The 115343-nt window shown below is 61.6% G+C and carries 96 protein-coding genes, 1 tRNA gene and 3 pseudogenes (2 of these 100 cut by a window edge); 41 read left to right on the top strand and 59 right to left on the bottom strand.

All coding sequences use genetic code 11. The features are described from left to right. Window positions 1–752, bottom strand: partial view of a creatininase family protein gene (locus tag N2600_RS19205; RefSeq protein ID WP_260297141.1) — the 5' portion only. Its footprint begins 37 nt before the window's first position; 752 of the gene's 789 nt are visible here — the first part of the coding sequence; the start codon lies at window positions 750–752; its stop codon lies off the left edge, out of view. Between the two features lie 85 nt (window positions 753–837). Between N2600_RS19205 and N2600_RS19200 the strand changes: the two genes are divergently transcribed. The 3 genes from N2600_RS19200 (at window position 838) to N2600_RS19190 (ending at window position 3474) form a co-directional block, all read left to right on the top strand. After that, a complete protein-coding gene (locus tag N2600_RS19200; protein ID WP_017967919.1) occupies window positions 838–1350 on the top strand; it encodes a MarR family winged helix-turn-helix transcriptional regulator in 513 nt (170 codons plus the stop codon). 116 nt (window positions 1351–1466) lie between these two features. Next, window positions 1467–2489, top strand: a complete 1023-nt coding sequence (locus N2600_RS19195; protein ID WP_260297140.1) for a LacI family DNA-binding transcriptional regulator — start codon at window positions 1467–1469, stop codon at window positions 2487–2489. A 28-nt stretch (window positions 2490–2517) separates the two neighbouring features. Then, window positions 2518–3474, top strand: a complete 957-nt coding sequence (locus N2600_RS19190; RefSeq protein ID WP_017967917.1) for a 2-hydroxyacid dehydrogenase — start codon at window positions 2518–2520, stop codon at window positions 3472–3474. 65 nt (window positions 3475–3539) lie between these two features. On the opposite strand, the gene N2600_RS19185 is transcribed toward N2600_RS19190, so the two are convergent. Continuing rightward, complete coding sequence (locus N2600_RS19185; protein WP_017967916.1) at window positions 3540–4319, bottom strand: gamma-glutamyl-gamma-aminobutyrate hydrolase family protein; 780 nt, start codon at window positions 4317–4319, stop codon at window positions 3540–3542. Between the two features lie 294 nt (window positions 4320–4613). Between N2600_RS19185 and N2600_RS19180 the strand changes: the two genes are divergently transcribed. Continuing rightward, window positions 4614–5720, top strand: a complete 1107-nt coding sequence (locus N2600_RS19180; protein WP_017967915.1) for a TRAP transporter substrate-binding protein — start codon at window positions 4614–4616, stop codon at window positions 5718–5720. Between the two features lie 79 nt (window positions 5721–5799). On the opposite strand, the gene N2600_RS19175 is transcribed toward N2600_RS19180, so the two are convergent. After that, complete coding sequence (locus N2600_RS19175; protein ID WP_017967914.1) at window positions 5800–7293, bottom strand: TRAP transporter large permease; 1494 nt, start codon at window positions 7291–7293, stop codon at window positions 5800–5802. A 21-nt stretch (window positions 7294–7314) separates the two neighbouring features. Further along, on the bottom strand, window positions 7315–7854 hold the full coding sequence (locus tag N2600_RS19170; RefSeq protein WP_026154543.1) for a TRAP transporter small permease subunit: 540 nt from the start codon (window positions 7852–7854) through the stop codon (window positions 7315–7317). 329 nt (window positions 7855–8183) lie between these two features. On the opposite strand from N2600_RS19170, the gene N2600_RS19165 reads away from it, so the two are divergent. From N2600_RS19165 to N2600_RS19140, 6 genes are all read left to right on the top strand, one after another. Beyond that, window positions 8184–10487: a putative bifunctional diguanylate cyclase/phosphodiesterase gene (locus N2600_RS19165; RefSeq protein WP_260297139.1), complete on the top strand. Its 2304-nt coding sequence runs from the start codon at window positions 8184–8186 to the stop codon at window positions 10485–10487. Window positions 10488–10632: 145 nt separating this feature from the next. Continuing rightward, window positions 10633–11385 carry an N-acyl amino acid synthase FeeM domain-containing protein gene (locus tag N2600_RS19160; RefSeq protein WP_017967911.1) on the top strand — a complete coding sequence of 251 codons (753 nt, stop codon included), beginning with the start codon at window positions 10633–10635 and terminating at the stop codon, window positions 11383–11385. Window positions 11386–11608: 223 nt separating this feature from the next. Next, window positions 11609–11833: an aa3-type cytochrome c oxidase subunit IV gene (locus N2600_RS19155; RefSeq protein ID WP_003552834.1), complete on the top strand. Its 225-nt coding sequence runs from the start codon at window positions 11609–11611 to the stop codon at window positions 11831–11833. Between the two features lie 156 nt (window positions 11834–11989). Further along, window positions 11990–13138, top strand: a complete 1149-nt coding sequence (locus N2600_RS19150; RefSeq protein ID WP_162116943.1) for a Re/Si-specific NAD(P)(+) transhydrogenase subunit alpha — start codon at window positions 11990–11992, stop codon at window positions 13136–13138. Then, the gene (locus N2600_RS19145; protein WP_017967908.1) at window positions 13138–13536 is read left to right on the top strand and encodes a proton-translocating transhydrogenase family protein; all 399 of its coding nucleotides are present in this window, start codon (window positions 13138–13140) and stop codon (window positions 13534–13536) included. Before N2600_RS19150 ends, N2600_RS19145 begins: the two co-directional genes overlap by 1 nt. 6 nt (window positions 13537–13542) lie before the next feature. After that, on the top strand, window positions 13543–14937 hold the full coding sequence (locus N2600_RS19140; protein WP_017967907.1) for an NAD(P)(+) transhydrogenase (Re/Si-specific) subunit beta: 1395 nt from the start codon (window positions 13543–13545) through the stop codon (window positions 14935–14937). 66 nt (window positions 14938–15003) lie between these two features. On the opposite strand, the gene N2600_RS19135 is transcribed toward N2600_RS19140, so the two are convergent. From N2600_RS19135 to N2600_RS19115, 5 genes are all read right to left on the bottom strand, one after another. Beyond that, window positions 15004–15486, bottom strand: a complete 483-nt coding sequence (locus tag N2600_RS19135; protein ID WP_260297138.1) for a DUF992 domain-containing protein — start codon at window positions 15484–15486, stop codon at window positions 15004–15006. A gap of 62 nt (window positions 15487–15548) precedes the next feature. Beyond that, window positions 15549–17204, bottom strand: a complete 1656-nt coding sequence (locus tag N2600_RS19130; RefSeq protein ID WP_170259843.1) for a sensor histidine kinase — start codon at window positions 17202–17204, stop codon at window positions 15549–15551. Between the two features lie 448 nt (window positions 17205–17652). Next, complete coding sequence (locus N2600_RS19125) at window positions 17653–18522, bottom strand: tetratricopeptide repeat protein (RefSeq protein ID WP_260056750.1); 870 nt, start codon at window positions 18520–18522, stop codon at window positions 17653–17655. 135 nt (window positions 18523–18657) lie between these two features. Then, window positions 18658–18873, bottom strand: a complete 216-nt coding sequence (gene rpsU / locus N2600_RS19120; protein ID WP_003542939.1) for a 30S ribosomal protein S21 — start codon at window positions 18871–18873, stop codon at window positions 18658–18660. 177 nt (window positions 18874–19050) lie between these two features. Next, the gene (locus tag N2600_RS19115; protein ID WP_260297137.1) at window positions 19051–20652 is read right to left on the bottom strand and encodes an adenylate/guanylate cyclase domain-containing protein; all 1602 of its coding nucleotides are present in this window, start codon (window positions 20650–20652) and stop codon (window positions 19051–19053) included. A gap of 286 nt (window positions 20653–20938) precedes the next feature. On the opposite strand from N2600_RS19115, the gene N2600_RS19110 reads away from it, so the two are divergent. After that, window positions 20939–23110, top strand: a complete 2172-nt coding sequence (locus tag N2600_RS19110; protein WP_260109441.1) for a CHASE2 domain-containing protein — start codon at window positions 20939–20941, stop codon at window positions 23108–23110. Between the two features lie 5 nt (window positions 23111–23115). Here the strand turns inward: N2600_RS19110 and N2600_RS19105 are convergent, their stop codons facing one another. Beyond that, window positions 23116–24099 (bottom strand): FecR family protein, encoded by a 984-nt coding sequence (locus N2600_RS19105; RefSeq protein WP_170279851.1) that lies wholly within the window; start codon window positions 24097–24099, stop codon window positions 23116–23118. Window positions 24100–24352: 253 nt separating this feature from the next. Between N2600_RS19105 and N2600_RS19100 the strand changes: the two genes are divergently transcribed. The 5 genes and pseudogenes from N2600_RS19100 to N2600_RS19080 all read left to right on the top strand — a co-directional run bounded on the left by N2600_RS19100 (window position 24353) and on the right by N2600_RS19080 (window position 30021). Further along, on the top strand, window positions 24353–25606 hold the full coding sequence (locus N2600_RS19100; protein ID WP_018072777.1) for a sarcosine oxidase subunit beta family protein: 1254 nt from the start codon (window positions 24353–24355) through the stop codon (window positions 25604–25606). Between the two features lie 109 nt (window positions 25607–25715). Further along, the gene (locus N2600_RS19095; RefSeq protein ID WP_017967899.1) at window positions 25716–26057 is read left to right on the top strand and encodes a sarcosine oxidase subunit delta; all 342 of its coding nucleotides are present in this window, start codon (window positions 25716–25718) and stop codon (window positions 26055–26057) included. Further along, entirely contained in the window at window positions 26054–29047 is a 2994-nt protein-coding gene (locus tag N2600_RS19090; RefSeq protein WP_260297135.1) for a sarcosine oxidase subunit alpha, read from the top strand. Before N2600_RS19095 ends, N2600_RS19090 begins: the two co-directional genes overlap by 4 nt. Further along, complete coding sequence (locus N2600_RS19085) at window positions 29040–29588, top strand: sarcosine oxidase subunit gamma (RefSeq protein WP_260297133.1); 549 nt, start codon at window positions 29040–29042, stop codon at window positions 29586–29588. The genes N2600_RS19090 and N2600_RS19085 overlap by 8 nt, the downstream gene beginning before the upstream one ends. A 44-nt stretch (window positions 29589–29632) precedes the next feature. Next, window positions 29633–30021, top strand: a pseudogene (locus N2600_RS19080) (VOC family protein). A 15-nt stretch (window positions 30022–30036) separates the two neighbouring features. Here N2600_RS19080 and N2600_RS19075 read toward each other — a convergent pair. The 14 genes from N2600_RS19075 to N2600_RS19010 form a co-directional block, all read right to left on the bottom strand. Next, window positions 30037–30525 (bottom strand): MaoC family dehydratase, encoded by a 489-nt coding sequence (locus tag N2600_RS19075; RefSeq protein WP_164564032.1) that lies wholly within the window; start codon window positions 30523–30525, stop codon window positions 30037–30039. A 90-nt stretch (window positions 30526–30615) separates the two neighbouring features. Beyond that, entirely contained in the window at window positions 30616–32595 is a 1980-nt protein-coding gene (glgX, locus tag N2600_RS19070; protein WP_260297132.1) for a glycogen debranching protein GlgX, read from the bottom strand. A 12-nt stretch (window positions 32596–32607) separates the two neighbouring features. After that, the gene (locus tag N2600_RS19065) at window positions 32608–34239 is read right to left on the bottom strand and encodes an alpha-D-glucose phosphate-specific phosphoglucomutase (protein ID WP_260297131.1); all 1632 of its coding nucleotides are present in this window, start codon (window positions 34237–34239) and stop codon (window positions 32608–32610) included. A gap of 6 nt (window positions 34240–34245) precedes the next feature. After that, on the bottom strand, window positions 34246–35688 hold the full coding sequence (glgA, locus tag N2600_RS19060; RefSeq protein ID WP_260297130.1) for a glycogen synthase GlgA: 1443 nt from the start codon (window positions 35686–35688) through the stop codon (window positions 34246–34248). Window positions 35689–35691: 3 nt separating this feature from the next. Next, the gene (gene glgC / locus N2600_RS19055; RefSeq protein WP_017967891.1) at window positions 35692–36954 is read right to left on the bottom strand and encodes a glucose-1-phosphate adenylyltransferase; all 1263 of its coding nucleotides are present in this window, start codon (window positions 36952–36954) and stop codon (window positions 35692–35694) included. Between the two features lie 19 nt (window positions 36955–36973). Beyond that, entirely contained in the window at window positions 36974–39181 is a 2208-nt protein-coding gene (gene glgB, locus N2600_RS19050; RefSeq protein ID WP_260297129.1) for a 1,4-alpha-glucan branching protein GlgB, read from the bottom strand. Then, window positions 39178–41640, bottom strand: coding sequence for a glycogen/starch/alpha-glucan phosphorylase (locus N2600_RS19045; RefSeq protein WP_260297128.1), 2463 nt, complete (start codon window positions 41638–41640; stop codon window positions 39178–39180). The genes glgB and N2600_RS19045 overlap by 4 nt, the downstream gene beginning before the upstream one ends. A gap of 275 nt (window positions 41641–41915) precedes the next feature. Further along, the gene (locus tag N2600_RS19040) at window positions 41916–43136 is read right to left on the bottom strand and encodes a pilus assembly protein (protein ID WP_222384546.1); all 1221 of its coding nucleotides are present in this window, start codon (window positions 43134–43136) and stop codon (window positions 41916–41918) included. Between the two features lie 117 nt (window positions 43137–43253). Beyond that, window positions 43254–44141 carry a transglutaminase family protein gene (locus tag N2600_RS19035; RefSeq protein WP_222294168.1) on the bottom strand — a complete coding sequence of 296 codons (888 nt, stop codon included), beginning with the start codon at window positions 44139–44141 and terminating at the stop codon, window positions 43254–43256. After that, window positions 44138–46555: a circularly permuted type 2 ATP-grasp protein gene (locus N2600_RS19030; protein ID WP_017967886.1), complete on the bottom strand. Its 2418-nt coding sequence runs from the start codon at window positions 46553–46555 to the stop codon at window positions 44138–44140. Before N2600_RS19030 ends, N2600_RS19035 begins: the two co-directional genes overlap by 4 nt. 27 nt (window positions 46556–46582) lie before the next feature. Next, complete coding sequence (locus tag N2600_RS19025) at window positions 46583–49909, bottom strand: transglutaminase family protein (RefSeq protein WP_260297127.1); 3327 nt, start codon at window positions 49907–49909, stop codon at window positions 46583–46585. A gap of 103 nt (window positions 49910–50012) precedes the next feature. Next, entirely contained in the window at window positions 50013–51395 is a 1383-nt protein-coding gene (locus N2600_RS19020; RefSeq protein ID WP_162116958.1) for a sensor histidine kinase, read from the bottom strand. Beyond that, a complete protein-coding gene (locus tag N2600_RS19015) occupies window positions 51392–52069 on the bottom strand; it encodes a response regulator (RefSeq protein WP_003552771.1) in 678 nt (225 codons plus the stop codon). Before N2600_RS19015 ends, N2600_RS19020 begins: the two co-directional genes overlap by 4 nt. Window positions 52070–52268: 199 nt before the next feature. Next, window positions 52269–54137 (bottom strand): adenylate/guanylate cyclase domain-containing protein, encoded by a 1869-nt coding sequence (locus N2600_RS19010; protein ID WP_260297126.1) that lies wholly within the window; start codon window positions 54135–54137, stop codon window positions 52269–52271. Window positions 54138–54572: 435 nt separating this feature from the next. Here N2600_RS19010 and N2600_RS19005 point away from each other — a divergent pair, with 435 nt between their 5' ends. From N2600_RS19005 to N2600_RS18975, 7 genes are all read left to right on the top strand, one after another. Further along, entirely contained in the window at window positions 54573–55442 is an 870-nt protein-coding gene (locus N2600_RS19005) for an ornithine carbamoyltransferase (protein WP_260297125.1), read from the top strand. 70 nt (window positions 55443–55512) lie between these two features. Then, window positions 55513–56025: a GNAT family N-acetyltransferase gene (locus N2600_RS19000; protein WP_162116961.1), complete on the top strand. Its 513-nt coding sequence runs from the start codon at window positions 55513–55515 to the stop codon at window positions 56023–56025. 88 nt (window positions 56026–56113) lie between these two features. After that, window positions 56114–57160 (top strand): ABC transporter substrate-binding protein, encoded by a 1047-nt coding sequence (locus N2600_RS18995; RefSeq protein ID WP_260297124.1) that lies wholly within the window; start codon window positions 56114–56116, stop codon window positions 57158–57160. Between the two features lie 254 nt (window positions 57161–57414). Beyond that, complete coding sequence (locus tag N2600_RS18990; RefSeq protein WP_222384552.1) at window positions 57415–58359, top strand: Bug family tripartite tricarboxylate transporter substrate binding protein; 945 nt, start codon at window positions 57415–57417, stop codon at window positions 58357–58359. After that, entirely contained in the window at window positions 58356–58847 is a 492-nt protein-coding gene (locus N2600_RS18985; protein ID WP_017967878.1) for a tripartite tricarboxylate transporter TctB family protein, read from the top strand. Before N2600_RS18990 ends, N2600_RS18985 begins: the two co-directional genes overlap by 4 nt. An 88-nt stretch (window positions 58848–58935) precedes the next feature. Next, window positions 58936–60453 carry a tripartite tricarboxylate transporter permease gene (locus tag N2600_RS18980; protein ID WP_026154542.1) on the top strand — a complete coding sequence of 506 codons (1518 nt, stop codon included), beginning with the start codon at window positions 58936–58938 and terminating at the stop codon, window positions 60451–60453. A gap of 224 nt (window positions 60454–60677) precedes the next feature. Next, window positions 60678–60848 (top strand): hypothetical protein, encoded by a 171-nt coding sequence (locus N2600_RS18975; RefSeq protein WP_170277084.1) that lies wholly within the window; start codon window positions 60678–60680, stop codon window positions 60846–60848. Between the two features lie 106 nt (window positions 60849–60954). Here the strand turns inward: N2600_RS18975 and N2600_RS18970 are convergent, their stop codons facing one another. After that, window positions 60955–62046 carry a DUF475 domain-containing protein gene (locus N2600_RS18970; protein WP_003552752.1) on the bottom strand — a complete coding sequence of 364 codons (1092 nt, stop codon included), beginning with the start codon at window positions 62044–62046 and terminating at the stop codon, window positions 60955–60957. 353 nt (window positions 62047–62399) lie between these two features. On the opposite strand from N2600_RS18970, the gene N2600_RS18965 reads away from it, so the two are divergent. From N2600_RS18965 to N2600_RS18955, 3 genes are all read left to right on the top strand, one after another. Then, window positions 62400–62645 carry a hypothetical protein gene (locus tag N2600_RS18965; RefSeq protein WP_162116967.1) on the top strand — a complete coding sequence of 82 codons (246 nt, stop codon included), beginning with the start codon at window positions 62400–62402 and terminating at the stop codon, window positions 62643–62645. Between the two features lie 61 nt (window positions 62646–62706). After that, on the top strand, window positions 62707–62883 hold the full coding sequence (locus N2600_RS18960; protein ID WP_003552749.1) for a hypothetical protein: 177 nt from the start codon (window positions 62707–62709) through the stop codon (window positions 62881–62883). Window positions 62884–63209: 326 nt separating this feature from the next. After that, complete coding sequence (locus tag N2600_RS18955; protein WP_170259823.1) at window positions 63210–63935, top strand: hypothetical protein; 726 nt, start codon at window positions 63210–63212, stop codon at window positions 63933–63935. A gap of 6 nt (window positions 63936–63941) precedes the next feature. Here the strand turns inward: N2600_RS18955 and N2600_RS18950 are convergent, their stop codons facing one another. The 8 genes from N2600_RS18950 to cpdR1 all read right to left on the bottom strand — a co-directional run bounded on the left by N2600_RS18950 (window position 63942) and on the right by cpdR1 (window position 70183). Further along, the gene (locus N2600_RS18950; RefSeq protein WP_170259822.1) at window positions 63942–64454 is read right to left on the bottom strand and encodes a hypothetical protein; all 513 of its coding nucleotides are present in this window, start codon (window positions 64452–64454) and stop codon (window positions 63942–63944) included. Between the two features lie 425 nt (window positions 64455–64879). Beyond that, window positions 64880–65920: a porin gene (locus N2600_RS18945; RefSeq protein ID WP_260297123.1), complete on the bottom strand. Its 1041-nt coding sequence runs from the start codon at window positions 65918–65920 to the stop codon at window positions 64880–64882. Between the two features lie 556 nt (window positions 65921–66476). Beyond that, entirely contained in the window at window positions 66477–66674 is a 198-nt protein-coding gene (locus N2600_RS18940; RefSeq protein ID WP_003552742.1) for a hypothetical protein, read from the bottom strand. 39 nt (window positions 66675–66713) lie between these two features. Further along, window positions 66714–67295 carry a hypothetical protein gene (locus N2600_RS18935; RefSeq protein WP_260109428.1) on the bottom strand — a complete coding sequence of 194 codons (582 nt, stop codon included), beginning with the start codon at window positions 67293–67295 and terminating at the stop codon, window positions 66714–66716. 102 nt (window positions 67296–67397) lie between these two features. After that, on the bottom strand, window positions 67398–67589 hold the full coding sequence (locus N2600_RS18930; RefSeq protein WP_170277093.1) for a hypothetical protein: 192 nt from the start codon (window positions 67587–67589) through the stop codon (window positions 67398–67400). 662 nt (window positions 67590–68251) lie between these two features. After that, entirely contained in the window at window positions 68252–68767 is a 516-nt protein-coding gene (locus N2600_RS18925; protein WP_260109427.1) for a hypothetical protein, read from the bottom strand. 895 nt (window positions 68768–69662) lie between these two features. After that, window positions 69663–69737, bottom strand: a tRNA-Val gene (locus tag N2600_RS18920). Window positions 69738–69820: 83 nt separating this feature from the next. Next, window positions 69821–70183 carry a response regulator CpdR1 gene (cpdR1, locus tag N2600_RS18915; protein WP_003542883.1) on the bottom strand — a complete coding sequence of 121 codons (363 nt, stop codon included), beginning with the start codon at window positions 70181–70183 and terminating at the stop codon, window positions 69821–69823. A 187-nt stretch (window positions 70184–70370) separates the two neighbouring features. Between cpdR1 and N2600_RS18910 the strand changes: the two genes are divergently transcribed. Beyond that, window positions 70371–71252, top strand: coding sequence for an N-formylglutamate amidohydrolase (locus N2600_RS18910; protein WP_260109426.1), 882 nt, complete (start codon window positions 70371–70373; stop codon window positions 71250–71252). Between the two features lie 268 nt (window positions 71253–71520). Further along, window positions 71521–72294 (top strand): histidinol-phosphatase, encoded by a 774-nt coding sequence (gene hisN, locus N2600_RS18905; RefSeq protein WP_003552738.1) that lies wholly within the window; start codon window positions 71521–71523, stop codon window positions 72292–72294. 48 nt (window positions 72295–72342) lie between these two features. Here hisN and N2600_RS18900 read toward each other — a convergent pair whose 3' ends face one another. Further along, a complete protein-coding gene (locus tag N2600_RS18900) occupies window positions 72343–73317 on the bottom strand; it encodes an alpha/beta fold hydrolase (protein ID WP_170277097.1) in 975 nt (324 codons plus the stop codon). A gap of 407 nt (window positions 73318–73724) precedes the next feature. Here N2600_RS18900 and N2600_RS18895 point away from each other — a divergent pair, with 407 nt between their 5' ends. Continuing rightward, window positions 73725–74195: an Hsp20 family protein gene (locus N2600_RS18895; protein WP_017967865.1), complete on the top strand. Its 471-nt coding sequence runs from the start codon at window positions 73725–73727 to the stop codon at window positions 74193–74195. A 76-nt stretch (window positions 74196–74271) separates the two neighbouring features. Here N2600_RS18895 and N2600_RS18890 read toward each other — a convergent pair whose 3' ends face one another. Next, window positions 74272–75321 (bottom strand): bile acid:sodium symporter family protein, encoded by a 1050-nt coding sequence (locus N2600_RS18890; RefSeq protein WP_032985735.1) that lies wholly within the window; start codon window positions 75319–75321, stop codon window positions 74272–74274. A 45-nt stretch (window positions 75322–75366) separates the two neighbouring features. Here N2600_RS18890 and N2600_RS18885 point away from each other — a divergent pair, with 45 nt between their 5' ends. Continuing rightward, on the top strand, window positions 75367–76221 hold the full coding sequence (locus tag N2600_RS18885) for a LysR substrate-binding domain-containing protein (protein WP_260297121.1): 855 nt from the start codon (window positions 75367–75369) through the stop codon (window positions 76219–76221). A gap of 54 nt (window positions 76222–76275) precedes the next feature. On the opposite strand, the gene N2600_RS18880 is transcribed toward N2600_RS18885, so the two are convergent. Next, window positions 76276–77328, bottom strand: coding sequence for a threonine aldolase family protein (locus N2600_RS18880; RefSeq protein ID WP_222280394.1), 1053 nt, complete (start codon window positions 77326–77328; stop codon window positions 76276–76278). A 539-nt stretch (window positions 77329–77867) separates the two neighbouring features. On the opposite strand from N2600_RS18880, the gene gltB reads away from it, so the two are divergent. Together gltB and N2600_RS18870 are read left to right on the top strand one after the other, a co-directional pair. Continuing rightward, a complete protein-coding gene (gene gltB / locus N2600_RS18875; RefSeq protein WP_260297120.1) occupies window positions 77868–82592 on the top strand; it encodes a glutamate synthase large subunit in 4725 nt (1574 codons plus the stop codon). Window positions 82593–82818: 226 nt separating this feature from the next. Continuing rightward, on the top strand, window positions 82819–84273 hold the full coding sequence (locus tag N2600_RS18870) for a glutamate synthase subunit beta (RefSeq protein ID WP_260297116.1): 1455 nt from the start codon (window positions 82819–82821) through the stop codon (window positions 84271–84273). 100 nt (window positions 84274–84373) lie between these two features. Here the strand turns inward: N2600_RS18870 and N2600_RS18865 are convergent, their stop codons facing one another. The 3 genes from N2600_RS18865 to N2600_RS18855 form a co-directional block, all read right to left on the bottom strand. Beyond that, window positions 84374–84949 (bottom strand): GNAT family N-acetyltransferase, encoded by a 576-nt coding sequence (locus N2600_RS18865; protein WP_260297115.1) that lies wholly within the window; start codon window positions 84947–84949, stop codon window positions 84374–84376. 115 nt (window positions 84950–85064) lie between these two features. Continuing rightward, window positions 85065–86303 carry an SGNH/GDSL hydrolase family protein gene (locus N2600_RS18860; RefSeq protein ID WP_260297113.1) on the bottom strand — a complete coding sequence of 413 codons (1239 nt, stop codon included), beginning with the start codon at window positions 86301–86303 and terminating at the stop codon, window positions 85065–85067. Between the two features lie 174 nt (window positions 86304–86477). Beyond that, window positions 86478–87701, bottom strand: coding sequence for a lytic murein transglycosylase (locus N2600_RS18855; protein WP_260297111.1), 1224 nt, complete (start codon window positions 87699–87701; stop codon window positions 86478–86480). A gap of 204 nt (window positions 87702–87905) precedes the next feature. Between N2600_RS18855 and galU the strand changes: the two genes are divergently transcribed. Further along, window positions 87906–88793, top strand: a complete 888-nt coding sequence (gene galU / locus N2600_RS18850) for a UTP--glucose-1-phosphate uridylyltransferase GalU (RefSeq protein WP_003542870.1) — start codon at window positions 87906–87908, stop codon at window positions 88791–88793. 215 nt (window positions 88794–89008) lie between these two features. Here the strand turns inward: galU and N2600_RS18845 are convergent, their stop codons facing one another. Continuing rightward, window positions 89009–90541 carry an outer membrane beta-barrel protein gene (locus tag N2600_RS18845; RefSeq protein WP_260297110.1) on the bottom strand — a complete coding sequence of 511 codons (1533 nt, stop codon included), beginning with the start codon at window positions 90539–90541 and terminating at the stop codon, window positions 89009–89011. A 159-nt stretch (window positions 90542–90700) separates the two neighbouring features. Between N2600_RS18845 and N2600_RS18840 the strand changes: the two genes are divergently transcribed. Then, the gene (locus N2600_RS18840; protein ID WP_260297109.1) at window positions 90701–91696 is read left to right on the top strand and encodes a KpsF/GutQ family sugar-phosphate isomerase; all 996 of its coding nucleotides are present in this window, start codon (window positions 90701–90703) and stop codon (window positions 91694–91696) included. Window positions 91697–91710: 14 nt separating this feature from the next. Here N2600_RS18840 and N2600_RS18835 read toward each other — a convergent pair whose 3' ends face one another. The 12 genes and pseudogenes from N2600_RS18835 to N2600_RS18780 form a co-directional block, all read right to left on the bottom strand. Next, window positions 91711–92166, bottom strand: coding sequence for an NfeD family protein (locus tag N2600_RS18835; RefSeq protein ID WP_017967853.1), 456 nt, complete (start codon window positions 92164–92166; stop codon window positions 91711–91713). Between the two features lie 3 nt (window positions 92167–92169). Then, on the bottom strand, window positions 92170–93210 hold the full coding sequence (locus tag N2600_RS18830) for an SPFH domain-containing protein (RefSeq protein WP_011653489.1): 1041 nt from the start codon (window positions 93208–93210) through the stop codon (window positions 92170–92172). 285 nt (window positions 93211–93495) lie between these two features. Next, window positions 93496–94530, bottom strand: a complete 1035-nt coding sequence (hemH, locus tag N2600_RS18825; RefSeq protein WP_260109419.1) for a ferrochelatase — start codon at window positions 94528–94530, stop codon at window positions 93496–93498. Between the two features lie 124 nt (window positions 94531–94654). Then, window positions 94655–96637 (bottom strand): 5'-nucleotidase C-terminal domain-containing protein, encoded by a 1983-nt coding sequence (locus N2600_RS18820; RefSeq protein WP_260297104.1) that lies wholly within the window; start codon window positions 96635–96637, stop codon window positions 94655–94657. A gap of 185 nt (window positions 96638–96822) precedes the next feature. Continuing rightward, window positions 96823–97013: pseudogene (locus N2600_RS18815) on the bottom strand (hypothetical protein); the annotation flags it as partial. 64 nt (window positions 97014–97077) lie between these two features. Continuing rightward, complete coding sequence (omp10, locus tag N2600_RS18810) at window positions 97078–97446, bottom strand: outer membrane lipoprotein Omp10 (RefSeq protein ID WP_017967851.1); 369 nt, start codon at window positions 97444–97446, stop codon at window positions 97078–97080. Between the two features lie 171 nt (window positions 97447–97617). After that, window positions 97618–99069, bottom strand: a complete 1452-nt coding sequence (locus N2600_RS18805) for a homospermidine synthase (RefSeq protein ID WP_260297102.1) — start codon at window positions 99067–99069, stop codon at window positions 97618–97620. An 84-nt stretch (window positions 99070–99153) separates the two neighbouring features. Then, window positions 99154–99297 (bottom strand): hypothetical protein, encoded by a 144-nt coding sequence (locus tag N2600_RS18800; RefSeq protein WP_260109417.1) that lies wholly within the window; start codon window positions 99295–99297, stop codon window positions 99154–99156. 17 nt (window positions 99298–99314) lie between these two features. Further along, on the bottom strand, window positions 99315–99599 hold the full coding sequence (locus N2600_RS18795) for a YciI family protein (RefSeq protein ID WP_260109416.1): 285 nt from the start codon (window positions 99597–99599) through the stop codon (window positions 99315–99317). A 2-nt stretch (window positions 99600–99601) separates the two neighbouring features. Next, window positions 99602–100231 (bottom strand): aminotransferase class IV family protein, encoded by a 630-nt coding sequence (locus N2600_RS18790; RefSeq protein WP_260297101.1) that lies wholly within the window; start codon window positions 100229–100231, stop codon window positions 99602–99604. After that, entirely contained in the window at window positions 100228–101334 is a 1107-nt protein-coding gene (locus tag N2600_RS18785) for an aminodeoxychorismate synthase component I (RefSeq protein WP_445944942.1), read from the bottom strand. Before N2600_RS18785 ends, N2600_RS18790 begins: the two co-directional genes overlap by 4 nt. Window positions 101335–101519: 185 nt before the next feature. Next, window positions 101520–103367: pseudogene (locus N2600_RS18780) on the bottom strand (M3 family oligoendopeptidase); the annotation flags it as partial. Between the two features lie 311 nt (window positions 103368–103678). Between N2600_RS18780 and N2600_RS18775 the strand changes: the two are divergent. Both N2600_RS18775 and N2600_RS18770 read left to right on the top strand, forming a co-directional pair. After that, window positions 103679–105223 (top strand): sigma-54-dependent transcriptional regulator, encoded by a 1545-nt coding sequence (locus N2600_RS18775; RefSeq protein WP_260297099.1) that lies wholly within the window; start codon window positions 103679–103681, stop codon window positions 105221–105223. A gap of 178 nt (window positions 105224–105401) precedes the next feature. Then, window positions 105402–107243: a DUF882 domain-containing protein gene (locus tag N2600_RS18770; protein ID WP_162116987.1), complete on the top strand. Its 1842-nt coding sequence runs from the start codon at window positions 105402–105404 to the stop codon at window positions 107241–107243. Window positions 107244–107404: 161 nt separating this feature from the next. Here N2600_RS18770 and N2600_RS18765 read toward each other — a convergent pair whose 3' ends face one another. The 3 genes from N2600_RS18765 to N2600_RS18755 all read right to left on the bottom strand — a co-directional run bounded on the left by N2600_RS18765 (window position 107405) and on the right by N2600_RS18755 (window position 108886). Beyond that, the gene (locus N2600_RS18765) at window positions 107405–107668 is read right to left on the bottom strand and encodes a DUF2312 domain-containing protein (protein WP_007631616.1); all 264 of its coding nucleotides are present in this window, start codon (window positions 107666–107668) and stop codon (window positions 107405–107407) included. Window positions 107669–107759: 91 nt separating this feature from the next. Further along, entirely contained in the window at window positions 107760–108065 is a 306-nt protein-coding gene (locus N2600_RS18760) for a DUF1244 domain-containing protein (protein WP_260109412.1), read from the bottom strand. 32 nt (window positions 108066–108097) lie between these two features. Further along, window positions 108098–108886: an N-formylglutamate amidohydrolase gene (locus N2600_RS18755; RefSeq protein ID WP_260111069.1), complete on the bottom strand. Its 789-nt coding sequence runs from the start codon at window positions 108884–108886 to the stop codon at window positions 108098–108100. 201 nt (window positions 108887–109087) lie between these two features. Between N2600_RS18755 and N2600_RS18750 the strand changes: the two genes are divergently transcribed. From N2600_RS18750 to N2600_RS18740, 3 genes are all read left to right on the top strand, one after another. Continuing rightward, on the top strand, window positions 109088–109573 hold the full coding sequence (locus N2600_RS18750; protein ID WP_222384573.1) for a DUF1036 domain-containing protein: 486 nt from the start codon (window positions 109088–109090) through the stop codon (window positions 109571–109573). Beyond that, window positions 109573–111012, top strand: a complete 1440-nt coding sequence (pyk, locus tag N2600_RS18745; RefSeq protein ID WP_162116990.1) for a pyruvate kinase — start codon at window positions 109573–109575, stop codon at window positions 111010–111012. The genes N2600_RS18750 and pyk overlap by 1 nt, the downstream gene beginning before the upstream one ends. 123 nt (window positions 111013–111135) lie before the next feature. After that, the gene (locus tag N2600_RS18740; RefSeq protein ID WP_260297098.1) at window positions 111136–111771 is read left to right on the top strand and encodes a LysE family translocator; all 636 of its coding nucleotides are present in this window, start codon (window positions 111136–111138) and stop codon (window positions 111769–111771) included. 2 nt (window positions 111772–111773) lie between these two features. Here the strand turns inward: N2600_RS18740 and N2600_RS18735 are convergent, their stop codons facing one another. From N2600_RS18735 to N2600_RS18725, 3 genes are read right to left on the bottom strand one after another with little or no spacing between them, the layout of a single operon-like run. After that, window positions 111774–112325: a DUF4865 family protein gene (locus N2600_RS18735; protein ID WP_260297097.1), complete on the bottom strand. Its 552-nt coding sequence runs from the start codon at window positions 112323–112325 to the stop codon at window positions 111774–111776. Beyond that, window positions 112322–112726, bottom strand: coding sequence for a cupin domain-containing protein (locus N2600_RS18730; protein ID WP_260297096.1), 405 nt, complete (start codon window positions 112724–112726; stop codon window positions 112322–112324). The genes N2600_RS18735 and N2600_RS18730 overlap by 4 nt, the downstream gene beginning before the upstream one ends. Next, window positions 112723–113142: a tautomerase family protein gene (locus tag N2600_RS18725; RefSeq protein ID WP_017968179.1), complete on the bottom strand. Its 420-nt coding sequence runs from the start codon at window positions 113140–113142 to the stop codon at window positions 112723–112725. Before N2600_RS18725 ends, N2600_RS18730 begins: the two co-directional genes overlap by 4 nt. A gap of 117 nt (window positions 113143–113259) precedes the next feature. Between N2600_RS18725 and N2600_RS18720 the strand changes: the two genes are divergently transcribed. Both N2600_RS18720 and N2600_RS18715 read left to right on the top strand, forming a co-directional pair. After that, a complete protein-coding gene (locus N2600_RS18720; RefSeq protein ID WP_260297095.1) occupies window positions 113260–114192 on the top strand; it encodes a LysR substrate-binding domain-containing protein in 933 nt (310 codons plus the stop codon). A 196-nt stretch (window positions 114193–114388) separates the two neighbouring features. Continuing rightward, entirely contained in the window at window positions 114389–115201 is an 813-nt protein-coding gene (locus N2600_RS18715; protein WP_260297094.1) for a phytanoyl-CoA dioxygenase family protein, read from the top strand. Between the two features lie 114 nt (window positions 115202–115315). Here the strand turns inward: N2600_RS18715 and N2600_RS18710 are convergent, their stop codons facing one another. Further along, a protein-coding gene (locus tag N2600_RS18710; RefSeq protein ID WP_260297091.1) for a threonine ammonia-lyase crosses the window boundary here: on the bottom strand, window positions 115316–115343 show its 3' portion. 947 nt of this gene lie beyond the right edge of the window; the window shows 28 of its 975 coding nt (coding positions 948–975); its start codon lies beyond the right edge, outside the window — the gene reads right to left on this strand; its stop codon occupies window positions 115316–115318.

The raw sequence follows: 115343 nt of genomic DNA, 5'->3' as shown, positions 1-115343 counted from the left end.
CTCAGCAATTCCACCAGCCCTTCTACCGCATGGGCAATCAGCGCCTCACCTTTCTCTGCCGTTGCGGCCGCGGCATTGCCTGCCACACCTTCGGCATTAAGGTCCGACATCTTCCAGCCGAAGGCGTGCGGCCCGTAGGCGCGCAGATGCTTGAAACGCTCGGCGAATTCCGTCTGTCGCGAGGAGAAGTCCGCCGCCTTCGCCATATCAACCTTATCGGGATGAAACGCCAGCATCACCGAGGTCTCGATTTCGCCGCCATGGATTCCGATCGCCTTTTCCTCCGGCGTGACCGCGCCATCCGGCACGCCGAAACGGGTCCAGCTCGTCGCCACCGCCAGCATGGCAAAGCGGACCCGCGCCTCGGTCGCGACGACCGATATGACCGGCGAATTGCCGCCATGGGCGTTCAGCATCACGAATTTGCGGATGCCCTGCTTCGCCAGACCTTCGGCGATGCCGAGCCAGCGGATTACAGCTTCGTCGAACGCAAGCGTCTTCGTTCCTTCAACATCCATATGCTCTATGGAATAGCCGATGGATTCGGCGGGCAGGAAGGTGACCGGCAGGCCGGCGGGCAAGGCTATCTTCAATCGCCCGGCGATGCCTTCGGCAATCAGAGTGTCGGTTTCGAAGGGCAGGTGGGGGCCGTGCTGTTCATGTGCACCGAGCGGCAACACGGCGATCGGATGACGCCCGTCAGGTGCAAAGGCCGGACTGCTGTCCTCGAAGCGCGGCGAAGGTGTCATCATCCGGTCGTTGCCTCTTGTTTATGACGAGATCCTGGGCAATGTCATATCGCAGCGGCGTCGGGGCTTAAAGATCAAAGGGATGGCTATGGGAAAGAAGCACAAGGACGGCAAAAAGAACAAGTCCAAGAAGAAGGACCAGACCGAGTATACGCTCGTCGATCTCTCCCCGGCTCTGACCCAGGCGGCGCGTTCCATGCGGACGGTGCTCTCGCGCAACCTGCTTGAAAGCGGCCTCTATGCCGGCCAGGATGGTGTCATCCTCTCGCTTGCCGAAAGTGACGGCATGACGGCAGGCGGCCTTGCCCAGAAGCTCGGCGTCAAGGCGCCGACGATGACGCGCACGATCGGCCGCATGGAGGCGCAGGGCTTTCTCGAGCGCAAGCCCGATGCCGAGGATGCACGCCTGACCAAGGTCTATCTCACCGACCTCGGCCGAGGCAGCGTGCAGGGGATCGAGATGGCGGCTTCGGCCTGCGACAGGCTGGCGACGCAAGAGTTCTCTGAGAAGGAAATCCGCAATCTGGTCCGCCTGCTGAAGGCGATCGATGCCAATCTGCAAGCCGAAGCCATTCCTGTCGAAGAACCGGACGAAGACTGAAATTTCCCGAAAGACGAATTGCTTCCACCGATTAAATCTTTTAATTAAACATTTTAAGGGCCGCGCCGGTTTGACGGCGGGGTCTTGTCGCTTGCGTGCTGCCTGGAGGAGGACACGTGGTCCAGAAGATCAAGCTTTCGACAATCGCCGAAACGCTCGGCATTTCAACGGCGACCGTATCGCTTGCCTTACGCGACAGTCCGCTCGTTGCCGGCATTACCAGGGAGAAGATCAAGGAACAGGCGCGCGCGCTCGGCTATATCTACAATCGCCGTGCCGCCAGCCTCCGTACCTCGCGCTCCGGCATCATCGGCGTCGTCGTGCACGACATCATGAACCCCTTCTATGGCGAGATCCTGAAGGCGATCGAAAGCGAACTCGACCGCAGCCGCCACACCTTCATCCTTTCCAACCATTACGACAATGTCGAAAAGCAGCGCACATTTATCGAGACGCTGCTGCAGCTCGGCGGTGACGGCGTCATCATGTCGCCGGCGATCGGTACGCCGCCTGAGGACGTGCAGCTGGCGGAAGAGAACGGCATGCCGGCGATCCTGGTCGCCCGCTCGATGGAAGGGCAGGACCTGCCGACCTATCGCGGCGACGACAGCTACGGCATTTCGCTCGCCACCAACCACCTGATCGGCCTCGGTCATCGCTCGATCGCCATGATCGGCGGCACGGACCAGACATCCACCGGCCGCGATCGCTACCAGGGCTATGTCAATTCGCTGCGCAAGGCCGGCATCGAAGTTGATCCGAACCTGCGTATTCCCGGTCCGCGCTCGAAACAGGGCGGTTTCGAGGCTGCAGTGCATTTCCTTTCGCTACCGCAGAAGCCGACGGCAGCCGTGTGCTGGAACGATCTCGTGGCGATCGGCCTGATGAACGGCATTGCGCGCGCCGGCCTCGTGCCGGGAGGCGATATTTCCGTCACCGGCTACGACGATCTCGAGGAGGCCTCGATCGCTACGCCGGCGCTGACGACTGTCTGGAACGGTCAGGCCGAGGTCGGGCGCCTGGCAGCCCGGGCGCTGCTCGATCGCCTTGCCGGCAGCCATGAGCCTGACGGCATGCATCTGATCAAGCCGGAAATGCGCATCCGCCAGTCCACCAGTCCCCATCGGCCCCGCGCCTGAATCAAGACCGCCATCCAAGAGGAAAGCCATGTCCCGCATCGCCATTCTCGTTCCTGGGAAGATACACGAGCGTGTTCTCGAAAGGTTGAAGGATCGTTTTGAGATTATTGCGGTCGCACGCGAGGAGAAGCTTGCGCTGGACAGCGAGACCGCCGGCCGTATCCGCGGCGTCGCCGTTTCCGGTTCCTTCCCGGGCGCCTGGATGGAGCAACTGCCGCATGCTGAAGTGATCGCCAATTTCGGGGTCGGTTATGACGGCATCGATGTGAAACACGCCGCAGAGAAAGGCATCGTCGTCACCAATACGCCTGATGTGCTGAATGACGAGGTCGCCGATACGGCGATCGGCCTGCTGCTGAACACGGTTCGCGAATTGCCGCGGGCCGAAGCTTGGCTGCGTGCGGGCAACTGGAAGCCGGGCACGGCCTATCCGCTGTCGCGCTTCTCGCTCAAGGGCCGCCATGTCGGGCTTTATGGCCTTGGCCGCATCGGGCTCGAAATCGCCAAGCGGCTGGAGCCGTTCAAGGTGAAGATCAGTTATCACACGCGTTCACGCCATGCCGATGTATCCTACGATTATCACTCGACGTTGAAGGGGCTGGCGGAAGCGGTGGATACGCTGATCGCCATCGTTCCGAAGACGGCGCAGACGCACAAGACGATCGATGCCGATATTCTGGCAGCACTCGGCCCTGACGGCATCCTCGTCAATGTCGGCCGCGGCTGGACGGTGGACGAGGAGGCGCTGAGTGCCGCGCTTGCTTCCGGCGCGCTCGGTGCTGCCGGTCTGGACGTCTTCTATGAAGAGCCCACGGTGCCGGCCGACCTGTTTGAGCCGGCCAATGCCGTACTGCTGCCGCACGTCGCCTCCGCGTCCGTGCCGACACGCAATGCGATGGCCGATCTCGTCGCCGACAATCTCATCGCCTGGTTCGAGAAGGGTGCGGCTTTGACACCGGTGCCAGAGACACCGCAGAAGGCTTAAGCGGGTTGGCTCGGCGGACGGTAGTTACCGAGTAACAGGCATAGCGCTTCGCGGGCGCCGCGCCGTCATGCGATCGCCTGTGCTGACATGAACGGTAGCTTGGCCGCGGCATAGCTGCGGACGGCGTCGCCGAAAGCGGCGAACAACTGGTTCGAAGACTTGTCGGTTTCAGCCCAATATTCCGGATGCCATTGCACGCCGACGGCAAAGGCCTTGGCGTCGATGACGGAAACGGCCTCCACCGTGCCATCCTCGGCGATCGCTTCCACCTGCAGGCCCGGGGCGGTCCTGGCGATTGCCTGGCGATGCAGTGAATTCACGCGGATCTCGCCCGGGCCGAGAATGCCTGCGATGCAGGAGCCTTCCTTGACATGGACGGTCTGGCGAATGGCGTACATGCCGTCCCGGTCGACACCTTCCGGTCGGCGATGGTCCCAGTTGCCGGGCTGTTCCTGGATCTCGCTTGCCAGCGAGCCGCCGAGGGCGACATTCAGCTCCTGGATGCCGCGGCAGATGGCGAGCAGCGGGATGGCGCGGTCGATGGCGCGGCGGATGAGCGGCAGGCTGGTGGCGTCGCGGGCGGGATCGAATGGGCCGTCCTTGTCATTCGCCTCGGCACCGTAGTGCGAGGGATGCACGTTGCTGGCCGAACCGGAAACCAGAAGGCCGTCGACGCGGTCGAGAATCGCGTCGGTATCGTAGCCCTCCTCGAAAGCGGGGATCATGAAGGCCATGACACCGGATGCGTTCAATGCGGCGCGCAGATATTGATGCTGTACGGCATGCCAGGTCGCGCCGTCGAAGCTGCGGATATCGGCAGGAATGGCAACGATCGGTTTCGTCATATCAGCCCCGGTCAAAATCTTTCTTCTCGTCGTTTCTTCCGCCTGAACGGCCGCCAAGTCAACGCTTGGCTGTATCAGGCGGCCAAATTGCGACGGAAGAGGCACCCCGCCTTTGCGGTTTACCGCTAAGCCGCTGATTCTGATGGATACGTGCACGTTGCCTTATTGCCCGTCTTGATGCCAAAGGCTAATAGACTAAAGCTTGAACCGCGGCTGGCGCCATGCTTAGCTTTGCCCTTGCTGCGGGTAGGGGTGAGATTGGCCGCGCAGTGTCATCTATTTGGGAGGTTTTTGATGGATCGTCGTTCGTTTTTCAAGAAGGCGGGAACCGCCAGCGCCGGTGCGGTCGCCGCAACGGCATTGGCAGCGCCTGCGATCGCGCAAGAGAATCCGAAGATCGCGTGGCGCATGACGTCGTCGTTTCCGAAGAGCTTGGATACGATCTATGGCGGCGCCGAGGATATTGCCAAGCATGTTGCCGCCGCGACAGACGGCAATTTCACGATCCAGCCCTTCGCTGCCGGTGAAATCGTCCCCGGCCTGCAGGCCGTCGATGCCGTCGCCGCCGGTACGGTCGAAGCAGCCCACACCACCTCCTATTATTTCGTCGGCAAGGACCCGACCTATGCCATCGGAACGGCCATTCCGTTCGGGCTGAACAGCCGCCTGACCAATGCCTGGTACTATGAAGGCAACGGCAATAAGCTGATGAACGAGTTTTATGCCACACAGGGCATGTATGCGCTGCCGGCCGGCAACACCGGTGCGCAGATGGGCGGCTGGTTCCGCAAGGAAATCAACACGCTCGATGACCTCAAGGGCGTCAAGATGCGCATTGCCGGCCTCGCCGGCCGCGTCATGGAGAAGGTCGGCGTCATCCCGCAGCAGATCGCCGGCGGAGACATCTATCCGGCGCTGGAAAAAGGCACGATCGATGCGGCGGAATTCGTCGGTCCCTATGACGACCTGAAGCTCGGCTTCCACAAGGTGGCGAAGTACTACTATTATCCGGGCTGGTGGGAAGGTGGCCCGACGGTGCATGGGTTCTTCAATCTCGAAAAGTGGAGCAGCCTGCCCAAGCATTATCAGGCAGCGCTGACTGACGCCTGCGCTTTCGCCAACACCAACATGCTGGCGAAGTACGACACGAAGAACCCGACCGCGCTGAAGCAACTCGTCGCGGAAGGCGCGACGTTGCGCCCGTTCAGCCAGGAGATCATGGAAGCCTGCTTCCAGGCGGCGACGGGCATCTATAGCGAAATCTCGGGCACGAACCAGTATTTCAAGAAGATCTACGACGACCAGGCCGCCTTCAAACGGGACGCCTATCTCTGGATGCAGCTTTCGGAATACACCTTCGATACGTTCATGATGATCCAGCAGCGGGCCGGAAAGCTTTAAGGCTTTCCGCCGTTGACGCTTTAGACGCGTGTAATACCAAAACCCCGGATTTCCGTCCGGGGTTTTGCTTTTTGCTGGACTATTTGGCGGGTGGCGGCGGTGCTCCCGGCAGGCCGTTCAGGGGCGGCAGGGTCAGGCCGGGGATCTGCGGCGAGCCATTGCCGCCGCCGCCCATCGGCGGCAGGCCGAGCTGGCCGCCGAAGCCCGGGATTTCGATCTTGATCGAGTTCGGGTCGACCTTCGGGCCGTGATCCAGCCAATAGGTTACCGATTGCGGCCAGAAGATCACGATCGCCACCAGGATCAGCTGCATACCGACCCAGGGGAGCGCGCCCATGTAGATGTCCGAGGTCTTGACGTCCTTGCTGGCGATCGAACGCAGGTAGAAGAGCGCGAAGCCGAAAGGCGGGTGCATGAAGCTCGTCTGCATGTTGACGCAGATCAGCACGCCGAACCAGATCAGGTCGATGCCGAGACTGGAGGCGACGGGAGCGAGCATCGGGATGACGATGAAGGCGATCTCGAAGAAATCGAGGAAGAAGGCGAGCACGAAGATGAAGATGTTGACGAAGATCAGGAAGCCGACCGGGCCACCTGGTATGCCCGTCAGCATGTGCTCGATCCAGCGCGAGCCGTCCATGCCCTGGAAGACCAGGCTGAAACAGGTGGAGCCGATCAGGATCATCACCACCATGGATGTGATGTGCGTGGTCGATGCCATGGCTTCACGGATCAGCGGCCAGGTGAGGCGACGGTTCATGGCGGCGAGCAGCATGGCGCCGACGACGCCGAGCGCTCCTGCCTCCGTCGGTGTCGCAAGGCCCATGAAGATCGTGCCGAGCACGAGGAAGATCAGCACGATCGAAGGCACCATGCCCATCAGCACCTTGACGAGCAGCGCCCAATTGAAATCGCCGCGCACCTCCTTCGGCAGCGGCGGCATCGATTTCGGCCGGACGATCGACATCACCAGGATGAAGAGCACGAAGATCGCCACCTGCAGGATCGAAGGGCCGATCGCGCCGAGATACATGTCACCGACCGACCTGCCGAGCTGATCGGCAAGAACGACGAGCACGAGCGAGGGCGGGATGACTTGGGTGATCGTGCCCGACGCGGCGATGACGCCGGTGGCAAGGCGCGGATTATAGCCATAGCGCAGCATGATCGGCAGCGAGATCACCCCCATGGTGATGACGGAGGCGGCCACCGTGCCGGTGATCGCGCCGAGCACGGCGCCGACGAGGATGACGGCATAGGCAAGGCCGCCGGGTATGCCGCCGAAAAGCTTACCGGTGCCTTCGAGCAGGTCTTCGGCCAGCCCGCAGCGCTCCAGCACCGCACCCATGAAGGTGAAGAAGGGAATGGCGAGCAGGAGGTCGTTGGAAAGAATGCCGAAGAAGCGCAGCGGCAGAGCCTGCAGGAAGACCTCGCCGAAATGGCCGGTGGCGATGCCGATGATGGCGAAAAACAGGCCGACGGCGGCGAGCGAAAAGGCGACCGGAAAGCCGTAGAGCATGAAGATGACCATGCCGAGGAACATGGCCGGCGGGATGATGCCGAAATCAAACAAATCCGTGTCTCCCAGCCCGCCTTACTGCAGCGGCTTTTCGTATTTCGTGTCGATGCTGATATGGCCGGCAAGCGCTGCGATCCGCTTGACCAGTTCCGAGAGGCCTTGAAGGGAGAGCAACGCGAAGCCGGCGACGAGGATGAGCTTGACGGGCCAGCGGATCAGCCCACCAGCATTGCCCGATATTTCCCCCTGGTGGAAGGAGAGCGCGAAGAAGGGCCAGCACAGCCAGGTGAGATAGACGCATGCGGGAAGCAGGAAGAGGATGAGGCCGACGATGTCGATCCAGATCTTCGCCTTATCGGAAACCGAACCATAGATCAGGTCGACGCGGACATGCTCGTTGTTGCGCAGCGCATGCGAGGCGCCGAGCATGACGACGAAGGCGAAGAGATACCACTGGATCTCCAGCCAGCCGTTCGAACTGTAGTTGAAGGCATAGCGGACGATGGCGTTTCCGGCGCTGATCAGACAGCAGAACAGCACCATATATTCGGCAAGTTTGCCCATGAACTGACTGATCGAGTCGATCAGCCGACTGGCGGCCAGAAGTACCGACATTCGCCTCCCCTTGTTCTTGTCCTGCCGGTTTTTCGGCAGTTTTTCCCTCTTGCAATCGATGTAGACCACGGCCTTTGAAATTGGAAGGATAAATGCCTCGTGTTGGAGTATAGTCTTAGACGCATCGGCCGGTCCGTAGAGCCGTCAACTGTTTCAACAACCGAAGCGTGGATAAATTATTTCAATAATCTCGCCGGTAGGCTGCATTAACGCGCATAGGCTGTGCGGTTCACGCTGTGGTTTTAGAAAATTTGACCAAATGTTTGATTCCATTGAAATCAAATTTTAAAGGGTTGGGCTTAGAATTCCCGCGCACAGGGAAAGTGTGGATGAAGCCAGATAACCCGAACAGGGTCCCTATTGATGTGTATCTGTCGTTTGTGAGTTCCCTTTCCGGGAACCGCATGACGCTGCTTGTTGGCGTGATCGTCCATGTCGCGACGTGCATTGCAGTGGCTGCCAAGACGCAGTACTCCATCTACATCCTGCTGTCGGTCGCCTTCCTTCTGGTCTTCGGCGCTCGCATGGTCATCTTCCGGCAGTTCGATCGCGTCGACAAGCAGAGCCTGTCGCACGCCGGAATTGAGCGTTGGGAGCGGATTCTCGTTGCCAGTGGAGCATGCACCACCGCGCTCCTCGGCATCGCCAGCGGCTACGCCATCTTCGTCGTCCACGATTCCTTTGCGGAGCTTGCCTGCATTTCCGTCACCATGGCGACCATGGTTTCCGTCGTTGGCCGCAACTACGGCTCGCGCTTCGCAGTCGACCTCCAGACCTTCTTCTGCTGCCTGCCGATGATCGTCTGCAGCCTGCTGGCGATGGACTTCTATCGCGGCGTGCTGTCGATCTTCCTCATTCCTTTCTGGCTGACGACGCGGGCCATGGCCAATGGCGTGCGCGAGTTCCTCTATGAGAACGTCATCGCACGCCGGGAAATCACCATCATCGCCGACCGCTTCGATACGGCGCTCAACAACATGCCGCACGGCCTGGTCATGGTCGATGCCGAGAACCGCATCCAGGTGGTCAACCGCAAGGCCTGCGAACTTCTGAAGATCGGCGCGCCAGAGCGGCTGAAGGATCGGGACCTCGGCGCCGTGCTGCGCTATGGCGCGCGCTACAGCTTCATGGACGCCTCGCAGCCGGAGCTCATTCTGCGCCAGCTCACCCAAGTGGCAGAGGGTAATCTGTCGCGCACGCTCATTCATTTTCCCGAGGGCCTGTCGCTCGAATTCTCCGCCAGCCGAAGGGCCGACGGCGGCGCTGTGCTGATCTTCGAGGACGTGTCGAGCCGGGTGAAGGCAGAGCAGAAGATCATGCACATGGTCCGCTTCGATGCGCTGACCGGCCTGCCGAACCGCCAATATTTCGGGCAGCTGGTGCATGAGTATCTCGCCAAACATCAAAGGAAGTCCGGGCCGCTCGGCTTCATGGTTCTCGATATCGACGAATTCAAACATGTCAACGACATGCGCGGCCACGTTACGGGCGACCACCTGCTCTGCGCCATCGCCGCCCGCATCAAGCAGGCCTCCGGCAACGCCATCCTCGGCCGGTTGATGGGAGACCAGTTCATCCTGTTCTTCCCACATGCGAAGGAGCAGGCTTCGCTCGACGTCGAAATCCGCCGCGTGCACGCTGCAATCCAGGGCAATTACGCGGTCGACGAACTGACGTTCCTCGTTTCGCTCAGCGCCGGTTACGCGATTCTCGAAAGTACCGCGTTTGCGATGGATGAATGGAGCGTCAAAGCGGATCTGGCGCTGTTCGAAAGCAAGTCGCGCTTCAAGGGCGGCATATCAGGCTTCGAGCGGGAGATGGATGGCCGCTATATCGAGCAGCAGAGGCTGAAGGCGGATCTGCGCGAGGCGGTTTCGGCGCAAGCGCTGCATCTCGCCTTCCAGCCGATGTTCCGGGCCGACGGCTCGCGGATCGAGTGCGCCGAGGCCTTGGCGCGCTGGGTGCATCCGGAGAGGGGCTCGATCCCGCCCGACGTCTTCATCCGGCTCGCCGAGGATATGGGCATCATCTCCGACATTACCCGTTTCGTCCTGTTCAAGGCGTGCAGCGAATGCATGAACTGGCCGGAGCATATCGCCGTCTCGGTCAACCTCTCGGCGCGGGACCTGCGCGATGCCGATATTCTCTTTGTGGTCGCCGAAGCGCTTGCCCATTCCGGCCTCGACGCGGCGCGGCTGCATCTTGAAGTCACCGAGAGCTGCCTGATCGACGAGCCGGCGGCCGTGCGCGCCATCCTGGCGGAGCTCAGATCCCGGGGCATCACCATCGCCATCGACGATTTCGGCACCGGCTTCTCCAGCCTCAGCTATCTCGACACGCTGCCGCTCGATATCGTCAAGATCGACCGCTCCTTCGTGCGCAACATCGTCGAGGATGGGCGCCGCCTCAAGCTCTTGCGCGGCACGGTCAATCTCGCCCGCGAACTGGGCCTGAAGATCGTCATCGAGGGTGTGGAGACCGAGGAACAGCTGACGCTGCTCAACAAGCACCGTAGTGCCGATCTGGTGCAGGGTTACGTTTTCTCGCAGCCGGTCCCTTCCCAGAATATCAGGCTGCTGCAAGAGGGCATCGGCCGCCGCACCGTCCAGCGCCGCCGCAACAAGGTCGCTTGAGCCGCCTGCAAGTGACTGGTTATCCAACCGAAAATCTTGCGCCCTGTTAACCTTAATAGTTTAAATTCAACGGAAACTCGTAGATTTTCTTGCCTATGTGTCGCTGGCATATGATTAATGATCCGTTAACGAGCGGATCGAGAGAATGTCAGACACACTTTTTACGCGTGGCGATTTCAGCAGGAAAATACTGGAAATTCTGGATCACGTCGAATATCGCCGTGTCGAAAGCGGTGAAGACATGGAGGAAGTGGAGCGGCTGCGCTACAAGGCCTACAAGGCCCGTGACGCGCTGTCGCTTGCCCCGGAAGGCCTATTGGACGATGTCGATTTCGACAGCCATGCCTATATCTTCGGCCTCTACTATTATGGCGAACTGGTCAGTACGATTCGAATTCACTATGTGACGCCGGAGCATCGTATCAGCCGGTCCGGAGAAGCCTTTCCCGAGGCGATGGATGAGCTTTTGGACGCCGGGCTAACCTTGATCGACCCGGCGCGGTTCGCGGCCGATCCGGAGTTCACCGCCGAGATGCCATGGGTTCCCTATCTGACGTTGAGACCCGCCATCGTTGCGGCAGCGCATTTCCGGGCGGACCGCGTTATTCAGTCCGTCCGGCCCCCGCATGCCGCCTTCTACAAGCGGGTCTTCTATGCCGATACCATCGTGCCCGGCCGACTGGCGGAGAGTTACGGGGTCGACGTGACGCTGATGGCGACGAATGTGATCGAGGTCGGGCGCAAGCTGTTGACGCGCTATCCCTTTTTCATCTCCAGCGCCAGCGAGCAGCGCATGATGTTTTCACGCAATCCCAACGATACGCTGCCGCCGCTCACCATCATTCCGACGGCGCGTTTCGTGCCGCCAGGCGAACTCGGCACCGATCTGCCGCTGTGATCTGCCTTGCCCCGAGGGGGAGACGACGTAGCGACGGAAGCAGGCAAAATCAGCCGTCCTTCAGGGCCCGTTCCGGGGCTTTGAGGTGACGGTTGCCACGTGCGCCTGCGGCATTCTCATGCATTGCGCTTTCGCCTGTCATTGTGTAATCCCTGCAGGCAGGGATTTCCCTCGCCTAGAGGGAAATTAGGCAGCGCAGAGGCATATCAGGGAGACGATATTTATGGCCGAACATCATACCGGACCGGTCGAGACCGGCGCGCCAATGGATTACAAAGAACATGAAAAGACCTACGACATGTTCATCGCCAGCGCGAAATACGGCTCGATGCTCCTCATCGTCCTCCTGCTTGCGATGACCGCCGGTTTCTTCGGCGGCGCCGGCCTTCTCGGTGGCCTCTTCGTCTTCATCATTCTTCTCGCCGCCGGCATCTTCCTGTTCCGCTGATCGCGTAGAATCAGAGGGTCAGAGCGTTCTTTGTGCGTCCGAAAGGACGCACGGCGCTCTGAGGGGGAGGAGAGACTTCTCCGAAGCTTTGTGAATGAGGTGCTTGGCCCGCGCAGGTGAGCCTGTGGCGGTCTGGCTGACCCGGAGGAGGGGCAGTTGGGCAATATCGTTTTCGTTGCAAGGGAAATCACGGGCGAGGAGACGCGTGTCGCCGCCTCCGCCGAGACCGTGAAGAAGATGAAGAACTTCGGCTTCGACGTCGTCGTCGAAGCCGGTGCCGGTGCGGCTTCGCGCATTCCAGACGGGGAGTTCGAGGCCGCGGGCGCCAGGATCGGCAGTTTTGCGGATGCAGCCTCCGCCGATGTGGTGTTGAAGGTGCGCCGGCCCAACGGATCGGAAATCTCCGGCTATAAAAGCGGCGCTGTGATCATCGCCATCATGGATCCCTACGGCAATGACGAAGCGATCGCGGCACTGGCAAGTGCCGGGCTTTCGGCCTTCGCGATGGAACTGATGCCGCGCATTACCCGCGCCCAGTCCATGGACGTGCTGTCGTCCCAGGCCAATCTCGCCGGTTACCAGGCCGTCATCGAGGCTGCAGCGGTCTATGACCGCGCCATGCCGATGATGATGACGGCGGCTGGTACCGTGCCGGCCGCCAAGGTCTTCGTCATGGGCGCCGGCGTCGCAGGTCTTCAGGCGATTGCGACCGCACGGCGTCTCGGCGCGGCGGTCTCGGCCACCGATGTTCGCCCCGCGGCCAAGGAGCAGATCGCCTCGCTCGGCGCCAAGTTCATCGCCATCGAGGACGAGGAGTTCAAGGCGGCGGAAACGACCGGCGGTTATGCCAAGGAAATGTCCGCCGACTATCAGGCGAAACAGGCGGCTCTAGTTGCCGAACACATAGCCAAGCAGGATATCGTCATCACCACCGCGCTGATCCCCGGTCGTGCGGCGCCGCGGCTCGTTTCGCAGGCCATGCTCGCCTCGATGAAATCAGGGGCGGTCGCCGTCGATCTCGCAGTCGAACGCGGCGGCAATATCGAGGGCGTCGTCCCCGGCGAGATCGCCGATGTCGAAGGCGTCAGGGTCATCGGTTTCGCCAACATGCCGGGCCGGGTTGCGGCCAGCGCCTCGGCGCTCTACGCCAAGAACCTCGTCACCTTCCTCGAAACCATGGTCAACAAGGAAACCCGGAGCGTCGTCGTCAATCTCGACGACGAGCTCGTCAAGGCGACGATGCTGACCTATGCCGGCGACGTCGTTCATCCCGCCTTCGGCGGCGCGAAGAAGGGAGACCTCTGATGGCCAGTGAAGCAATGGACAAAGCGCTGGAGCAGCTCGATCAGGCGGTGACCGCCGTGATCACGGCGGCGGCCCAGGCGCCGGAAGCGGCAAGCGCTGCGACCGGCGGGGCGATCGATCCCTTCGTTTTCCAGCTTGCCATCTTCGTATTGTCGATCTTCGTCGGCTATTACGTCGTGTGGTCGGTGACGCCGGCGCTGCATACGCCGCTGATGGCCGTCACCAATGCGATCTCCTCCGTCATCGTCGTCGGCGCGCTTCTGGCGGTCGGCATTTCGACCAGCGGGCTTGCGACCGGCTTCGGTTTCGTCGCCCTCGTACTCGTGTCGGTGAACATCTTCGGCGGTTTCCTCGTCACGCAGCGGATGCTTTCGATGTACCGCAAGAAGGACCGGTAAGGACTGATGACCAATATCGCAGCCTTCCTCTACCTCGTCTCCGGCGTGCTCTTCATCCTGGCGCTGCGCGGCCTGTCGCATCCAGCCACCAGCCGCAAGGGCAATCTCTACGGCATGATCGGCATGGGGATCGCGATCCTGACGACGCTGGTGCTGGCGACCCCGAATTTCGGCGGCTTCGTGCTGATCGTCCTTGGCCTTGCCATCGGCGGCAGCGTCGGCGCCTATGTCGCCCGCACCATCCCCATGACCTCGATGCCGCAGCTCGTCGCCGGTTTCCATTCGCTGGTCGGCCTTGCCGCCGTGTTGGTCGCGGCTTCCGCGCTCTATACGCCTGCCTCCTTCGGCATTGGCGAGATCGGCCATATTCACACCGAGGCGCGCATCGAGATGGCGCTCGGCGTGGCGATCGGAGCGCTGACCTTCACCGGTTCGATCATCGCCTTCCTAAAGCTCGACGGACGCATGTCCGGCAAGCCGATCCTGCTGCCTTACCGGCATATGATCAATGCGAGCCTGCTGGTGCTGATCGTGCTCTTCATCATCGGGCTTGCCGCCACCGAAAGCCATTTCGACTTCTGGGCCGTTGTGGCCTTGTCGCTGGCGCTCGGCGTTCTGCTGATCGTGCCGATCGGCGGGGCCGATATGCCCGTCGTCGTCTCGATGCTGAACTCCTATTCAGGCTGGGCCGCGGCCGGCATCGGCTTCACGCTCGGCAATCTGGCGCTGATCATCACCGGCGCGCTCGTCGGCTCCTCCGGCGCGATCCTTTCCTACATCATGTGCAAGGGCATGAACCGTTCCTTCGTCTCCGTCATCCTCGGCGGTTTCGGCGGTGAGACGGCGTCCGGCGGACCCGACACATCGGACAGGACGGTCAAGCTCGGCTCGGCCGAGGATGCGGCTTATCTGATGGCCAACGCATCGAAGGTCATCATCGTGCCGGGATACGGCATGGCGGTCGCCCAGGCCCAGCATGCGCTGCGCGAACTTGCCGACAATCTGAAGAAGAACGGCGTCGAGGTGAAATATGCGATCCATCCGGTCGCAGGCCGGATGCCCGGCCACATGAACGTGTTGCTCGCCGAAGCGAATGTTCCCTATGACGAGGTTTTCGAGCTCGAGGATATCAACTCGGAATTCGCCCAGGCCGACGTTGCCTATGTCATCGGCGCCAATGACGTCACCAATCCGGCGGCGCGCGACGACAAGACCTCGCCGATCTACGGCATGCCGATCCTCGACGTCGACCGGGCAAAGACCTGCCTCTTCGTCAAGCGCTCGCTCGGTTCCGGTTATGCCGGCATCGACAATACGCTGTTCTACAAGGATGGTACGATGATGCTGCTCGGTGATGCGAAGAAGATGACCGAGGATATCAACAAGGCGCTCGCGCATTGATCGACGCAGAAACAGCCGCCCTTTGGGTGGCTGTTTGATTCATGCTTGGCTGGCCGGCCGCTTTCATCAGGTCTCGCCGGGCACGAGTGTCATCTTCTCGACGCCGATCGCCAGGTTCAGACCTTCCTGAGCCTGGACGTTCAACGGCTGCAGCATGAAGGCCCCGTCGGTGCCGCCGGCGATGACCTTGGCGCCGGCGCCTGCACCGATGCTTGCGTCGGCGCCGATCCCGTAATATTCGCCGGCAAGGGCGAATTGCGGAATATCCGTGCCGGTCTTTGCCAGCACCTGCCAGATCATGACGCTCTTGCCGGTCTGGCCGATATCGAGGCCGAATTTCTCGATTTTGCCGGCATAGACCGCCTTGGCGCCGCCGGCCGCCGGCGTATAGGTGCAGATGAGGTTCTTCTGCGAGGTGACGATCAGACCCTGGCCGCCATCGGATCCGCAGACAAGACGGCCAAGCGTGACATAGTTTTCCGCGCCCGCCGGGCTCGCCCAGGCAGCGGCCGTCAATGCCGCGGCGGCGATCATCGTTTGCTTGAACATGGTCTTTCTCCTTTGGAACGACCTGTCCGAAACGGGTGGAGGTAGCGATTGTTCCGGGACTTTTATTCCCGCTCCAGCGTGGCGCGCTGCGCCGTCAGCACCCATAATAGGCCCTCGGGCCGGAAGTCGATCTCAACCGTGCCGCGAAAGGCGGAGGCGGCATGGGCTTTGATAACGGTGGTGCCGAAGCCCGAGCGCGATGGCTGCTCGGTGACCGGTGGGCCGCCGCGCTCTTCCCAGGTGAAGCGGAGCAGGGCCTCCGGCTTGTCTTCCTCCTTGACATCGCGCCATTCGAAACGGACACGGCCTTGCGGTACGGAGAGCGCACCGTACTTCACCGAATTGGTGGCGAGTTCATGCAAGGCGAGACCGAGATTCTGCACGGCATCCGGTTTCAGCACGAAGTCTTCGCCGCTGATGTCGATCTGCTCGCGCGATTGCGGGAAGGCGTGCAAATGGATGTCGACGACCCGCCGCAGTGAGACGCCTCCCCATTGTTCGCTGGTCAGCAGCTCGATCGACCGAACCAACCCTTCGAGGCGGTCGGCGACGGCGGCGCGGAAGGTCTCGACGCTGTCGGACTGCTTGGCGAGCTGGCGCATCATTGCCTGGGCAAGTGTCAGAAGATTCTTGGTGCGGTGGACGAGCTCGTGCATGACGAAACGCAGCCGGTCTTCAGTCTGGCTACGGTCGAAAGAGGCATTCGAAAGGGCAATCGCCACTTGGTTCGCCTCGATGACGCTGGTCTCGACAGGCGAGACGATATGGCCTTCACCCATGCGGTTCGCCATGTCGGCGATATCGCGGATGGTAGTGCGCACCTGCCGTGCGACGGCATAGGCAGCCAGGACGGCGACAAGCACCAGTGCCACGCCACCGATGATGAGGAAACGCCAGGTGCTGAGGATCGACGCCTGGGCGATCGGTCCCCAGATCACCGTCTTCCACGACCAACCGGGAATTTGGGCATAACCGAGCAGCATGTGCGGCAGGATCTTCTCGTCTTGGAAGACGCCGCGGGGCGCGGTGAGCGCCGGCAGAATGCGTGGATCGAAGGGCGTGCCGGATTCGAGATTGGCAGGGCCGGTGGCTGCAACGACGTGGCCGCTCTCATCGATGACGGCCGCCGACCAGCCGGGCGCAAGGCCTTCGGTGGTCACGAGTTTGCCCAGATCTTTGGCGTCCTGCGTGATGATGAGGGCCGCAACCGGATCATTCTTACGTGGCAGGGTGACGTTGTAGACCCATTCGCCGCTGGTCCGGCCGCGAAAGACGTCTGATGCCTCGATGCGACCGGAAGCCATGGCCGCTTCGAGGGCTGTCATATTCGCCGTCTTGCCGAGCGGCGTGCCGAACGCCTGGCGCGTGTTCAGTAGTTGCTGGCCGGTGCGGTCGACGGCGATGACGAAAAGCGTGTTGTCTCTAAGGGCTGTTTCGGTGCGCTCGTGGAAGGAGGCGAGATTGCCGTTTTCAAGCTCCGGCGAACTCGAAAGCAGCCGCAGGGTCGTTGCCATGTCCTGAAGCTGCCGGTCGATGATGCGCGAAAGGGCAAGCGCATCCTGGGCCGTCTCGCGCTTCAGCGTCGAACGCTGGTTATCCTCCAGCTGCAGCAGAAGCAGCGCCACGAAGGCGAAGATCGGCACTGCGATCGCCACCGCCATGGCGACGAGGTAGGTTCCGATCGAGGCTTTCGGAAAGAACAGCGCGACGATCTTCATCTGCCGCAATTCAAAATGTCGCAATGTCCTTTGCGCGTCTGAAAAGACACGCAGCGCTGTAATGCGCGTGGCCCGCAACGTTTTTCGCTTGCGGCCAGGACAGCAAAGATCCACATCTCTCGCAAACCGCCCCCAACACGTGTTCAAACGTCCGATAGCGGGCTATCGAAGCAGGTCCATGTTAGGGGGAGCAAGAGCAGGTTGCAACATACTATGACCGGCCATCGACGACGACAGACGCTTTTTCGGCTTCTCTTGGCAAGGCGGTGCGACTGACTTTGCGCCACGTCGCTTCCACCGCCTGGCGTGGCACAATATCACCTCGATGATATCCAAAGCCGGAAGATTCGCTTGAATCATCAGGGCCTTTGCCGGTGTCCGATGGGTGGTGCGACCGGTAAATGGCGGTTGCGGTCCGCGCGATGCTTCGGGCCGTTCAATTATGTCTTTAGCCGGCTGGGGCCACGCCGACGCGGGCAAGCCCGTCGCGAGCCGGCTGGTATTTGGCATCGAGGCCGACCGCATGGCGATAGGAGCGGGCCGCTTTCGCCTTGTCGCCGCGGCGTTCGTAGACGAGCGCCTGGTTGGCCCAGGATTCGGCGATGTTGCCGTTGAGCTCGATCGCATGGTTGAAATCGGCAAAGGCGTTGTCATCGTCGTTCAGCGCGATATAGGAAATGCCGCGGCCATTATAGGGCTCTGGCGAATTCGGCGCGAGCGAGATCGCTTTCGAGAAATCGTCGATCGCCTTATCCTGCTGATTGCGCTTCTGATAGATCAGGCCACGATTGTGATAGGCGCGGCCATCGGTGGTGCCGAGCTGGATCGCCTTGTCGAAATCGTTGAAGGCCTGGTCGTCTTGGCCGGCCATGCGGTAGACATTGCCGCGGCCGATATAGGCGACGTCGTAGCTCGGATTGATCTGCAGGGCGGCATTGTAGTCGGCAATCGCCTGGGCCTGTTGGCCCATATTGCGATAGACGAGGGCGCGGTTGGCGTAAGCCTGGAAAAACCGCGGATTGATCTGCAGCGCCGTGTTGAAATCGTTCAGCGCCGGGCGGAACTGGCCAGCGCGGCCATAGGCGGAACCACGGACGTTGTAACCTTCCGGATCCCGCGGGTTGGCGTTGATGACAGCCGTCAGGGAAGCGATATTCTCTTCCGAACCCTGCGCCTTATCGATGCTGATCACCGCATCCGAGGTATTGGTCGTCTCGCAGCCGGCGAGCCCGAACATTGCTGCCAGCGCCAAAGCGGGCAGGAATGCCATTTTCTGCAAGCGCAAAGCGCGGGACGGTTTGAAGATGTTGACAGCCATTCGGGCTCGCTTTCCCCATGCGGCATATCCGGTGCGCGGATATGCGATCCTCAGCGGCAAACTAAAAAAGGCGGCGGCGAACCCATCGCCCCCGCCACAATGCATCTGAAAACGTCGAAAAAACGACGGAAATGCTCAGCGCGCTGCAACCAGACCCTCGCGCTGAGCGCGCTTACGGGCCAGCTTGCGAACACGGCGAACAGCCTCGGCCTTTTCGCGAGCACGCTTCTGCGACGGCTTCTCGTAGTAGTCGCGCATCTTCATTTCGCGGAAAATGCCTTCGCGCTGCATCTTCTTCTTGAGAGCGCGGAGAGCCTGATCAACATTGTTATCGCGGACAAGTACCTGCACGAGAATCACGTTCCTTTGGTTGGTTGATGCCGGAGGCGGCGCAGCGGCCAGAGGCAAAACAATAACGTTCGCGCGGCCGCAGCCTTGCGATTGGTGATGCGGGATAGCAGATTGGGCACGGCAAGTCCAGATGGATATGGGAGGCGCACGGAAAAATCATGCTTGCCCGATATCCGGTCACGATCCGGCGGTTTCGGGCAGGGTTTCGTCCAGCGCGGCGATCGCCTCTTTCAGAGCCGTCCTGACTCGGAGGCGATCGGCAGGCTCCAGCCGGCTCATATCCAAATGCAGGTCAAGGCCCGAGAGGTGCTCGCTGAGAACTCGGCTTTTGTGGTCCGCACCGAGCGTCAACCCATCCACCGCATAGGGCACTATCTCGCGCTGTATGCCCTTCATGGTGATCGGCGGCAGGGGATGGGCGTCGACGATTTCGTTCACCAGCGCGTAGGTTTCGTAGCTGATGACGATCTCTCCTCCCTGGGCGATCGATTGCAGCCGGGCTGCGAGATTGGCCTCCGCCCCGATGATCGTATAGTCCATGCGGTCGTTGCTGCCGAAATTGCCGACGTTGCAATAGCCGCTGTTTGCCCCCATGCGGACGACGAAAGGCTCTTCGGTGCCGTTTCTGCGCCATCTGTCCTTGAGTTCGCCGAGACGGCGCTGCATGTCGACGGCCATGCGCAGACATGCTTTCGCATCCTCTTCCGGGCCCCTGGTTTCGGGATCGCCGAAGAAGACCAGCATCGCGTCGCCGATGAACTTGTCCACCGTGCCGCCATGCTCCAGGGCAATGTTCGACATCTCGGTCAGATATTCGTTGAGCATCTCCGTCAGGGCTTCCGGTTGCAGGCGCTCGGTCGTCGCCGTGAAGTCCTTGATGTCGGAGAAGAAGATCGTCAGGCGCTTGCGCTCTGTATGGACCACCACGTCCTTCTGCCCGGAGAAGATGCTCTTGTAGATCTGTGGCGAGAGATAGCGCGAAATCTTCATGGAAACGCTGGCGAGGAATTCGTTCGCTGCTTCCAGATCCTGGTTGGCGCTATGGATTGCGCGCGCCTGCTGCCGCTGGAGCACAATGAAGCTGATGCCGATGACGGCGACGAAAAGAAAATAGCAGAGCAGGTATTTGAATGCGAAGACGTTGCTCGCGTAGGGCTGCCGGATGATGACTTCCTGAATGCCGCGCACATCGCCCACCTTCCAATCGGTCTTCGGGCTTTCCGGATGGGTGTTGTGGCAGGCGACGCAGGCCTGGCCCATGACGACGGGGGTGATGAAGCGCAAGGTATCGGTCAATCCGACGCGGGTGAGATCGTTCAGCGTCTGCTGCGGATTGGCGCGCAACGCGGCGAGCGCATTCTTTTCGAAGTCGTCGAGCTCGTGGGATGCGCGGCTTTTGAACGGCAGGTCGGAGACGAAACGATAGGTGATATTGGCCTGCTGCTCCTTGATGACGTCGCCGAGCTCCAGGGAAAGCGTGGCCGGCAGCGGGATGGCGCCTGGTATATTCGCGTAAGTGTGGGAGACCACCGTGCCCTCGGCCGCGCCGCTGGCATGGGCGGCGAGAACGCGCCCCACAACATTCGTGGAATAATAGGAGCGGATGCTCGATATCAGCGAGCTCATGTCGCGGGCCTGGCGCCGCAGGGTATTGCCCGAGAGATCGCTGATATCAAGCCAGACGGCAAGCGGCAGCCCGGCGAGCATTGCCAGCACGACGACAATCAGCCAGTAGCCGCTTCGGCGTGCGGCGGATTCGGAAATCACGGCGACCTTCATCCTTCTCTCGAAAGAGCATCCGATTTTCGATCGTTACAAGAGCATTTCACCGCGCGCCGGGCAAGGTTGAAGCTTTTTCATCCAGGCAAAAGCCCGGCGAAAACTGGAGGCGTGGCCGTATTAAAGACGGTTGCCTGCCGTTCGGCGGAAAGCGAAATGCGGGAGGCTGAAAAGAGAGCGCCCGGGATGCATCTGCGAATGGCGTTTCGGAGGAAAGCGGCGTAGCTTGTCTGCCGGCAGGTGTGGGTCTCCCTGCCGGCCGTGGGAGGGGACACCCGGTGAGATCATGACGCGCGCGCAGCAAATCGGTGTCGTTCTCGGCCTAGCAATCGTGACTGCGCTGACGATCCTTCGAGCAAGTGATCCCGGGATCTTCAAGTTGATCCGCGGCGTGACCTTCGACGAGTATCAGCGGCTGGTTCCCAGAACCTTCGAGCCAATGCCGGTCCGCGTGATCGACATCGACGAGGCCTCGTTGCACGAATTCGGCCAATGGCCCTGGCCGCGCGACCGGATGGCCTTGCTGGTGAACCGGCTTTCGGAGATGGGCGCCTCGGCCATCGCCTTCGATATTCTTTTCGCCGAGCCGGACCGGCTGTCACCGCGCAACGTTGTCCGCGAGGTCGCGGGGATAGACCCTGCGCTTGCCGAGAAACTGCCCGACAATGACGAGATATTCGCTCGATCGATTGCCGAAAAACCCGTCGTGCTCGGCTTCGGCCTTTCCAATGAAGGCAATTACCGGCCGCCGGTGAAGGCGGGCTTTGCCTTTACAGGCGAAAGCCCGGTTTCGGCTCCGCCCCATCTTGGTGCCTCGACGCCGCTGCGGCCGCAATTGGAGACCAACGCGGCGGGACTGGGCCACATCAGCCTCAATCCCGGCAATCCCTCGCCGGTGGTACGGGCGGTCCCTCTGTTCCTGACCGACGGCGAGCAGCTCTATCCGAATCTCGCGATCGAGGCGCTGCGTGTCGCACAAGGGGCATCGACTTATGTGCTATCAGGCGCGCCCGATCGCGCCGGCATCATGACATCGGTAAAGATCGGGGATTTCGTAGTGCCGCTAACCGCGGCGGGCGAGCTCTGGCTCTATGTCACCCCCGACCGGGCGGAGCGTTATATATCCGCCAGGCAGGTGCTTGCGGCCGAAGGGGTCTCTCCAGATGTCGCCGCCGCCATCGACGGCAGTATCGTCTTCGTCGGGACATCGGCGGCCGGCCTGCAGGACATCCGCGTCACCGCGCTCGGCGAGAACGTTCCAGGCGTTTCGCTGCATGCACAGGCCGTCGAGCAGATCCTCTCCGGCCGCTTTCTCTCGCGGCCCGACTGGGCGGACGGTCTGGAAATCCTGATGATCGCCGTGCTTGGATGCCTGCTCGTCGGGGTGACGACCTTCGTCAGTCCCGCCGTCGCGCTGGCCTGCGGCCTGCTGATCACGGCCATGGCGCTGGTGGCGTCTTGGCTTTCGTTTCTTTATGCGGGGCTTCTCCTCGATCCGCTGGCTCCGATCATCAGCGGGTCGATCACCCATTTCGCATCGACCTCGTTCCGGATCCTGGTGATCGATAGAGAGCGGCGCGAGGTGCGGCGTGCCTTCGGGCATTATCTTTCCCCGTCGCTGCTCCATCGCATCGAGCATTCCCGCGACGCGTTGCGCCTCGGCGGAGACGATCGCGAGCTGACGGTCATGTTCGTCGATGTCAGGAGCTTCACCGAGATCAGCGAGCGGCTGGCGCCGACTGCCGTGGTCGCATTCCTGAATACGTTGCTCGATGCCCTGAGCCGCCATGTAGTGGCCAATGAAGGCACGCTCGACAAGTTTATCGGTGATTCGATCATGGCGTTCTGGAATGCACCCGTCGATGTGGCGGATCATGAAACCAAGGCCGTTCGCGCAGCGCTTGCCATGCGCGAAACGCTGGCCGAACTGAACGCCGGCGACGCTTTCGGCTTCGGATCCGGACAAGAAGTCGGGATCGGTATCGGCATCCATACCGGCCTTGCCTGCGTCGGCAATATGGGCGCCAAGACGCGCTTCAACTATTCGGCGGTCGGCGATGCCGTCAACATTGCGGCGCGGCTGGAATCATCCTGCAAAGAGGTCGGTTTCGATATTCTGATATCAGACAGCACGGCGAGATCGGTGCCGGGAATGGCGCTGATCGAGGCCGGCGCCATTCCGCTCAAGGGGAAGAGCAGCCGAACGCAGATTCTCGCCGTCGTCGGCGACGAACGCGTTGCAGCCTCTGCGGAGTTCGCCGCGCTTGCGGTCGTTCACGAGCAGCTGACGCAGGCGCTGCATTCGCATTCGAAAAACACGCGCAAGCTTATCGGCACGGCAAAGCTCAGGGCGGCGAAAGTGATCGGCGGGCTGGCGGAATTCTACCGGCGGATATCCAGCAGAAGCGATCACTTCCGCGAGGTGGCGGATGGTTTCGAGAAGAGCGTCGCCGATTGACGGCATCATCGGTTGCGATTGAAATTCCGGGCCCTGTCGTGGTTTGTGTCCCCATCACGATCGCGATCTCTATCGTGATCACGATCGCGATGATGCCCTTGATCGTTATAGTCGTGATCATCGTGCTGATCGTGATGTTCATGCCGACCGTGGCCATCATGCTTGTCGGGTTTATCCGGTTCGTCGTGATGCGGCGTGTCAGGCTTGGTCGGCCGTTCCTTCTGCGGCTCGGCCTGTTTCTGCGGCGGATCCTGCCTCTGGGGCGCGGGCGAAGCCGGAGGCGGGGGCCGTTTTCTGTCCTTTCTTTCCGGCGCGACGGAGGCCATATTGCAGCCGCCGAGCATGCCGATGCCGCCCGCAAGCCGCTGATTGCCGGAGAGGAAGGGCAAGGCGCGCTCATTTCCGAGCGTCGCGAAGATGCTCGGATCGACCCGGCGCGCCGCCGACATATTGCCGTTCGGCTTGGCCACCACGCAATCGCAGCGCTGCTGCAGCTGCCGGCAGCCGCCCGGACCGCAGAAACGGGCAGCACCGTTCAGCAGCACGACGGCGGTCGTGCCGTCAGGGCCGACGTAGAAATCGAAAGCGGTGCCGCGTACGCCAATCGTGCCGGCCGGCGTCAGGATCTGGTAGGCCGAGGAGTTGGAACTGCCGCTGACCCAGCGAAATGTGCCCTTTGCCGCCCTGATGGTCAGTTTCTTGACCGATTGGGAATCATCGAAGACATATTTGTCGATGACGACCGACGAACCCCAGCCGACGGCGAGCTTTGTGCCGTCACGAAACAGGAACTGGCCAAGCCCCGATTGCGATGTCTTGATGCGCTCGTTGCGATGAACGCTGGTGTCGACCTCGATAGGACCGCTCTGTCCCGTCACCTCTGTCTTGATGACGACAGCCTGGCCGACCGGCTCGGCGGCGGGTGCCGGCCATGCGCTGCTTAACGCGATGCAAAGCGTCGCGACTGATACTGAGCGCCAACCCCACATGATACACATACCCCACAACATGTGATGGTTAACATTTTAGTAATTGCTTGTCTTCTAACCCTCTTGGGTTAGGCCACCGGTCGATGGACAAGCAGAAATGCTGCCGCTTGCGTCATTCGCCTGAAGCGGCATTCTCTTCAGCGTGTCGAAACCAAAGCTCTCGCGCGTCGCAAAAGAACCGTTGTGCCGCATTTGGATTTGCGATTTGTATGAGCGCGGAGAACAAGCCCTTTCCCGAAGGAGAAGAAGGCGGATGCGGAAATATTCGGTTTTTGCCGTGGCACGGGAGGCCCTTCGCGGCCACAAGGGCTGGGAGAAGCAGTGGACGTCACCGGAGCCGCGCGCCGAATACGACGTCGTCATCATCGGCGCCGGCGGCCACGGGCTGGGTGCTGCGTACTATCTCGCCAAGGAGCACGGCATCACCAATGTGGCGGTGATCGAGAAGGGCTGGCTCGGCGGCGGCAATACCGGGCGCAACACCACCATCATCCGCTCGAACTATCTCTACGAAGAGAGCATGCACATCTACGAGCATTCGATGAAGCTCTGGGAGGGGCTTTCCCAGGAGCTCAACTACAATGTGATGTATTCGCCGCGTGGCGTGATGATGCTCTCGCACAATATTCACGACCAGCAGTCCTTCAAGCGGCATATTCATGCCAACCGGCTCTACGGCATCGACAATGAATGGCTGACGCCGGAGCAGGCGAAGGCCTATTGTCCGCCGCTCGATATCTCGGCCAGCGCGCGCTACCCGATCAACGGGGCGGCACTGCAGCGGCGCGGCGGTACGGCGCGGCACGACGCGGTTGCGTGGGGTTATGCGCGGGCCGCCTCAGACCGCGGTGTGCACATCATTCAGAATTGCGAAGTGACCGGCATCCGGCGCGGCGCAGATGGACGGGTGACCGGGGTCGAGACCTCGCGTGGCTTCATCGGCGCCAGGAAAGTGGCGGTGTCGGCGGCCGGCCATACGACCACTGTCATGCAGATGGCTGGCGTGCGCGTGCCGCTGCAATCGAGCCCGCTACAGGCGCTGGTTTCCGAACCGCTGAAGCCGATCTTTCCCTGCGTCGTCATGTCGAACACGGTGCATGCCTATATCTCCCAGTCCGACAAGGGAGAGCTCGTCATCGGCGCCGGAACCGACCAGTACAATTCCTATTCCCAGACCGGCGGGCTGCAGATCATCACGCACACGCTCGACGCCATCTGCGAACTCTTCCCGATGTTCCGGCGCGTCAAGATGATGCGGCAATGGGGCGGCATCGTCGACAATACGCCGGATCGTTCGGCGATCCAGTCGAAGACACCGGTTCCCGGACTCTACGTCAATTGCGGCTGGGGCACCGGCGGCTTCAAGGCGACGCCGGGTTCGGCCAATCTCTTCGCCCATCTGATCGCCCGCGACGAACCGCATAAGTTCAACGCCGGCCTGACGCTGGAACGTTTCCGCAGCGGCCGGCTGATCGACGAGGCTGCTGCGGCGGCGGTGGCGCACTGACGATGGGCGTTTTCGTGCTAACGCTCGCTCCATTCGTCGCTCACCCCCTCATCTGTCTTTCAGGCACCTTCTCCCCGCTGGGGAGAAGTGGAGGAGAAGGAAATCCTACATGCTGCTGATCCATTGCCCTTACTGCCAGGAAGAGCGCTCCGAGCTCGAATTCCGCGGCGCGGGTGACGCGCATATTGCGCGGCCCGCAGATATTGCCTCGATCTCGGACGCGGAATTCGAAGCCTATTTCTTTCTGCGCGACAATCCGAAGGGGCTGATATTCGAACGCTGGCGGCACATCCATGGCTGCGGACGTTTCTTCAATGCAGTCCGCGACACGGTAAGCGACAAGTTCCTCATGACCTATAAGGCCGGTGAGCCGAAGCCGGTGGTCGGCGCTGCTGCCGAGAAGCACGCGCCTGTCGAGACTTATGAAGCCCTGGAAGGAGAGGCGCAATGAGCGGCGTGAACCGTATCGCCGGCAAGGGGCGCCTGACGCCGGCCAAAACTGCGCGCTTCACCTTCGACGGCAAGAGCTATACGGCGCTCGAAGGGGATACCGTCGCCTCGGCGCTGATTGCCAATGGCGTGCATCTGATCGGCCGTTCGTTCAAATATCATCGGGCCCGCGGTATTCTGTCGGCGGGGGCCGAGGAGCCGAATGCGCTGATCGACGTTTCCCGCGACACGGCGCGCAAGCAGCCGAACGTACGCGCCACCGTGCAGGAAGTCTTCGACGGCATGATCGTCAGCTCGCAGAACCGCTGGCCCTCGCTTGCCTTCGATGTCGGCGCGGTCAACAATCTGATGTCGCCGTTCTTCGCCGCCGGTTTCTACTACAAGACCTTCATGTGGCCACGCGCCGCCTGGAAACACGTCTACGAACCGCTCATCCGCCGCGCCGCCGGCCTCGGCGTCGCACCGACGGAGGAGGATCCAGACCATTATGCCAGCCGCTATGCCCATTGCGATGTGCTGGTGGTCGGCTCCGGCGTCGCCGGGCTTTCGGCAGCGCTGGCCGCGGCCGAGACCGGTGCCCGGGTGATCCTTTGCGACGAGCAGGCGGAAGCCGGCGGGGCGTTGCGCTACGATACCGGCGTGACGATCGACGGACAGGACGGGCATCGCTGGGCCCAGACGGCAGTGGCGCGGCTGAAGGCGATGGACAATGTCGAAGTGCTGGTCCGCACGACCGCCTTCGGTTACTACAACCACAATTTCGTCGGTCTTGCCGAGCGCGTCACCGATCATATCGCCAAACCTTCCCGCGATCTGCCGCGCGAGCGGTTGTGGCAGGTTCGGGCCAAGCGGGTGATCCTCGCCACCGGCGCGATCGAACGGCACATGGTATTTCCAAACAACGACCGGCCGGGCATCATGCTGGCCTCGGCAGGACGGATGTATCTCAATCATTACGGCGTCGCCGTCGGGACCAAGGTCGGCATCTACACGGCGCATGACTCGGCCTACGAGGCGGCCTTCGATCTGAAACGATCAGGTGTTTCGATCGCCGCCATCGTCGACAGCAGGCAGGCGCCGGGAGCAGCGGTGCTGGAAGAGGCGCGTGCGCTCGGCATCGATGTTCTGGCCGGCCAATCGGTCGTCAATACCTCGGGGCGGCTACGGATCTCATCGATGACGGTAGCGCGCAACGGCGGCGGTTCGCCGCGCAAGATCGCGGTCGATGCGCTCTTGGTTTCGGCCGGCTGGACGCCGTCCGTGCATTTGTTCTCGCAGTCGCGCGGCAAAGTGGCCTTCGATACCGAAAGCCAGCGTTTCCTCCCCGGCTCCTATGCCCAGGACTGCCTCTCGGTCGGCGCCTGCAACGGCACCGACGACCTGCAGCGGACGATCGAGGAATCGCTTGCCGCCGGCGAACTGATGGCGCAGGCCACCGGCAAAAGCAGCGGCGAGAAGATCGCAATTTCGGCCGAGCAAGCCTATGACTGGACGGGCGGCATGATCGGCGCTGCCGAAGGCGCGGGACCGAAAACCAACGCCAAGGCCTTCATCGATTTCCAGCACGACGTCTGTGCCAAGGATATCCGCCTTGCCGTGCGCGAGGGCATGCATTCGATCGAGCATATCAAGCGTTTCACGACCAACGGCATGGCCTCGGACCAGGGCAAGCTCTCCAACATGCATGGCCTGGCGATTGCCGCCGAGATGCTCGGCAAGGAAATCCCGCAGGTCGGGCTCACCACTTTCCGTGCGCCCTATACGCCGGTCACCTATGGTACGCTGGTCGGCCATTCGCGCGGAGAGCTGTTCGATCCAACACGCAAGACGCCGCTGCACGACTGGGAGGAAGCTCATGGAGCGGTCTTCGAGGATGTCGGCAACTGGAAGCGTGCCTGGTTCTATCCGCAGGCCGGCGAGACCATGCACCAGGCGGTCTCTCGCGAATGCCGGACGGCACGCGAGGCGGCCGGTATCTTCGATGCCTCGACGCTCGGCAAGATCGAGGTGGTGGGGCCGGATGCAGCGGAATTCCTCAATCTCATCTACACCAATGCCTGGGACACGCTGAAGCCCGGCAAGGCCCGCTACGGCATCATGACCCGCGAAGACGGTTTCGTTTATGACGACGGCGTTGTCGGACGCCTGGCGGACGACCGTTTCCATGTGACGACGACGACCGGCGGCGCGCCGCGCGTTCTCCACCACATGGAAGATTACCTGCAGACGGAATTCCCGCATCTGAAGGTCTGGTTGACCTCGGTAACCGAACAATGGGCTGTCATCGCCGTGCAGGGCCCGAAGGCGCGCGAGATCGTCGCGCCGCTGGTCGAAGGGCTCGATCTTTCGAACGAGGCCTTCCCGCATATGAGCGTTGCCGAGTGTACGGTCTGCGGGGTGCCCGCACGGCTCTTCCGCGTCTCTTTCACTGGCGAAACCGGCTTCGAAATCAACGTGCCGGCCGATTACGGCCAGTCGGTGCTCGAAGCGGTTTGGGCCAACGCCGAACCGCTCGGCGCCTGCGTCTACGGCACGGAGACGATGCACGTTCTTCGCGCCGAGAAGGGCTACATCATCGTCGGGCAGGATACGGATGGGACCGTGACCCCGGATGACGCCGGACTTTCCTGGGCGGTTTCGAAGAAAAAGACGGATTTCGTCGGCATTCGCGGGTTGAAACGGCCGGATCTCGTCAAGGACGGGCGCAAGCAGCTCGTCGGCCTCGTCACCAAGGACCCGAAGCTGGTGCTGGAAGAAGGTGCGCAGATCGTCGCGAGCCCGAACGAGCCGAAGCCGATGACCATGCTCGGCCACGTCACATCAGCCTATTGGTCGGACAATTGCGACAGGTCGATTGCCTTCGCGCTGGTCGCCGGCGGCCGGGCGCGGATAGGCGAGACACTCTTTGTGCCGATGCCGGACCGGACGATCGCCGTCGAAGTGACGGATCTGGTATTCTTTGACAAGGAAGGTGGCCGCATCCATGGCTGATGTCGCAATTCGCAAGCCGGCGCTTGCCGGCCGTTTCGGTGGCTCCGCAACGGTGCGGCTGACGACCGCACCCACTGCCAGCCGGGTGGCGCTACGTGCGCCCGCAGAATCGCTCGCAGCACTTTCCGCTGCTCTCGGCCTGTCTCTGCCGGCCGCCCCGAAAACATCCGGCCGGGCCGGCGCCCGATCGGCGCTCTGGCTCGGGCCGGACGAATGGCTGGTGATCGACGAGAATGGCACCGACCTGATGGCGGCATTTTCCAGTGCCGGTGCGCTGCATTCGGCGACCGACGTGTGCCACCGCAATATCGGGATCATCGTCTCGGGACCGGGTGCGGAGGCGACGCTTTCGGCTGGTTGCCCGCAGGATCTGTCGCTTGCTTCCTTCCCGGTCGGAGCCGCATCGCGTACGATCCTCGGCAAGGCGGAGATCGTGCTTTTGCGTACGGAAGAAGACACGTTCCGGGTGGAGTGCTGGCGGTCGTTTTCGGATTATGTCTTCGGGCTGTTGAACGAGGCGGCTGAAGACGCGGGGCACTGAGTCTCATCAAATCGTGTGCGTGCGCTCGTTCACGGGGTAAGCAAATGCTGCACCATGCCTCCCTAGGCGTTTCCGACATCGAACGGTCGGCGGCGTTTTACGATGCCGCCCTTGCGGCGCTCGGTTCTGGGATGATATCAGGCCGGGGGAAACAGGGCAGGCAATCGGCTACGGCAATCCCGGCGGCGGGGACAAATTGGCGATCAAGCATCGGCCGGATGGCCAGCGGCCGCCCGGTCCGGGCTTTCATCTGGCGTTTGCCGCTCCGAGCCGCCAGGCGGTCGATCGGTTTTATGCGGCAGCAATCGCGCATGGCGGCAGTGATAATGGCCCTCCCGGCCTGCGATCCCATTACGGCGAGCACTATTACGCGGCGTTCGTCATCGATCCCGACGGACATGCTCTCGAAGCCGTGTTCAATTCGGCAGAGTAGCAAAAGCAGTTTTGCTCAAACGTCCTCAGGACGGTCCTTCGGGTCGAATTGGATGATAGTGATCCATTTTGCCGTCAACGCCGGCTTCTTCTCGTTTTCGATCTCGATTGTGACATCATAAGTGGTCATCAGCATGCCGGCGCCGCGGAAGCGGGCGTCGGAGAGCAGGAAGCGGCCGCGGACGCGGGCGCCACTCTTCACCGGCGTCATGAAGCGGACGCGCTCGAAGCCGTAGTTGATGCCCATGGTCTGCTCGCGCACTTTCGGCAGGCAGTTGTAGTTCATCGTCGACAGCAGAGACAGTGTCAGGAAGCCGTGGGCGATGGTGCCGCCGAAGGGGCTCTCGGCGGCGGCGCGCGCGGGATCAACGTGGATGAATTGATGGTCGTCAGTCGCCGCCGCGAAAGCGTCGATCATCGACTGGTCGACGGTGATCCAATCCGATAGGCCCGTTTCCATGCCGATCAATCCCCGCACGTCGGAGAGTGAAATTTCCGTGACCATGAATTCCTCGTGAAACAAGCCGCCGCGGCAAAGCCTTATCGTGCATTTGTGACGATTGCGACAAGGATTTGCGCAAGCGAGGGCAGGCGGTCAATTTTCTACGAAAAAGGCGACGGAGCGTGGCTCGACGGCTGCACCATTGCCGGCTTTCTTCGTTCCATCCCGCGTCAACTGCCGCCAGCCCGGTTCGCCCCGGGAAGGCAGCGTGAAAAATTGGCGGCTCTGCGAGCGGTTGAAAAGCACGCCAAGCCGGGTCTGCCTGCCGCGTGCGGAGCGGTCCCCGGTCGTCAGCAGCATGCCGAGGATGGACAGCGACGGCGTCTCCCATTCGGCGACGGTCATCGGTTCGCCGGAGAGCGAAATCCATTCGATATCGCCGTTTCCTGACAGGAAACCCGTTTCGGAGAAGACGGTGAAGCGGCGGCGCAGCTCTGCAACGAAGGCGGTGTGGCCGATGAGATCCCCGTCCAACGCCTCCCAGTCCAGCCAAGTGATCTCGTTGTCCTGGCAATAGGCGTTGTTGTTGCCGCGCTGGCTGCGGCCGCCCTCGTCGCCCGCTGTCAGCATGAGGCTGCCGCGGGTGGCAAAGAGGGTTGATATCAGCGCCATCACATCGTCGCGGCGACGCTTGCGGATCGTCGGATAGACGGTTTCCCCCTCGACGCCATTGTTCCAGGAGTGGTTCTCGTTATGACCGTCGCGATTGTGTTCGCCGTTGGCGTCGTTATGCTTTCCGGCGTAGGAGACGAGATCGATCAGCGTGAAGCCGTCATGGGCGGCGAGGAAATTGACACTGCGCGTTTCCTTGCCGTCGTTGCGGGAGAAGATGTCGGAGGAGCCGGCGAGTGCGGTTGCCAGCGCGCCGGTCTTCCAATCGTCGCCGCGCCAGTAGCAGCGCAGATCGTCGCGAACCCGGTCGTTCCATTCAACGAATGGCGCTGGGAAATTGCCGAGTTGGTAACCGCCCGGGCCGATATCCCAGGGCTCGGCGATCATGATGCGGTCGGCAAGCACATCGTCGGAGAGGATCGCGGCCAGTGTTCCCCCGTCGCGCTCGAAGCCTGTCGCGGTGCGGCCGAGCACTGGGGCCAGATCGAAGCGAAAACCGTCGACCCCGGCATTGAGCACAAAATGGCGCAGGCTGTCGATGACGAGACGGCGGACCTCGGGATGATCGCAGGCGATCGTGTTGCCGGTGCCTGTGTCGTTGACGAGTTCGCTCGGCCAATTCTGGGCGTGGCGATAATAATGCAGGTTGTCGAGGCCGCGAAGCGACAGCGTCGCGCCGTACCGGTCGCTCTCGCCGGTATGGTTGAAGACGAGGTCGAGGATGACGGCGATACCTTCGGCATGGAGGGTCGCGACCGTCTCGCGCAATTCCGTCATGCCGCCGGGGACGAGCCGCGGATCGAGCGCCATGAAGGCGACGGGATTGTAGCCCCAGCCGTTGGTGAGGCCGAGTGGCGGCAGGTGGCGTTCGTCGATCCAGGCAGTGATCGGCATCAGTTCGACGGCATCGACGCCGATCCGCTTCAGGTGCGCGATGACGGAGGGATGGGCAAGCGCTGCGACCGTGCCGCGCTGAGCCTCCGGCACGTCGGGATGAAGAATGGTGAAGGGCCGCACCGCCACCTCATAGATAAAACCGCCCGGCTTGAAGAGCGGCTTGCTGATCGCGGCTGGGGTATCGGTGGTGACGATCGCCTTCGGCATCAGATCCTGGCTGTCCTCGCCATAGATGCCGAGGCGTGGATCGTAGCGGAACGGCCTATCGATCTCCTTGGCGTAGGGATCGATCAGCAGTTTGGAAGGATCGTACCAGAGGCCGTTATCAGGTGCATAGATACCATCGGCGCGATAGCCGTAGCGCGCGCCCTGCTTCAGTCCGTCGACAAACAGATGATGGAAGTAGTTACTGTCGCGCGCCATTGGCAGGCGCGCGAATTCCCTGTTGCCGTCACCCTCGAAGAGGCAGAGTTCGATCTGTGCGGCATGATGCGACCACACGGCAAATTCGACGCCGGTCTCGAAGACGATCGCGCCGGCTCGCGCCGAACTGCTTCCCCGCATGTTTCCCCCGGATCAGGTGATCACGGTTGGCGCATCGCGTCCCGTGCGTTCCCGAATGCTGGCAATGCTTTCGGCGGCCGCGATCAAATCGGCGAGCGCTTCCTGCGTTTCGATGTTATGGCGAGTCGAATCCGGCTCGTAACGCTCGATATAGACACGCAAGGTTGCGCCAGACGTGCCGGTGCCGGACAAGCGGAAGACGACGCGGGAGCCGCCCTCGAAGAGCACACGGATACCTTGATGTTCGCTCACCGACTTGTCGATCGGATCGTGATAGGCGAAGTCGTCGGCCTTCTCGACCTTCAGGTTGCCGAAGCTCTTGCTGGGCAGGGTGGACAGTTGGCTGCGAAGATTGTCCACCAGGCCGTTCGCCGCATCGGTGTCGAGGCCTTCGTAATCATGTCGCGAATAGTAATTGCGGCCATAGGTCTGCCAGTGCTGGGTGACGATATCGGCGACGCTCTCGCCGCGCACGGCAAGAATGTTCAGCCATAGAAGCACGGCCCAGAGGCCATCCTTTTCGCGGACGTGATTGGAACCCGTGCCGGAGCTTTCCTCGCCGCAGATCGTCGCCATGCCGGCGTCGAGCAGGTTGCCGAAGAACTTCCAGCCGGTCGGCGTTTCATACATGCCGATGCCGCGCTTTTCGGCGACGCGGTCGGCCGCACCGGATGTCGGCATCGAGCGGGCGATGCCGGCGAGGCCGCCGGAATAGCCGGGAGCGAGATTGGCGTTTGCGGCAAGGATCGCCAAGCTATCGGAAGGTGTGACGAAGATGCCCCGGCCGATGATCAGGTTGCGGTCGCCGTCGCCGTCGGAGGCGGCGCCGAAATCGGGCGCGTCATCGCCCATCATCTCATCGAAGAGTTCCTTGCAGTGAACCGGGTTAGGGTCCGGATGATGGCCGCCGAAATCCGGAAGCGGCATGAAGTTTCGCACCGAGCCCGAGGGAGCGCCAAGACGATTTTCGAAGATTTCCTTGGCATAGGGCCCGGTGACGGCGCTCATCCCATCGAAAGCAATGCGGAAGCCGAGGCTGATCAGGTTGCGGATGGCGCCGAAATCGAACAGTTCTTCCATCAGCGCGGCATAGTCCTCGACCGGGTCGATCACCGAGAGGATCGTGCCGCCGGGAAGCTCGTCTTTGCCGATGCGGTCGAGATTGACGTCGGCGAAATCGGCGATCTTGTAGCTGTCGATCGTCTTGGAGCGCGCATAGATCGCGTCGGTGATCTTTTCCGGCGCCGGGCCGCCATTGTTGATGTTGTATTTGATGCCGAAGTCTTCGGTCGGGCCGCCGGGATTGTGGCTGGCGGAGAGGATGATGCCGCCGAAAGCCTTGTATTTGCGAATGATGTGGGAGGCGGCCGGCGTCGACAGGATGCCGCCCTTGCCGACCATGACCTTGCCGAAGCCATTGGCGGCGGCCATCTTGACCGCCTTCTGGATGACCTCGCGATTGTAGTAGCGTCCGTCGCCGCCGATGACCAGGCACTTGCCCTGATAGCCTTCCAGCGAATCGAAGATCGACTGGATGAAGTTCTCCGCATAGTTCGGCTGCTGGAAGACCGGAACCTTCTTGCGCAGGCCCGACGTGCCGGGTTTCTGGTCCAGATAGGGCGTGGTGGGGACGGACTTGATCATTTTAGGTCACATGCCTTTCGAGACGAGGCTTGAATAGAGGGCAGCGTAGCGTTCGGCGCTCTTCTCCCAGGAGACATCCGATTTCATGCCCTGCTTTTGCAATTGGGTCCAGAGTTTTCGGTCCTGGTAAAAATGCATCGCACGGCGGATTGCCTGTAGCATGCCCGTTTCTGTCACGGGGGCAAATTGTATGCCGGTTGCCACTTTCGCCGCAAGTGCGGCATGATTGGCGTCGATCACCGTGTCGTTCAAACCGCCGGTGCGGGCGACGATCGGCACGCAGCCGTAGCGCAGACCGTAAAGCTGGGTCAGGCCGCAGGGCTCAAAACGCGAGGGGATGATGATCGCATCGCAGCCGGCCTGCATCAGGTGCGACATCGGCTCGTTATAGCCAATCGAGACGCCGATGCGACCGGGGTGACGGTTGGCGGAAGCGAGCAGCGCGCCTTCCAGCGCGGCTTCGCCGGAGCCGAGCACAACGAGCTTGCCGCCCATGGCGACGATCTCGTCGGCGACGTTGGCGACGACATCCATGCCCTTCTGCCAGGTGAGACGGCTGATGACGCAGAAGATCGGGGCGTCGTCATTGTCGAGACCGAAGAATTCGGCGATCGACCGACGGTTCTCCTCGCGGTTCCTCAGCGTCGTCGGGCCGTAATGGGTGTGGACGACAGGGTCGGTCGCCGGGTTCCAGATATCGGTGTCGATGCCGTTGACGATGCCGTGCAGATCGTCGATGCGGCTGGCGATGACGCCTTCGAGCCCCATGCCGAATTCCGACGTCAGGATCTCGTCGGCATAGGTGGGGCTGACTGTCGTGATCGCATGGGCGGTCTTCAGCCCGCCTTTGAGGAAGCCGACAGTGCCGTAATATTCGATGCTTTCGGTGGCGAAGGCATGGGCGGGCAGGCGCAGGCCGGGAAAGATCTCTGAACCGAACTGGCCCTGGAAGGCGATGTTGTGGATGGTCAGAACGCTCGGCAATTCCGGCGTCGGGTAGTAACGCATATAGACCGAGGTCAGCGCCGCCTGCCAGTCGTGGGTGTGGACGAGATCCGGCCGCCAGCCGGGCAGCAGACCGGCCGCGATCTCGGAGGCGGCAAGCGACAGGGCGGCGAAACGGCGCCAGTTATCGGGATAGTCCTTGCCGAGCGGATCGAGATAGGGGCCGCCCGGCCTGTCGTAATAGGCCGGCGCATCGAGGATGAGCAGATCGAGGCCCTCGTGCTCAACCTCGATCACGGTCGCCCGCTCACCGAGCAGGTCGGGGAATTCGAGCCTGACGACGGGGTCGCGAATGACCTTCATGACGGCGGGATAGCCGGGCAGAAGGGTCTTGGTCTCGACCCCGAAGGCTTTCAGAGTAATCGGCAGGGCGCCGGACACATCGGCCAGACCCCCTGTCTTGATCAAAGGGAAGACTTCGGACGAAACCGAAAGAACTTTCATAAGTCAGATATCCAGCTTGTCGATCATCGGTTGCGTGATCAGGCAGATGCCGCTTTCCGTCCGCCGGAAGCGCTTGGCATCGAGCTCGGCGTCCTCGCCGACAACCAGGCCCTCCGGAATGATGACACCATGGTCTATCACCACATTCTTGAGCTGCGCGCGCCGTCCGATCTTCACGTTTGGCAGAATGACCGCCCCTTCCATCTTGGAGAAGGAGTTCGCCCTGACCCCGGTGAAAAGCAGGCTGTTGTTGAGCATGGCGCCCGAGATGATGCAGTCGCCTGACACAACGGAGGAGGTGGCCGAGCCGCGGCGATCTTCGTCGTCATGGACGAATTTCGCCGGTGGGGTGATTTCGGCATAGGTCCAGATCGGCCAGGACTTGTCGTAGATGTCGAGCTCTGGAACGATCGCCGTCAGGTCGATATTGGCCTGCCAATAGGCATCGATCGTGCCGACGTCGCGCCAGTAGGGCTCGTGCTCGAAATCGGAACGGACGCAGGACTTGGCGAAGCGGTGGGCGACCGCCTTACCGTTGTTGACGATATAGGGGATGATGTCCTTGCCGAAGTCGCGGCTCGACGTCGGGTCGGCGGCGTCGCGGCGCAACGCATCGAGCAGGAACTTGGTGTGGAAGACGTAGATGCCCATCGAGGCGAGGGCGAAATCCGGCTTGTCGGGAATGGGCGGCGGATCGGCCGGTTTCTCGACGAAGGCGATGATCTCGTCCTTGTCGTTGACATGCATGACGCCGAAGCCCACCGCTTCCATGCGCGGCACTTCCAGGCAGCCGATCGTGACGTCGGCGCCGGAATCGACGTGCTGCTGCAGCATCCATTCATAGTCCATCTTGTAGACGTGGTCGCCGGCAAGAATGACCATGTATTCGACGCCGTAATCCTGGATGATGTCGATGTTCTGATAGACGGCGTCGGCCGTGCCTTCATACCATTGCGTCTCAGAGACGCGCTGGCTGGCGGGCAGAATATCGAAGCTCTCGTTGCGCTCGGGGCGGAAGAAGTTCCAGCCGCGCTGCATGTGGCGGATCAGCGAATGCGCCTTGTATTGCGTGGCGACGCCGATGCGGCGGATGCCGGAATTCAGGGCGTTCGACAGGGCGAAATCGATGATGCGGGCTTTGCCGCCGAAATAAACGGCCGGCTTGGCACGCCGGTCGGTGAGTTCCTTGAGACGGCTTCCCCTGCCGCCCGCCAGAACATAAGCCATTGCATCGCGGGCAAGTGGCTGAACGCGCTTTTCTACCATTTTCTCCTCCCACCAGTCACTAATTTTCAGGTTCAAGCATGATTGTCGCCAAGGGCGGCAAGGTAATCGAGCAGGTGATGTTGCCGCCGGCATCGACGGCCTGCACGCGCCCGCCATTGCCCTTGCCGCTGCCGCCGTAGATGTCGGCATCGGTGTTCAGGATTTCCCGCCAGCGCCCTGCGGACGGCAGGCGGATCGAGTAGTTCTCGCGGTAGACAGGGGTGAAATTGGTAATGACGGCGACCGGCTTCTGGCCTGGCGCCTTGCGCAGCCAGGCAAAGACGGAATTCTGGTGGTCGTCGGCGACCAGCCATTCGAAACCTTCGCCCTCGCAGTCACGCGCATGCAGCGCCGGCTTGCTGCGATAGGTGAAATTAAGATCGCGGACCAGGCGCCGCATGCCCTCGTGCATGCGATACTGAAGCAGGTTCCAGTCTAGTGCCTTATCTTCGCTCCACTCGCTCCATTGGGCGAATTCCTGGCCCATAAACAGCAGCTTCTTGCCCGGATAGCCCCACATATAAGCGTAGTAGGCGCGCAGATTGGCGAACTTCTGCCAGTCGTCGCCCGGCATCTTGGCGATCAAAGAGCCTTTTCCATGGACAACCTCGTCATGCGAGAGCGGCAGGACGAAATTTTCCGAATAGGCGTAGAGCAGGCCGAAGGTGAGCTCGTTGTGATGGTGCCCGCGATAGATAGGATCGCGGCTCATGTAGCTCAGCGTGTCGTGCATGAAGCCCATGTTCCACTTGAAGCCAAAGCCGAGGCCGCCTTCATGAACGGGCTGCGAGACTTTCGGCCAGGAGGTCGATTCCTCGGCGATGGTCATCACGTTGGAATTTTTGCCATAGATGCGGATGTTGAGATCCTGCAGAAAACGGACCGCTTCGAGGTTCTCGTTGCCGCCGTATTCGTTCGGGATCCACTCGCCGTGCTTGCGGGAATAATCAAGGTAGAGCATCGAGGCGACGGCATCGACACGCAGACCGTCGAGATGGAATTTTTCGGCCCAGTAGAGCGCGTTGTTGACGAGATAGGAAACGACCTCGGTGCGGCCGAAATTGTAGATCGCCGTGCTCCAGTCGGGATGGAAGCCCTTGCGCGGGTCCTCGTGCTCGTAGAGAGCCGTGCCGTCGAACCAGCCGAGGCCGTGCTCGTCGGTCGGGAAATGCGCCGGCACCCAGTCGAGGATGACGCCGATGCCGACCTTGTGGCAGCCGTTGACAAAACGGGCAAAACCCTCGGGCTCGCCGAAACGTGCGGTCGGCGCGTAAAGGCCGGTCGTCTGGTAACCCCAGGAGGGATCGTAGGGATGCTCGGTGATCGGCAGGAATTCAATATGGGTGAAGCCCATGTCGGCGCAATAGGGGATGAGGCTGGAGGCGAGCTCGTCCCAGGACAGCATCGTGCCGTCCTGCCGGCGCTGCCAGGAGGCGGCATGCACCTCGTAGATCGAGATCGGCTGCCGGCGCTTGTCGGTCTCGCGCCAGTGTTTCAGATGGGCTTCGTCTTCCCACTCCTGCTCCAGCTCGGCGGCGGTGATAGAGGCTGTCTTCGGCCGGAGCTCGCTGCGGCGCGCGAAGGGATCGGCCTTTAGCGGCAGCAATACGCCGTCCTTGCCGCGGATCTCGAACTTGTAGGCAACGCCGATCGGTACATCAGGGGCAAAGATTTCCCAGATGCCGCTGTCGGCGCGGAAGCGCATTACGTGGCGGCGGCCGTCCCAATTGTTGAAATCACCGACGACGGAGACGCGCTGCGCATTCGGCGCCCAGACGGCGAAATGGATGCCTTGGGCGCCGTCATGCTTGATAAGGTGGGCGCCCATCTTGTCGAACAGCCGCAGATGCGAGCCTTCGCGGGCGAAATAATCATCCATCGGTCCGAGCACCGGACCGAAACTGTAGGGATCGGTGACAGCCCATTCGGCATCGCCGCGCCGGGCGCGGTAACGCACCGGCTGGAGTTTGGTAAGGGAAACCGGACCGGCGAAGACGCCGTCGGCATGGAGCCGTTTCAGTTCGCCGATGACGCCGCCGTCGAGCGTCATGGCGGTCACCTCCTCCGCGCCCGGGATGAAGCACCGGGCGACGAAAACGTCGCCGGCCTGGTGCACACCTAGGACGGCAAAGGGATTGGAATGCGAGCCGGCAAGGATCGCCGTGATTTCATCTGCCGAAATTTCCCAGGAAAGCTTTACTTCAGGGATGGTTTTCGGCGTTTTCATCCGGCTCTCCAGATTTCGTCTGCATATTGCCTGATCGTACGGTCGGAAGAGAACCAGCCCATCCGCGCCGTATTGTTGATCGTCTTGGTGTACCAGGCGGACTGGTTGGTCCAGATCTGGTCGACCTCGCGCTGGGCCTGGGCATAGGCGTCGAAATCGGCGGCGACCATGAACCAATCGTGCGAATAGATGCCGTCGATCAGCGCCGTGTAACGGTTGCGGTCATCGGGCGAGAAGACGCCGGAGCTGATGGCGGCGAGCGCCTGAGCGAGTTCGCGCGATCCTTCGATGATGGCGCGGGGATTGTGGCCATCGCTGCGGACCTTCGACACTTCGTCGGCCTTCAGGCCGAAGATGACGATGTTGTCCTCGCCGACATTGTCGCGCATCTCGACATTGGCGCCATCGAGCGTGCCGATCGTCAGCGCGCCGTTCAGGCCGAACTTCATGTTGCCGGTGCCGGATGCTTCCATGCCGGCGGTCGAGATCTGCTCGGAAAGGTCGGCGGCCGGAACCATGACTTCGGCGAGGGAGACATTGTAGTTCGGGACGAAGACGATCTTCAGCAGGCCGCGCACCGACGGGTCGTTGTTGATCGTGCGGGAGACGTCGTTGATCAGCTTGATGATGAGCTTGGCATTGTAGTAACTCGGCGCCGCCTTGCCGGCGAAGAGTTTCACGCGCGGCACCCAGTCGAGCTCGGGATGCGAGCGAATCTGATCGTAGAGCGCGACGGCCTCGATGATGTTCAGCAGCTGACGCTTGTATTCGTGGATGCGCTTGATCTGGATGTCGAACATTGCCGACGGATCGAGCTTCACGCCCATGCGGCTGGCGACGAGGTTGGAGAGCGCCACCTTGTTGGCGCGCTTTACCGCCGCGAATTTCTGCTGGAAAGCCGGATCGGAGGAATGCCCGTCGAGCGCACGCAGCTTCTCGGCATCATCGAGGAATTCGTCGCCGATCGCTTCGCGGATCAGACCGGTGAGACCGGGATTGCACTGCTGCAGCCAGCGGCGCGGCGTGATGCCGTTGGTCTTGTTGTTGATGCGGTTGGGATAGAGCTTGTGCAGGTCGGCGAAGACCGTGACCTTCATCAGGTCGGTGTGCAGGGCCGAGACGCCGTTGATCGAATGCGAGCCGACGAAAGCGAGGTTGCCCATGCGCACGCGGCGATCGCCACTTTCATCGATCAGCGAGATCGAGCGGATTTCCGCATCGGAGAAGTTCTTGCCCTTGCGAGCGTCGATCAGGATCTTGGCATTGATCGCATAGATGATCTGCATGTGACGCGGTAGCAGGCGCTCGAACAGCGGCACCGCCCAGCTTTCCAGTGCTTCGGGCAGAAGCGTGTGGTTGGTGTAGGAAAAGGTATGGCGGGTGATTTCCCAGGCCTGGTCGAAATCCATCCCGTGTACGTCACAGAGCAGGCGCACGAGTTCGGCCACCGAGACGGCGGGGTGAGTGTCGTTCAGCTGGATCGCCACCTTGTCCGGCAGCGAGGTGAAGTCGTCATATTGCTGCAGATGGCGGCGCAGTATGTCCTGCAGCGAGGCCGACGAGAAGAAGAATTCCTGGCGCAGGCGCAACTCTTGGCCGGCCGGGGTGGCGTCGGCAGGATAGAGAACCCGGGTCAGGCTTTCGGCTTTGTTGCTTTCGCGGAGCGCGCCGATGTGGTCGCCGGCATTGAAGGCATCGAGCAGGATCGGATCGATCGGTTGCGCCGACCAGAGGCGCAGCGTGTTGACGCGCTTGCCGCGCCAGCCGACGGCCGGCGTATCGAAGGCGGCGGCAATGACGCGCTCGGCTGGTTTCCAGACGTAGCGTGGCTGGTCGTCATGGGTGGTGATGAATTCGACGGCGCCGCCGAAGCCGATTTCATAGGAGCTTTCGCGGCGCTCGAATTCCCAGGGATTGCCATGGGCGAGCCAGTTTTCCGGCAGTTCGACCTGCCAGCCGTCGGCCAGCTGCTGGCGAAAGAGCCCGTGGACATAGCGGATGCCGTAGCCGTAGGCTGGAACGTCGACCGTCGCCATGCTCTCCATGAAACAGGCAGCCAGGCGGCCGAGGCCGCCGTTGCCGAGTGCGGCATCCGGCTCCAGGCCGGCGATGACGTTGACATCGACGCCGAGCGAAGCGAGCGCATCGCGCACCTCCTCCATCAGGCCGAGGTTGGAGACGGCGTCGCGCATCAGGCGGCCGATCAGGAATTCAAGAGAAAGATAATAGACGCGCTTGGCGCCGGTCGCATAGACCTCGCGGGTGGACGCCATCCACCTGTCGATGATGCGGTCGCGCACCACCAGGATCGTCGCCGTCAGCCAGTCATGCGGCTTTGCCACCTTGGCATCCTTGCCGATGCGGTAGGTCAGACGTTCAATGATTTCTTCAGCGAGAATTTCCGGCCTTGAACTGCGAGGGGCGGGGGAAGGGATGATCGGCTTAGAAACAGTGTTCATCGTCAGGTCTCGCCAATTTTAATTTTGTTTCAGGACGTTATGCCTGATTCAATCAATTCGTCGCTTGTGCAGCCGACAGTTTATGCATCGTTACTAAGCACTTGCAACAAAGGATTTGGACAAACGAAAAATTTGCGAAACCTTCACATTCACAGGGGTCGAGGGGTTGATTTCAATCGCTTTTCCCGATCAGATGGGTGGGATAGCGATAACGAAAAGCCGCTCCTGTTTGTTCCGGAGCGGCTTTTTGTTCGGCTTTTCGCGGGGACCGATCGTCAGTTCGTCAGACGTGTCAGCTGCGCGGAAGCCTTCGCTCCGATCGCCTTGAAGGCGGCAAGCAGGTCTTCCATCTTTTCCGCCTGGAAATAATGCGCGTCATCGGAGGCGCAATAATGCAGCAGCGCCTGCCCGCCCGAGGGTGCCATGAAGGCAATCGTATAGATTTCGATGCCTTTCGATTTCGCGTCGTCGCATGTCTTCTTCGTCGCGGTGTCGTAGGAACGGCCGCCGCTGCTATCATTGTTATTGTCGCCGTCGGTCATGAAGACGATGTACTTCTTCGGTAGCTGCCCGGTTTTCTGCTGGTGGGCGGCGTCTTCGGCGTCATTCCCCGCAGCGTTCTTAGCCGTCAGGGACGAATAGGCCGTGTTCATTGCGCCGCTGGAGTTCGTGCCGCCGCCGGACTGAAGGGCGTTGACATAGCTGGAGACACCGGCAGTTCCCCAGGCGAGACTGCTGGCTGGATATTCAATGATATCGTAGGATACCGCGCCTGTGCGTACATATTCGGCATTGGGATCGGCGCTATTGAGTTGACCAAAAAGATTGCCGGCGGCGAGCTTCAGCGCTTCTATTTTTGTGTAATAACGCGTACGCGTGCCGGTGCAGGTGTCGTAGATTGTCTTACCGTTTTTGTTGAGGTGCTCGTTGCATTTATAGGTGAATGATTCCGTCATGACGGTGGCGGTAGGATCTCCCATCGACCCCGACTTATCGAGGGCGAGATACATCGAGATGGAACCCTGGGTTTGCGATTGGCCGCCGATCGTCGTGCTTGATGTCGAAAGATGCTGCGTGCTGAAGCCGACCGCCTGCATGAGTGGGTTGACCGCTAGGTCGTAACTTGGTGAAACCGTCACCTGGTACGATATCGACTTTCCCGATGTCGTTGTCCGGACGTCGACGCCTGTCGCGCTCTTGATATCGACGCTGCTTTGCAGGTAATTCGCCATCTGCCCCGCCACGAAATCCCGCGCAAAGGCTTCGGCCTGTGAGGTTTGGATCGTGCCGTTTGCCAGGGCGGTCGCGGTTGCCAGCGCGGCCGAATCGGCGGCTTCCCGCAACTGCTGTTTCGAGAGCAATATATCGCCCACCTGGATCGCCATGCCGGCAGCCCCAAAAAGGACGGGCAGTACGATCGCCGTCATTATACCGAAATTACCGCCACGGTCGCCAAGCATGCGACGCAGGCAGGGATGCAAAAAGGAGGTGCTCATCATGTTCACCCGTGTATGGAGGCCCTGTCGAGGTGATATTGGGCACGCTCTCCTTTCCGCCGTCCTTACGGCGTCAATGCAATTTTAACGAATCGTCGGATTTTTCCAGTTTTGGGATTATTTCAGCGGAATGACGTCGACCGCCTGGACGGCGCGGTGGCCGCCATAGCTCTTCAAGACGCCGATGACGGGGACGACATCGGAGTAGTCCCGGCCGTAGGCGACGACGATGTGGTCCATGCCGGCGGGAATGTTGTTGGTCGGGTCCAGTTCGATCCAGCCGATCGTCTCGCCGCACCAGATGCGCACCCAGGCATGCATGGCGTCCGCCCCTTCCAGCCGTTCCTTGCCGGGTGGCGGGATGGTGCGCAGGAAGCCGGAGACGTAGCCGGCCGGAATGCCGAGGCTTCTGAGAGCCTGGATCATCACATGGGTGAAATCCTGGCAGACGCCGCGCTTCAACTTGAACGCCTCGAGCGGCGTGGTGTCCACCGTCGTCGCCTCCGGGTCGTAGGTGAAATCCTTGTTGATGCGGGCGCAGAGCGCATGAGCGATCTGCATGGCCGTCAGATCAGGCGTGGCGCAGCCTCGCGCATAGTCGGCGATCTCGCGCGCTTCGGTGAGGCGCGGGCTGTCACCGAGGAAATGGTGCGGCGAATCCGGCGCCAGCGACCACATGCCTGATATCTCCTCCGGCAGGTCGGCAAGCAGCGGCGAGAAATCGGCGGCGATCGGCTGGCTTTCCACCTGCACCCGGGCCTGCATGCGAATGTCGAGCGTCTCGTGCGGCGCGCGCAGCAGGAAGGAGGTGGTGGGGTGATGGAAGAAATCGACGAAATGCGACTGCTCGTCCGGCGAGGGCGAAATGGTGATCGAGCCGGCGATCAGCCGCTGCCGATTGGCCAGCGACAGCGGCATCAGGCGCATGATGTGGCGGGCGCCGGAGGCCGGCGCGTCGTAGCTGTAACCCATGTGGAGGGAGAGATCGTAGAGCACGGCCGTCACCCGAGATAGGTTTGGGCGAGCAGATCGGAGAGCTGCTCCAATTCGCGTTCGAGTCGCTGATAGACTTCGACGCCCATGCCCTCCGGCGTCATCACCGCCAGGCCGGAGTGGAGCCGCATCGCCTCGCGGTAGAAGGGCGACATCTGGCCGTTGATCATGGCATTCGGCAATTGTTCGACCTCGTGATGGATCTCGTTCACCTGGAAGAGGACCGAACGCGGGTTGAGCGGGTCGAGCGCCAAGAGGTCGGTGACGGTCAGCCGCGCGGTGTTGACGTTATAGCGGCGGCGATGGGTCATGACGCTGTCGCCGATCTCCAGCAGCATGTCGAGCGCGCCGTCAGGCGCTTCCGGGCCTGACATGTGGCCGAGCAGGCGCGTCATGTGCAGGCCGCGTTCGATATAACGGCCGAGCGAAAGGAACCGCCAACCGGTGAAGCGGTACATGTTTTCATGCATGAGACCGGCGAAGCCTGCAAGCTTCCGCAAGAGGATTGTCATTGCGTGGCTGGCATCGTCGCCGGCAGCGACGGTGACGTGGAAGCGGCGGGCGGTCTTGGCGAGATCGTTGAGCGCCAGCCAGCCGTCCGGGGAGAAACGGTCGCGGATGTTGCTGGCCGAATAAACGGCGCTGTCGATGTTGCGCAGCAGCGTTTCCGGCACGGCGTCGGCAGTATCGATATCGACGGCCGTGAGATAGTCGGAGACATCGGCGAGCAGCGGCTGGCTCGGATCGGCAGCTTCGGCGTAACGCGCATGCCAGGCGCGCAGGATGCGCAGCGCCCCTTCGGCGCGCTCGATGTAGCGGCCGAGCCAGAACAGGTTGTCGGCCGCCCGACTCGGCAGGCTGCCCGGCATGTTGCGGGTGAAGCTGCCTTCGGCAGGCAGCAGCGTGTGGCGCTCGACCGGCTTGTCACTGACGATCCAGACATCGGCGGCCGCACCGCCGGACTGCATGGCGATCGCCGCGACATCGGCGCCGGAGCCGATGCGGGCAAAACCGCCGGGCATGATCTGCCAGCCGTTTGCGGTGCGCGCGGCGAAGACGCGCAGCGACATCGGCCGCGGCACGAGCTTGCCGTCCACCCAGGCGGGTGTGGTCGACAGCGTGACGACCTCCTGGCCGACGAGCTTCGGGCCGTCCGAACTCAGCCAGTCGGTGATCGAATCCTTGGCAGCCGCGCGCAGCGATGAGCCGAGCACGGATTCGCCGTTATCGTCGAAGAAGGGGGCACGGGAATAGGCAGGGCCGATGACCATCTTTTCGATGTTTTTTGCCACGTGCTCGCGCTCTTCCTCCTGACCGCACCACCAGGTAGCGATCGAGGGCAAATGCAGATCCTCGCCAAGCAGATGGTGACAGATGGTCGGCATGAAGGCGAGAAGCGCCCGGGTTTCAAGAATACCGGTGCCGAGCGCATTGACGATGGTGAGGCTTTCGGCGCGCAGCGCTTCCACGAGGCCGGGCGTGCCGATATGCGAATTTTGGTTCAACTCCAGCGGGTCGGCAAACGCCGAATCGAGACGGCGCCAGAGCACGCCGATCGGCTTCAAGCCGGCGACGGTGCGCACCATGACACGGCCCTTGACGACGGTCAGATCCTCGCCCTCGAGCAGCATGAAGCCGAGATAGCGGGCGATGTAGGCGTGTTCGTAGTAGGTCTCGTTGGCGGGGCCGGGTGTCAGCACGGCGATGCGGTCGTCGCCCGAATGTTTCATACCCTGTAGCGCGTCGCGGAAGGCGCCGAAGAAGGAGGCGAGGCGATGGACCGGGGTTTCGGCATAGATATCCGAGAAGGCGCGAGTCGTCGCGACGCGGCTTTCCAGCGCGAAACCAGCGCCTGAGGGAGCCTGCGTCCTGTCGGCCAGCACCCACCAGTTGCCGTCAGGACCGCGACCGATCTCGAAGGCGCAGAAATGCAGATAATGACCGGATGCCGGCTTGATGCCGGCGAGCGGGCGCTGGAATTCGGGATTGGCGGCGATCAGTGCCGGCGGCAGGAAACCTTCCTCCACCAGCCGGTTGTCGCCGTAGATATCGGCGATGATCGCTTCCAGCAGGTCGGCGCGCTGGACGAGGCCTGCCGAAAGCGTCTGCCATTCGCGCTCGTCGATGAGCACGGGGATATGCGAGATCGGCCAGGCTCGCTCGCCGGTGCCCTTGCTGCCATAGGCGCGATAGAAGACGCCGGCATCACGGAGGTAGCGGTCGGCGCGGGCGAAGCGCTCGGCAAGATCCTTTTCCGGCATTGCGCTCAGATGCGAGAGGAAATTTTGCCAGACAGGGCGGACGGCGCCATCGTTGTCGACCATCTCATCGGCGGTATCGGGATGCGGCGCATAGTCGAAGGCCGCATTCTTGGCGATGCGGTCCTCTGCCTCTTCCCTGCGCTCCACTGCCGGCTTCTTGCCCATCAAAACCTAAGCCTCAAACCCTCGGCCTCAAACCCCGGCGGGCCGCCTCAGATCCAGCGTCAGCGGAAATTCCGGCGAACCCGTCTCGACGCGCGGAATGTATCCGCCCGCCGTATGCCCCCACGGCTCGAACCGGGTGAGCCGTCTTGCTTCCGCCTCGTTACCGTTGACCGGGAAGGTGTCATAGGTCCGGCCACCCGGATGGGCAACATGATAGATGCAGCCGCCGATCGAACGTTTGGACCATGTATCATAAATGTCAAAAGTCAAAGGTGTGTTGATCGGCAGGACGGGATGCAAGCCCGACGCCGGCTGCCACGCCTTGTAGCGGACGCCGGCGACCGACACGCCCGATGTGCCGGTGGGCGTCAGCGGCAGGGTGCGGCCATTGCAGGTGACGGTATAACGCGAGACGTTGTTGGTTTCGAGCCGCACCTGCAGGCGTTCGACGGAGCTGTCGACGTAGCGGGCGGTGCCGCCCGGCGCGCCTTCCTCGCCCATGACGTGCCAGGGCTCCAGCGCCTGGCGCAGCTCCAGCTTCGAGCCCTCGTATTCGACCTCGCCGCAGAAGGGGAAGCGAAATTCGAGCTGGGCCTTGAACCATTCCGGACTGACGTCGAAGCCGTTTTCGCGAAGATCGGCGAGCACGTCGAGGAAGTCGGCCCAGACGAAATGCGGCAGCATAAAACGATCGTGCAGGGTCGTGCCCCAGCGGACGAACTTGCCGTCGACCGGATTGACCCAGAAACGGGCGATCAGCGCGCGCACCAGCAATTGCTGGGCAAGCGACATGCGCGCGTTCGGCGGCATCTCGAAACCGCGGAACTCGATGAGGCCAAGCCGTCCTGTCGGGCCGTCGGGCGAGAACAGCTTGTCGATGCAGATCTCGGCGCGGTGGGTGTTGCCGGTGACGTCGGTCAGAAGATTGCGGAACAGGCGGTCGACGAGCCAGGGCAGCGGTTGCTGGCCACGGCCGGGGGCTCCGATCTGCGCCATGGCGATCTCCAGCTCGTAGAGGCTGTCGTGACGAGCCTCGTCGATACGCGGCGCCTGGCTGGTCGGGCCGATGAACATGCCGGAGAAGAGATAGGAGAGCGCGGGGTGACGCTGCCAGTGGAGGACGACGCTCTTTAAGAGATCGGGACGGCGCAGGAAGGGGCTGTTGTTCGGATTGGCGCTGCCGACGACGACATGGTTGCCGCCGCCGGTGCCGGTATGGCGACCATCGATCATGAACTTGTCGGCGCCGAGCCGGGTCGCGCGCGCCTCCTCGTAGATCGCCGTGGTGATGTCGACGCAGTCCTTCCAGTTGGAGGCCGGATGGATGTTGACCTCGATGACGCCGGGATCCGGGGCGACGCGGATGACGTTGATGCGCTCGTCCTGCGGCGGCGGATAGCCTTCGATATGGACGGGAAGCTTGAGCTCGGCGGCGGCGTTTTCGGCGGCGGCGATCAGCTCGAGATAATCCTCGATGCGCTCCACCGGCGGCATGAAGATGCAGAGCCTGCCGTCGCGCGGCTCAACCGACATGGCGGTGCGTACGGCGCCGCGAAGCTCGCCGAGCGTCTGTTCGATCCGGCCGCGATTGCTCTCGTCGGCATGGAAGGAGGCTTCCGGCATGGCCCGACCGGCCGGTACGAAGACGTCAGGCAGCGGTCCCCGCGGGATCGTCGGATCGGCGGGGTGGATATAGGGGTAACGCGCCGGGGGAACATAGGGCAGCGTGCCGAGCGGCAGGCGGTATCCGATCGGACTGTCGCCCGGGACGAGGAAGATCTTGCCGCGGCGGGTGCGCCATTTCTCGCTGACCCAGACCCGTGTTTCGGCTGCCTTGGCGTTCCATGCCTGAACCGGAAGGACGTAACCGGTCGGGGTCGTGAGGCCGCGGGCGAAGACGCGAGCGATACGGCTGCGCTCCTCGGGATCCTTCAGCTTCGAATTCGACGGATCGACATTTTCGGGAAGGCTGCCTTCCTTGATGATCCAGTCGGCCGGATCTTCATAGGCCGGCTGCACCATGTCGGGCTTGATCGCCAGTTCCTTTGCGATCGCCGTCAGGAGCTTTTCGGCATCCTCGGCTTTGACGCCGGTATCCTTGCCTTCGGCGGCGACCAGATCGAGATTCTGCCAGACCGGCTTGCCGTCGCGGCGCCAGTAAAGCGAGAAGGTCCAGCGCGGCAGGCTTTCGCCCGGATACCATTTGCCCTGGCCATAATGCAGGAAACCGCCGGGGGCGAAGCGTTCATGCAGCTTGCGGATCAGGATGTCGGCCTTTTCGCGCTTGGTCGGGCCGACGGCGGCGGTGTTCCACTCCTCGGACTGGAAGTCGTCGATCGAAACGAAGGTCGGCTCGCCGCCCATCGTCAGATGCACGTCCTCGGCTTCGAGGACGCTGTCGACCTTCTCGCCGAGTTCGTTGAGCTCCTCCCAGCTTTCATCGGAAAAGGGCTTGGTGATGCGCGGGTGCTCGGCGACGCGCGAGACCTTCATGTCGAAGGCGAATTCGGTTTCGGCCTCGCCAAAATAACCGCCGGAGATCGGAGCGGCGTTGCGATAATGCGGCGTGGCGGCAAGCGGGATGTGGCTTTCGCCGGTCAGCAGGCCGGACGTCGGATCGAGGCCAACCCAGCCGGCGCCGGGCAGATAGACCTCCGCCCAGGCATGCAGGTCAGTGAAATCGACTTCGGTGCCGGAGGGGCCGTCGAGCGCCTTCAGGTCCGGCGTCAGCTGGATGAGATAACCGGAGACGAAGCGGGCGGCGAGGCCGAGATGGCGAAGGATCTGGACGAGCAGCCAGCTGGTGTCGCGGCAGGAGCCCTTGGCAGTTTCCAGCGTTTCTTCCGGCGTCTGCACGCCGGTTTCCATGCGGATGACATAGCCGATCTGCCGCTGCAAGCGGGCATTCAGGCCGACGATCATATCGACCGTCGGCTGGTCGGGCGACCAGTCGAGCGTCGGCAGCAGCGCCTTCAGGCGCGGACCGGCCGGCTCCGGCGTCATGTAGATCGACAGATCCTCCTGGATCGTTTCAGGGTATCCGAAGGGCCACTTGGTCGCCTCTTCCTCGACGAAGAAGTCGAAGGGATTGTAGACCGTCATGTCGGCGACGAGATCGACCTCGATCTTGAATTCGGTCACAGGGTCCGGAAAGACATAGCGGGCAAGGTAGTTGCCGTAAGGGTCCTGCTGCAGGTTGACGAAATGGTTGGCGGGCGTGACCTTCAGCGAGTGGCTGAGCACCCGTGTCTTCGAATGCGAGGCAGGTTTCAGCCGGATGATCTGTGGGCCGAGGCGGACCGGCTTGTCATAGGTGTAATGCGTCAGATGATAGATGCTGGCTTTGATCGACATATTTCTCTTTTTATCCGGCTCGCATCGTCGTGCGGCTTGCTGTTCCCGAAAATCAGTGTGTGCAATGCAGCGAAAGAAAGCAAGGCGGAAAGGCAGGCAGCTTTTATGCCGCCTTGGCAAAGGTGACAGCCGCCTTCAGGCCCTTGCCGCCGGTGCCCGGCTCCAGCGTCAGCGCGGCATTGAAAAGATTGGCGATTTCTTCGACGATCGGCAGGCCGAGGCCGGCACCGGGCGCACCGGAATCATTGCCGCGCGAAAAACGCCGGCGCACTGCTTCCAGCTTCTCGCGCGGAATGCCGGGGCCATTGTCCTCGACTTCGAGGCGGATTGTCTCCGAGGCGGCGATGATCCGGACGGTGACCTCAGCTCCCTTGCCGGCATAGGCGATGGCATTGCCGGCAAGGTTGCGCAGCATTTCGCCGATCAGCAGCGGCTCGGCGCGGACCATCGCCGGGCTCTCGCCCTCGAAGCCGAGATCGATGCCGGCGACGGCGGCCGTCGGGATCTGTTCGCCGGTGATCTCCTGGGCAATGGCGGCGAGATCGATGGCGGAGGCGGTCAGCGCCTCCTTGGCGGTGGCGGCGTCGATCTTGGCCATCAGGAGAAGCTGGGCGAGGATGCGTTCGGCATGTGCGACCGCCTGGTCTCCCTTCAGTGCTGCCGCCTGGGCCTCATCGAGCGAGCCGGCGCGGGCGGAAAGGGCGAGCTGAGTGCGGATGATCGCCAGCGGCGTGCGCAGCTGATGGCTGGCATTGCCGGTGAAATGGCGGAGCGCATCGAGCGCCGATTGCAGGCGGACCATGAAGGAATTCACCGTATCGACCAGCGGCTCGACCTCGCTCGGTACGGTCTGCTTGATCGGATGCAGATCATCGGGGCTGCGTTCGCCGATGGCGTCGCCGAGCTTGTAGAGCGGGCGGAGCGCCACCGTGACCGAGATCCAGACGATGACGGCCGCGCCCGCGATCATGAAGGCGAGGCGGAGTGCGGAGCGGACAAGGATTGCCCGCGCCAACTGCCGGCGGGCGATGGCGGTTTCAGCCACCGTCACGACGAAGGGCACGGAGCGGATTCCTGTCGATGCCGAACGTTCAAGTGTGGCGACGCGGATCGGTTCGCCGCGGAAGGTGTTGTCGGCGAAGGAGGCGGCATCGCCCGGCGTCTTCTTCAGGACCGGCAAGGACTGGTAGCCGGTGATGAATCGGCCCGGCGGGCCGTCGACGCGGTAGAAGACGCGATCCTGCGCGGCCGAGGTCAGCATCTCGAGTGCGACATAGGGGATATCGACCTGCAGCGTGCCATCCTCGGCGACGACGACGCGCTCGGCGATTGCCAACGCGGAACCGGCGAGGACGCGGTCGGAGACGATATTGGAAGTCTGGACCGCCTCGCGGTAGGTATCGGCGAGTGCCAGCGTGCCGATGACGGCTGTCGAGACCAGCAGCCAGAAGAGCAGCCGGCGTCTGAGGGAATAGGCGGCTTTCATGAGGCCTCGGGCAGCTTGTCGAGATAATAGCCGATCCCGCGAGCAGTCTTCACGGTCAGTCCGTGCGGCGACAGGCGCTTTCGTAGGCGGCTGACATATTGCTCGATGGCGTTTGCGGAAATGTCGTCGTCGAAGGCCGTCAGCGATTGAATGATCGCCTCCTTGGCGACGACCTTGCCGGCCCGCATGAAGAGGATTTCGAGCAGGCCGAGCTCGCGGGCGGGAATATCGAGGGGCGTGGCGCCCGATGAAAAGGTGCGGGAATTGAGATCGAAGGAGATGCCGCCGAAGCTGACGGTCGCCGAGCGCAGCCCGGCCTGGCGGCGCAGCAATACGCGCACGCGGGCTTCGAATTCGGCGATGTCGAAGGGCTTGATCAGATAGTCGTCGGCACCGAGATCGAGGCCCTTCACCCGTTCTTCCGGCGTGCCGCGCGCGGTCAGGATGAGAACGGCCGCCTGGTTCTGCCGGGCGCGCATGGCGCGCAGCACGTCGAGCCCGTCCATCTCGGGCAGGTTGAGGTCGAGGATCACCAGATCGAAACTTTCCGCGGCGATGACCGCATCGGCAGACGCCCCGTCATGGACGACATCGACAGCATGGCCCGTGCCGCGCAAGATCGCCGACAGGCCATCGGCCAGCGCGATATTGTCTTCGGTGAGCAGGATGCGCACGGATGTTTCCCCTGTTTTTCAAAGGAGATTACAGAGGTGAAGGAGGGATGTCACAGCGATTTTGAAGCTTACAGCGCCGCGCGCCTTATCAGCCGCGCAAAGGGCGCTGTAACACTTTGAATCTACGCAACGTGCTTTCCGAAAATCGATTGCGATTTTCGGGCCGATGCGCCAGTGAACGGCCGGGAAACGGTCGACCTCAGCTCCCGGTCCTTTCGATCCGCTCGCGCTGCGTCATCGCGGCGGCGAGGAGTTTCTGGAAGCGGGGATCGTCGCGGATGTTGTCGAGGTCGGAATCATTATCGAACCATTTGATATGGTAGACGGAGCTGTTCGGCAGCAGCTTCTGCAGCAGATCAATCGCTTGGTCGACGTCGCCGAGGACGGAGTAGACGCAGGCGAGATTGTACTGCGCGACGATGTCGTCGGGATCGATGGCGATCGCACGAGCCGCCCAGTCGCGTGCCCTTGCCGCATCGCCGAGATGGGCAAGCGCCAGCGCGCCGCGATGGGCCGGGCCGGAATTTTCCGGATTGAGGTTGAGGGCGCGTTCGGCGCGGAGCAGGCCGAGGCGCGCCCAGTTTTCCGTATCCAGCACCCGGCCGAGCGAGCGGTAGGCGGACATCAGATGGATCGGCGAGACGTAATCATCCGGGCGGATTGCGGCGGCGCGGGTGAAATATTGCACGGATTCGGCGAAGTTGCCGCGCATGAAGAAGAACCGGGCATAGTGGAAATTCGCCTCGAAGAGATTCGGGTCGAGCGCCAGGGCACGCTCGAAGGCCGCCGCCGCCCTGTCGTCGTAGCCGCTCTGGTGCAGGGCGAGACCATGGGAGGCGTGGGCTTCGGGAAGGTCAGGATCGAGCTCCAGGGCGCGGGCGCTCATGTCGAGGATCCGCCTCAGCGGCACGTCATCAGGCGCCCAATCGCGGATCGCCGCGTCGCAATCGGCGATGCCGGCATAGGCGCGCGCATAATCCGGATCGAGCTCGACCGCCTTGCAGAACATGCGCCTTGCGAGCTGCAGATAAGATTTGGTCCAGGTGTGGGAGAGCTGGCGGCCCCTGAGATAGTAGGTATAGGCCTCGACATTGGTGGTTGGCTCATTGGCGATCGCCTTCTTCTCTTCCGGCAGCAGGCGCACCTTCAGCTGGCCGACGATCGCATGGGTGATCTCGTCCTGGATGGCGAAGATGTCGGTCATGTCGCGGTCGTAACGCTCGGCCCAGAGATGGTCGCCATTGGCGGTGTCGATCAACTGACCGGAAATGCGCACCCGATTGCCGACGATGCGCACACTTCCCTCGAGCACGTAGCGCACGCCAAGCTCCTGAGCCAGCCGCTTCACCTTCACCGATATGCCCTTGTAGGTGAAGATGGTATTGCGCGGCACGACGTGCAGGCTGGAGATCTTGGAGAGATCGGTGATGATGTCTTCGGTGATGCCGTCGGAGAAATAATCCTGGTCGGCATCACCGCTCATATTGGTGAAGGGAAGCACCGCGATGAAGCAGGTGTTGCGGTTCTGCGCGACCAATCTGGCGGAGGAAGGCGGTGCCAAGCTGACGGTATAGACCTGAACGGGCTGCCGGATGTTCTTCAGCATATGTTCGCCGATGAATTCGAAGCCGAGATTGAGGCGCGAGCCGACCTGATCGCGCACCGAGGCCGACACGGCGATGCCGCCCGGCGTTGCGATGCGCTCGAGCCTGGCGGCGAGATTGACCCCATCTCCGAATATGTCGCCGTTCTCGACAACGACGTCGCCGAGATTGATGCCGATGCGGAATTCAACGCGTTCGTCCTTGGGCACGTTCTCGTTGCGGGCCGCCATGCTGCGCTGGATTTCGGCGGCACAGGCGACCGCATTCACCACGCTCTGGAATTCGGCAAGGATGCCATCGCCGGTGAGTTTGACGATCCGGCCCTTGTAATCGGAAATGCGAATGTCGACCAGCTCGCAGCGATGGCGGTTCAGCGCCTGCAGGGTGCCGGATTCATCGATGCCCATCAGTCGGCTGTAGCCGACGACATCCGCAGCGAGAATAGCGCTCAGTCGTCGTTCCATGACCCCTCCATGGATCTTCCCAGATTAACCTAGCTATTTATAGAGTTTTTGTCGCATAGAGTCGTCCCCCGAAAAAGAAATTCGGGCGGTTTCGACGTCTTTACGCGGCAGCGGACCGTATAAACCCCGTTGATCTTCATCAATACTCTAAAAGGGTGAAGGATGGAACCGATCCCTAATCCTTTATGATGAAAGGACAATTCACATCGGAGAAAAACGGAATGTTCTGCTTTGGTCGACAGTTTCTGAATCGGCGTCATAAAACCAATCGCCGAGCGATTTAAGGCTTGAACCGGAGCTGGAGGCATAGCCTGAAAGACGAATCGGGAGGGAATCAAAAACCGGATGAAATGGTGATTTGCGCTTGCCTCAACTGTTGCCGTGAGGTGGGGGCTGGTTATTGTGGCGACGGTTTCAAGCGCAACGAGGGTAGGAATGACAGGTCCGGTCCGGAATTTTCTGGAGTTTCGTGATATTCCGGAGGCTGGGCTTCGGTCGATCATGGGTCGCGCCGGTGAGCTTGCCAAAGCCTGGGACGAGCGCACGATGCCGCAGAGCCTTGCGGGCAAACGCGTCGCGCTGATTGTCGATGATGGCGGCTGGCGCAATACGACCGCCTTCGATCTCGGCATCCAGGCGATGGGCGGTATCTGCGTGCACGTGCCGATCGGCTTCAATGCCAGGGAGGACACCGGCGATCTCTCGGGTTATCTTGGCAACTGGTTCGACATGGTGGTGATCCGCACGAAGGAATTTGCGACGTTGAAGGCGGTGGCCGCAGCCTCGCCGGTGCCTGTCATCAATGCGCGCACACGCTCCAACCACCCCTGCGAGACGCTCGGCGACCTTGCCTATATCAAGAGCCGGCGCGGCTCGATCGATGGGTTGAAGGTCGCCGGCGTGGCGGCGGACGCCAATATCTTCCGCTCCTGGGTCGAAGCGTCGATTGCGCTGCCGATCGAGGTGGTCCAAGTCCATCCCGAACGCTGGCACGTCCGAGACAGCGCGTTGCTCAATGGGCGCTTCCGCGCGAGCACCGACATGGGCGAGCTACCGGATGCCGAGGTCGTCATCACCGATTCATGGCCGAGTGACGTCGCGGGGGAGGCGCTCGCCGGCTACCGGATTGGGACCGACGTGCTCGATCGTTTGCGGGAGGATGCGATCTTCCTGCCGTGCCCGCCGGTTACGCGCGGCCAGGAGGTGACGGCTGGGGCGATGGAGCATCCGCTTTGCCAAAGTCGCGCCGCCAAGGCCTTTCTGCTGCACGCGCAGAATGCGTTGATGGAGTGGATCCTCGCCTAGTTCCGGCCTTCGATCTCCACTGCGCAGAATGTTCATGATAAAATCGGCGAGGGATCGGGAGGTTTGACAGATGGTGGGACTAACGGTCGAACTCGCTGACAGCGAGACGGAGATGATCGCCGTACGGGGCCTCTGCCGATCATTCCGGCAATGGCTCTATGACAATTACCCCCAGCATCGGCCAGTGATCGATCTCTATTACAGTCCGCAAAAATTCGAGGCGCTGCTCGTCGACCTGCCGCAGATTCACGCAAGGCCGAAGGGCGCGATCTTCCTGGCGCGGATCGATGGAGAGCCTGTCGGCTGCGTCATGCATCACGCGCAGGCGCCTGACATTGCCGAGATGAAAAGGCTTTTCGTCTCGGCCGCCGCTCGCGGTCGTGGTGTTGCCGTCGCGCTCTGCGAGGCATCGATCGCCCAGGCGAGAGCTGACGGCTATCACTCGATGCGGCTTGATACCGGCATTTTTCAGACGGCAGCGCAGGGGCTCTATCGCCGCCTCGGCTTCCGGGAGCGGGATGCTTATTATCCGGTTCCGCCGGAGCTCCAGCAGATCCTGCTCTTCTTCGAGCGGGAACTGTGATCCCGTCAGGCACCGCGTGCCGCCTCGGCCGCGCCTTGCTCCTCCCGGCGCGCTCAGGCATTGTTGCTGCATGAGGAGAGTTTTCATCTTGCTGCTGGCGTTCTGGCCGGGTTTTGCCCTGGCGGATCAGGCCTTCTATCCGGCAAAATCGGGCAATGCCGATGCGCCGGTGCTGACGGTTTATTCCTCGCTCGACGAACCGTTGGCGCGGCCGATGATCCGGGGTTTTCAGGCGGCCAATCCCGACGTCGCGGTCAAATACGAGGACATGCTGACGGGCGACATCTACGACCGGATCGTCCGGGAGACGGATGCCGGCAAGAAGACGGCGGACTTCGCCTTTTCCTCGGCGATGGACCTGCAGGTGAAGCTTTCCAACGACGGCTATGCGCAGATCAGCAACCTGCCGATGAGTGCGCCATGGCCGAAATGGGCGAACTGGCGTAACACCGCCTATGCGCTCACCTTCGAGCCGGCGGTGTTCGTCTATCACAAGCCGAGCTTCGCGCATGAGCCGGTGCCGAGCTCTCGGGCTGAATTCGTCGATTATCTGAAGCGCAAGGGCAACGATGTTCATGGGCGGATCGGTACCTACGATATCGAGCGCTCCGGCGTCGGCTTTCTTTTCATGGCGCGCGACCAGGAGCAGTTCGGCGACATCTGGTCGGTGATCGGGGCGATGGGGGCTGCCGGCGTCAAGCTTTATTCGACGAGTTCGGCGATCCTCGAACGTGTTGCCGACGGGCGCGTCGTGCTCGGCTACAATATTCTCGGCTCCTATGCTGCCGACTGGGCCTCGCGCTATCCCGATGTCGGCATCGTGCTGCCGAAAGATTATACGGTGGTGATGTCGCGGATCGGCCTGGTGCCGCAGGCCGCCGCCGAGCCGGAGCTCGGGCGGCGTTACCTGACCTTCTTCATGTCGAGGGAAGGGCAGACGATCATGGCGCGCGAGCTGCAGATCCCGGCCGTGAGCCCCGAGGTGGCAGGGGAAAATACCGCCAATACGCTGCAGGAACTGCTCGGTGCCCAACTGCGGCCGGTGCCTGTCAGCCCCGGGTTGATGGTCTATCTCGACCAGGTGAAGCGGGCGCGGCTGATCGCGCACTGGAACGAGGTTCTGCGGATGCAGTGAAGGCGGGATTTGGACCGGCACCTGCCAATTACGGCAAAAAAGTGTCCGCTGCTTCTGGATATCTCGCCGATGTCAGCTAGATGACAGGTTGTTGTGGTCGCTTTGGCTACTTCTTCTCCGTGGAGGCGGAGAGCTGAAGCCTTGGGAGGTATTCCGCTCGTCATTCAGGATCCTTGCGTCCGCTGGCCGGCCATTCCTCCCGATTCCCTTGAGAATAACAGGCGGTCTGCTCAGCCGCCGACGGAGGACACATCGTGAAGCATACGTTCATCGCAACCCTTTTTGCAGCGACCATCGCGCTGCCGGCCTATGCGGCCGACTACACCATCATCGCGCCGGCCGCTCCTGGCGGCGGCTGGGACCAGACGGCCCGTTCGCTGCAGACCGCGCTGCAGCAGGAGAAGATCTCCGGCAACGTGCAGGTCCAGAACGTCCCCGGCGCCGGCGGCACCATCGGCCTTGCGCAGTTCAGCAGCCAGGCTGCCGGCAACCCGAATTCGCTGATCGTCGGCGGCTATGTCATGGTCGGCGCGATCCTCACCAACAAATCGCCGGTTACGCTCAAGGACGTCACGCCGATCGCCCGTCTGACCGGCGAGTATGAGGCCGTCGTCGTTCCTGCTGCATCCGAGATCAAGACCATGGCTGATCTCGTTGCGGCGCTGAAGAAGGATCCGGGTGCGGTTTCCTGGGGTGGCGGTTCGGCCGGCGGCACCGACCATATCACCGTCGGCTTGATCGCCAAGGCTTCCGGCGTCGATCCGACCAAGATCAACTATGTCGCCTTCTCCGGCGGCGGTGAAGCGCTCGCCGCCATTCTCGGCGGCCAGGTCACGGCCGGCGTCTCGAGCTATAGCGAGTTCGAATCGCAGGTGAAGTCAGGCACGCTTCGTCTTCTCGCAGTCTCCAGCGATAAGCGCATCGACGGCGTCGATGCCCCAACACTGAAGGAAGCCGGCACCGACGTCACCATCCAGAACTGGCGAATGGTCGCCGCTGCCGCAGGCCTGACGGCAGAGCAGGTCGCAGCCATCACCGCCGATTTCGAGAAGCTGCATACCTCCGCCACCTGGCAGGAAACCCTGAAGACCAAGGGCTGGGCCGACACCTATCTGTCCGGCGATGCCTTCAAGGCGCAGCTCGAGAAGGATGTCTCGGCCACTGAAAGCATACTCAAAGACATCGGACTTGTTCAATGAGCGAGGATAACACCTCCTCGGCAACAATACGCCGCCCTGATTGGGCGGCGTTCATCATTGCCGTTTTCCTCTTCGTCGTCGCCGGCGTGATGGCCTGGGATGCCTTGCATCTGAAAACGATCGCGCAGTACGACCGCATAGGTCCTGCGACAGTGCCTCAAGTGGTGGCGTTCGGCCTCTTCTGTCTCGGGATCTGGACCGCCTTCGAAGCCTGGCGCGGCGATTTTCCCGAACGTGACCGGCAGGAAGTCGCACCCGTCATCTGGATCGTCGCCGGTCTTGCCGGCCAGATGCTGCTTTTGCGCGTCGCCGGTTTCTCGATCGCGACCGGCATTCTCTTCGCGCTGACGGCACGCGGCTTCGGCAAGCGTAAGCTCTGGATCTCGCTGCCGCTTGGCATCGTCATCAGCTTCGTCGTCTGGGCGATCTTCTCGCAGCTGCTGCAACTGACGCTGCCGGCCGGCCCGCTCGAACATCTGTTCTTCTGACCGCGCCGACGCGCTGTCAGCTGTTTTGATTTTGCGCGGCGCCTGACCCCGAAATCGGATGGTCGGGAACGCCGCTTGGGACACCAAGATGAACACATTCGAATTCCTATGGCAGGGTATCCTGGTTGCGATGCAGCCGATGAACCTGGTTTATGCGCTGGTCGGCGTGACGCTCGGCACCGCCGTCGGCGTGCTTCCCGGCATCGGCCCGGCACTTACCGTGGCGCTGCTGCTGCCCGTCACCTACAAGCTCGATCCCGGCGGCTCGCTGATCATGTTCGCCGGAATCTATTACGGCGGCATGTATGGCGGCTCGACGACCTCGATCCTGCTCAATACGCCGGGCGAAAGCGCCTCGATCGTCACCGCGCTCGAGGGTAACAAGATGGCGCGCGCCGGGCGCGGCGGACCGGCGCTGGCGACAGCGGCAATCGGCTCCTTCGTCGCCGGGCTGATCGCCACGCTCGGGCTCGCCTTCATCGCGCCTTACATCGTCAAGCTGGCGCTGGTCTTCGGGCCGCGCGAATATTTCGCGCTGATGGTGCTTGCCTTCGTCACCGTCTCCTCGGCGTTCGGCGACTCCGCCTTGCGAGGCCTGACCTCGCTGTTCATCGGTTTCGCGCTCGCCATGGTCGGCATCGACCAGCAGACGGGGCAGGCCAGGCTTTCCTTCGGCATCCCCGACCTGCTCGATGGTGTCGAGGTGACGACGCTGGCTGTGGCGATGTTTGCGATCGGCGAAACGCTTTATATCGCCGCGCAGGGCAACCGGGTCGCGGAGAAAATCGAGGCGGTCAAGGGTTCGCTCTGGATGACCGCTGAGGACTGGGCGCGCTCGTGGAAGCCGTGGCTGCGGGGCACGTTGATCGGGTTTCCGATCGGCGCGATGCCGGCGGGCGGCGCTGAAATCGGCACCTTCCTCTCCTATGCAACCGAAAAGCGGCTGGCGAAGAACCCGGAAGAGTTCGGCCATGGCGCGATCGAAGGCGTGGCCGGTCCCGAGGCGGCGAACAACGCCTCGGCCGCCGGCACGCTGGTGCCGCTTCTGACGCTCGGCCTGCCGACGACGGCAACGGCGGCGATCATGCTTGCCGGCTTTCAGCAATACGGCTTGCAGCCGGGACCGCTGCTGTTTGCCACCAATCCGCAGCTCGTCTGGGGGCTGATCGCCAGCCTGCTCATCGCCAATGCGATGCTCTTGGTGTTGAACCTGCCGATGATCGGGCTCTGGGTAAAGCTGCTGACCATTCCGAAGCCATGGCTCTATGCAGGCATCCTGCTGTTTGCGACGCTCGGGACGATCGGCGCCAATCCGTCGGTGTTCGAGCTCGGCATGCTGCTCGCCTTCGGTGTGCTCGGTTATGTGATGCGGCTGTTCGGCTATCCGATCGCGCCAGCCGTCGTCGGCCTGATCCTCGGCCCGCTTGCCGAACAGCAGCTGCGCCGGGCGCTGGCGATCAGTCAGGGCGACGTCACGACGCTGGTGATGTCGCCGATCGCGGCGGGCCTGCTCATCGTTGCAGCCGCCGCCTTCCTCATCCCGTTGATCCTGCGGCTGCGCGGCAGGGGACAGGTGCTCTCGCAACTGGCGGCAAACGAAGACTAGCGCATCGGCCCGAAAATCGGAATCAATTTTCGGAAAGCGCGTGGCGCAGATTTCAAAGTGCTAGAGCAAGAAAAAGACCACCCACCCCCGCCTTGAGGCCGGCCACGGAGACATGCGCCGGCCTCCTGTTTTTTGCATGGCTGCGGTGATTTTCTGAGCATTGTTGATGTGTATGCGCGATGCCATCTGCGCGTAGTCAATCATTGAGCAAGAGGAAAAGGACAATGTCCGCACTCCGCAATTCAATCCGCACTGGTTTCTTTGGCCGCGCATTTGCCGTCCTTGGGGCTGCAAACGCCGTCAGCGCTGCTGTCGAAGCAGGTCGCCGCCCGCGCGCTAACGATCTCACGAGGCTCGGCATCGACCCGGCCTCCTTCGAGCACGTCACCCGCTAAGACCTTCAAGTCATGCATGAATGAATTAGCCCGCAACCGGATGGTCGCGGGCTTTGTTTTTATCCCAAGGGGGGTGCAACAGCGCGACGCCCTGTGACACCCGACGTCAGGCTTGAAGCTCTTTCCGCTGGGCGTCGTGATCCTCCACCTTTTCGCGCCTGTTGTGGCGGATGGACGACCAAAGGGACAGGCCGATCAAGGCCGCGCCGCCGAGCCCGGTGATAACCTCGGGGATGTGGACCAGGGTCTGCGCATACATGATCACCGAGAGGATCAGGATGGCGTAGAAGGCGCCATGTTCGAGATAGCGATATTCGGCAAGCGTTCCCTTCTCCACCAGCATGATCGTCATCGAGCGTACATACATGGCGCCGATGCCGAGGCCGATTGCGATGACGAAGAGGTTCTGCGTCAGCGCAAAGGCGCCGATGACGCCGTCGAAGGAGAAGCTGGCGTCCAGCACCTCCAGATAGATGAAGGCGCCGAGGCCGCCCTTGGCGGCAGCGCTCATCGTCTGCTGCGAGGCGTCGAGCAGACCGCCGACTACCTCGACTGCGAGGAAGGTGAGCAGGCCGTAGATGGCGCAATGGACGAAGACGGTGGCTTCCTCGCCACCGATCAGCCAGGAAAAAACCAGCATCAGCGCCAGCACGAAGGCGATCTCGATGCCCTTGATGGTGGCCGAACGCGCCATCATCTTTTCAAGTCCGCCGATCCAGTGCACCTGCTTCTCGTGATTGAAGAAGTAGTTGAGGCCGACCATCATCAGGAAGGTGCCCCCGAAGGCTGCGATCGGCAGATGCGCGTCGTTCATGATGCGGGCATATTCGGCCGGCTCCCGTGCGGCAAGCACCAGAGCATCCCAGGGACCGATCTGGGCCGCGATCGCGACGATTGCCAGCGGGAAGACGATGCGCATGCCGAAGACGGCGATGATGATGCCCCAGGTGAGGAAGCGCTTCTGCCAGACCGGCGTCATCTCCTTCAGCTTGTTGGCGTTGACGATGGCATTGTCGAAGGAAAGCGATATCTCCAGCACTGCAAGCACTGTGCAGATGAAGAAGACGGTCGCCATGCCGCCGATCGTGCCGGTCGTCTGCCAGCCGAGCACCGCGCCGAGAACGAGGCCGATGGCGGTGACGATGAAAGCCCAGCGGAAATAGCTGAGCGAAGATTTATGGGTCACGGACTGGTTCACGGCCGCACCTCGCGGCCGCAAATTGCATCGAAGCGGGCTGAAATATTGGAAAAACGCGAGATGCCACAAGGGGCATGCGGGTCAGGCATGGTGAGTCTGTTCATTGATGAAAAATCCGCCGGCTAAGCTGCAGGCGGTACCGACATCACGAGAGCGCCGTAAAAACTCTCGCCAGAGGGGCCCGGCACCAAAGTTCCCCCGTCAGCCGATGTCTGGAAGGCTGCGGGATAGGCTCTAGGTAATGAGCTTCCCCGGCCAGTCAAGGCTGGTCGCCACACCGGGATTGGGTAATTTTTTTGGAACCATCCTGATGCCTGCCCGTTAGGCACTGTTGAGCTTAAAAAAGGAGGCCGATGATGCACACTTCGACCCATATTCCAGATAAACGCACGGAGGCGTCCGACCGCATGAAGCGGGCGAAGCCAAACCGCATGCAGAAGGCGCAGGTGCTGCCGCCGCATCAGGTCGATCTGACGCTGACGCCCGGCGTCTATCACGACATTCACGTGCCGGCCCATGTTAGCGGTGCCGATCTTTCCAAGGGTGGTCCCGACATTAAGGCCCCCGGCGTGAAAGCCAATGCAGAGACCAAGAAATAACGGCTATTCCGGATGCCTCTTTGGCGCGCTGACGCTAGATCTAAAACAGGATGAGAAACATATGACGATCAACTTTGTGCCCCGCGAGATCTTCATCCGGCACGAAAATGAATGGCAGGCTGTCCGCGAGGCGGCGGACGAGCGCGTCAATATCGGCAAACGCCAGAAGCCGCTCTCGTGCATTGCCGGCACGGCATCGGTTGGGAAAAACGATCCTTCGGCCGCACGCTCCGAATAACCAACCAGTCACGCTGGCGTTAGCGACGTTAGCGCCCGGCATGATGCCGGGCAGTCGCGTGCCTCACGCTCGAAGCCGATCAGCTCGCCGAAGACGTTCCATGGATTTTCCCCAGAGGAATTTTTCGCTGGCCAAAATCTGGGCGTGGAATTTGTTCAGCTTTTCCCCTCATGCGTTTAAGCAGGCGCACTGGCCCCACCGATGCACCTCGGCGCTTCCATGTTATTGGAGGGGAAGATCGGCCAACCATGCATCATCCTGTCGCCGCGCCAACCTTTCGGAAAGGATTGGGCAGCGATAATCCTGGCCTCACGGGAATCGGACAGATGGCCAAGACAGCGACACGCGGCCGCCGCAAGGCGCCAGCCAGAGGAAAGAGCAAAGCGCGCAGCAGCGGTGGCGGATTGCTGCCCTGGGCGGTGATCGGCATTGCCGCGTTCGGCGGCATCGTCGCCCACGACCATTGGAAGAGCATCCAGCCGATGCTTGCAAGGCAATCGCCGTCGATCACGCCGGAAACGGCGGAGCCGAGGCCCGTCGTCAGGAAGGACGTGCCGCCGAAGCAGGTGGCGCTTGCCGCCCCCATGCCCAAAACCGCAGCGTCGGTGCCTCAGTCGCAGCCGCTGCCGCCAGCCGCGATCCCGACGCCGATGATCCAACCGATAAAGACAGTGCCGTCCCCGGCCTTGCCTGCCGTTTCGGAAACCGGGGCGGTCGCCTTCGGCTATTGCGGGCAGGGCGCGCATATCAATTGCGTCGGCGACGGTGGTGTCTTCTGGTACAAGGGCGAGAAGATCGTGATTGCCGACATGGCAAGCCCCGTAGTCGATCAGGCGCGCTGTGACGGCGAGCGCCGGGTGGCCTTCGCCGCCAAGTCGCGGCTGCTGGCGCTTCTGAACGCCGGGCCCTTCACCATGAATGCCGCGGGCAAGAGCGAGCCCTCTGGCGCGCCGCGCGTCGTCTCGCGCGACGGGCGCTCTTTCGGCGCGCAGCTGATCAATGAGGGACTGGCACGCAAGCCAGGGGCTGTCGGCAGCGCCTGGTGCGCCTGAGAGCGGCTACTTACCCTTCTTCACCAGCTTGCCGCCGGTGCGGAAGCTGCCAGTGAAGGAAGAATCCTTGCTTTCGGCGGTGCATTCGATCGCGATCGGCTGGCCGGCATAGGGATTGCCGAAGGTGCAGAAGCCGGCGACCTTGACCTCTCCGGTCATCTTGTTGCCGACACCGGTGGTGACGAGGCTGAGCGGCAGGCGGGCATTGCCGTTGGAGGCGGGCTTGATGCCGCTGCCGTCGCCCTGGAAGCCGAGCGCCTTGCCGTCTGAAGTGAAGATGAAGGTCACCAAGCCATTGGCCAGCGTGACGCTGGCAAGCTCGTTCTTGCAGCCCTTGGTGGCGTCGAATTTGGCGACGACCAGCTTGGCGCATTTGCCGGAAAGCGTAATGACGCCGGGAGCACCGGGAAAGGTCTCGGCAGGTGCGGCCGGCGCGGCAGAGGCCGGCAAGGCGAGGGCAATGGAAAAAATTGCGGCAGCGGCAAGCACGGATAACTTCATTTCGATCTCAAACCCCATGTCGTGGCGAGGCGAATCACAACCTCACCCTCGGTCCGCCATGGCATGGTTCTGTGTCCGAATTTGGCTCCGCTATTCCTGAAGCACAAAAATTTCACCGGCCACCAGGCTGGCTCGGCGATCGGCGGCAGATGAGTGAAAAGTTGGTTGAGCTTGCCGGTTGCAAGATCCGGCAATGGCATAGGCTGCAGGACATCGGCAACGAACCGATGTGACACGACAGTGGCAAGGAACTGATCGAGCGTGCCGTCGTGGACGCACTTCTGGTCAAGGGGAATGGGCCCAGGCAGGGAAGTCCAGGCCCATTCGTTCCCGATCGGAGGTCAGTCAGATCAGGAATTTGTAGCTGCCGGATAATTAGAACAGGATTCAGATTTTAGGCCGACCCGGCCTAAAATCATCCTATTCCAGCCGGCAGCCCTTTATCAGAACGCGCGCTGCAGGCGGAAGAAGCCCGAGGTGACGTCGTCAGCATCTTCCGGATCGAGGTACTGAATCGAAATCTTCGTGGAGAGGTTCTCGACGATCTGGTAGTCGATCGTCACGCCGGCCTTCCAGGCATCGCCGTCGTTGAACTCGCCGGCAGTGACGCCGTAGTCGCCGTAGTACTGAACACCAGGGGTAATCTTCAGCTTGTCAGTCGCCTTGATGGCGTATTCAGCAGCGACCGCCCATTCAGCCTTGTTGTAGTAGGCGTTCGGGTTGGTCGCGTAGACAACTGCGAGGCCGAGCGTGCCCGGACCAACAGCAACCGTACCCATTGCGCGGACGGCACCTTCTTCGTTGTCGGTGTCGTAACCGGCAGTGATCTGGTAGCTGAAGGCACCAGCCTTGCCGCCGAGACCAACTGCAACGCCGAAGTTGTTAGCGGTTTCGCCATCATAGAACGGGCTGTCTTCCAGTTCGTCGACGCTGATGCCAGCATAGAAGTCGCTGGTTTCGTACTGATAACGGATCGAGTTATGCAGCGTTACCGGCGAACCGATATCGTCCGTTTCGCCGGAGAGGCCATCGTCCCACCAGCTGTAGAACAGACCGGCGCGGAAACCGGCGATGTCGAGGTATGCGGAGTCCAGCTGGGCCTTCTGGGCCGTAGCGTTGTCAGCATTGAACTGCATGACGATAACGCCGGTCAGCGGACCATATTCGGTGTCGCTCTTGGCCGTGAACTGGACCTGGCCACGCGTGCGGGCATCCCAGTCCGAGTCGTTGGGGACAGAACCACCGCCGGCAGCGCCGATCGAGCTGGCGTGCGGAGCAACGTCAACCTGGAAACGGATGTAACCGTTGATCTTGAGGCAGGTTTCGGTGCCCGGGATATAGAAGTAGCCGGTGCCGTAAGCGTCGCAGACGCGAACATATTCAACCGGTTCCGGCTCGGCAGCAACGATAGCGTCAGCAGCCTGAGCGCCGGATACTGCTGCAAGCGCAGCAGCGGAGCCGAGAAGAAGGCTCTTGATGTTCATGGAATAACCTCCAGTTCAGATGCAGAAGGATGAAGACCGTTGCCATCGGCAGTCCCTACATGTCTTCACCCCGTGTGACCGAAGCGGCACCTTTTTGGCTCGGTGCCTGCCTCGCCGCGGAAGTTACATAGGGGATGTTGCACTGCAACGACATTGTCGATCGTGACAGCAGGCTGGCACAGCTATGTTGCTGAAATCACACGCATTTTGTCATAAACTCGTCATCTATCCGTCACAAAACCGCGCCTCAGGATGCGTGAGCAACGAGGGGCTGAACTTCGGTGGCGGTATACAATTGATGATCGCGTGAGCATGTCCTCATGTGCGAACGCGCCGTCACTGCAATTGCACGAATCGGCAAAGAGCCGACAACCGCCATGGTTTGCCAGGACATGTGGATTTCGTGCCACGGGTTCTCACTGGCCGTGATCGACGAATGTCGCCTCGGCGAGAAGCGAAGAAGATCTGGCACGCACTTTTGCTGGAATTGCTCTATTCGCCTTTTTCACCAGCTTGCCGGCGGCCGCTCAGGCGTCGAACGGGGAGAGCAATCGTCTCACTCGGGATTTTTGAAATCGTCCCAGAGGATTGCTGCCCCGGCCGCGAAAATGGTGATCGGTATCAGCCAAAGCTTGATGCTAATGGGTTCGACGACATGAAACAGCATATAACCGAAACCGAAGAAGCCAGCCCCAACCAGGGTGAGGCCGAGGATTATGGATATTGCTTTACGTGTCCGCGTCCGTTGCGTCATGCCTTTCCAGATGACAGAAGACCGAAATGTTCTTCCTTTTCAGGGTTTCGGCGGCGGTGGAAGCGGGCTCCCTGCCCCCAACAAAGACACCAGGGCCAACAGACCGTAGATTACAGTCGCCATGCCAAGGATCAGCAGCGCTAGACCGATCACATTGAACCACATGGGAAACTGCCGCGTCGGCAGCATCATAAATGGTTTGGCGATACTGTTCTTGCTTCGAACATTGATTATCTCTGGCAAGGGCCCAGTTGACAAAAGGGCCACGGAGAAAAACTCCTTGCCCGCAAGCGTCGGCACCTTCAGCGAAAACCTTCCATTGGGAAGATGAGCCTCCGAATATTCACGCGGGTTCCAAATTTCAAAATGCTGCGGCTCCCAATTGAATACAATTTCGATCTCCTCGACTGCGGCGCGGCCGGTGTTGATCACCCAGATCTCCAGTGTATTAATCAAAAGCTGCGTCCCATTCGGACCTGCATTCGGAAGCAGGAACGAATGTTGATGCCTGTTAGCCCACCTCAAACGTCCTTTCGCCAGCGCGAACTGCGTCAACACAATGGTCACGATTGTTATTATCGCTGTCTGTGCAAACGGTGAGCTGAGAATTTTCAACAGCACTGTGACGGCTCTTTCTCGACAGGGTCATGGGCCGATCCCGCCGAGACTTTTTTGTTTCGGCGGGGCGGTGTTTAAGCAAGGGGATTTGGTAAATCACCCGGCCTAGTGAAGATCGCGCTTTTCCCGAGCGATCCGCTCGCTACCAGGATGGCGCTTACCCTTCAGCACTTCGTTGACGCGTCCCTGATTGACGCCGAAGCGGAAGGCGATCTCATGCTGATACTCGCCGTTCCAGCTGTGCAGCCATACCTGTACGGCGTCGTCGAGGGTGAGACTGTGGTGTGTATGCTTCATTTTCGGGTTTCCTACTGGTTAAGAAACCTCGATCAGCTTGACAGGTCATCCTCCCCAAGTATCCTTGGGATTGTTAAGGGGTGAGCCGCTTTGCCGATCGAGGCATTCGGTTTATTCGACACGAGGCCGGGGTTGCACCCCCGGCCTTTTTCGCGCCCTGCTCGCCCGATTGGCGATCAGTGACGAAAGTAAAGTTTGAAACCGCTGATTCCGTCAAGGGGTTGAAAATAACTCCTGTGGAACGGGTGCATGCGATAAGCATCTGCACCAAATGGGTTTTTCCCCATCCACAATTAAAAGCTGTTTAAAAACATGGCCTTCTCCCTGAAACACTAAGGCCATGAAAAGACTTGCGAAAACCGGCCGTTGACCTGCTGCTTTCCATATAATCCACAGTTTGCACTTGTCGGCGGCCGCATTTAGTGGGCGCGACTTAGAATCGCGACGGCGCGTTTCGGCAAAAGTCCATCACAAGATTTGTCGGAAGTGATTCTCTGGGTGAAGGCTGTTGATAGTCAATAGATCCCCATCGACGACGGCAACGAGGCAAGCTTCGCCCGTTCCCGCCGGATAGTTCCGGCGGCATCTGCTGGCGCAAAGGGGGCGGGGGGCGCGATAGTCGCGACTGCCTTTTGCGGGTGGTTCGGAAGATCTGCGCTGACCTAGGAAAAGCGCAAGGCTGCCCATTCCAGGAAACGACCGGCGTCGCCACCCCAAACGATCAAGAATAATGTGAAAAGGAAAACGGCGCCTGTAAGCAGCAGCAAAATCATCGCCGGATAGCTATAGGCCATGAACACTTTTGCCGATTTTTCAAATCGGTCGAAGCGATTCATTATGTACTCTTTTGGGTATTGGAGCTGATAGCGGTAAAAATCGACGTCGTCGTGATTGATGGAATACTTCTGCAGCACCGCGTCGTAGCGATGTGAAAGAGTTGAAAATAACTCCTGTGTAACATTGTCACCGGCAAAACGAAGTTCGCGGCGGATCTCCTGAATCTCCAGTGAACCGCGTGACCGCTTGCGTAAGATAGCACCGATGACGCCAAGAGTAGCACCGACAGAGCCGTCGAAAACAGGTTTGTGATCGGCTGCGAAGCCGCCGAGGCTCCCATGAGCGATGGTCCGACAGACAGCAATATCAGGTATGCGGAAGAGAACGACGTGAGCGGTCATGCGCTTATCGATATATGCTCGAGGCGCTTTGCCGCTTTGAAGCGCGCCCCAGCCGTCGCTTTGAGCGAACGGTTGAAATCCGTAATCGTGTCACTCATGCTCTGGCCTTCGTTGCGATAGTTGGAGCGTTTTTTGCTGCGCAAAGGGGGCAGGGGAGGTAGGCTTTCAGCCTGAGTTGTTTCTTGCCAGGCCCAAGCCGTATCGTGTGGCGATGGTCTCTATCTACTTAAGCAGCGCCTCGTCGTATACCGGATCAGCCGGCTTCCGCATTGGTTCGGGATCAGGGAATGGCACGTCCGCGGCGTTCCTGGCCGCCGGCTCGCGGTGCGGCTTGCCGGGAAGATCGATAGACGAGTCGTCAAGACAGGAACGGCGGGGCGGGAGCTGGAAACACTTGGTGCCGCCCTCAGTTTCGCTCTCAAGGAAAAGAAGCTGGTTATCGGTACCAGTCTTTCTTCCGCAAAAATCAGCGGCGCGTGAGCGTTGGCTTACACGCTCGGAGGGCCCCGGTTTGTTTACCGGCGTGCTCGGCATCACGGCAACGAACCTTCGATATCGAAACGCGAAAATCGGCGATTGGGGCAGGCTCTTTCGCCCCTCCTGCCACGTCGCCAGACTTATCCTGATCAGCCTCTATTCGGACACCAGGTATGAGGCAATCCTCAAGCATACTTGCATCACGTGGATGATAGAGGGCAGGGTTCCGATCTGGGAAGTTACCGGCTTCTCCGGAGCCTCCTAGAAGATCATCCGCAGCGTCTATGGGCATCACCATCCTGAGCACCTATCCGCTGCAAAGCCGCGGTTTCGTGGGCGTTAATTGGGCGAGGCTATGAAGAACGGAAAAACAGCAATCAGCTACTTTTCTAATCCCCCTGCGGGGCAGGAGATCGGATGGTGGGCGTGACAGGGATTGAACCTGTGACCCCTACGATGTCAACGTAGTGCTCTCCCGCTGAGCTACACGCCCATCCGATGGCGGCGCATAGATCACAAAACCTTCGGAGCCGTCAATAGGCTTTTTCAGTTTTGTGACGCGCTGCTCGTCACGCCTTATGCGGCAAGCATTTTGTTGACCTCATCGACGAGGTCGCGCAGGTGGAAAGGCTTGGAAAGGACCTTGGCATCCTTCGGCGCCTTCGAATCAGGGTTCAGCGCCACGGCGGCAAAACCGGTGATGAACATTACCTTCAGGTCGGGGTCGAGTTCGGTGGCGCGGCGCGCCAGCTCGATGCCATCCATCTCGGGCATGACGATATCGGTCAGCAGCAGGGAAAACGGCTCCTCGCGCAGCCGGTCATAGGCGCTGGCGCCATTGTCGTAGGAAAGGACCTTGTAGCCGGCCTTTTCGAGCGCTTTCACCAGGAAGCGGCGCATGTCGTTATCGTCTTCGGCGAGAAGTATCTTCTGAGTCATCAATCCAGACCGCGATCCATAAGTTTTTGGTGGGCTACCAGCCGTTTACACTAGTCTTTACCCGGTAAACAACCGGTGAATTGCCTGTGCCTGACCGCCATCCCTTCTACATAGTATGGACTTGCGGCCGGGCAACTGGCAACATGGGCAAAGCAGTCAGTTCATGACATGGTAAAGAGGGCCGAAAGTGCCGGAAATACGCGAATACGAGCTTTTTGAGGTCCATGAGCCCGTGTCGCAGACCATTCCCTTCGTCTACAACTCCCCCCATAGCGGCCGTATTTATCCACCGGAATTTATTGCCCAGTCCAGGCTGGAGGGAATCGCCATCCGCCGTTCCGAGGATCACTATGTCGACGAGCTCTTCGGCTCGGCCGTCGCACTCGGCGCGCCACTCCTGGCGGCCAACTTCCCGCGCGCCTATCTCGACGTCAATCGCGAGCCCTACGAGCTCGATCCGCGGATGTTCGACGGGCTGCTGCCGCCCTATGCCAACGTCAATTCGCTCAGGGTCGCCGGCGGGCTCGGCACCATTCCGCGCATCGTCGCCGAGAACATGGAGATCTATGCGCGGCGCCTGCCGGTGCAGGAGGGGCTCGACCGCGTCGAAGCCGTCTACAAGCCCTATCATGCGGCGCTGCGCCGGTTGATTGCGCGAACGCATGTGCAGTTCGGCTTCGGCGTGCTGATCGACTGCCATTCGATGCCCGGCAATGTGCGGGTCGCCGGCAGCACTTCGCGACCTGATTTCATCATTGGTGATCGCTACGGCACCAGCGCTTCGGCCGAGCTTTCGCGCGCGGCCATCGCCATCCTCGAGGAAATGGGTTTTGCGGCTATCCGCAACAAGCCTTATGCCGGCGGCTTCATCACCGAACATTACGGCAGGCCTTCGCGCGGCCTGCACGCGCTGCAGATTGAGGTGAATCGGGCGATCTATGTCGACGAGCTGACGCTGGAGAAGCACGAGGATTTCGCCGCGGTGGCCAATGCCGTCACGGACTTCATGGAGCAGATGGCGGACTACGTCGAGAAATTCGCCGGCGATCGGGCGCTGGCCGCCGAATGAATCCATTTTCGATTTCGCTGATATCTGGCCTCCCGGCCAAAAAAAACCGCGCTTGTGAGCGCGGCTAAGTCTAGGGAGGAAACACCCAAGGAGGGTATTTACAGTCAGAAGACTGTATGAAGACGCTACTATTGCATTGCACAAATGTCAAGCAATTTATTGCGCTGCGACATCTTTGGGCAGTTAAACCCAAATTGCCTGATGCGATTGCATTCCCGTTGCTTTTCGCTATGAAAAGCGCCATTCCCGCCAGCCAAACGGATCCATCATGTTTCCTGACCGTTCGTTCTTCAACCGCCTGGCGGAAGCCGCCCGGGCCGAGACGCTGCCGCGCTTCCGCTCCGGCCTCGATGTCACGAACAAGCTTTCCTCCGGTTTCGATCCGGTAACGGAGGGCGACCGGGCGGCCGAACTCGCCATCCGGGCGCTGATCGAGGAGAATTTCCCCGGCCACGGCATTCTCGGCGAGGAACATGGCGATGTCGGGCTCGACCGTGAATATGTCTGGGTGATCGATCCGATCGACGGCACGCGCGCCTTTATATCCGGTGTGCCGGTGTGGGGAACGCTGATCGGCCTGCAGAAGGATGGCAGGGCGATCATGGGCATGATTGAGCAGCCCTTTACCGGCGAGCGTTATTTCGCCGACCAGAACGGCTCGATCTATACCGGGCCGGAGGGCGAACGGCGGCTGGCGACGCGCCAGTGCGACGCGCTGTCGAACGCCATCCTGTTCACCACCTCGCCGCATCTCTTTGCCGGCGAGGAGATGGAGAAATACCGCGAGATTGAGAGCCAGGTACGGCTCTTCCGCTACGGCTGCGACTGCTATGCCTATGCGCTGCTCGCCGCCGGCCATATTGATCTCGTTGTCGAAAACAGCCTGAAGCCTTATGATGTCGGCGGCATCATTCCCGTCATCGAGGGGGCGGGCGGCATCATCACCACCTGGGACGGTGGACGGCCGGAAAACGGCGGCTCGATCATCGCCGCCGGCAGCCAGGCGGTCTACGAAGCGGCGGTCGCCATCCTGCAGCGCTGATCCCCCAGTCAGCAGCGCTGATCCCCCGGTCGGCAAAGCCGATCCGGCTCACGTACCGAGGGCAGCAATGTCCTGGTTTTCTTCGGCATCGCTGCCGGGAATGAAGGCGTGGAAGGCCGCAAGGGCGGCGGCGCGATAGATATCCCGTTCCTGGAATATCTCGTGCCGGGCGCCGTTGATCGGCACCAGCTGGCCGGCGCGGAAATAACGCGAAAGGCGCTCCTGCGCCGTATAGGGCACGACACCGTCACGCGTTGGGGCGATGACGATGGTCGGGATGGTGATCGAGAAGAGATGGTAGGGCGAGGTGACCCGGTCCATCGTGCGAAAGGCCTCGGTCAGCCAGCGGGCTGTCGGTGGCCCCAGTGTCAGCTCCGGATGGGCCTTCATCATCGCCACATTGCGCTCGAAGCGGTGCTCGTCCGAGGTCAGCGGATTGTCGCGGAAATCCGGCTCCTTCAGTTTCGAGGTCAGCGGCAGGAAGCCGAGGCCGACGGCGTTCAGCGTGCCGGCAAGGGTGCGAATGACGCGGGGCGAAGCCGCCTGGCCGGTAAGGCCGATGAAGGGCGCCGACAGCACCATGCGATCGATACGAGTGGTGAGATAGGGGGCGGCCGAGAGCGCGATCAGGCCGCCTGTGGAATGCGCGAGCAAGTAGAAGGGCAGGCGGGTATCCGGCAGCACCACCTTTTCGAGGAAGGTGTCGAGATCGCGCTCGTAATCGACGAAGCGGCGGATGTGGCCGTGGTTGCGGCGTTTGAGGAGCCGCTGCGAGCCGCCCTGGCCGCGCATGTCGAAGGTCGCGACCCAGAGGCCCCTAGCCGTCAGGTCGCGGATCGTCTCAAAATATTTCTCGATATATTCGTTTCGGCCGTGCAGGATGACGACGGTGCCCTTGGCAACCTGTCCGCTAGAGCGGAAGACGGCGTAACGCAGTTGGTGGCCGTCATGGGTTTCGAAGAACCCCTCCGTGCGGTTTTCCGGAGCGGGATTGTCGGGCGTCGAATAGAGAACCTGATCCATGACTTTGCCAATGCGCCACTGCTGACTGCTTCCACCTTCAGGGATAGCGCATGGCACCCGGCTTGGAAAGCGGTGGGGGAAAAGGGCCGGCAGGAGCATGAGGGTGCTCGCGGCCGGCCGAAGTTGAGACTGAAGAAGAAGGGACGATGCACTTCAGCCATCGGGACCAGATTCACCCGACGCCGAAATTTCTAGGCGAATGCGCCTGAACGCGCTCCGAACCGGTCGTTCATGCGGGGTTCACGGGCCGATCAAGGCGATTCCGGAAAGGTCTTGAACTCGTCAAATCCCATCACCATCTCCTTTCTGCGGGTGCCGGAAAGGGCCTGCGCAACCGCCCCGAGGCCGCCAAAGATGGGGTTTCAGGGGCATTTCATCGCAACACGTCGCTTCCACAGGAGGACATCATGCGTCACGTAGACTTCTCTCCCCTTTATCGTTCGACCGTCGGTTTCGACCGGCTCTTCACCATGCTCGACAGTCTTGCCCAGCCGGAGCAGGCGCAGACCTATCCGCCCTATAATATCGAGCGCACCGGTGAAAACACCTATCGCATCACCATGGCCGTTGCCGGTTTCGACGAGACCGAACTTTCGATCGAAGCCCATGCCCATGTCCTGTCCGTGAAGGGTGAAAAGCACGAGGAACCTGCCGAAAGCGGCGAATTCCTCTACCGCGGTATTGCCAAGCGTGCCTTCGAGCGCCGCTTCCAGCTTGCCGACCATGTCGAGGTGACCGCTGCTTCGCTGAAGAACGGCCTGCTGCACATCGACCTTCTGCGCAATATTCCCGAGGCCATGAAGCCCCGCAAGATTACGATTGCTGCAGAACCGGTCGAGGCTCCGAAGGCCATCGAAGCGCAGATCATCAACGGCTAATCAGATCCTTGTAGGATGAAACGGACGGCGCTCCATCGGGGGCGCCGTTTTTTATTGCCGCTTGGCGCGACATGCTTCATGCCGGGCTGGCGGCTTCGTCGATTTCCTCGTCCGTTGCGCGGCGGGCCGCGGCGGCGGCGTATTTCTGGGCGATGACGGCGCAGACCATCAACTGGATCTGGTGGAACAGCATCAGCGGAAGCACGATCGCGCCGATCGACTGGCCTGCGAAGATGACGTTCGCCATCGGCACGCCGCTTGCAAGGCTCTTCTTCGAGCCGCAGAAGGTGATGGTGATCTCGTCGGCCTTGTTGAAGCCCAGCCAACGGCTGCCGAACATCGTCAGTACCAGGACAATTGCCAGCAGAACCATGTCGGCGACGATGACGACGGCGATATCGGCGATCGAGAAGGTGTGCCACAGACCTTCGACCACAGCCGTGCTGAAGGCGAGATAGACGACCATCAGGATCGAGCCGCGGTCGACAGGCATCAGGATCTTCTTCTTGGCGCGAATCCAGTCGCCGATCCAGGGCTGCAGAATCTGGCCGACGATGAACGGGGCGAGCAACTGCAGCAGGATCTGCTCTAATGCGTCGAAGGAGAAGCCGCCGTGGCCGCCGACGGAAAACAACAGGCCGACGAGCAGCGGTGTCAGGAACATGCCGAAGATGTTGGATGCCGAGGCCGAGCAGATGGCGGCCGACACGTTGCCGCCCGCCATCGAGGTGAAGGCGATCGACGACTGCACCGTCGAGGGCAGCACGCAGAGGAAGAGGATGCCGAGATAAAGCGGCTGCGGCAGGATCGTGTCGGGGATCAGTCCGAGCGCCATGCCAAGCAGCGGGAAGATGCCGAAGGTCGTCAGCAGAATGACGAGATGCAGGCGCCAGTGCAGCAGGCCTGATATGACGACGTCGCGCGACAGGCGGGCGCCGTGCAGGAAAAACAGCAGCGCGATGGCAAGGTCGGTGGCGATACCGAAATAATGCGCGAATGTGCCGCGCGCCGGCAGCAGCGAGGCGAGGATGACGGTGCAGACAAGCAGGATGGTGAATGTATCGGGCAGAAAGCGGCGCATGGCGATCTCGCGGCGTGATAAAACAATCATTGTTCTGTCGTCCATTATGATCCAGGATGCAAGGAATAACAGTTATCGAGAAACTGGATCATGCTAGACCTTTCGCAATTGCGCAGTTTCGTTGCTGTCGAACAGATGGGCAGTTTCACGCTCGCGGCAGAGAGGCTCGGCCTCGGTCAGTCGACCGTCAGCCAGCACATCCAGCGGCTGGAGACGGCACTCGGGCGCAAGCTGCTGGCGCGCGACACGCATAAGGTGATGCTGACCGGCAATGGCGAGGCGCTGCTGTTGCATGCGCGCGCCATGCTTTCGATCGAGGGGCAGATACAGTCGCTGTTTAAGAACAACAGCCTGCGCGGCAGCCTGCGGCTCGGCGTGTCGGAAGATTTCGTCACCAGTCAGTTGCCGGCGGTGCTCGAGGATTTCGTTCGTTCGCACCCCTCCGTCGACCTTGAGCTGACTGTGGCGCTTTCCGGCGTTCTCTACGAGATGCAGGACAATGGCGAGATCGATCTGGTGCTCGCCAAGCGCCGGCTCGGCGATGCGCGCGGAAAGCTCGTCTATCGCGAGCCGCTCGTCTGGCTGGCGCGTGATCCAGAGCGTGTGCTCGCCTCCGGCCCTCTGCCACTGATCGCCTTTCCGCCGCCGAGCGTCACGCGAGTGATCGCGCTCGAAGCGCTCGGTCGAAACGGGGTGCCGTGGAGGATCGTCTGTACCTGCGGCAGCTTGAGCGGGCTGACGGCAGCGGCCCGGGCCGGGATGGGGGTGCTGGTGCAGCCGCGCAGCATGGCGCCCTCAGGGCTGAAGGAAATCACTGCGGGAAGACTTCCGGTGCTGGAGGATGTGGAATTCGTGCTGGTTCCGCGCAAGGGCGCGAACCAGGCGCTGGTCTCGGCCCTGTCGGAGGATATTCTGCAGAAGGTGAGGGGGCTGAGGTCGGCGTGAGTCCTTGCCGGCAGCGAAAGGCCCGCCGGTCCGGCAAGCCTTTCGCGCCGGCGATCAAGCGGCCAGGCATTTCAGGAAACCATCGACATCCGCTTCGGTCGTCGCGAAGCTGGTGACGAGGCGGATCAGGGTTTCGCTTTCGGAAACGAGTTCGGGCGTTGCCGCCGGGACCGGCCATTCGTAAAATTTCGCGCCCTTTTCCTCCGCGGTTTTTACGGCACTTTTGCTGACGACGGCAAAGACTTCGTTGGATGCGGTCGGCCAGGCGAGGCGGGCGGAATTGCTCGTGCCGATGCCGGCGCGCAGCCGGTCGGCCATGCCGTTCGAATGACGGGCAAGATCGAGCCAGAGGCCGTTTTCGAAATAGGCGTCGAACTGGGCGGCGATGAAACGCGACTTGGAGAAGAGCTGGGCGGCGCGCTTGCGGATGAAGGGCATTTCCCGCGCCTGATCCGGATTGAAGAAGACGATCGCCTCGGCGCACCAGCAGCCGTTCTTGGTGCCGCCGAAGGAGAGCATGTCGACGCCGCGCTTCCAGGTCATCTCGGCCGGGGTGGCGCCAAGTGCGACCAGGGCGTTGGCAAAGCGGGCACCATCCATGTGGAGCGGCAGGCTGCGCTTTCTGGCGATGGCGGCGATCTCGCCGATCTCCGGCAAGGAATAGACGGTGCCGATCTCGGTCGCCTGGGTGATGGTCACGGCGCTGGCGCGGCCGTGATGGACGGCGTCCTCGGGAAAGGTTGCGATCTTTTCAGAAAGCTTCGCCGGATCGATCTTGCCGGCTTCGCCGTCAACGGCAACGAGACGGGCGGCGCCGGAGAAAAATTCCGGCGCACCGCATTCATCCTCGATCACATGGGCTTCCGAATGGCAGAAGGTGATGCCGCCGGGGCGCTGGACGCTTGCGAGCGACAGCGAGTTGGCGGCTGTGCCGGTGGCGACGAAGAAGATCGAAACCTCACGCTCGAAGATCTCGGAAAAACGAGCTTCGACCTTTCTGTCGAGATCGCCGGCGCCATAGGCGGCGGCAAAGCCGGTCGATTCCGTCAGCAGACGTTCGGCAATGGATTTGTGGGCGCCGGCCCAGTTATCGGAAGCAAAGAACATGTGGGGAAACCGTTGGAAAGGAAGGGGTTGGCAAGTCCGCAGCGGACATTACGCCAAAGCTTCGCAGGATCAAGGTCGTCGCCGGCGACACATCACGGAAATTGAACTACGCAATCAATAAACAAAATAATACGTTACAACGTAATTTTCTTTCGTCATCGCCGCTACATAGGCAATCTTCCGTCGCAAATTGACGTTTTTTGACGGAGCGCTCTTGCAGAGCCGAATGCTTTCTGGCATAGAACTGATGAATTAGGACAGTGTTGCTGTCCTATTCTGGCCTTTATGACCGAAGAGGCGCCGAAAGCCCTGGAACAGACCGGCTTTCACGCTATAGTTCTTCCGAGCGTCAAGCCTTAAGGGGTGGCGCGCGGAGGCGAATGGCAGGCGCGGAACGCGACGGTTTGCTTTCCTTTAAAGCAGATGTCTGCGGCCGATCTTCACAATGCAACAGCGCTGTCATGCGCCGAACCTATCTTCGGGTTGCGGCGCGGGACGAAAAGCCGCCCGCGACCGCGCGGGCTTCGACAGGAGGAAAGATGATGACGAAGACGCCATCCATGGAAGTTGACCGGTTTGCTGCTGCTGAGCTGCGCGCGACGGCCAATATGTCCAAATCCGCCTCCGGCCTGCCGAAGAAGCAGGGCCTCTACGATCCGCGCAACGAACATGATGCCTGCGGCGTCGGCTTCGTCGCCCATATGAAGGGTGAGAAGTCGCACCAGATCGTCAAGGATGGCCTTTTCATCCTCGAGAACCTGACGCATCGCGGCGCCGTCGGCGCCGATCCGCTGATGGGTGACGGCGCCGGCATCCTGGTGCAGATCCCCGACCGTTTCTTCCGCGAGGAGATGGCCGAGCAGGGCATCACCCTGCCGCCGGTCGGCGAATATGGTGTCGGCCATATCTTCATGCCGCGCGATGAAAAGCAGATCGAGCACTTCAAGAAGGTGATCAAGGACGTCATTACCGAGGAAGGTCAGGTCTTCATCGGCTTCCGCGACGTGCCGGTCGACAATTCCTCGCTCTCCAAGGCGCCGGCCATTGCCGCAACCGAGCCGCATCATGTGCAGGTCTTCATCGGCGCCGGCGAGGACGCCGAAAACAACGACGAGTTCGAGCGCCGGCTGTTCACGCTGCGCAAGGTGATCTCGAACCGCATCTATGACGAGTTCGACGGCGAGGAGAGCAATTTCTATCCGGTGTCGCTGTCGTCGGCGACGGTGGTCTACAAGGGCATGTTCCTGGCCTATCAGGTCGGCGTCTACTACAAGGACCTGTCGGATCCGCGCTTCGAAAGCGCGGTCGCCCTGGTGCATCAACGCTTCTCGACCAACACCTTCCCGTCGTGGAAGCTCGCGCATCCCTACCGTATGGTCGCCCATAACGGCGAGATCAACACGCTGCGCGGCAACGTCAACTGGATGGCGGCGCGCCAGGCGTCGGTGTCCTCGCCGCTGTTCGGCGAGGACATTTCCAAGCTCTGGCCGATCTCTTACGAGGGGCAGTCGGACACGGCCTGCTTCGACAATGCGCTCGAATTCCTGGTGCGCGGCGGTTATTCGCTGGCGCATGCCGTGATGATGCTGATCCCGGAAGCCTGGGCCGGCAACCAGTCGATGGCGGCCGAACGCAAGGCGTTCTACGAATATCATGCGGCGCTGATGGAGCCCTGGGACGGGCCGGCTGCCGTCGCCTTCACCGACGGCAAGCAGATCGGCGCGACGCTCGACCGCAACGGCCTGCGGCCGGCGCGCTACCTCGTCACCGATGACGACCGCGTCATCATGGCGTCCGAAGCCGGCGTGCTGCCGGTTCCGGAGGAGAAGATCATCCAGAAGTGGCGCCTGCAGCCGGGCAAGATGCTGCTGATCGATATGGAAGAAGGCCGCATCATTTCCGACGACGAGGTGAAGTCGCAGCTGGCGACGGCGCATCCCTATCGCAGCTGGCTCAACCGCACCCAACTGATCCTCGAAGACCTGAAGCCGGTGGAGCCGCGGGCGCTGCGCCGCGACGTGTCGCTGCTCGACCGCCAGCAGGCCTTCGGTTATACGCTCGAGGATACACGCATCCTGATGTCGCCGATGGCGACGACGGGCCAGGAGGCGATCGGCTCGATGGGCACGGATACGCCGATCTCGGCGATGTCGGAAAAGCCGAAACTGCTCTACACCTATTTCAAGCAGAACTTCGCGCAGGTGACCAACCCGCCGATCGACCCGATCCGCGAAGAACTGGTGATGAGCCTGGTTTCCTTCATCGGGCCGCGGCCGAACATTCTCGACCATGAGGGGGCGGCGAACGCCAAACGGCTCGAGGTTCGTCAGCCGATCCTGACCAATGGCGATCTCGAGAAGATCCGCTCGATCGGCCACACGGAAGACCGTTTCGACACCAAGACGCTCGATTTCACCTATGATATCGAGCGTGGTGCCGAAGGCATGCCCGAGATGCTCGACCGCCTCTGCGAGCGCGCGGAAGCGGCCGTCAAGGGCGGCTACAACATCATCGTGCTCTCCGACCGCCAGATCGGGCCGGATCGGATCGCGATTCCCGCGTTGCTCGCCACCGCTGCCGTGCATCACCATCTGATCCGCAAGGGGCTGCGCACCTCGGTCGGTCTCGTCGTCGAGACCGGAGAGCCGCGCGAGGTCCATCATTTCTGCCTGCTCGCCGGCTACGGCGCCGAGGCGATCAACCCTTATCTTGCCTTCGACACGCTGCTCGACATGCATGCCAAGGGCGAATTCCCGAAGGAAGTGGATGCTTCCGAAGTCGTCTACCGCTACATCAAGGCAGTCGGCAAGGGCATCCTCAAGGTCATGTCGAAGATGGGCATCTCGACCTACCAGTCCTATTGCGGCGCGCAGATCTTCGATGCGATCGGCCTGCAGTCGGAACTGATCGACAAGTATTTCTTCGGAACCGCGACGATGATCGAAGGCGTTGGCCTCGAGGCGATCGCCTCAGAAACCGTCGCCCGCCATAACGCGGCCTTCGGCACCGATCCGCTTCTTGCCACGACGCTCGACATCGGCGGCGAATATGCCTACCGCATGCGCGGCGAAAGCCATGCCTGGACGCCGGATGCCGTCGCGGCCCTTCAGCATGCTGTGCGCGGCAATGCCGAGGACCGTTACCAGGAATTCGCCGAGATGGTGAACAACTCGGCGCTGCGGATGAACACGATCCGCGGGCTGTTCAAGATCAAGAGCGCCGAAGCGCTCGGCCGCAAGCCGGTATCGGCCGACGAGGTCGAACCGGCGGCCGATATCGTCAAGCGGTTCTCGACGGGCGCAATGTCCTTCGGCTCAATCTCCAGAGAGGCGCATACGACGCTGGCGATTGCCATGAACCGGATCGGCGGCAAGTCGAACACCGGCGAAGGTGGTGAGGAATCCGACCGCTACATGCCGCTGGCCGATGGTTCGATGAACCCGGAACGTTCGGCGATCAAGCAGATCGCCTCCGGCCGCTTCGGCGTCACCACCGAATATCTCGTCAATGCCGACATGCTGCAGATCAAGGTGGCGCAGGGCGCCAAGCCCGGCGAAGGCGGCCAGCTGCCCGGTCACAAGGTCGATGCGACTGTTGCCAAGACCCGACATTCGACCCCGGGTGTCGGCCTGATTTCGCCGCCGCCGCACCACGACATCTATTCGATCGAAGATCTGGCGCAGCTGATCTACGATCTGAAGAACGTCAACCCGACCGCCGATGTTTCGGTCAAGCTCGTGTCGGAAGTCGGCGTCGGCACGGTTGCCGCCGGTGTCGCCAAGGCACGCGCCGACCATATTACGGTCGCCGGCTTCGACGGCGGCACGGGTGCGTCGCCGCTGACGTCGCTGAAACATGCCGGCAGCCCCTGGGAAATCGGCCTTGCCGAGACGCAGCAGACGCTGGTGCTGAACGGGCTGCGCTCGCGCGTCGCCCTGCAGGTGGACGGTGGGCTGAAGACTGGCCGCGACGTTATCATCGGGGCGCTGCTCGGAGCCGACGAATTCGGCTTTGCCACCGCGCCGCTGATTGCCGCCGGCTGCATCATGATGCGCAAGTGCCATCTCAACACCTGTCCGGTGGGTGTGGCGACCCAGGATCCGGTGCTGCGCAAACGCTTCAAGGGCGCGCCGGAGCACGTCATCAACTATTTCTTCTTCGTCGCCAACGAAGTGCGTGAAATCCTCGCCTCGCTGGGCTTCACCCGGCTCGACGAGATCATCGGCGCCTCGGAGCTTCTGAAGAAGGACGAGATGCTGAACCACTGGAAGGCAAAGGGCCTCGATTTCAGCCGTATCTTCCACAAGGTCGACGCTCCCAAGGAAGAGACCTTCTGGACGAGCCGGCAGAAGCACCCGATCGACGATATTCTCGACCGCGTGCTGATCGAGCAGGCGCAGCCGGCACTGACGGCCAAGACGCCCGTCGCCTTCGAAGTCGGCATCAAGAACGTCGACCGGTCGGTGGGCGCGATGCTTTCCGGCGAGGTCGCCAAGCGTTATCGCCATCGCGGTCTGAAGGAAGACACGATCAACGTGACGCTTCGCGGCACGGCGGGGCAGAGCTTCGGCGCCTTCCTGGCGCGCGGCGTCACTTTCAACCTGATCGGCGACGGCAACGACTATGTCGGCAAGGGCCTTTCGGGCGGCAAGATCATCATCCGGCCGCCGGAGAATTCGAGGATCGTAGCCGAGGACTCGATCATCGTCGGCAACACCGTGCTCTATGGTGCGACCGAGGGCGAATGCTATTTTCGCGGCGTGGCGGGCGAACGTTTCGCCGTGCGCAATTCAGGCGCGATTGCCATCGTCGAAGGTGTCGGCGACCATGGCTGCGAATACATGACCGGTGGCGTCGTCGTCGTGCTCGGTGCCACGGGCCGTAATTTCGCGGCCGGGATGTCCGGCGGTGTCGCCTACGTGCTCGATGAAACCGGCGATTTCGCCAGCCGCTGCAACATGGCGATGGTTGAGCTCGAGCCGGTGCCCGAGGAGGACGACATGCTGGAGAAGCTGCACCATCACGGCGGCGACCTCATGCACAAGGGACGCGTCGACGTCTCTGGCGACATGACGCGCCATGACGAGGAGCGCCTCTACCAGCTGATCTCCAACCATCTGCACTATACCGGCTCGGCCCGCGCCACTGAGATTCTCGACAACTGGGCCGAATACCGTCCGAAGTTCCGCAAGGTCATGCCGGTCGAATACCGTCGTGCGCTCGAGGAAATGGAGCGCAGCCGGATGGGCATCGCCGCGGAATGAATTGCACCGGGACATCCGTCACCTGCTGACTGCGGGTGACGGATGACGACAATATCTCAACGACCCGTGACGATCACGCCGACGACGAAGGTGTTCAGATCGCACGGATGTCTTGCAGGGGATATGATCCAATGACGGTCAAGACAAGCAACTTGCCCCGGGTACCGGGACTGACGATAGACAGATTGGCTGCGGTGAGGCGGTCATGAGGGTAAGGGACGAAAACATGGGTAAGGTAACAGGGTTTCTGGAAATCGACCGGCAGGTGGCAAAGTACCAGCCGGCGTCGGATCGTATCCGTCATTTCCGCGAGTTCACGATCCCGATGTCGGACCCGGAAGTGCAGAAACAGGCCGCGCGCTGCATGGACTGTGGCATCCCCTATTGCCACGGCCCGACCGGCTGCCCTGTTCACAACCAGATTCCCGATTGGAACGACCTCGTTTACAACAACAACTGGGAAGCTGCGATCCAGAACCTGCATTCGACCAACAACTTTCCTGAGTTCACCGGTCGCGTCTGCCCGGCGCCCTGCGAGGAAGCCTGCACGTTGAACCTCGAGGATGCGCCGGTCGCCATCAAGACGGTCGAACAGGCGATCGCCGACAAGGCCTATGAGCTCGGCTTCATCCGGCCTCAGCCGGCCACGGTCCATACCGGCAAGAAGGTCGCCGTGATCGGCTCCGGCCCGGCGGGTATGGCGGCCGCCCAGCAGCTCGGCCGCGCCGGCCATGAGGTGCATCTCTACGAGCGCGAGACGAAGCCGGGCGGACTGCTGCGCTACGGTATTCCGGATTTCAAGATGGAGAAGAACTTCATCGACCGCCGCGTCGAGCAGATGAAGGGCGAGGGTGTCACTTTCCATTGCGGCGTCAATGTCGGCGTCGACGTCAAGGTCGAGCAGTTGCTCGCCGATCACGACGCCGTCCTCTACTGCGGCGGCTCCGAGACGCCGCGCGAGGCGGGTATCCCAGGGACCGACCTTGCGGGCGTGCATGATGCGATGCCCTATCTCGTGCAGCAGAACCGCCGCGTCGGGCGCGAGAACATCGACAGCGTCGGCTGGCCGTCGGACCCGATCCTTGCCGGCGCCAAACATATCGTCGTCGTCGGCGGCGGCGATACGGCTTCGGACTGCGTCGGCACGGCCTTCCGCCAGGGAGCCGTCAAGGTTACCCAGCTCGACATCCGGCCGCAGCCGCCGGAGAAGGAAGACAAGCTTGCCGTCTGGCCTTTCTGGGCGACGAAGATGCGCACCTCCTCCTCGCAGGCCGAGGGTGCGGTGCGTGAATTCCAGGTGGCCACTCTTGAATTCGTCGGCGAAGACGGAGTGCTGACCGGTGTCAAATGCTGCGAGGTCGATGAGCGCCGGCGGCCGGTTCCAGGCACGGAATTCGTCATCCGCGCCGATCTCGCCTTCATCGCCATCGGTTTCCGCGGCCCGTTCACAACAAGCGTGCTGAAGGAGCTCGACGGCAAGCTGACGCTCAACACCGACAAGCGCGGCTCGACCAACGTCGTCGCCAACGACCGCGACTACAAGACTTCGGTCGACAAGTTCTGGACGGCGGGCGACGTGCGCCGCGGCCAATCGCTGGTGGTTTGGGCGATCCGTGAAGGCCGCCAGGCAGCGCGCGCCATCGACGAGGAATTGATGGGCTCAACCGTGCTGCCGAACTGACCATAGGCTGCGCACACTTCCCGAAGACACGAACTCCGCCTTTCCGGCGGAGTTTTTTGATTTTGGCGCGAAAGCAAGAACATGCGAAATGGGAAATGGGCTAGGTTGGTCTGCGCTTAAACCGCGCCTCCAAGTCCATCTCCATCACGACGTCGGTCTGCAAATCTTCGCCGACCGCAAACGTGGTGCTCCCGGTTGCCGCAAATCCGGCCCGTTTGTAGAACGCTATTGCTCGCGCGTTTCGCTCGAACATGGTTAGTTCAAGTCGCGTAACGCCACGCTGTGCCGACTCGCTCACAACCGTATCGAGAAGATCGTTCGCCAATCCGCTTCCTCTCCATTCGGCATCTATGTAAATCCGGTTGAGAAGAGCCGAGCGACTTTCGGTTGACCCCACGACGACTTGTGCAAATCCGATGATGAGATCATCGATCGTCGCAAGGAAAACAGCGGCTGAGAGATCGACAATCTCCGCTTCCTGACGTTCCCTGTTGAAATTCTTATAGATATAGGCGTCAAGATCGGCGGCTGCCGTGTTGCTGCTGTAGGTTGCACGGAATAGCCTTGCGGCGAATTTGGACAAGGCTACCGCATCCGATTGACACGCGCGTCTGATCACAAATGAGCCCATCAACCCAATGCCTGCCAATGCTTGATTGAATTTCGGCGACGTCACGAAAGTGGATGTCCTGAGACGATCGAGGCATAAAATGTCTTACGCAGACGTTCTTTGCAAGGATGCCGCCCGCAAAGTCCCTGCTGCGAGCGCCTTGGGCCTCAGACGGCGCTTTTCACTTGACCGAGACTTCAGCCGGCGCTTTTGCCACAGGCAGGCGGTAATCGTCGACGCGGCCGGGAGGTGCTGGCGTCATTTCGCCCTGCTCGACCAGCAGGTCGCGCGGCGACCGTGTCAAGGTCACAGGCGGCGGCCTGGCGCCGAGAAGCTCGGCGCCGCCGTCGAGATTGGGATCGGAGAGACTGATCGGCACGGTATGTTCGACCGGATTGGCTGGAAGGCCGAGACCGGGCAGATTGCTGGAGTCGAGGCGGACCAGATCGGGGCTTGCCTGCGTGCCGAGAAGACGCCGCGCCGGTTTTTCCACATAGAAGGCAAGTTTGCGCCGGCCGGCCTGGGTCAGGTTGATGCCATCGGAGGTGCGCAGGCGCACCTGCTGGCCGTTCACATCCGAACCGGTGACGATGAAATTGCCGTTTTCATCGACGAAACCATCCCAGATATCGACGAATTCGCCGCCGATGCTTTCGACCTGGTTGCGGTAAAGCTGATTCATCTGGACGGCATCGGCCGTCATCGAATCGGACTCGAAGGCGGGAAGGCCGACCCAGAGCAGCGGGATCTTGCGGCCGGTGACTTCCTTGCCGAAGGAAAGGACACGACGGCGGTACTCGGTGAACCAGCCGTCGGTACGGAATTTTTCCTTGGCGGTGTCGGTCACCATCTGCTGGCGGTCGTTGGCGCCGATCATGACGACGACCATTGCCGGCTTCAGCTCGTCGATCATCTTCGGCAGCTGTTCCGGCCAGTCGTAATAATCGTCGCGGACAAGACCCGAGGAGACGTTGCCGCGGGCTTGGACGACCACACCCGGTGAGGTCTCGAAGGCGGCGGTGAGGCCGTCGCCGAGGCCGCTGGCCAGGAAATCGCCGACGATCAGGATCGTCCGGGCGTCGCCGAGCTTTTGCACCGCCGGCTCCTCCTGTACGGGAGCGCGGACCGGCGGCGCGGTACGGGTATTGACGATGGCCTTCGGCGCCGGCGGCCGTTTGCGCTGCTGGCGTCTCGGCTGCTGGACGTCAGGGGCTTGCGGCCCGTCATCGAGATAGCGCCGGCCGAGAAAGAAATCGAGGATCGATCGACGTTGATAGCGCTGCTCCTGGGCTTCGGCGACATGCACCGGCGCAAGGGCGCCAAGGCATAGCGAAGCCGCCGTCAAGGCGAGCACGAGCCAACGGATTTTACGGGTCCGATCAGTTTTCTCAGTCATGGGCAGTTCCGCATCTGCCGGCATCTTGCACGCCGGGTAGGCCAGCGTCCACTCCCGCTCTTATCTAGGTCACTGTTCTGCCTGTTGTAGAGCATCATGCCGAAAAGTGTGTGGGGTCTTCGGGCGGTATCATGCCCTACTTCCTTGATTCAAATGCGGATTGAGATTTCCGGCCGATCCGGCCGGGATCATCCCGATCTAGCGGCGCAATGCGTTGAGAAGCGGCAAGGAGGGCTCGCCGTCCGGCTGCATGCCGATGCGCGACTGCACGGCTGATATCGCCGCCTTCGAACCCGAGCCGAAATTGCCGTCGACCTCGCCATTGTAGTAGCCGAGTGTCTTCAGGCGGGTCTGCAGCTCAAATTTCTCGGTGATATCGAGGGCACCGTCCGGGCGCGGCCAGCGCTGCTGCATGCCGCCGTAGCCGGCGATCTGGTCGGCCAGCAGACCGACGGCAAGCGCGTAGCTGTCCGAGGCATTGTAGTTCTTGATGGTGAAGAAGTTGGCGGTCATCAGGAAGCCCGGGCCACTGGGCCCGGCCGGCATCTTCAGCACGGCCTTGGTGGCGCTCTCGCGGAAGGCCTTGCCGTTCGGGCGGGTCAGGCCGAGTGCTGCCCATTGGGCCAGCGTATGGGTCTTGCCGGCCTGCTGGGCGACTGCGGCGGGAACGACGACCTCGTAGCCCCAGGTCTTGCCTGCGTCCCAGCCGTTTTTCATCAGGAGGTTGGCCGAGGTCGCCAGCGCGTCGGGGATCGAGTTCCAGATGTCGCGATGGCCGTTGCCGTCGGCATCGACGGCATAAAGCAGGTAGCTTGTCGGAATGAACTGGGTGTGGCCCATGGCGCCGGCCCAGGAGCCGGTCATCTCGCGTGCCGGCACATCGCCGTTCTGCAGGATCTTCAGCGCGGCGACCAGCTGCTTCTTGGCGAATTTGGCCCGGCTCGGATCGGCATAGGCAAGTGTTGCCAGGGCGCGCGGCACGTAATGCAGCCGGTCGTCCTTGTCGAGGACCGCGCCGTAATTCGATTCCATCGACCAGATGGCCAGCAATATGGTCTTGTCGACGCCGAACCGCTGCTCGATCGCAGCGAGCGTTCTTGCGTGCTTGACGGCCATCTCGCGGCCGATCTTGACCGTATAGGGATTGACGCGGGAATCGATATAGTCCCAGATCTTCGAGGTGAATTCCGGCTGGTAGGCCGCCTTTTCGAGCACGGTCGGATCGGGATCGCTCACCCCGGAAAAGGCCTTTTGATAGGTTGCCTTACTGATGCCACTCTGAGCGGCAGTCTGGTAAAAATCCGCGATCCATTTCTGGAAGCGGGAATCAGCTTTCGCGTTGTCGGGGACCAGTGCCACCTGGGCGGCAACAACGAGGGCGAGAGCAAGACCACGAAGGGAGTTTTTGTGATTCTGGGTCATCGACAGTCGTATCCGTCATCTTCAGTTTCCGGTGCAGCGGGGCATCATGTCCGCCCAGACCCGAGACTACAGGAACGGAGTCAACAAATTCTTTACCATGGCGACCCGCTGCGGTCACCATTTGCAAAACAGTAGCAATTCTATACTAGTTAAAGCTAAAAAACTCCATTTCCAAAGCGATATGATCGAAGCAGGAGGCCGGGTGTGGCTCAACACAACAAAGTTCGTAAAGCAGTATTTCCGGTTGCCGGGTTGGGAACGCGATTCCTTCCGGCGACAAAGGCTGTTCCGAAGGAAATGTTGACCGTCGTCGACAAGCCAATCATTCAATATGTCGTCGATGAGGCGATCGAGGCCGGGATCGAACATCTGGTCTTCGTCACCGGACGCAACAAGCACGTCATCGAAGATTATTTCGACATTCATTTCGAGCTGGAACAGACGCTGCGCGAGCGCGCCAAGAAGGCGGAAATTACCCTTCTCGCCCAGCAATTGCCGAAGGCCGGGACGGTGAGCTTCACTCGCCAGCAAGAGCCTCTCGGCCTCGGCCACGCCGTGTGGTGCGCCCGCGAGATCGTTGGGGACGAGCCCTTCGCACTGCTGCTGCCCGATATGATCATGAAGGGCGACAAGGGCTGTATGAAGGGCATGATCGACCTTTATGCCCAGAGCGGCGGCAATATCATCGCCGTCGAGGAATGCGCCCCGGACCAGGCGCATAAATACGGCATCGTCGGGGTCGGCGAGGCGATCGGCGACGGTTTCCGCATCACCGGCATGGTGGAAAAGCCCGCCAAGGGGACGGCGCCTTCCAACTTCTTCATCAACGGCCGCTATATCCTGCAGCCGGAGATCTTCAAGATCCTCGAAACCCAGGAGCGCGGCGCCGGCAACGAGATCCAGCTCACCGACGGCATGCTGAAGCTGCTGAAGGAACAGGATTTCGCAGGCTACCACTTCCGTGGCGCGACCTATGACTGCGGCGCCAAGGACGGCTTCATCCTGGCAAACGTCGCCTTCGCTCTCGAACGCGCCGATATCCGCCCGTCCGTCGAAGGCGGCTTCAGGGAACTGCTGGCCGGCCTGAAGTAAGGTTGCTGCTCAGCGCAGATTCAAAGTGATAGAGCGCCGCGCTTCCTATCGGACGCGCGGCGCTTCCATTTCCTCGATGCAAGCCGCTCCCGCACTTTTGCTGGAGTTGTTCTAAAGCGCGTCGCGATCTTTCAGATTCGCTCCTTGCGCTTTAGCTCTTTGTTTTTACGCATGTCGTTGTCGCAAAATCGCGGCACACTTTTGCGCGACATGCTCTAGCGTTTCAGCTTGAGACCGACGCCGGCACGCCATTGCTGCGAATCGGTGCCTTCCCTGCGCGTCGTCAGCTCGTAGCCGAGCGTGCTGGTCAGATCGAGATAGCGGTTGATATTCCAGGTCAGGCCGGTTGCGGCGGTATAGACGAGCTCGTCGTTGATGGTGCTGTCCGTGGGATAATCGCGCCATATCACCCCGCCGATCATCGTCCCGACCAGATTGTCGCGCAGCTGGTGAGTGACCGTCGTCGTCAGCGCGTGCGAGACGTAGCCGCTTTCGCCTGCCGTGGTCGATGGCTGGATGCTGGTCAGCAGGTCGAGATTGACATCGGTGCCGCGGATCGGCGACCAGAGCAGGCTCGCATCGAGCGTGGCGGTATCGATCGAGGACAGGCGGCTGTCTTCGAAATCCGCCATCTCGTAGCCGACACCGACTTCACCTTTCAGCTTTTCACCGAGATCGACCTCGACGCCGGCCTTGGCGCCATAGCTATGGCCGGAACGCTCATAACCGGCGGAATCTTGCGTTTCGTCATAGACCGTGCGGCCGATGTTGGCCTCGATGAAGGGGATGAGTGCGGGTGACAGTTCGTAGCCGACACGGCCACGCAACGTGCCCGCCGTCTGATTGCGGTCGCTGAGGGAGACGGTGGTGCCGTTCGAAAGTTTAGCGTCCGAATAGATCGAGCGTGTCAGCGCAAGTGCCGTCGTGCCGCGCAGGATCCCGAAATCGCGCTGGACGGAGGCGCCGGCCGAAAATTCCTGGACGTCCGACTGCTGCGCGGCGTTGGTGATCGCGTCGGGATCATCGGTGTCCTCGCGGTAGAAATTATAGCCGGCGATCAGGTGCGCCGTGGTGTCATCGGGAAGATCGAGCCTGAGATCGCTGTTGATCTTGAAGGAGGGCTGTTCCTCACCTTCGCCGCTGACATTCTTCTGCCAGGCGCCTTCCGAGGTCACGGTCAACTGATGCCGGCCCCAGTCCGAGGTCAGGGTCGCTGCTGCGTCCGTTTCAAGAAAGGCGCGCCGTTGCGTGGTATTGCCGTCCTTGGTGGTTTCAGTGTTGATGCTCTGGGTGACGCTCGGGCGGAGCACGAACGTGCCGATCGGGATTCCCGGCGTTTCCTCTTTCGAGGCGCTTTCGGCAGCCCTGCGGCGTGGCAGTGTCTCGTCGAGCGGCGCTTCACGGGTGTTCAGCCGGCGTATGTCCTCGTCGAGGATGGAACCGGTAATGTCGTCGCCCGCTTGTGCATCGGGTATGGCGGGCCGCTGCTGGGTATCGTCCGCGTTTGCGGTCGTGCCGTTTGCCGCGGGAGCGGCGGTATCGTCATCGAAACCGGCGACGGATGCGGCGCTGTACGTGGTGCGATTGTCCTGGGAGGCGGCGGAGCGGCTGTTTGCCGGTTGCGCCGAGGCGGATTGCGCGAAGGCTGCCGTCTGGCTGAGAAGCAAGCAGCCGAACGCAGCAAAAGAGACGGCACGGCTCATGGCGCGGAGCGGCGTCACACTGCTCGTCTGGTTTGGCTGGCCCATGCAATTCGCGCCTGACATGCTTTCGGTTCTTACCCAAAGGTAAAGCCTCGTGGTTAATCATTCGTTGCTGTCGGCGGGTACTGTTCACAGTTCGGAAAGAGTGCGGGTCGGAAAGAGTGCGGGGTGGACTTGGAAAGTGAAAAGGTCTAACGCAACTTCATGAACAGAAGAGCGATAAACCTCGTTGAAAACAGCGTGCTCGAATCGGCAAAACGCACGATAGAGTCCGAAAGACGCGGTCTTGAAGCGCTCGAACAGGCCTTTGACAAGGGATTGGCCGGTCCTTTCACACGGGCCGTCGAAGTCATCGGCGACATCTCCGGACGGGTGATCGTCACCGGCGTCGGCAAGAGCGGGCATATCGGCGCCAAGCTCGCGGCGACATTCGCTTCGACCGGAACGCCTGCCTTTTTCGTGCATGCGGCGGAGGCCAATCACGGGGATCTCGGCATGATCGCGCGCGACGACGTCGTGCTGGCGATTTCCAAGGGTGGTGAGAGCGCCGAACTCAAGAGCATCATTTCCTTCACGCGGCGCTTCTCCATTCCGCTTATCGCGATCACCTGCAGCGAAGGGTCCTCGCTCGCGGCCGCCGCCGATATCGTCCTTCTGATGCCGAACGAGCAGGAGGCCTGCCCCAATGGGCTGGCGCCGACCACCTCGACGCTGATGCAGCTTGCCATCGGCGACGCGTTGGCGGTGGCGCTCCTGGAGGCGCGCGGCTTTACCGCCACGGATTTCCACGTCTTCCATCCCGGCGGCAAGCTGGGCGCGAGCCTGATGCATGTCGCCGACATCATGCATACCGGCGAGCGGCTGCCGCTCGTTGCCAAGGGCACACCGATACCGGAGGCGATCACGGTGCTGTCGCGCAAACATTTCGGCTGCGTCGGCGTGCTGGACGAAGATGGGCGGCTCTGCGGTATCGTCACCGAAGGCGACATGGCGCGCAATCTGACACGCAATCTTTCAGAGCTTGCCGTCGATGACATCATGACGCGGACGCCGAAGACGGTGAAGCAGACGGTGCTGGCGACCGCGGCCCTCGCGCTGCTCAACCAGCATCATATCGGCGCGCTGATCGTCATCGACGACGACCGCCGCCCGGTCGGGCTGGTGCATTTCCACGACCTGCTGCGGATCGGCGTCGCCTGATCAGGCTCGTTTGATCAGACGGGCTCGACCGTCAGGTCGCGGCCGTTGCTCGAAACCACCTTCACTTGCGTTCCGGCGGGCAAGTCGGGTCCCATCACCTGCCATAGCGTATCGTCGAGACGAATGCGGCCGCGGCCTTCGCGGATCGGTTCGTGCAGCGTCGCCGTGCGGCCGACGAGGCTCGCACCGCGCTGATTGAGGAAGGGCTCGTCGGTCGTCGCATTGCGCAGCGTCAGCCGGCGGCCGGCGAAGGTCGTGGCAACGGCGAGAAGCGCAAAAAGGATTGCCTGCAACTCCCAGACCCAGAAGGCGCTGTCCCAGAAGAGCAGCGACAGTGCACCGACGATCAAGGCAGCAAGTCCGATCCAGACCAGGAAGAAGCCGGGAACGATCAATTCCGCGGCGAGCAGCACGAGGCCTGCGACCCACCAGCTCCACGGACCGAGTTCGGCGACGATCTTCGCCAGCATGGCTTATCGCTCCTGCTCGGGGTTGAAAGGATTGGGGGTCGACGGATTGATCGGCGGCGTCGAGCGCGCCGGTGCGGGACGCGGACGCGGCGGTACCGGCAGCGGCGTTGACGGGCTGTTGCCGGCGTCGCCGAAGACTTCGCGGGCAATGGCGCCGATGCCACCGAGCGAGCTCAGGATGGAAGAGGCTTCCATCGGCATCATCACGATCTTGGAATTGGGCGCCGAACCGATCGAGGTGAGCGCCTCGGTATATTTCTGGGCGACGAAATAATTGATCGCCTGAATGTCGCCGGCGGCGATCGCCTCGGAGACCATCTTCGTCGCCTTGGCTTCGGCCTCGGCCAGACGTTCGCGGGCTTCAGCGTTGCGAAAGGCGGCTTCGCGCTGGCCTTCGGCCTGCAGGATGGCGGATTGCTTGGCGCCTTCGGCCCTGAGAATCTGCGCATTGCGCGAGCCTTCGGCCTCCAGCACCTGGGCGCGCTTCTCGCGCTCGGCCTTCATCTGGCGGGCCATCGCATCGACGAGGTCGCGCGGGGGTTGGATGTCTTTGATCTCGACGCGGGTGACCTTGATGCCCCAGGGATGCACGGCCTCGTCGACGACGCGCAGCAGCCGGTCGTTGATCGCATCGCGGTTGGAGAGCAGTTCGTCGAGATCCATCGAACCCATGACCGAGCGGATGTTGGTCATGGTCAGATTGAGGATGGCGTTTTCGAGGTTGGAGACCTGATAGGCAGCTTGGGCGGCGTTCAGCACCTGATAGAAGGAGACGGCATCGGCCGAAACCGAGGCGTTGTCCTTGGTGATCACCTCCTGGGTCGGCACGTTCAGCACCTGCTCCATCACGTTCAATTTGGCGCCGACGCGCTCGATGAAGGGGGTGATGAGGTTGAGGCCTGGCTCCAGCGTGCGGGTATAACGCCCGAAGCGCTCGATCGTATAGCGGTAGCCCTGCGGCACGGTCTTGATCCCGGCAAAGAGCACCAGGATGACGAAGATGACCAGCACGATCACGACGATGTCGAAGCCGCCGAACAGCATGAAAATTCCTCCTATCGGCGCATGCGCGCCTGCCCAACTCATGTGGTGAGTTAGCACGTTCTTTGCGAAGAAGAAATGATGGCACAACCGGCTGACCCCCAAGCGAAAAGGAGGTTCCGTTTCGTCTAAGTCATTGGGCTGTCGCTAAAGCGCGTCGCGATCTTTCAGATTCGCTCCCGCGCTTTAAGTCTTTGTTTATACGCATGTCGTTATCGCAAAACCGCCTCACACTTTTGCGCGACATGCTTTAGCTCCTCGTCGGATGCCGCTTTCTGAGGGAGGCCCTCAGACCCAGCCCTGCAATTCGCGGCGGACGACCTTTTCCAGCACGTTCATTCCGTCCTCGCCGTCGTTGAGGCAGGGAATATGCGCGAACTTCTCGCCGCCATTCTCGTGGAAGGAGTGGGCGGCCTGTTCGGCAATCTCCTCCAGCGTTTCCAGACAGTCGGAGACGAATCCGGGATTGATGACGGCGATGCGCTTGACGCCGCCCCTGGCGAGCTTCTCCACCGTCTTGTCGGTGTAGGGCTGCAGCCATTCCTCCGGCCCGAAGCGGGACTGGAAGGTGACCATGAAGTTTTCCGCGTTCAACCCGAGCCGCTCGCGCAGCAGCCGGCCGGTCTTCTGGCATTGGCAGTAGTAGGGGTCGCCTTGCTTGAAATAGGACATCGGTATGCCGTGGAAGGAGGCAAGCAGCATCTCGGGCTTCCAGTCGAGGGTCGAAAGATGCCTTTCGACTGACGCGGCGAGCGCCTCGATATAGGTCTCGTCGTCATGATAGGCGGGAACGGTGCGCAGCGCCGGCTGCCAGCGCATCGAGAGCAGTTTCTGGAAGGCCTTGTCGTTGACAGTGGCGGTCGTCGCCGCCGCATATTGCGGATAGAGCGGGAAGAGCACGATCCGGTCGCAGCCCTCTTCTTTCAGCGCGTCGATGCGCGAGGCGATCGACGGCGTGCCATAACGCATGGCCCAGTCGACCTTGACGTTATCAAGATCCTTCAAGCGCTCGGCCATCAGCTGCGACTGGTTGCGGGTATAGGTTCGCAGATAACTTTCGTTCCTCTCCTTGTTCCAGATCAGCTGATAGGCCTTGCCGACCTTCTGCGGGCGGGTGTTGAGCACGATGCCGAACAGGATCGGATACCACTTCCAGGGCGACCATTCGATGACGCGGCGATCGGTCAGGAATTCCCTGAGATAGCGGCGCATCGAGGTATAGTCGGTGCCATCAGGCGTGCCGAGATTGACCAGCAGGACACCGATCTTGCCTGACTTGACGGCCGGATGGTCCGTCGGGCGGAGTGAAATATCTGCTGTCATTCTGGCCCCAACACTCTTTGGTCCCGTCGGCTCATACGCAGCCTCGAGATCGTGGTTCACCCTATAGAAAGAAAAACCGGCCCGGGAAACCCCGGACCGGCCAGTGGCATCGGGACAAATCGTCTTACTTGGCGGGGACCTCGATCTCCTTGCCAACCGACAAGCGACGCGGGTTCGGCTTGCCATTGGCATCCGAAAGCTTCCGCCACATCGTGCCGTCGCCATAGAACGTCACGGCGAGATCCCAGAAGGTGTCGCCCGCGGCGATGACGTGGGTGGACGGCGTCGCTGCGGCAGGTGCGGAGGCTGCCGGTGCCGGCGCTGGTTCAGTAGTGGGTGCCGGGGCAGCAGGTGCCGGTGCAGCGGGTGCCGGTGCAGTGGGTGCAGGAGCCGGCTCGGTGGATGGAGCAGGAGCAGCGGGCGCGGGGCTGGGTTCGGCAGAGGGGGCCGGAGCAGCCGGTGCGGCAGGCGCCGGCTCGGAAGCGGAGGGAGCAGGCGCTGCCTGCGCCAGTTCGGTGACGCGGCCATCCGTGTAGGGCTTGTAGGGCGAATGCGCGGCGACATATTCGGCGGTCACGTCGGCAAGGTCCGGACCGTAATCATAGGCGTTCTTGCCGTCCTTGAAGATCGAATAGCCGTCGCCGCCTGATCGCATGAAGTTGTTGGTGACGACTTTGTAGGTCTTGGCGGGATCGATTGGAGCGAAATTGTCGCCCTCCTTCACCTGGACCTCGACGACGCGGCTGCCGACAGGCTTCGACTGGTCGAAGGAGAACTTCAGGCCGGCGACCTGCGGGAAGCGCCCGGCGCCCTGGTCGATCTGGCTGACACCATTTTCGAGCGCTTTAACGACATCTGCGCCGGTCGCCTCAAACGTGGCGAGCGTGTTCTGGAAAGGCAGGACGGTGATGACCTCGCCCTGGGTGACCTCGCCGCCGTCGATCGAAGCACGCAGGCCGCCGCCGTTCTGGACGGCGATGGTGACGCCCTGGTTCCTGGTGCGATCGAGCATGGCGTCGGCCACCAGATTGCCCATGGAGCATTCCTTGACGCGGCAGACCTTGCGGTCGCCTTCGATCGGGCTTTCGGAGGAGCCGATCACCTTCTTGCGCAGTTCTTCGATCGGTTTTGCCAGTTCGGCAATGCGGGCAATGAGGGCAGGATCGGGCGTAAAGGTGGAATCGATCAGGATCGGATCGCCCTTGGCATCTTTGACGACACCACTATCGTCGAAATTGACGACGAGATCGCCGAGATACTTGCTGTAGGAGGCAGCCTGGACGACCGGCACTTTATAGCCGCCGGGATTGTCGACCATGGTCGGATAGGGGCCTTCGGCCTTGGGGTCAGTGTTGGAGAGCAGGCTATGGGAATGGCCGCCGACGACGACGTCGACATCCGGGATCTTGGCGATCAGGGCGAGATCCCGGGGGTAACCGACGTGGGTCAACGCGATGATCTTGTTGACGCCCTGGCCCTTCAGATCCTGAACGGCCGCGGTAATGCTCTGGACGTCATCGGCGATCGTGACGTTCGGGCCGGGGGAGGAAAGCTCTGGCGTGTCATTTGTGACGGCGCCGACGATACCGATCTTCTGGCCGGCGACATCGAGCACCAGCGAGGGCTTGATGCGGTCGCCGAGCTTGGAGGCGGCTGTCGCCTTGACATTCGCCGTCACGACAGGGAACTGCACCTTGTCGAGGAAGGTCGCAAGCCCGTCCTCGCTGTCGTCGAATTCATGATTGCCGACGGTCATGGCGTCGAACTTCATCAGGTTCAGGAACTCGGCTTCGGCTGCTCCCTTGTAGGTCGTGTAGAAGAGCGAGCCCTGGAAATTGTCGCCGGCATTCAAGAGGAGGACGTTCTTGCCGGATAGCGCCTGGCGGCGCTGATCGATCGCGGTCTTCAGGCGGCCAGCACCCCCGAAGCATTCCTTCTTGCCTTCCTCTTCGGCCGAGCAGGTGGAGTTGAACTTGTTGATCGATTCGATGCGCGAGTGGAAATCGTTGATATGAAGAATATTGAGTTCGTAATCCGCAAAGGCGGCGCCCGTGCTCAGCGCCAGCATGGACGCGGTCAAAAGACCGAAGCTGAAAGACTTCGTCATCGCTATTCTCCTGATTGAGGCGAAAGATCCCCCTGATCCCTCGCTGATCCCTTTCATCGTGCGCCGGGGCGGTTTCCCGGCCTGCGGATGTTCCATCAGACGATGCACGACCGCAAGAGAAAGCTGGGCCAGGCGAGGCGCTTTCCAAGGGGCAGGGCAAAAAAGCCGGGTTGCTTATCCCCGGCATTCGCGGCGTTTCGGTAGAGTTCGTGCACGGCCTCTGCAATATTCGGGACCGTGGCGAGCGCGATGGTCAAGCAGAGAAGGGAGACGAGGCGATGAAAGCGCCGGCCGACCCGTCGCAATCGGGAGCGGCGATGCCCTGGGCACGATATTCGTTGGCCGGCGAAACGACCGCAAATGCGGCAAGCGGCATGGCGAGCAGCAGGACGAGGTATGAGGCGAGGCCCGTATGCTGTGCTTAGCCTATCGCCTCATCTTCAGCCGCGGCGGGAGAGCGTGAACTGTGCGCCGGAATCGGAGGTGCAATTGAGCTGGCTCGGGTTGACGAGGGCGCAATTGACCTTGGACTGCGTCTTGCGCACCAGCGAGGTCATGTTGATCTCCACCAGGGTCGGTGAGGTGTTGATATAGGTGCCCGAGGCAAGAAGTTGGTTGCTGTCGGTCGTGCGGGTGGTGAAAGTACCGCCCTGGAAGGTCGAAACGATGCCATTCGGATCGCTCCAGTTGCCTTCGACACCAGTGGCGGCGGGCGCGGTTGCAATCGGCAGGCGACGCGGCTCAGATGAAACGCAGGCGGCTAGAGCGGCCGCTGCACCGACAAGAACGAGACCAGTTCTGATTTTCATAAGGCTTCTCCCGGCGAATCGGCGCGGCGGACAGCCGCCAAGTTCGGGCAAAACATGCCGCGCGCCCGGCATGAAGGCAAGCCTTGGTGGGGTGGCGTGCGGCATTTAGACAGCCGGCGTTACAAAAATGCCCGCCTTGCGGCGGGCATTGTCAAAGCCGTGCAGGCGTCCTCAGCGAACCAGAACGTTCCTGAACTGCCACGGATCCTTGGTGTCGATATCCTCGGGGAAGAGGCCCGGACGGCCGTCGAGCGGGGTCCAGTCGGTGTAGTGGCCCTCGACCGGGCCGAGATAGGGCATCTGCACTTCGAGGCAGCGCTTGTAATCGATCTCGTCGGCTTCGACGATGCCGGCATTCGGGTTTTCCAGCGCCCAGACCATGCCGGCGAGGACGGCTGATGTGACCTGCAGGCCCGTGGCGTTCTGATAGGGCGCGATACGGCGGGTTTCTTCCAGCGACAGGCGCGAGCCATACCAATAGGCATTCTTCTCGTGGCCGTAGAGCAGGACGCCGAGTTCGTCGATGCCGTCCTCCAGCTCGTCCTCGTCGAGAACGTGATGGACTGGTTGCGAGGTGCCGCCATTGCCGAACATTTCATGCAGAGAGAGCACGGCGTCGTTGGCCGGATGGTAGGCATAGTGGCAGGTCGGGCGGAAGGTCACTTCGCCGTCCTTGTCGCGAACGGTGAAGAAATCGGCGATCGAGATCGACTCGTTGTGGGTGACGAGGAAGCCATATTGCGGGCCGGGCGTCGGGCACCAGGTGCGCACACGGGTGTTGGCGCCCGGCTGTTCCAGGTAGATCGCCGCCTTGTTGCCCTTCTTGTGTTTCTTGGCGTTCTTCGGCATCCATTCTTCATGCGTGCCCCAGCCGAGTTCGGCCGGCTGCAGGCCTTCGGAGATGAAGCCTTCGACGGACCAGGTGTTCCAGAAGACGTTGAGCGGCTTCGGATGCTTGGTGCGCTGGGTGTCGCGCTCGGCAATGTGGACGCCCTTGACGCCGAGCTTCTTCATGAGCTTTGCCCAGCCTTCGCGATCGTGCTGGCCCGGTTCCTCGAATTTAAGGCCGGTATCGTTGGCGAGGTTGACGAGCGCCTGCTTGACCAACCAGGAGACCATGCCCGGATTGGCGCCGCAAGTGGAGACGGCGGTAGCGCCGCCGGGGTTCTTCGCCTTTTCCTTGCGCATGGTTTCGCGTAGCGCATAGTTGGTGCGGTCGGCATTGCTCATGCTCTTGTCGAAATAGAAGCCGAGCCAGGGTTCGACGACGGTGTCGATATAGGGAACGTCGAGTTTGCGGCAGAGCTTGATGATGTCGAGCGAGGAGGTGTCGACCGAGAGGTTGACGCAGAAGCCCTGGCCTTCGCCTTCCGTCAGCAGCGGCTTCAGCAGTTCCTTGTAGTTGTCTTTGGTGACACATTCCCGGATGTGGCGAACGCCGTGCTTCTTCAGGATCTCCATGTCGGAGGGCTCATCCCGCGGATCGATGACGACCATCCGGCTCTTGTCGAATTTGAAATGGCGCTCGATCAGGGGCAGGGTGCCGCGACCGATGGAGCCAAAGCCGATCATCACGATCGGACCGGTAATTTCGGCATATACCGGATAGTGTTGTTCCGTCATTCTTTTCTCCTGTGGAAGGCGACGAAGGCGTTCAGCCCGAAGAATTAATTTGAAATTGCCGCAGAAAGTGCGAGGTGACCGGCTCTAATCATAAAACGGCGTCACAATAAAGAGCGTTGACGGGGAAAGGCCAGATATCGAGCGGCAATAGAGGCCGGCGAAGCTGTCCTGGGGATCGGCAGCCCGCCTGGATTCGAGCTCTTTCAGATGGGCTGCGAGATCATCCATGATCGGCTCCTCTAAAATCAGCCCTTCAGGATTTCCAGTCCTTCGACCGCCGTCGTGACGGCAAGCTCGGTGATTTTGTATTCAGCAACGCCATTGAGGGTGAAGGGATCGGCGGCGACATAGGCCTCAATCGCGGTGCGATCGCCGATCGCGAAGATGACGCCGCCGGTGCGCGGCACCTTGCGGCCGGACGCCAGAAACCAGCCCTTGGCATAACCCTCCTTCACCCATGCCATGTGCGGCTCCATGTGCCTGTCGGCTTCGTCGTTGGGTTTCACATAGGTGAGGGAGAGGATGAACAACGTCAGTTCCTGATGAGGTTTGCGCGGATCAGGCCGCGCAGCGAGTTGCCGATATAAAACGTGCCGGCATCGAGATCGGCAAGCGTGATGCGGCCGACACGGGCTTGGCGCCGGCAGATGAGCTCGGTGCGCAGCACGCCGGCGAGCAGGCCGCAGGAGATCGGCGGGGTGCGCAGAATGCCGGTTCCATCGTCCAGAAAGATCGAGGTGATGGTGCCCTCGCAGACTTCATCGCGTTCGTTCAAAAGGATGACTTCATCGGCCTGATCAGGCCTGTATTCGGCCCGTGCGGCATCGTAGGCGGCACGGCGCGTGGTTTTGACGCGCAGCAGCTTGTCGGCGGAATTCAGACGGGTTTCGGCGAGACGGACAGTCCAGGTAGTGTCGGGTGTCAGGGGCACGAAAGCGGCGCTCGTCACCTCTATACGGCCTTGCGCATCGAGGGTGAGGCGGATGCGCAGCGGACCGGCAGCGCCTGCAACGGCTTCGTCGAGCTTGGCCGCCGCCGCGATCGGTTGCGGGAAGCCAAGGCGACGGGCGGAGCGGGAAAGCCGGGCGAGATGCAGCCGCAGCCGGATGAAGCCCTCGCCGGGCTGCCAGCGCAGCGTCTCGATCAGCGAAAAATCGATCATGGCGCAATCCATTGGTCGCCGACGGCGAAGCGGGCCTTGAGCAGGCATTCCTCATATTCGGCCTCGGCTGTGGAATCAAAGACGATGCCGCCGCCGACGTTGAAGACGGCCCTGCCGCCCTCAAAAAGAGTAATCGTGCGGATGGCGACGGAAAAACGCATGGCGCCGGTCGGCGAGATCATGCCGATCGCGCCGCAATAGGCGTCGCGCGGGACATCCTCGAGCGCATGGAGGATTTCCATTGCCCGTATCTTCGGCGCGCCGGTGATCGAACCGCAGGGGAAGAGCGCGGAGAAGATGTCGCGGACCGAAATATCGGGGCGGAGCCTCGCCTGGACATGGCTCACCATCTGGTGGACGGTCGGATAGGTCTCGACGTCGAAGAGCTTCGGGACGTCGAGCGTGCCGACTTCGGTGATGCGGGAGATATCGTTACGCAGGAGATCGACGATCATGCGGTTTTCCGCCTGCGTCTTGATATCGCTGCGCATCGCCTCGATGATCTCGGCATCCTCGGCGGCAGTGGCGCCGCGTCTTGCCGTGCCCTTCATCGGATGGGTCTCGATCCAGCCCTGTTCATCGGTGCGGAAGAAAAGTTCGGGCGACCGCGAAAGGATGACCGGGCCGCCAAGATAGACCAGCGCGCCGTATTTGACCGGCTGGCGTTCGATCAGCGACCAGAAGGCGGCACTGGGATCGCCGTTCCAGCGGGCTTCGATCGGCATGGTGAGGTTCGCCTGATAGGCGTCGCCGAGCCGCAGGTGCTGGTGGAGGCGATCGAAGCGCTCTTTATATATTCGGAAATCCCAGGCGGCTTTCGGAGCGGTGAGGAATTCCTCGTTTTCGAGACGCTGTTTTGGCTGGGCAAGCGGATGCGTATCGGCCTGCGGAGCGTCGAAGACGCCGAAACAGATGAGCGGCGTGTCGCGATGTTCCCCGGCGAAGGGAGCGAGTTTTTCCTCGAAGAGGTATCCGGCCTCATAGGCCATGTAGCCGGCAAGCCATTTGCCTGCGGCCTTGGCTTCTTCCACCCGGGCAAGGCCTGCAAAGAACTCGGCGCGCGTCCTGGCAACGATGATCTCTGCCGGCTCGGCGAAAAGCATCACCTGTCCGGTCGTGTCGTCGCGGAAGAGGATGTAGGGTTGGTCAGCCACGCCACGCTTTCGGTTTGTTCTGTTCCTCATTGCTTAAAATCTGATTGGGAGCGTGAAGCATTTTCCCGCTTCTCCCCGAGGGGAGAAGTGACCCGTTGCGGCCCTTCCGCCTTTGGAGGAGAGGCTCTCAGCCCCCTATCCAACGCTTCCAACTCGTCGATCAGCCCTTCGATCATCGACAGGCCCTGGCTCCAGAACGACGGATCTGTGGCGTCGAGGCCGAAAGGCTTCAGCAGTTCCGAGTGATGCTTGGTGCCGCCCGCCCTCAGCAGCTCGAAATACTTCTCCTGGAAGCCTTTCTCGGCTTTCTGATAGACGGCATAAAGCGAATTCACCAGGCAATCGCCGAAGGCATAGGCGTAGACATAGAAGGGCGAGTGGATGAAGTGGGGGATATAGGCCCAGTAGGTCTCGTATCCTTCCGAAATGCTGATCGCCGGCCCGAGGCTTTCCGACTGGACGGAGAGCCAGAGTTCGCCAATGTCGTCAGCCGTCAGTTCTCCTGATTTGCGGGCGGTGTGCAGCTTGCGCTCGAATTCGTAAAAGGCGATCTGGCGCACGACCGTGTTGATCATGTCCTCGACCTTCTGCGCGAGCATCGCCTTGCGCTCGCGTTTGTCAGTAGTCTTTTCCAGCAGCGCGCGGAAGGTCAGCATCTCGCCGAAGACGGAAGCAGTTTCGGCAAGCGTCAGTGGCGTCTGGCACATCAGCGCCCCTTGCGCGCCGGCGAGAACCTGATGCACGCCGTGGCCGAGTTCATGGGCAAGCGTCATCACATCGCGCGGCTTGCCCATGTAATTGACGAGCACATAGGGATGGGCTGAGGGAACCGTCGGATGGGCGAAGGCGCCCGGCGCCTTGCCGGGACGGACCGGGGCATCGATCCATTGTTCGTCGAAGAAGCGCCTGGCGATATCCGCCATCTCCGGGGCAAAATTGCCATAGGCCGACAGCACCGTATCCTTCGCCTCCGGCCAGGAGATGATGGCGCTGGAGGTTTCCGGAAGCGGCGCGTTGCGGTCCCAGAAATTCATCTGCTCCATGCCGAGCCATTTCGCCTTCATCTTGTAATAGCGATGCGAAAGGCGGGGATAGGCTTCGCGGACGGCCGCGGCCAGCGCATCGACGACCTCGCGCTCGACACGGTTTGCCAGGTGGCGGCTGTCGGCGATGTCCTCGAAGCCGCGCCAACGGTCGGCGATCTCCTTGTCCTTGGCAAGGGTGTTGGTGATCAGCGTGAAGGTGCGGATATTTGCCTTGAAGGTTTCAGCGAGCGCCATGGCTGCCTTGCGGCGCACTTCAGGATCTTTTTCCTGCAGCCTGTTCAGCGCCACTTCGAGCGGCACTTTCTCGCCATCGATGTCGTAGCGAAGTTCCGCCATGGTTTCGTCGAAGAGGCGGTTGAAGGCAGCGGCCGATGTCATCGACTTCTCGAGGAAGAGCTGCTCCAGTCTGTCGTCGAGCTGGTAGGGCTTGTCCTTCCTGAGGTCGAGCAGCCAAGGGCGATAGTGCCCGGCGGGGGGATCATTCACCATGCAGGCGTCGATCACCGTGTCGTCGATGCGATTCAGTTCCAGCGCAAAGAACAGGAGATGGCCGGAAAATTCGGTGATCTTAGCCTGCACGTCGCCGTAGAGCTTGCCGTTTGTCGGGTTGGTGGTGTCGGAGAAATAGGTGAGGCCGGCAAAGGAGCCGAGGCGGCCGACGACGTCGTCCAACGCCTCATATTCCTTCAGCGCCGCGCCGATGCCCTCAGGGCCCGTCTTCGCTGCCGCCTCCGTGAGTTTGCCCTTCCACTTTTCTTCAAAGGCGATTGCGGCCTTGCCGGCTTTTTCCATGTCGGCAACAAAGGCGGTGGAGGTTGCGGAGGGATAAAGATCCTGCAGCTTCCAGACCGGCAGATCGCCGAGCGCCGGGTCGGCGGCCCCAGCTGGCACTGCTGGAGATAAAAGAAGGCCGACGTGCGGGAGCTTGATTTTCATGAGCGCAATTCCTCTCCACTTTCATAACAGGTCTGATTGTCTAGCGCATCGGCCCGAAAATCGGAATCGATTTTCGGAAAGCACGATGCGAGGATTGAAAGTGTTACAGCGTCCTTTGCGCGCCTGAAAAGACGCGCGGCGCTGTAAGCGTGCGAAGGCCTCGCATCAAGGGTTTTTCGGCGCATGAAAGGCGTCGCTTCGGCACGAAAATGACCCGTTCCAATCGTTAAAATGCAATTGTTTCTCAAAACTGGATGTTCAAGCCTTCCTGTCAGAGTGCGCTTTATGGTTTCGCATGAAGTGAGGCGACAATGACCGGTTACAATGAGCTCAAGGGAGCAGGGCAAATCCTCGTGGTCGAAGATGACCCCGTGCAGCGCCGCCTGCTCAAGAACGCAATCGAGCGTCACGGCCATGTCGTGCACCAAGCGGAAAATGGCCGCATCGGCTTGGAAATGGTCAAACGCGACAGCGGCCTTTTCAACGTCATCGTGCTCGACTTGATGATGCCGGAGATGACCGGTCTCGAATTCCTCGATGCGCTTCACGAATTCGGCACGCAGATACCGGTGATTGTGCAGACGGGGCAGGGCGGCATTGAAACGGTGGTGCAGGCAATGCGCGCCGGCGCCTTCGATTTCGTCGTCAAGCCGGTCTCGCCCGAACGCATCGCCACTTCGATCTCGAACGCGATGAAGCTCGACCAGCGCGAAGTCAAGGCGCGAGCCGGACGGCGGTCGCGCTCAGGGTCGGTCGGCTTCGACGATATCGTCTCGGCAAGCCCGGCGATGCTCCGCGTCATCGATCTCGCCCAGCGGGCGGCTCAGTCCAACATTCCCGTCGTGCTCGAAGGCGAATCCGGCGTCGGCAAGGAGCTGGTGGCGCGCGCCATCCAATCCGGCGGCGACCGCTCGAACAAGCCCTTCGTCACGGTGAATTGCGGGGCGATCCCGCATAATCTGGTCGAGAGCATTCTCTTCGGTCACGAGAAGGGCGCGTTTACCGGCGCGACCGAGCGCCATATCGGCAAATTCATGGAAGCCGATGGCGGCACCATCTTCCTCGACGAGATCGGCGATCTGCCGCTCGAGGTGCAAGTGAAGCTCTTGCGTGCCGTGCAGCAGGGCGAGATCGAGACCGTCGGTGCACGCACCGCACACAAGGTCAATGTCCGACTGATCTCGGCGACCAACAAGGATCTGATCGAGGAGGTCAAGAGCGGCCATTTCCGCGAGGATCTCTATTATCGCCTCAACGTCTTCCCGATTACCATTCCGGCGCTGCGCAAACGCAAAGAAGACATTCCGAATCTGGTGCGCGTCTTTGCCGAACGCTTCTCCAGCGAGCAGAAGAGTGGTCGCCGCATGACGGTGAATGCCGGCGCGCTGGCGTTGCTGACCGCCTATGACTGGCCGGGCAATATCCGCCAGCTTGAAAACGCCATCTTTCGTGCGGTCGTTCTGGCCGAAGGGCCGGAGCTGACCGAGGCGGATTTCCCGCAGATCGCCGCCCAGCTTCCTGAATACGATGTGGTGGATCACCTGGCGCTCGTTGCCGACAATACCGGCCTCGATCCCGACGATGGCTATGGCGAGGATTTCAGGGCGTCAATGTCGGGAGAGGTGCACCACCGCCTGTCCGAGGCCCCGGAAAACGCGATTGCCAGCGTCAATCCTGCCGGAGACGTGCGCAGGCTTGCCGATGTCGAGGAGGAGCTCATCCGATTCGCGCTCAAATTCTATCGCGGACAGATGAGTCAAGTCGCGCGCAAGCTCGGTATCGGCCGGTCCACACTTTATCGCAAGCTCAAGGATTACGGCATAGACCCTGACAATCCCCAGAAAGATGCGGCTTAAGCGCTTTTCGTTAAGATTAAGGCAACCACGTTTTGTTACTAGTCATAAACCACTTGTTAGTGGCGCGTTCACTATGTAAAGAAAAGGTTGATCATGTGTGGCATTTTTGCCATCGTGTGACCGCATTTGACAGTCATCTGAGGCAGTACGGGACATTGTCTGTCTGACGGGGATCGAGTTGCCGAATCTGAATGGGAATTCCAAGCCTTCGCGCTTGAGCTGGCGCTTGTTGTGCGCCGACATCTGCGGAAAGGCAATAAGGACGGTAGCGGCCGCCCTTCTTGCACTCGCGGTTTCCTCACCGGTATTCGTTAGTACGCCTTCGCAGGCAGCGGGCGACACCCGCAGCCTCAAGCTCTATTTCATTCATACCGGCGAAAAAGCCGTCATCACCTACAAGCGCAATGGCAAGTTCGACCCGAAGGGTCTGGAGCAGCTGAATCGCTTCCTGCGCGACTGGCGCAAGAACCAGCCGACGAAAATGGACCCGCGGCTGTTCGACCTGATCTGGGAAGTTTATCGCCAGAGCGGTTCGAGGGACTACATCAATGTCGTCTGCGGTTTCCGTTCGCCGGGAACCAACGAGATGCTGCGTGGCCGCTCGCGCAATTCCGGCGTCGCCGAAAAGAGCCAGCATATGCTCGGCAAGGCGATGGACTTCTTCATTCCCGACGTCAAGCTGGCGACGCTGCGCGGCATCGGCATGAAGATGCAGGTCGGCGGCGTCGGCTTCTATCCGAAGTCGGGCTCGCCCTTCGTGCACATGGATGTCGGCGGCGTTCGCGCCTGGCCGCGCATGAGCCGCGACGAGCTGGTTCGGCTCTTCCCGAACGGCAATACCATCCATATTCCGGCCGACGGCAAGCCGTTGCCGGGCTACCAGCAGGCGATGGCCGATTATAAGCGCCGCGTCAGCGGCACGCAGATCCAGATCGCCAGCGCTTCCGAATCGGCGCCGAAGCACAAGACGCTGTTTGCCGCGCTCTTTGGCGGCGGGGCCGACGAGCAGGAAGACGAGACCGACGATTCCACCCCTGTTGCCGTTGCCAAGGCGACGCCGCCGAAGGCCGAGCCTGCTCCTGTCGAGCCGCAGCAGACCGAAGTCGCCGATCTGAACGCGCCGGTGCCGCAGGTTCGCCCGGCGTTCAGCAACCAGCCCGCCGGCAGCGAAGTCGCGAGCGCGCTCGTAGCGCCGCCTTCGGGTAATGCCGCACAGCAGGCTCTTACGGCCCTTCCGGTCGATCAGGCCCAGCCGCAGCAGTTCGCCGACCTCAGCGCCTACAGCATTCCGGTTCCCTCGCTTCTCGGCCAGCGCCGTGCGCCTGGTGACGCCGAGGTCGCGTCGACCGATCCCATGCTGACGGGCGCAAATGGGCTGCCGGTTCCGACGCCGATCGAACGCCCTGCCGTTGCCGAGAACCTTCTTGCTGCGGCCGAGGCCGATCCGGAGGCAGAAGCCGACGAAGCCGATCAGGACGCGCTGTCTCCTGCCGTGGCCGACGCACTCGACCAGCAGCGGAACGATGGGGAAAGCCAGATCGCGTCGAAGGCTCCGCCGCAGACGGTTGAGCAGGCGATCAACGCCGCGATGACGCAAAAGGCGCCTGCCGCAAAGCCGCCGCTCGAACTCGCGGCATTGGCACCGATGACCAAATCGGCAAGCTTTGGCGATAGTTTCGACGAACCGGCCGCCGAAAGCGCCGTGGCGCAGGGCCTTCCTGCCAAGGGTGGTCGCCCGACGCAGAAGGAAGCCGCCGCAGCGGATGCCAGCCGCACGACGGTGCGCACCGAGCCGAAGCTGACGGAAAAGATGATCTCGCAATGGGCGCTCACCAATGCCCGCCTGGAAATGGCCTCCAGGCAGGTCAAGGCGCCGCGGTTCGTCAGCCAGACGATGCGCGCCCAGCCGACCGCCGTCTATGCCGAGGGCTTCAACGTCAAGACCGCTTCGGTCGACCCGGCCCGCTTCAGCGGCACGGCTGTGAACTTCATGGAAGTGCGCAAGTTCAACACGAACTGAGCCTGCCGATCACGTAATATCGAAAACCGCCGGAGCGATCCGGCGGTTTTTCTTTGGCCGCTTCGACAGGTAAGGCCGCTGTTTAACCCGGCACGTTCTCCGCAAAAGAAAAGCCGCCGGAGCGGCCCGGCGGCTTGTCGATATCGGGCGGTGTGGACGGATCAGCCTTCCGGTGGCGATTCGATCATGCCGAGCGCAAGCAGGTAGGTGTCGAGAATTGCTTCCTCTTCCATGCGCTCCTGCTCGTCCTTCTTGCGCAGCGCCACGACCTTCTTCAGGATCTTGGTATCGAAGCCCGTTCCCTTGGCTTCGCCATAGACGTCCTTGATATCGTCGGCGATGGTCTTCTTTTCTTCTTCCAGCCGTTCAATGCGCTCGATGAAAGCGCGAAGCTGATCGCGGGCGACGCCGTGAGCATCAGACATCGTGTTCTCCTGGTTTTTCGGTGATCGATTTTGGATGCCAGTGACTGCCGCGAAGCGGCGTCACGGTCAAGCCTGTTCGCGGCCAGCCAAGCTATTTGTGTGGATTGTTCAGTTCAAAAGCAGCCTTTTGCACAGGCGAGGCCTCGTTCTGGTGAAGATTCTTCCAGTCCTCATAGGGCATGCCATAGACCATCTCGCGCGATTCTTCCCTGGTCACCGGGACACCCTCGGCCTCGGCGGCTTCGCGATACCAGTTCGACAGGCAGTTGCGGCAGAAGCCGGCCAGATTCATCAGGTCAATGTTCTGAACGTCGCTGCGTTCGCGAAGATGTGCAACGAGGCGGCGAAAGGCGGCAGCTTCGAATTCGATCTGTTGTTCCTTGCTGAGCGCGGTCATCTCGCTTCCTTTCGTTAAAGTGGGGCCTTCGTTCAATAGGGGCCGGTACGCGACGGGTGAACGTCATATTCGTGCAAGGCGGGATCGGCATTCATCGCCGCGAAGATCGGCGCCAGGCGTTCGGCCCACGCCGATATGCCGGTCTCGTCTCCGATCAGATCCTGGCGCACTTCGAGCAGCGCATGCGGAATGCCTGTGATCATGCAATGGCGGTACATGGTATCGCCCTTCAGCGCGCCGTCATAGGGTTCGTTGTCGCCAACGGCGAGATCCGGATCGGTGCGCAGCATGTCAAGCAGCGGACCGACGGCGCGATGGTCGCTGTCCCAGAGGACGGCAGCGTGCCAGGGACGGGGAATACCTTTCCAGGCCGGCGTGAAGGAGTGCAGCGACAGCACCAGCGGTGCCCTGCCGGTGGCATTTGCCACGCTGTCGATCGTTGTGGCCACGGCATGGTGATAGGGGCGATGGAAGGTTTCGATGCGGTAGTCCCATTCCTGCGGCGTGATCGGATGATTGCCTGATATGACGGCGCCGTCGGAGATCTTCATGATCAGCGTCGGATCGTCTTCGCCGCGATTGGGGTCGATCAGCAGGCGCGAGAAGCCGCCAAGCACGGCGGGAACGCTGAGCCTTGCCGAAAGCTGCCGCGTCAGGCCCTCGATGCCGATGTCATAGGCGATATGTCGGGCGAAGGCCGCGTCGGGAAGTCCGAGGCGGCCATATCGCGCGGGAAGGCGGTTCATCGCGTGATCTGCGAGGATCACCATGCCTTTGTCATGTTTGCCGGATAGGATTTCGAAGGATTGGAAGTCGTCCATCAAGGAATTGCCGTTCGTCATTGCGCCATCGGGCGCAGTGATCGCATGCGGCTACGGCGGGTTCAAGCGCGACAGGCGGCGAGAGGTTGAGCCGGACCCTCGACGGGTGGTTATGAAAGGAAATATAATCGATTAGCATTGCGTTGACTTTCGCTTGACGGCGGCGCAAGAAGACACGGATACGAATAACCGTGGAGCTATTTGGGAGCCGTGTTGATCCAAGCCGCGCCAAGTTTCCTCACGCGGTCCGGGCCGCTGGTCCGTCTCGCTCTATTCGCCCTTGCAGCCGCCATGCCGTTTTTCATCGCAGATGCTGCACGCGCCGATTTTCGCGTCTGCAACGGAACGCAGAACCTCGTCGGCGTCGCGATCGGATACCGGGCCAAGGATGGCTGGGTGACGGAGGGCTGGTGGCAGGTGCCGGCAACGACCTGCGCCGTGTTGATCGAGGGAGAGTTGCAGTCGCGTTATTATTACCTCTACGCAGAGGACGCCGCCCGGGGAGGCCGATGGACGGGTGACGTGCAGATGTGCGTGGCGGAAAACGAATTCAAGATCACGGGTGTGCAGGATTGTTATGCCCGCGGTTACCAGAAGATGGGATTCAAGGAATATGATACGGGCCGCCAGGGTAGCTGGATGGTTCAACTCTCCGACACCCCAGGGACGCAAGAAAGCCAGAATTGATGAAGCGTAATCGCAAAATTAAAATCCTCGCCACCCTCGGGCCAGCCTCCTCCGAGGAATCGATGATCGAGAAGCTGCACCAGGCCGGTGCCGATGTCTTCCGCATCAATATGAGCCATGCGAGCCACGACATGATGCGTACGCTGATCCAGCGCATCCGCTCGGTCGAAGCGCGCTCCGGCCGGCCGATCGGCATTCTCGCCGACCTGCAGGGACCGAAACTGCGTGTCGGCAAGTTCGTCGACGGCAAGGTGGACCTGAAGCCCGGCCAAACGTTCACGCTCGACAACAACGAAGCGCTCGGCGACCAGAGCCGCGTCTACCTGCCGCACCCCGAGATCCTGGAATCGGTGCAGCCTGGCCACCGCCTGCTGATCGATGACGGCAAGCTCGCCCTGCGCGCAGAAAAATGCGACGGCAAGAGCATCGTCACGACTGTTATTTCGGGCACGCGCATCTCCGACCGCAAGGGCGTCAGCCTTCCCGACACGCTGCTCGGCGTCGGCGCGCTGACGGACAAGGACCGCGCCGATCTCGACGCAGTGCTTGCCACCGACGATGTCGACTGGGTGGCGCTTTCCTTCGTCCAGCGTCCCGACGACCTCGCCGAAGTGCGCAAGATCGCCCGGGGCCGCGTCGGCCTGATGTCGAAGATCGAAAAGCCGCAGGCTCTCGAGCGCATCGAAGAAATCATCGAACTGTCAGACGCATTGATGGTCGCCCGCGGCGATCTCGGCGTCGAAATGCCGCTGGAATCGGTTCCCGGCATCCAGAAGCAGCTGATCCGCGCCTGCCGCCGCTCGGGCAAGCCGGTGGTCGTTGCCACGCAGATGCTGGAATCGATGATCTCCGCGCCGGTGCCGACACGCGCCGAAGTTTCCGACGTCGCGACCGCCGTTTTCGAAGGTGCGGATGCCGTCATGCTCTCGGCCGAGTCGGCCTCGGGCGACTATCCCGTCGAAGCTGTCACGACGATGGCGTCGATTGCTACCGCCATCGAGCGCGAGCCGCATTATCCCGGCATCATCTATGCCCAGCGTGCCCAGCCGGAAGCGACCGGTGCCGATGCGATCTCGCTGGCCGCCCGTCAGATCGCCGAAACGCTGAAGCTGTCGGCGATCGTCTGTTACACTTCGTCGGGCACGACGGGCCTTCGCGCCTCGCGCGAGCGTCCGCAAGTGCCGATCCTGGCGCTGTCGCCGATCATCAAGACGGCGCGCCGTCTTGCCGTCGTCTGGGGCCTGCACTGCGTCGTCACCCATGACGCGACCGATCTCGACGACATGGTCAACCGCGCCTGCCGTATCGTCGCCGACGAAGGTTTCGGCAAGCCGGGCGACCGCATCATCATCTCGGCCGGCGTACCGCTCGGCACGCCCGGCGCCACCAACATGATCCGCATCGCCTATATCGGTTCCGACGGCCAGAGCGGCATCTGATCCGATCGCATGCATCCGAAAGCCCGCTGCCTGAGAAGGCGGTGGGCTTTTTTCGTTGATGGGCCGGCATTGCCAACGGCAATGGCGCATGCAAGTTTCGATCTCTGGATGGGGAGGATCGTCATGGATTTCGTCACGCTTCTGGCTTTTGCAGCCGTTTCCTTTGTTGGTATCGCGACACCGGGGCCGACAGTGCTGCTGGCGCTGACCAACGGTTCGCGGCACGGCCTGCGCCGGGCAGTTGCCGGCATGATCGGCGCGGTGCTGTCCGATTTCGTGCTGATCGGCGCCGTCGCGATCGGGCTTGGTGCGCTGCTCGCCGCATCGGAATTCTGGTTCTCGATGCTGAAATGGGCAGGTGCCGCCTATCTCGCTTTTCTCGGTATCATGCTGCTGCGTTCGAAGGGCACGATCGATGCGGCGTTGAAGTCCGGAGCGCCTGCGGGCGCGACATCGCCCTTCTCGATCGGACTGAAGAGCTTCATGGTCGCGGCAACCAATCCGAAGGGTTATCTGTTCTTCTCGGCTTTCCTGCCCCAGTTCATCGACCCGATCCTACCGCAGGCGATGCAATATATGCTGCTCGCCCTTGTCTTTGCCGCGCTCGATTTCCTCATCATGTTCGGATACGCCTTCTTCGGCTCGCAGGCGGTGCGTTTCCTGAAAACCTCAGGCGCCATGTGGCTGGAGCGAGCCTGCGGTGGCGCGCTGCTGGCGCTTGCCGGCTCGCTGGCCTTCTATCGCCGGGCAACCGTCTGAGCTCAGGGCAGGGATAGGTGGCCGACGCGATAGGCCTGGGTGTGCTCGCCGATCTCGGGAATCTCTCGCCATAGCCTGAAGCGTACCCGCGTCCAGCTCGTCGGTTCGAAGCCGGAAATGGAGGCGAGTGCGCCGCCTGCCGCCAGGTCTGCTTCGGCCGCCGCGCTTTCGGCGCGGCGAATGTCGGCGAGCGGCGCATAAGGCTCCGTCTGCAGGACATCGCGTGTGGCGAACCTGGCTGCGGCGATGTCGGATGAGACTTCCGACCGCCAGACGATCCAGCTCCTCACCTGCGGCCAGCCGAAGGCGCGGGTGAGCGTCTCAAACCTCGGACCGCAGAGGAAGTCGCTTGCCCCTTGCGGCGTCTGCCAGAGATAGAAGGGCGCATAGAGATTGTCGTGGCTGCCGAACTCGCCTTTGAGGGCACTGAGATAGGCTTTGAAGCCGAGATTGGGAAAGCCGTCGAGCAGTGGACCCTTGTCGCGGATGCGGCGGTCGATGATCGACATGTCGTAATCGGCGGGCAGGGTGAAGCTGTACTGCATCGTGATCATGACTGTGCCTCCACCGGTCGCAGCCATTCGACGATGCCGCCGTTTTCGGTCGGCTGGACGCTGATATAGCTGAAGGTGCTGTCATCGGCCGCTCCATGCCAGTGACGCTCGCCGGGCGCAAACCAGACGGCATCGCCGGCACGCAATGTTTCAACCGGGCCGCCCTCGTTCTGCGCCAGCCCATGGCCCGAAAGTACATAAAGTAGCTGGCCTCTGGGATGCGTGTGCCAGCGGGTGATGGTGCCGGGATCGAGCATGGCGCGCATTGCGGTGTTCTCGCCATCGGCGCTGCCTTCGAGCAGCATCTCGACCCAGAAAGGCGAAGTTGCGACGCCCTCAGGCGAGCGGACTGCCCTGCCGGGGCGCCTGATGGTCATGGTCTTCGGGTTCGAAGCGCTCATTGCCGGGCTCCAGCCAGACGAAGCCGCCAGTCTGGGTCGGTCATCTGGGCAATACCATTACCGAAGGACCAGTCTTCCGGTGCGCTGGTGCTGATGACGATCATCACGTCCTCGGGGCGGAGGCCCGGCGATTGCGCCAGGAGATCGGCAAGCCGCCGATAGAGTGCTGCCTTCATCTCGCCGGTGCGAGGCCTGCCGATCGTGATCGAGATGTAGACGAAATCGTCGGAGCGCGGGCCGGCGAGATAGCTGCGATCGAAGATCAGTTCGTTCTCGTCATGCTGGTGGATGGTCTGGAAACGGTCGTTTTCGGGCACGTCGAAGGTCTCGACCAGGGCGCGCTGAATGTTGTCGGCCAGCGCCGCGAGGTAGTCCGCCGACTTGCCTTTGCGAAGGGAAATGCGAACGAAGGGCATCGGGATCTCCATGGTTCAGGCCGTCCGTCGGCCTTGACAGCAGAACCATCGCACGGCACGATGATGCTGAAAATCAGAATTTTATGGATTAATGATCCTGAAAAATGGGATTATCTAATGCGACGGACGATCTTCGATCTCGATGTGCTTCGAACCTTTTCGACCGGCATGGAGCTTGGCAATTTCGCCAAGGCGGCCGAGCGGCTCGGGCGTTCGACCTCGGCAGTGAGTGCGCAGCTGAAGAAGCTGGAGGAACAGGCGGGCACGCCGATCTTCCGCAAGGTGGGTCGCGGGCTGGCGCTGACCGATGCCGGCGAGACGATGCTCGGTTATGCCAGGCGGCTGCTGGAACTCAACGATGAGGCGGCTGCCGCCGTCAACAGCGTCGAGCTGGAAGGTTGGGTGCGGCTCGGCCTGCAGGAGGACTTCGGCGAGACCCTGCTGCCGGATGTGCTCGGCCGCTTTGCGCGCGCGCATCCGAAGGTCCGAATCGAAGCGCGGGTGGTGCGCAATGCCGAGCTGCTTGAGCGCGTCACATCGGGCAAGCTCGATCTGGCGCTTGCCTGGAGCGATGGCACGCTGACGGCGCATTGCGAGCGGATCGGCGAAGTGCCGATGCGCTGGATCGGACCTGCCGAGGGACAGCCGAGCTGGCAAGCGGCAAGCGGCGAGCCGATGCCGCTCGCTTCGTTGGAGGCGCCGTGCCTGTTGCGCAGCGCAGCGACCAAGGCACTTGATGAGGCGGGCATCTCCTGGCGGCTCGCCTTCGTCAGTCCCAGTCTCGGCGGCCTCTGGGCCGCAACGGCGGCGGGCCTCGGCCTCACCATCCGTACGCCGATCGGCCTGCCGGCGAAGGTCCGGCCGCTGGTGCCGGAGACAATCGGCCTGCCTGATTTGCCGAAGCTCGGCCTGGTCCTGCACCGGGCGGAAGCCGAACCGCAGCCGGCTGCGGAGCGGCTTGCCGAACTCGTGCTTCACTCGGTGCATGGCGCGCTCCACGGGGTGGTGGCCCGAGATCCCAGCATTGACCGTTCGGACGCGTGGCTGTAGCTTTCGGCCGCTATGAAGACGTTCACCCTCAATATCGCTTCGGTCTTCTTCTTGAGCCTCTAAGGCTCTGCCTTCGGGCATCAGAAGATGCGGTCGCTAACCAGCCTTTGCGGCTGGCGCGTTGCCGTGGACCGTAATGACCCTGCGTCTGGCCAAGGACAGAGCCGGCAGGATTGGCGATAGAGAGAGATATATCATGACATCAGATGTTTATCCGCCGGCACTGAGTGCTGCGCAGATCGAGCGATTCATCGAGGACGGTTTCGTCAGGATCGACGACGCTTTCCCCCGCGAATTGGCCAGAGAAGCCCGTGCCATCATGTGGCGTGACATTCCCTTTGCTGCGGATGATCCAAGCACGTGGACGCAGCCGGTCGTGCGGCTTGCCGGTTATGGCGGCGGGCCGTTCGAGAAAGCCGTCAACACGCCGGTATTGCATTCGGCCTTCGACCAGCTCGTCGGCAAAGGGCGCTGGGAGCCGCGCAATGGACTTGGCAGTTTCCCTGTCCGCTTTCCCCATCCCGATGATCCCGGCGATGCCGGTTGGCATGTCGACCTGAGCTTTCCCGGCGAGGGTTCCAATCCGGATGAACAGCGAGACTTTTCCGCCTGGCGGGTGAACATCACCTCGCGCGGGCGGGCGTTGCTGATGCTCTTCCTGTTCTCGGATGTCGGGGAGGAAGATGCACCAACCCGTATCCGTGTCGGTTCACACAAGGATATCGCTCGCCTTCTGGCACCGGCGGGCGAGGCGGGGATGGCCCACCTTTGGCTGGAGCATGTCGGGGAAGAGCGGCCATTGGCGTTGGCAACAGGCCCGGCGGGCACAGTCTATCTATGCCATCCATTCCTCATCCATGCGGCGCAGATGCATCGCGGCAAGGAGCCGCGTTTTATGGCGCAGCCCGGCCTTGCGCCTTCCGAACCTCTTCGGCTTGAACGGCAGGACGGCGCCTATTCGCCGGTCGAGACGGCCATCCGGCGGGCGCTTCACGATCACTCTATCTGATCGCTGATCTGGCATCCGGCTCGAGGGGCCGGATGCCTCGCAGTAGTTCAAGTGCTCCGGCATCCTTCGCGCATCTGAAAAGACGCGCGGCGCTATAGTTGCCTGCGTGACATCTCAGCCGAAGCGTTCGAGCGCCATGGCG

Origin of the sequence: Rhizobium sp. WSM1274 (genome assembly GCF_025200775.1) — a bacterium.
GTDB lineage: Bacteria > Pseudomonadota > Alphaproteobacteria > Rhizobiales > Rhizobiaceae > Rhizobium > Rhizobium leguminosarum_I.
Note: the sequence above shows the minus strand (reverse complement) of the source record. Positions and strands in the feature narration are given on the sequence as shown.

Bases quoted from the DNA above. Each gene is read 5' to 3' on its own strand.
- N2600_RS19200 (WP_017967919.1), top strand. From the start codon at position 838: ATGGGAAAGAAGCACAAGGACGGCAAAAAGAACAAGTCCAAGAAGAAG.
- N2600_RS19190 (WP_017967917.1), top strand. From the start codon at position 2,518: ATGTCCCGCATCGCCATTCTCGTTCCTGGGAAGATACACGAGCGTGTT.
- N2600_RS19185 (WP_017967916.1), bottom strand. From the start codon at position 4,319: ATGACGAAACCGATCGTTGCCATTCCTGCCGATATCCGCAGCTTCGAC.
- N2600_RS19180 (WP_017967915.1), top strand. From the start codon at position 4,614: ATGGATCGTCGTTCGTTTTTCAAGAAGGCGGGAACCGCCAGCGCCGGT.
- N2600_RS19170 (WP_026154543.1), bottom strand. From the start codon at position 7,854: ATGTCGGTACTTCTGGCCGCCAGTCGGCTGATCGACTCGATCAGTCAG.
- N2600_RS19165 (WP_260297139.1), top strand. From the start codon at position 8,184: ATGAAGCCAGATAACCCGAACAGGGTCCCTATTGATGTGTATCTGTCG.
- N2600_RS19160 (WP_017967911.1), top strand. From the start codon at position 10,633: ATGTCAGACACACTTTTTACGCGTGGCGATTTCAGCAGGAAAATACTG.
- N2600_RS19155 (WP_003552834.1), top strand. From the start codon at position 11,609: ATGGCCGAACATCATACCGGACCGGTCGAGACCGGCGCGCCAATGGAT.
- N2600_RS19145 (WP_017967908.1), top strand. From the start codon at position 13,138: ATGGCCAGTGAAGCAATGGACAAAGCGCTGGAGCAGCTCGATCAGGCG.
- N2600_RS19140 (WP_017967907.1), top strand. From the start codon at position 13,543: ATGACCAATATCGCAGCCTTCCTCTACCTCGTCTCCGGCGTGCTCTTC.
- N2600_RS19135 (WP_260297138.1), bottom strand. From the start codon at position 15,486: ATGTTCAAGCAAACGATGATCGCCGCCGCGGCATTGACGGCCGCTGCC.
- N2600_RS19130 (WP_170259843.1), bottom strand. From the start codon at position 17,204: ATGAAGATCGTCGCGCTGTTCTTTCCGAAAGCCTCGATCGGAACCTAC.
- N2600_RS19125 (WP_260056750.1), bottom strand. From the start codon at position 18,522: ATGGCTGTCAACATCTTCAAACCGTCCCGCGCTTTGCGCTTGCAGAAA.
- N2600_RS19115 (WP_260297137.1), bottom strand. From the start codon at position 20,652: ATGAAGGTCGCCGTGATTTCCGAATCCGCCGCACGCCGAAGCGGCTAC.
- N2600_RS19110 (WP_260109441.1), top strand. From the start codon at position 20,939: ATGACGCGCGCGCAGCAAATCGGTGTCGTTCTCGGCCTAGCAATCGTG.
- N2600_RS19105 (WP_170279851.1), bottom strand. From the start codon at position 24,099: ATGTGGGGTTGGCGCTCAGTATCAGTCGCGACGCTTTGCATCGCGTTA.
- N2600_RS19100 (WP_018072777.1), top strand. From the start codon at position 24,353: ATGCGGAAATATTCGGTTTTTGCCGTGGCACGGGAGGCCCTTCGCGGC.
- N2600_RS19095 (WP_017967899.1), top strand. From the start codon at position 25,716: ATGCTGCTGATCCATTGCCCTTACTGCCAGGAAGAGCGCTCCGAGCTC.
- N2600_RS19090 (WP_260297135.1), top strand. From the start codon at position 26,054: ATGAGCGGCGTGAACCGTATCGCCGGCAAGGGGCGCCTGACGCCGGCC.
- N2600_RS19085 (WP_260297133.1), top strand. From the start codon at position 29,040: ATGGCTGATGTCGCAATTCGCAAGCCGGCGCTTGCCGGCCGTTTCGGT.
- N2600_RS19075 (WP_164564032.1), bottom strand. From the start codon at position 30,525: ATGGTCACGGAAATTTCACTCTCCGACGTGCGGGGATTGATCGGCATG.
- glgX (WP_260297132.1), bottom strand. From the start codon at position 32,595: ATGCGGGGAAGCAGTTCGGCGCGAGCCGGCGCGATCGTCTTCGAGACC.
- N2600_RS19065 (WP_260297131.1), bottom strand. From the start codon at position 34,239: ATGATCAAGTCCGTCCCCACCACGCCCTATCTGGACCAGAAACCCGGC.
- glgA (WP_260297130.1), bottom strand. From the start codon at position 35,688: ATGAAAGTTCTTTCGGTTTCGTCCGAAGTCTTCCCTTTGATCAAGACA.
- glgC (WP_017967891.1), bottom strand. From the start codon at position 36,954: ATGGTAGAAAAGCGCGTTCAGCCACTTGCCCGCGATGCAATGGCTTAT.
- glgB (WP_260297129.1), bottom strand. From the start codon at position 39,181: ATGAAAACGCCGAAAACCATCCCTGAAGTAAAGCTTTCCTGGGAAATT.
- N2600_RS19045 (WP_260297128.1), bottom strand. From the start codon at position 41,640: ATGAACACTGTTTCTAAGCCGATCATCCCTTCCCCCGCCCCTCGCAGT.
- N2600_RS19040 (WP_222384546.1), bottom strand. From the start codon at position 43,136: ATGAGCACCTCCTTTTTGCATCCCTGCCTGCGTCGCATGCTTGGCGAC.
- N2600_RS19030 (WP_017967886.1), bottom strand. From the start codon at position 46,555: ATGGGCAAGAAGCCGGCAGTGGAGCGCAGGGAAGAGGCAGAGGACCGC.
- N2600_RS19025 (WP_260297127.1), bottom strand. From the start codon at position 49,909: ATGTCGATCAAAGCCAGCATCTATCATCTGACGCATTACACCTATGAC.
- N2600_RS19020 (WP_162116958.1), bottom strand. From the start codon at position 51,395: ATGAAAGCCGCCTATTCCCTCAGACGCCGGCTGCTCTTCTGGCTGCTG.
- N2600_RS19010 (WP_260297126.1), bottom strand. From the start codon at position 54,137: ATGGAACGACGACTGAGCGCTATTCTCGCTGCGGATGTCGTCGGCTAC.
- N2600_RS19005 (WP_260297125.1), top strand. From the start codon at position 54,573: ATGACAGGTCCGGTCCGGAATTTTCTGGAGTTTCGTGATATTCCGGAG.
- N2600_RS19000 (WP_162116961.1), top strand. From the start codon at position 55,513: ATGGTGGGACTAACGGTCGAACTCGCTGACAGCGAGACGGAGATGATC.
- N2600_RS18985 (WP_017967878.1), top strand. From the start codon at position 58,356: ATGAGCGAGGATAACACCTCCTCGGCAACAATACGCCGCCCTGATTGG.
- N2600_RS18980 (WP_026154542.1), top strand. From the start codon at position 58,936: ATGAACACATTCGAATTCCTATGGCAGGGTATCCTGGTTGCGATGCAG.
- N2600_RS18975 (WP_170277084.1), top strand. From the start codon at position 60,678: ATGTCCGCACTCCGCAATTCAATCCGCACTGGTTTCTTTGGCCGCGCA.
- N2600_RS18965 (WP_162116967.1), top strand. From the start codon at position 62,400: ATGATGCACACTTCGACCCATATTCCAGATAAACGCACGGAGGCGTCC.
- N2600_RS18960 (WP_003552749.1), top strand. From the start codon at position 62,707: ATGACGATCAACTTTGTGCCCCGCGAGATCTTCATCCGGCACGAAAAT.
- N2600_RS18955 (WP_170259823.1), top strand. From the start codon at position 63,210: ATGGCCAAGACAGCGACACGCGGCCGCCGCAAGGCGCCAGCCAGAGGA.
- N2600_RS18950 (WP_170259822.1), bottom strand. From the start codon at position 64,454: ATGGGGTTTGAGATCGAAATGAAGTTATCCGTGCTTGCCGCTGCCGCA.
- N2600_RS18945 (WP_260297123.1), bottom strand. From the start codon at position 65,920: ATGAACATCAAGAGCCTTCTTCTCGGCTCCGCTGCTGCGCTTGCAGCA.
- N2600_RS18940 (WP_003552742.1), bottom strand. From the start codon at position 66,674: ATGACGCAACGGACGCGGACACGTAAAGCAATATCCATAATCCTCGGC.
- N2600_RS18930 (WP_170277093.1), bottom strand. From the start codon at position 67,589: ATGAAGCATACACACCACAGTCTCACCCTCGACGACGCCGTACAGGTA.
- N2600_RS18925 (WP_260109427.1), bottom strand. From the start codon at position 68,767: ATGACCGCTCACGTCGTTCTCTTCCGCATACCTGATATTGCTGTCTGT.
- cpdR1 (WP_003542883.1), bottom strand. From the start codon at position 70,183: ATGACTCAGAAGATACTTCTCGCCGAAGACGATAACGACATGCGCCGC.
- hisN (WP_003552738.1), top strand. From the start codon at position 71,521: ATGTTTCCTGACCGTTCGTTCTTCAACCGCCTGGCGGAAGCCGCCCGG.
- N2600_RS18900 (WP_170277097.1), bottom strand. From the start codon at position 73,317: ATGGATCAGGTTCTCTATTCGACGCCCGACAATCCCGCTCCGGAAAAC.
- N2600_RS18895 (WP_017967865.1), top strand. From the start codon at position 73,725: ATGCGTCACGTAGACTTCTCTCCCCTTTATCGTTCGACCGTCGGTTTC.
- N2600_RS18890 (WP_032985735.1), bottom strand. From the start codon at position 75,321: ATGGACGACAGAACAATGATTGTTTTATCACGCCGCGAGATCGCCATG.
- N2600_RS18885 (WP_260297121.1), top strand. From the start codon at position 75,367: ATGCTAGACCTTTCGCAATTGCGCAGTTTCGTTGCTGTCGAACAGATG.
- N2600_RS18880 (WP_222280394.1), bottom strand. From the start codon at position 77,328: ATGTTCTTTGCTTCCGATAACTGGGCCGGCGCCCACAAATCCATTGCC.
- gltB (WP_260297120.1), top strand. From the start codon at position 77,868: ATGATGACGAAGACGCCATCCATGGAAGTTGACCGGTTTGCTGCTGCT.
- N2600_RS18870 (WP_260297116.1), top strand. From the start codon at position 82,819: ATGGGTAAGGTAACAGGGTTTCTGGAAATCGACCGGCAGGTGGCAAAG.
- N2600_RS18860 (WP_260297113.1), bottom strand. From the start codon at position 86,303: ATGCCGGCAGATGCGGAACTGCCCATGACTGAGAAAACTGATCGGACC.
- N2600_RS18855 (WP_260297111.1), bottom strand. From the start codon at position 87,701: ATGACCCAGAATCACAAAAACTCCCTTCGTGGTCTTGCTCTCGCCCTC.
- N2600_RS18845 (WP_260297110.1), bottom strand. From the start codon at position 90,541: ATGGGCCAGCCAAACCAGACGAGCAGTGTGACGCCGCTCCGCGCCATG.
- N2600_RS18840 (WP_260297109.1), top strand. From the start codon at position 90,701: ATGAACAGAAGAGCGATAAACCTCGTTGAAAACAGCGTGCTCGAATCG.
- N2600_RS18835 (WP_017967853.1), bottom strand. From the start codon at position 92,166: ATGCTGGCGAAGATCGTCGCCGAACTCGGTCCGTGGAGCTGGTGGGTC.
- N2600_RS18830 (WP_011653489.1), bottom strand. From the start codon at position 93,210: ATGCTGTTCGGCGGCTTCGACATCGTCGTGATCGTGCTGGTCATCTTC.
- hemH (WP_260109419.1), bottom strand. From the start codon at position 94,530: ATGACAGCAGATATTTCACTCCGCCCGACGGACCATCCGGCCGTCAAG.
- N2600_RS18820 (WP_260297104.1), bottom strand. From the start codon at position 96,637: ATGACGAAGTCTTTCAGCTTCGGTCTTTTGACCGCGTCCATGCTGGCG.
- omp10 (WP_017967851.1), bottom strand. From the start codon at position 97,446: ATGAAAATCAGAACTGGTCTCGTTCTTGTCGGTGCAGCGGCCGCTCTA.
- N2600_RS18805 (WP_260297102.1), bottom strand. From the start codon at position 99,069: ATGACGGAACAACACTATCCGGTATATGCCGAAATTACCGGTCCGATC.
- N2600_RS18800 (WP_260109417.1), bottom strand. From the start codon at position 99,297: ATGGATGATCTCGCAGCCCATCTGAAAGAGCTCGAATCCAGGCGGGCT.
- N2600_RS18790 (WP_260297101.1), bottom strand. From the start codon at position 100,231: ATGATCGATTTTTCGCTGATCGAGACGCTGCGCTGGCAGCCCGGCGAG.
- N2600_RS18785 (WP_445944942.1), bottom strand. From the start codon at position 101,334: ATGCTTTTCGCCGAGCCGGCAGAGATCATCGTTGCCAGGACGCGCGCC.
- N2600_RS18775 (WP_260297099.1), top strand. From the start codon at position 103,679: ATGACCGGTTACAATGAGCTCAAGGGAGCAGGGCAAATCCTCGTGGTC.
- N2600_RS18765 (WP_007631616.1), bottom strand. From the start codon at position 107,668: ATGTCTGATGCTCACGGCGTCGCCCGCGATCAGCTTCGCGCTTTCATC.
- N2600_RS18760 (WP_260109412.1), bottom strand. From the start codon at position 108,065: ATGACCGCGCTCAGCAAGGAACAACAGATCGAATTCGAAGCTGCCGCC.
- N2600_RS18755 (WP_260111069.1), bottom strand. From the start codon at position 108,886: ATGGACGACTTCCAATCCTTCGAAATCCTATCCGGCAAACATGACAAA.
- pyk (WP_162116990.1), top strand. From the start codon at position 109,573: ATGAAGCGTAATCGCAAAATTAAAATCCTCGCCACCCTCGGGCCAGCC.
- N2600_RS18740 (WP_260297098.1), top strand. From the start codon at position 111,136: ATGGATTTCGTCACGCTTCTGGCTTTTGCAGCCGTTTCCTTTGTTGGT.
- N2600_RS18735 (WP_260297097.1), bottom strand. From the start codon at position 112,325: ATGATCACGATGCAGTACAGCTTCACCCTGCCCGCCGATTACGACATG.
- N2600_RS18730 (WP_260297096.1), bottom strand. From the start codon at position 112,726: ATGAGCGCTTCGAACCCGAAGACCATGACCATCAGGCGCCCCGGCAGG.
- N2600_RS18725 (WP_017968179.1), bottom strand. From the start codon at position 113,142: ATGCCCTTCGTTCGCATTTCCCTTCGCAAAGGCAAGTCGGCGGACTAC.
- N2600_RS18720 (WP_260297095.1), top strand. From the start codon at position 113,260: ATGCGACGGACGATCTTCGATCTCGATGTGCTTCGAACCTTTTCGACC.
- N2600_RS18715 (WP_260297094.1), top strand. From the start codon at position 114,389: ATGACATCAGATGTTTATCCGCCGGCACTGAGTGCTGCGCAGATCGAG.